The organism is bacterium (assembly GCA_036382775.1).
GTDB lineage: Bacteria > Hydrothermota > Tepidihabitantia > SM23-42 > JAOAFX01 > DASVHD01.
On the sequence record DASVHD010000021.1, the window covers coordinates 1 to 115,343 of the forward strand.

Sequence of the window (115,343 nt, forward strand, 5' to 3'; positions counted from 1 at the left end):
TGAACCGTTCGCCGAAAACGTGGCCGACCCGATGCGTTTCGCGGTTGAAATACTGCGCGTAGTCACCATGCAGGTTCTGCATGAAGACTGACAGGGTATTTTTCTGGTCATACAGGAAAAGATGCACGTGCCATTCCATCAAGGCATAGGCCAGAATATCAACCGGGAATTGACGAGAGGATTTTTTCAGTAACTCGAGATATTTCCGGTAATGATAATCTTCTTTGAAGACTGGATGGCGATCATTGCCCCAGGCATAAATATGATGGTACAAATCGTTACCGCAAAGACGTGGTTTCCAGGTCATAATTTGTTAAGTTATTATAGTGAAAAATACGGTAATGTCAATGATTTATATCATGATTTTTCATTATGTTTGAGACGCAAAAGTTTCGCGAATTTCAGCAATTATAATATAATTAATTACTAAAATGATGTAATTGCATGAGATAATGAGTCGAAAGTTTCAAAAAATGACCTGTCCGCATATATCCGCATATATCCAAAAATGACCTGTCCGCATATATCTAACGTAAATTTCAATTTTATGTTAGAAATAAGAAAAACTAACTATTGTGAAGTATGATTTTGTCAATAAAATCTACAGCGTACGATAAAATTCACATGCAATTAGAAAGGAGGTGATAAAAAATGAAGAAAATGCTTCTAGCAAGCATTATTGCGAGTTGTTTTGTTACCATGGTTTTTGCCGGATCTATACACGCCACAATTTATTACGGTGACGGAGAACAGCGTGTTGCTAATGCGTTTGTGCAACTTCGCAATGACGACTGTGAAATAATCGATTGGGACTGGGCAGATGAGCAAGGGGAAGTTACGTTTACTGGGCTCACTTCAGGTACCTACTTCGTATTTGCTTATGCTCCCGATAAAAGCAAATTTTGGGGTTGGAACGGATGCGTGGTTGGCAGTGGTCAGACAGATGTAACTGTCAGAGTCTATTCCACGCCTCCTGCAAATCCCTGCTAGTAACTAAACTAACAATGTTGGGGGCGACTATATTTCAAGATAGCGCCCCCAATAAATATCAGTATTTTAGAAAAAGCGGGAAAATATGTTCACTTGATTTTTTTCTTAAATGAAATATAATAATTTGAGGAGTAGCTATGAGAAAGTACATTATTCTGAAAGTCGTTATATTTAAACTCATTCCCGTCATTCTTCTTGCTTATGGCGAGAATTGGATATACCGATATAATGGACCTGGGAATGGTTCGGATGCCGCCAATTCTTTAATTTATGGACTGGACAGCAATATCTATATCGCCGGATACAGTTATGATGGGAACACATATAATGATTTTACCATTATTAGTATTGCAGACACTGGTTATGCTAACTGGGCATATCGCTATAATTACCAGGGACACGGTTCGGATGCCGCCAATTCCATAGTCTATGGCGCGGATGGCAATATCTATGCGGCAGGATATAGCGAAGATAGTATTACAGGTTATGATTTCACCGTGATCAGTCTTGCAGATACCGGAAGCGTTAATTGGATATATAGGTACAGCTGGCAAAGGTATGGTTCGGATGTCGCCAATTCCATAGTCTATGGTGCGGATGGCAATATCTATGCGGCGGGATACAGCGAGGATAGCATAACAGGATATGATTTTATCGTGATCAGCCTTGCAAATATGGGGGATACAAACTGGGTTTACCGGTATAATGGACCTGGAAATGGTTCGGATGCCGCCAATTCCCTGGTTTATGGACTGGACGGCAATATCTATGCAGCAGGATACAGCAAAGATAGTACTACAAATAATGCTCTTACCGTGATCAGTCTCTCGGCTGCCGGTAACACAAACTGGATATATAATCATCATCCAAATCAATTATTTGATTATACGGCTAATTCCATTGTCTTTGGTGCTGACAGTAATATATACGTCGCCGGAGCGGAAGGATCGGATATGGGTTTTATTGTAATAAGCTTAAACGCTTTCGGTGATTCTAGCTGGGCATATGCAGGCAATAATGGTTGCGCCAATGGGATTGTTTATGGAACGGACGGTAATATATATGCTGCGGGACGTTATAACCTGAATTTTACAATAAAAAGTTTCGGGATCGGAGGCTACACAAATTGGACATATTATTATAATAATCCCGGCTACAATGACTATGCAACTTCAATAGCATATGGTATTGATGGTAATATTTATGCGGCAGGATTTGCGGATATCGGTAGTACCGGTCCTGATATAGCCGCAATCAGCTTGACGTCTTCTGGCGACACCAATTGGACATACCTGTATTGTGCTCCGTTCGATGATGGCGCAAATAGTATTGTTTATGGAGCAGATAGCAATGTATATGTTGCGGGATTTAGTGCAAATTCCAGCGCGCAGGGTGACATTATTGTGATAAGCCTACCATCTGAACCTAATAATACTATCGAAGACCAAAAGATCATTGATCTGAATTCCCATTTATGTTCTTCAATCTTTTTTGGCCCCCTGCGATTGCCAAAAGGTAAAAAATGCAAGGTCTTCGACATCACTGGACGAATAGTAATGCCCGGCCAACTTAAGCCAGGCGTCTATTTCATTCAGATCGATAATAAGATCGTGCAAAAGGTTATCAAGGTAAGATAGTCCTAACGTGCGGTCTGTCAAACCATAGTCGGATTTGGCATTTTTTTATGCGAATCTCACTATCAATACAATTCGTGACTAACCCATATTATATCTAACGGATTTTAATGTCAATCCGCGCCGTCAAGATTTTATGGCAGGGCGGAATTCGGTCCGTGAAGTTTAAGTTTTGTTAAAAATTTTCTATAAATTATTCACCACTTGCATTTTTGGCGGAATTGAATATACTTATACATTGAAAGCGGAAATTCTTTAATTTTTATACAGAATAATCGCTTCATAAACCCAGTTGAATTAATAGTCGGGTTTTTTGGTAATATCAGGCGATCAAAGGAGGCAAAAAAATGGCGCTAGACACAAAACAGATCTTAAAGACTAAGATCGGAGACGAAGGCTTTAACAAGCTGATGAAAATAAACAATGATGCGCTCTATAAGTTCGTTGCTGAATACATTGAGCACTGCAATCCGGCCCGCGTTTTTGTGTGCACCGATGAACAAAAGGATATCCAGTACCTGCGGGATACCGCGGTCAAAAACGGCGAAGAACAAAAACTGGCAATGGAAGGTCATACGATCCACTATGACAATTACGGCGACCAGGGCCGGGACAAAAAGAACACTGGGATCCTGCTGCCAGCTGGCGTCAAATTCGACGATGCCATCGAGACCAAGGACCGGGAACCAGCGCTTAAAGACATCAGGCTCATCCTTAAGGATATCATGAAGGGCAAGGAAATGTTCGTTTGTTTCTTCTGCCTGGGACCGAAAAATTCGGAATTCTCGATCCCGGCGGTCCAGATCACCGACTCCAGCTACGTAGCGCACAGCGAGACGATACTGTACCGGGCCGGGTATGAAGAATTCGTGAAGCAGGGACCAAAAGCTAGATTTTTCAAATTCGTTCATTCCCAGGGCGAACTCGATGAGCGCAAAACATGCAAGAACTTAAGCCAGCGGCGGATCTTCATCGACCTGGCGGACGGCATCGTTTTCAGTGCCAATACCCAGTACGGCGGCAACACCATCGGATTAAAAAAATTGGCCATGCGCTTGGCGATCGACCGCGGCTCCAAAGAAGGCTGGCTGACCGAACATATGCTGGTCATGGGCGTGCACGGACCCAAGGGCAGGGTGACCTATTTCACCGGGGCATTCCCGTCGCTCTGCGGAAAAACTTCGACCGCCATGCTCGAAGGCGAAACGATCGTGGGCGATGACATCGCCTACCTGAGGAAGAAAGGCGGCGAGGTCAGGACCGTTAACGTCGAAAAAGGGATGTTCGGTATCATCATGGGCGTCAATTCCAAGGACGATGTGTACCAGTGGAAAGCCATTCACAGCAAGGGCGAGAAAATATTTTCGAACGTCCTGATGACCCCCGGCGGCGGCGTGCACTGGATCGGCAAGGACGGCAGCGTGCCGGAAAAAGGCATGAACCATTCGGGCGAATGGACCAAGGGCAAGAAGGACGCCAACGGCAAGGAAATACAATGCAGCCATCCCAACGCCCGTTTCACGGTCGAACTGGCTGAGTTCGATAACCTGGATCCGACGCTGCACAAACCCGAGGGCGTGGTGGTCGGCGGGTTTGTCTATGGTGGCAGAGACTCGGATACCTGCGTGCCGGTGGAAGAATCCTTTGATTATGTGCACGGCATCATCACCAAAGGCGCTTCCCTGGAATCTGAGACCACCGCGGCGACGCTGGGCAAGGAAGGCGTGCGCGAGTTCAACCCCATGTCAAATCTTGATTTTCTTTCGATCCCGATCGCCAAGTACATTCAGATCAACGTCGATTTTGCGAAGGACCTGAAAAAACCACCCAAGATCTTCGGCGTGAACTACTTCCTGAAGGACAAGCAGGGACAATTCCTCAATGAAAAGACGGATAAGCGCGTGTGGTACAAATGGATGGAACTGCGCGTGCACGGCGAAGCGAAAGCGATCAAAACCCCGTCCGGCATGATCCCCATTTACGAGGACCTCCAAAGGCTTTTCAAGGAAGTGTTAAAGAAAGAATACACCAAAGAAGCTTACACCGCACAATTCACCACCCGCATCCCCGAACACCTGGCGAAGATCGAGCGGGTCAAGACCATCTATAACACGAGAGTATTGAATCCGCCCAAGGTTCTGTTCGACGTCCTGGAAGAACAGCAAAAGAGACTGGTGGAATATCAGAAAAAATACGGCGACTACATCACGCCGGACCAGCTGAAATAGGACGTTGCGACATTAAGCATAAGGGGCACGTCAAGCGTGCCCCTTATGCTTTATTCATTGTAACTTTCGATATTTCAAGACTGGTAACAGATAAGAGAAATTCTTTGAAATTTGTTATGATTTTATAACTTGGCCAGTTAATTGGTTAGGTTAATCTGTTAAGGACATAGCGGATTGTCAAACCGATATTTTTTTAGACATCCCGACCCAATAAAATCTCGGCACGAATTCCGCCTTGCCCCGCTATGCATCATGCGGGATTAAACGAAAACCATAAAAAGTTGAATTATAGCCCTTAAAACCACCATAATCTCAACAGATATTCTGACATTGTGATATTTTACGAAATAGCGTTAAATTTTGACCATTGACAGTACCCGGCCTGCGGTCTATACACCCGGCGGCCGTGTAATTTGTCTGTCATCAATCAATTAAATAGAAATATTCCGGCAGTCGCTGAATGAATTCAATGTTGCAGATCTCGAATTTATCACACTTTCAGGGCAAAAACCACAACAATCTGTTGACAATAAATTTATTTAGTGTATTATTTATTGGCGGATTTATTAATAGAACAAAATTTTATGCAAGTATACTGTTTCTATTTATCGGCGCAATCAATGCCCAATGGCTTGAGACGACTATCTATGTTCCTGATTCGCTTAGTGGTGTTATTATGCCACAAGCTTTTACATATAACGAAACTAACGATAAAATTTATGTTGGTGGATGGCTTGGTAAATCTGTAATTGTTGTTGATGGTGTAACAGATACTAAAATTGCCCGAATTCCTGTTGGCCCGATTATTCATGCACTTTGCTGGAATTCAACAAACAATAAGATCTATTGCGCTAATGCTGCTAATAATACCGTGACCGTGATTGACGGCGCAACTAATGTTGTAATAACAACGATCACGGTGGGCATTTATCCATGGGCTTTGGTTTACAATTTAATCAATAACAAGATATATTGCGCAAATGGTCAGGGTGGCACCGTGACTATAATTGATGGTGCTGGTGATTCGATAATAACAAGTATCTCGACAGGAAACGGTCCCCATCGGCTGGTCTGGAATGCTACTAACAATAAAGTCTATTGCACAAATTTTTATAGTGGTAGCGTGAGCGTAATCGACGGTGCAACAAATACCCTTATAACAACTATTCCGGTTGGAAATTGGCCGACCGCGATAGCATGGAATTCAATAAACAATAAGATCTATTGTAGTAACAGAAATAGTAATACCGTAACCGTAATTAATGGCATGACTGACTCGGTGATAACGACAGTTGCGGTGGGTACTAACCCCGATGCCCTGGTTTGGAACTCAGCCGGCAATAAAATCTATTGCGCCAATAGAAATAATCGTACTGTGACCGTGATCGACGGTGCAACAAATTCCGTGATCACGACCATCCCGGTTGGATCCAATCCTGGTGCTTTGGTATGGAATTCAATCCGTAACAAAATCTATTGCGCTAATGAGAATAGTGACAATGTTACGATAATTGATGGCCAATCTAATTCAATCATTACAACGATTACGGTGGGAAATGGACCGCTGGCATTAGTATTTAATCCGAATGATAATAAAGTTTATTGCGCAAATGGCGTACATGATGTTGCAGTGGACAGCTATGATAGCAACGATGTGTCCGTGATCGATGGAGTTAGCAATTCAATAATCACGAATATCATTGTGGGAAGTGAACCCTTTGCTTTTGTTTGGAATTCAACCAATAACAAAATCTATTGTGCAAACTGCTATAGTAAAATATTAACAGTGATTGACGGCCTAACAAATACGGTGATCACAAACATTAAAGCGGAAGGCGGGGTCTTTGTATCCTGGATACCCTTTGCTCTGATCTGGAATTCTAGTGATAACAAAGTTTATTTTGTCGATTACAATAGTAATGCAGTGACTGTGATTGACGGCGCAGTGGACTCAATAATAACCAATGTTGCTGTGGGTAGCCATCCCCTGGCGTTGGCTTGGGATTCTATTAATGATAAAATTTTCTGTGCTAATTCTGACGGCAACACTGTGACTGTGATTGATGGTTCTGCGGATACGGTGATTACAACTATTGATGTGGGAAATTACCCTACTGCTTTGTTGTGGACCTCAACTAACGATAAAATCTATTGTGCTAATACGGGAAGTAGCACCATAACAGTGATTGATGCGATAGGAGATAGCGTAATCACAACCATAAGCGTTCGACCTGAGCCTATTTCTCTGGGTTGGAACTCCTCTAACAACAAAGTCTATTGTAATAGTTATAGCATGAATAGCTTGACCGTGATCGATGGTTCAGCGGATACGGTGATAACAAACATCGCAGTCGGCTATCAACCTAATCTCCTTATTTGGAATTCCATTAATAATAAAGTCTATTGCGGCAATGAAGGAAATGGCAGGGTATCCGTGATCGACGGTTTACGGGATTCTGTAATTGCGACTATTATATTAGGTAATAATAATATGGTTATACCTATTGTCTGGGATTCGATAAATAACAAAATCTATTGCGGCAACGGCGACAGTTGTGTTGTTCTGGTCATTGACGGTACAACAGATGCTGTGGTAACGACTATTGTGGTTGGACAATGGCCCTGGGGTTTAGTATGGAATTCGCTTCAGAATCGAATCTATACGGCGAACACCATGAGTTCGAATATTTCAGTAATTAAAGATGTTGTAGGAATAAAAGAAAATAATTCTACTGCTATAGTCAGCAATAAAATCGGTGCCACGATCCTGAGTGGATCTCTGCAGTTACCAAAGGATAAAAAGTGCAAGGTTTATGACATCACGGGCCGAATTGTCATACCGGAAAACATAAAACTAGGGATTTATTTCATTGAAATTGATGGGGTAATAACACAAAAGGTGGTTAAAGTTAGGTAAAATCAAATTTAATTAAAAAATAAGGGAAGTGATTTTTGGTCACTCCCCTTGTTTTTTCATGTCACGGATTTGTCACACTTTTTGACCGAAACAGGCCGAAACGGTCAGAAAGGCGCAAAAGCAGTGCAGCATGATCGCACCTCAGTCATTCAATAAAATAATGGTCAATATTTTGTCATAATCAAGGTTTATATTGCTCAGAAGTTGTTTTTATTTTGTTTTTTATAAGGTGATGAAATGCATATTTACATCTTGACATAACACCTGATATCCATATAATGCATTTAGAGATAGATCATGAAAACATATAAGTTTACCAGCGTTATTTGGAAAGAAAAAGAAGGTTATGTTTCCAAATGCCCGGAATTGGGCGTAGCGAGTTGCGGTTCAAGCGTCGACGAGGCGCTTAAGAATCTGCGCGAAGCAGTAGAACTATATCTGGAGAACGCCAAGGCATTGGGGATGATGAACGAGCTTGAGGCGGAGTTCAAATATAAAGAGCGATTCACCTCGGTACTTGAGGTGGTTGTATAAACAAACTCCCGATTTTATCTTCGACTGGGAACAAATTCCGCCCTGCCCCGCTATGCGTCATGCGGGATTAAACGAAAACCATAAAAAGTTGAATTACACCCCTTAAAACCACCATAATCTCAGCAGATATTCTGACCTTGTGATATTTTACGAAATAGCGTTAAATTTTGACCATTGACAGTACCCGGCCTGCGGACTACACCCCCGGCGGCCGTGTAACTTGTCTGTCATCAATCAATTAAATAGAAATATTCCGGCAGTCGCTGAATGAATACAAAGTTTTTCAAAGTCTTTGATTTTTATACATCTCGTAATATTGTATAATTTTAACCATTTTATTTTAACAAACTGCCACTGCTTTTAGTTAAAACCAAGCCGAATATAATACAAAAGAGCGGATTTTGTATAACACAGAATTATGGCGTTTTATAATCTATCCATCCCAATACTTTAAATGCTGATTCAAGCATGGAAATCGTTGTATGAAATAATTTTGTTCCTGACACACCTGTATTCTTATGTTCTAAGGACGGCATAAAAGATAATATGTACTTTATCAGGACTAGATTAGCAATCCATAATTGATTTTTCCCATTATAAGAAAATCGTCTGGGTTCAATGTCATCGCCATGTATCATATCATTTCTTAAACTATAGAAATCATAGCCCCACCATGCAAATTTTGAAATATTGGCAGTTAAATTAGCGGTTCCGAATTTATTTTTTTCTAAAGCCTTTTTTTCAGGTGGTGTTATAGGTCTTTCTTCTTTTACAAAAAACCGATCTACTATATGTTCTAATTTAGATAAAACCTCAATCTTGATATGACTTTTGCTCGAGATATTTAAGAGCACTTCTATGCATATGGTTAATAATAATATAGATGATAAAGAAGCTATATTTGTAAGCACCATGTTGGCATAATAGCAAAAGTCAACAACTCTTAATATGCGATTTCTTAATTCATTATTAAAAGAAGCTGAAAACAATTCTGCGGAAAATTCTTGAATAAAATCAATGTCAATATTCAATGGTTCTTGAATATAAGTATCAAGTGGTTGGTGAAACATATTGTCACCCCAAAATCGGTTTGTACCCTCAACTCTTGTAACAATTCTTTTCGGATCTAATGGATAACGATGTAGTATGAAAGGATTTGAGCAAATCATTCCATGGTTACTGTTATCATGTGCAATTCGTGTGGCAAAAGCATCAATAACTTGTAACCATGCCAACATGGTTATGGCAGAAACAACAGTATCACCATTGGATTCATCAATGATACATGAATTATTCATTTTACATAAAACAAAGTTATTGAGTAATTTACAATTATCATCTCGGTAAGACGCTAATATATTTCTTATTCGTTGTTGAGTTTCCCTTTCTTCCACACTGATTAAATCAAGCGTTTCCGGTATAAATATAACTCCATTTATCGATAATTCTTTCTTGATTTTTAACCAAGGCAATATGTTTATATGTTGTAAGTTCATCAAGTGGACTATTGTTCCCCCATACCTTTTTATATTATACGGTTAACATCTCGTTAGTCAATATTATTCCACAATCGTATTTTCAACTTTGTTAAGGTCCTCAAGTTTTCGCATTATGCCGATCACCGTCTGTTTCATCTGACAGTCAGTAATGTCATCATTTGCTTGGATGTTTTCCAGCATACTGGTTAGTTCCTCTTTTTTTTTGGAATCTTGGAATAACTGTAAAACCTATCATCAAGGCACAAATGCCGGACAGGTTGGTTGTGTTGCATTTCGCGCCATTATCTCCCGTAATTTCGTGCACTTTTTACATACAAATATTCTGAGAGTATTTTATCGGAATTTTTCGTTGCATTTTGTGCCTCAAACTCAATGAAATATCGGAGGTTTTCGAAAGGATACCCGGCCTGCGGTCTATACATCCAATGATCGTGTATTAGCGTCTGTGGTTAATCAATTTAAAGCAAATATTCCGGCAGTCGCTGATTGAATGTGCAGGGATCTGCTCGATCGGTATTCCTTGCATCTTGATTTACAGATGAAGCTGCATATAATACACGCATGAAGAAGAGGAAAATTGACAAGGAAATAATTTTCATGGTTGAAGAATCGCTTGACGGCGGATACGAGGCGCACGCACCGGGTTATTCTATTTTTACGGAAGCCGAAACCTTAGATGAACTGCGTATATCGATAAAAGATGCCGTGACGTATCATTTTGCGGACGGCGAAGCACCGGCTATTATTCGGATGCATATCGTGAGAGATGAGTTGATCCCCGTATGAAACTGCCCCGGGACCTGGGCGGCGAAGAACTTGCTAAGATCCTGGGTAAATATGGATATCAAATCACCCGTCAGACAGGCAGTCATATCAGGCTGACGACAGTATTCAAAGGGCAACACCATATGACTATTCCATAACATAAAACTCTGAAAGTCGGAACGCTGAATAATATTCTGAATGATATTGCACAATATTTGAAAAAAGATAAACAGATTTTGATAGAAGAATTATTCACTAAGTATTGATTATGGCATTTGCTGCCAGTCGCATCGTGCAAAGTTGGGAGCATAGCCGGAAAAATATCGACTTATAGCTGCGTTGATGTTGATAAAAGGGGCACGCTTTGCGTGCCCCTTTTCTTTTTGCTAAAATCCGTACAACGAGTTACTTCGCCAGCTCGATCGCCCGTTTTTCCCGGATGACGGTTATCTTTATCTGCCCCGGGTACTGCGTTTCCTTCTCGATGCGGCGGGCGATATTGCGCGCCAGGTCTTCGGCCTCGTAATCCGAGATCTTTTCGGGCTGGACCATTACCCTGATCTCGCGGCCCGCCTGGATCGCAAATACCCGCTCCACGCCATTGAAAGATGCGGCGATCTCTTCCAGGGTCTTGAGACGCTTGATATAAGCTTCGATCGTTTCCCGGCGCGCCCCTGGACGCGAACCCGAGATCGAGTCAGCGATCTCCACGACAAACGCATACGGCGTCGTCGGTTTGATCTCTTCGTGGTGCGCCCCGATGGTGTTCACGATCGTCTCGTTCTCGCCGAATTTCATGGCCAGTTCGGCGCCGATCTGCGCGTGGGGACCTTCGATATTAAGGTCAGCGACCTTTCCCAGGTCGTGCAACAAGCCGGCCCGCCGCGCCGTTACCGAATCCAACCCCAATTCCTGGGCAAGCAGTGCCGAAAGGTACGAGACTTCCTTGGAATGTTGCAGCAGGTTCTGGCCGTAGCTGGTCCGGAACCTCATCTTCCCCAGGTACTTGATGATCTCCGGCGACAGGCCGATGATACCCAATTCCAGCGTGATCTCCTCGCCGGCGTTCTTGATCGCCAGGTCAAGTTCTTTCTGGGCGTTCTTCACGACCTCTTCGATGCGCGCTGGATGGATCCGGCCGTCAGATACCAGCTTCGACATGGCCATGCGCGCGATCTCGCGGCGGAGGGGGTCAAAGCACGACAGCGAGATGGTCTCGGGAGTGTCGTCAATGATGACCTCAACGCCGGTCAGGTTCTCGAACGCCCGGATATTTCGTCCTTCACGGCCGATGATCCTTCCCTTCATGTCTTCGGACGGGATTACGACGACGGAGATCGTGGTCTCCGCGGTATGGGCGGTAGCGCAGCGCTGGATCGACTGCAGGACGATCTCCCGGGCCGTCTCTTCGGCCTGCGCCCTGGCTTCTTCTTTTATCTTGCTGAGCAGCCCGGACGCCTCGTGGCGCGCTTCGGCTTCAAGGTTTTTCATGAGCGCGTTCTTGGCTTCATCCTTGGAGAGATTGGCGATCTGCTGAAGAGCGTCTGTTTCCTGTTTGATAAGCTGGTCTAAGCGTTCTGATTTGGCCTGGATGATCCGTTCCCGGTTTTGGATATTGTGTTCCTTCGTCAGTACTTCTTTTTCTTTTTCAATGATGATCTGTTCGCGGCGGTCCAGTGCCAGCTCTTTTTCCAGCAGACGTTTTTCCGCTTTTTCCGTTTCTTTTCTTTTATTCTGGGTTTCCCGTTCGAAATTGAGTTTTTCCTGGTACCATTCTTCTTTGGCGGCGATGACCGCCGATTTGCGGTAGTTCTCTGCTTCTTTTTTCGCCTCATCGATGATCTTCTCGGCTTCCTTTGAGGCGTTGATGATTTTGGTCCGACCGAATTTAGAGTAGATAAATATCGCAAAACTCGCGGCGATCACTATCGCCGCAATGCTTAACAGTATCTGGAATGTCATGACAACTCCTCGCCCCGCGAAATGGGGACAATTTTTTAAAGTTCCCCGCATGTGCCGTGTGGGAAAAAGTCTTTGAACCCAGGTTTAAGGTGGGCGCCTGTCGGCTGTCAGACAATTCCAACAGTCAAACGTGGCTCCCAAACGATGGGTGTTGGCTCAAGACTTAATGCCCATCACGGACACTGCAGGGAACGAATTAAGAAATCGCTTCATCTATCTTAAGGATTAGGTTGCTGATCCTTTGTTCGATATCGCCGATCTTCTTATTAAGCTGAGTATCGCTTTGCAGGTACTCGTCAACCAAATTAAGACATGCCAGTACGGCGATTTTGGTGGTTGACGGGAGTGGAAATTCGCGATGGATCTCGCGCATTTTCTTATCTACGATCTCAGCGATTTTCTTGATCCGTTCTGCGTCCACATCTTCGGCGATCACCCGATATTCATTGCCAAAGATGTTCACGACAACTTCATTTTTTTTCATCGTATCACCATGAACTTCCTATATGAGCAGATTATCGACCTTCTCAATGAGACCATCGACCCGTTTTTTAGCTTCTGCTTCGCGGATCTTCGAACGTTCAGAGTCCTGCTCAAGCTCTTGAACTCTTTGTTTAAGCGCACTGATCGTGCCAATCATTTTGGTGATTCTCTCTTCCAGTTTTATTAGTTCCTCCAATGTGTCTCCTTTGTTCTTAAACTAGCCTGGAACTGCCCGGTTATTTCAAGGACGATCTTGGAGATGAATTTTTCAACTTCCGCATCGGTGAGTGTGCGGTCCGGTGCCCTGAAATACAGGCGGAATCCAAAGCTTTTTTTACCCTCCGCCAAGTTTTTCCCTTTGTAATAATCGAAGAGAATCGTTTTTTCCAGAACCGGTCCGCCGACCCGGCGCATCAGCGCCATCATATCGGACGCTTCGGTGGCGTTGTCGACCAGGAATGAAAGATCGCGGATGTTCGCCGGGAACTTTGCCGGTGGCTGGTAGAACGATTCGCTGACCAGGGGCCATAATTTATCCAGGTTCAGTTCAAAGTACATGTAATCGCCCTCGCAGAGATCACGATCGATCACGCCCAGGTACCCGATCTCCATGTTGGCGTGGGACAAGAGCGTAGCTTGGCTGAAACCCGTCCTTTGCACATGGCTGAACTGGATGTTCTGGATATGCAGTGCCGCGAAGAGCGCCTCAGTCGTGCCTTTGGCGTCAAAATAATCGATGGCGCGGTCCGGTTCATGCCAGAACCCAGGCCGAGCTTCACCGCCCATGGCGACGCCCAGATGTTTTTCCTGGAATGGTTCCTCCGGGATGAGAATATTACCGATCTCGAACAGCTGCAGGTTATAATTGCCTTTCGACCGGTTATGCAATACGCAATCGATCATGCCTGAGAACAGCGACGGCCTCAGGCTGTCGAACCTTTCGTTAAGCGGATTTTTGATCGATACATACCGCGTATATCCAAGTTCGGTTAAACGCTTGCTCGCGGCCAGGGAGAGATTGTAGGTTTCGTTGAACCCCCGGCCCACCATGAAATCCTTGACCGTCTCCTCATACTCGCGACTTTTCGGTTTGACCGCGAGCGGCACCCATTTCAAGGACGGCACCTCGGGGATCTTCATGTAGCCATAGAGCCGGGCGACTTCTTCGAAGATGTCTTCTTCGATACGCAGATCGCCCCGGTAGTGGGGGATGCTCGCGGCCAGGGTCGTGCTGCCCGTGGTATGGATATGCGCCCGGGCCAGCATCTTCTTGACCGTTTCGTTCGGGAGGTCTAAAGACAGGATCTTGTTCAATCGCGCGGCCGAAAAACGCACTTTCCGGGTGCGCATTTTCTTGCCGCAGCCCGTAAATTCTGTTTCCCGGGCAGCAGCGTATTTTTTGAACAGCGCGGCCGTCTGCAGGGATGTTTCGTCAACCATCGCATAGTCGGCACCGCGTTCGAACCGCATTGACGCTTCGGTCTGAATACCCAGACGGCGCGCGGTCGCGGCAATGCGCGCAGGGTCAAAATACGCGCTTTCCAGCAGTACCCGGTTGGTGGATGCGGAGATCTCTGCCCGTTTCGAACCGATGACACCGGCCAGGGCGATCGGACCGTTCTTGTCGGCGATGACCAGGTCCTCACGGGTCAGCTTGAATACCGTTCCTTCGAGCGTGATGAATTCTTCGCCGGCCCTTGCCCGCCTGATGATGATGCTTCCTTTCAAGAGGTCAAGATCGAACGGATGCAGGGGCTGTCCGTACATGAGCATCATGATGTTGGTGATGTCAACGACATTGCTGATACCCTTCATGCCCATGCAGTGCAGACGCCACTTCATCCAGAAGGGGGATTCCTGGACCGCGATATCCTCAAAGATCCTCGCGGTGTACCGCGGGCACCCGGACAGGTCCTTGATCAGGATCTTGAAAGCGCCCTCGTGGTTGGCCTGGGGAGCAAGATTTTCTTCCGGGCTGTAAGAAATGCCGAGCGCGATGGCGACTTCGCGGGCAAGACCGATCATGGACAGCCAGTCGAAGCGGTTGGGGAATGTTTTGATCTCGATCACGACATCGTCCAGACAGTCCTTGAATTCCCGGCCCGGTTCGATCTGGTCGAGAACAATGACACCGGTCGACTTTTCCGCCAGCCCCAGTTCCTCTTCACTGACCAGCGTCCCGTCGGACCTGACACCGTCAAAATCCTTGGGTACGATGGTCTCATTTTGGAAAGTTACGCCGACCGGACCGACCAGCACGATGTCCTGGGGTTTGATATTTTTGGCTGCGGTCACGATCTGAACCTTCTTGGTAGTCTTGATATCGAGTATTGACAGGTTATGCAGCTTCGGATGGGGATCGATGCCTTTAATTAGCCCGGTAACGATGCCGGGCGGGGCAAGGCTTGACTGGCCTTCGGTTTCGATCCCGAGGTCAAGGAGCGACCGGGTCAATTGCTCGACATTGATCTTGGCACCCAGCAAGTCCTCGAGCCATTTGACAGAAAATAGCATGTTAATGTTCCTCGGCTTTCATAAGATTGATCATTAAAATTGCTCCAGAAACCTAATGTCATTGTTGAAAAAAACCCTGATGTCATCGATGGCATATTTGATGATCGCCACCCGTTCCACGCCCATACCCAGGGCATAGCCGGAATATTTACGGGGTGAGATATTAACGTTCTTCAGCACCTGCGGATGGACCATGCCGCAGCCCAGGACCTCCACCCAGCCGCTGTTTCCGCACACGGCGCAGCCCTCGCCGCCGCACACCGTGCAGCTGATCGCCAGTTCGCCGGACGGCTCGGTGAATGGAAAATAAGACGGCCGCAGTTCATAGCGCGTTTTTGGTCCGTAGATATGACGCACGAATTCTCCGAGCAGCCATTTGAGTTCGCCAAAAGAGACGTTTTCGTCGACGTAAAAGGCTTCGATCTGGTGGAAAACCGGGGAATGGCTGGCGTCGAAAGGATCATATCGATAACAGCGCCCCGGGCAGATGATCTTGACCGGCGGCTGTTTCTTCTCCATGACTCGGATCTGGATCGGCGAGGTGTGGCTGCGCAGGATCAGGTCGTCCTTGATCGCGGTATACAGGCACGACTGCATGTCCCGCGCCGGGTGGTTCTTGGGCATGTTGAGGGCTTCAAAATTGTACCAGTCGTATTCGATCTCCGGTCCGGTGGCGACAGAGAATCCGTAATACTGGAAGAACTCAATGATTTCCGTGAATACTTTTGACAGCAGGTGATAGTGGCCGATGTAACCGATCTTCCCGGGCAAAAGGGTCTCGATCTTCATCTGGTCATCAGCAGCCATGGCAGCCAGACGCGTTTGAAGCTCGTTGGTCAGGAAATTCTTGATACTGTTTATCTGATTGCCGAATTCCTTCTTCTCCTCGACCGCCATTTGCGCCAGGTCCTTGAACAGCTCGTTGAGCGCGCCTTTGCGTCCAAGATACTTGACCCGGAGCGCTTCCAGGGCGTCCTTGCCACGGGCCTGCGCCAGGGCGTCGGTGATCTCCTGCTTGAGCTTTTCCAGCTGTTCTGTCATGATCGGGCTAACTTGCCTCTTTGCACAATTTCATGAGCGTACTGAACTGCTCGGGATATTCATAAGCCAGCGCCGCCAGTGTCTTGCGGTCCAGCGTGATATTGTTCTGTTTTAAACGGTGGATGAACTGAGAATACTTCATTCCTTCTTTACGCAGCGCGGCGTTGATCCGCGTTATCCACAACGCACGGAACACTCTCTTTTTCCGTTTACGCTCGCGGTACGCCGAGATCCAGGCTTTCATGACGGCGACCCGGGCGCTTCTATAGAGCTTATGCTTACCGCCCCAATAACCCCGGGCTGCCTTAAGCCATTTCTTCCTTCGTTTCTTCGTGTAGGGAACACTTTTAGTTCTGGGCATGGATTTGTCTCCTTGGTTTACCTAAAAACCTTTGATCCGGCGCAGGTCAGACGCGCTGATAGGCGCTGGCTTTGTCAGACGCCGTTTTCTTCGCTTTGATTTGGATACCAGATGGTGCCTCATGCCGGTTTTACGCCTCGTCGGGGTGCCGCTTTTTCTGATCTTCATCCGCTTGCACCAGCCTTTTTTCGATTTGAGCTTTGCCATTTATTTACTCCTTTTCTGCGGTATGAGCGTAACGTAGATCGTTTGTTCTTCCTGTTTCGCAGGGCTTTCCGGTTTCCCGATCTCGGCGAGGTTCGTGATCACCTTTTCGACGACTTTCATACCCAGATCGGCATGCAGCAGCTCACGGCCCCGAAGGCGCAGTTTTATTTTTACCCGGTCGCCATCGGTCAGGAATTCCTTGACCTTAGTTTGTTTCACCTGGAAGTCGTGTTCACTGATCTTAAGCGAAAGATGGATCTCCCTGATCTTTGCCTGATGCTGGTGCTTGCGCGATTCCCGCTCCTGCCGTTTCTTTTCATACACGTAACGGCCAAAATTCATTAAGCGGCAGATGGGCGGGGTTGAATCCGGTCCGACTTCCACCAGGTCAAACCCCCGCTCGCGGGCGATCCGGAGCGCGGTGTGGGTATCAAATTCACCCAGGACCTGGCGGTTTTCATCGATCAGTTTTACGCGTGGAGCCCTTATCTTAAAATTCACAAATGGTAAGTTCTTAATTTTCACCTCCTTGTTCAAGGTCTAGTAGATTTAAGAAATCCTTCAGTTTCATTTCTCCCATATTCCCCCGGCCGCGTTTCCTTACCGAGACGGTCTTGGACTGTGTTTCGCGCGCGCCGACCACCAGGACATACGGTATCTTGGCGATCTCGGCTTCGCGGATCCGGTGGTTGATCTTTTCGGACCTGTCGCTGAGTTCGACGCGCAACCCATGTTTCTTGCATTTATTGAAGACCTCTTTAGCATATTTTGCTTCCCGGTCCGTGATGGGTATGACCACCGTCTGGACTGGCGCCAGCCATGAGGGGAAAGCGCCGCCATAGTGTTCGATCAGGGTGCCGATGAAACGCTCGATCGATCCGTAAATGGCGCGATGGATGACGACCACCTCTTTATGAACGCCGTCACGGTCCATGTAGGTGATATCGAAGCGCCTGGGGAGGTTGAAATCGAACTGGACAGTCGTTGCCTGCCAGGGGCGACCGATCGCGTCTGTGATATTGATGTCGATCTTGGGACCGTAGAAAACCGCTTCACCCTCTTGCGTCTGGTAAGGAAGCTCGACTTTTTTCAGGGCGGAGATCAGTCCGGATTCAGCCCGTTCCCATTCGGCATCCGTGCCCAGATACTTCGCTTTTTGTTTCGGATCGCGGACCGACAGATATACCTTGTAATCATTGAAACCGAATTTTTTGAAGATCATTATGGTCAGTTGCAGGATCTTCACGATCTCATCCCCGATCTGATCCGGTGTGCAGAAAACATGGGCGTCATCCTGAGTAAAGCCGCGTACACGCAGGAGTCCATGGAGCGTTCCCGACAGTTCATTGCGGTATACGGTGCCCAGTTCAGCATATTTGATCGGCAGTTCCCGGTAACTGCGCACCCTGGATTTGTAGATCAAGATATGACCCGGGCAGTTCATGGGTTTCAGAACATACTCTTCATTATCGACCGCCAGCGTGTACATCTTATCGCTGTAAAAATCACAGTGACCAGACTGGTGCCAGAGCTGGTTCCGGGCGATGTGCGGTGTGGAAACGATCTCGTAACCTGCGGCGATATGCTCCTTGATCCAGTATTCTTCGATGATCCTTTTGATAATCGTACCTTTGGGGTGCCACAGTACCAAGCCCGCCCCCGATTCCTGGAAGATGGAGTAAAGCTCCAGCTCAGCACCCAGTCGCCGATGGTCACGGCGGGCTGCTTCCTCAAGCTTTTTCAAATATTCCTTGAGTTCGCTTTCCGAAGGGAAGGATATCCCGTAGATCCTCGACAGCATGGGCAATCGCGAATCTCCGTGCCAGTAAGCGCCGGCTACGCTGAGGAGCTTAAAAGCGCCGATCATCCCGGTATGAGGTATATGCGGTCCCAGGCAAAGGTCGACGAAATCGTCGTTCCGATACAGGCTAACCTCATTGTCCGGCAGGTCCTTTACGAGCTCCACTTTGTACGATTCATTGCGTCGGCTAAAGAATTCGCCGACCGCTTCCTTTTTCATGACCGTTCTCTCAAAAGGTACCTTCTTTTCTATGATCTGCCTCATTTTTTCCTCGATCTTTGCGAGATCATCGGTCGTGAACGGTTTCTTGGTATCAAAATCGTAGTAAAAACCCTCATCGATCGCCGGTCCGATCCCAAGTTTTGCTTCAGGGAATAGCATCTTTACAGCCATAGCCATGATATGCGAGGTTGAATGCCAGTATATCTTCTTCCCCTTTTCACTTGAAAAATCAACGACTTTTATCTCGCTATTCTCGGTAATCGGCGAGGACAGGTCCTTAGCTTGTTCATTAATGAACACGGCAAGGGTTTTTTTGTCACGGATGATATCCGCGGCCCTGGTGCCTTTTTCCACTTCAATGGACTTGCCATCAAGTTTAACTTTAACCATTCGGTAATTATAAAGGATTTTTTGATGTTGTCAATATATAATTGGTATTGCCGATTCAAGGCTTATTGACTTTCCATCCATTGTTATTATAATAACCTCATGTCAGCGCTGAAATACTCGTATATTGCCATGATCGGTTGGGGATTCTGGGCGATTGGCAGTAAATTACTAAGCAAACACCTAAACGCCGAAAGCCTGTCATTTTGGATATCGGTTTGGTCTTTTTTCGCGCTGGCCATCTTTATTTTCTTTAAAAAATCGCTGATTGTCAGCCATTACTCTCTATTGGCATTGCCGGTCGGGCTTTTTTCATTGGTCGCGATCCTGGCATTCTACAAGGCTCTGCAGATCGGACCCACATCGGTCGTGGTCTGTCTTACCAACCTGTACCTTCTTTTCCCGGTCGTTTTTGGGTTTGTTTACTTGAAGGAACCGATCACCCTCACCCGCGTTTTGGGCATTGGTCTGGCGATCGCCGCCAGCATCTTGCTGTCATTATAGAAGGCGGCAGGCCATATAAAGAAAGCATGGCATGAAATGAAAGTAGCGATCTACGAAGATAATGCCGATGTTTTTTATCCGCTCACTAATTTTTTCCCCCAGTGTTACCTGCGTTTTGGACTGGGAACGATAATCGATGATTTCCAGCACTGTTTCCCTAAATTCCGATTCGATTTCATCGCCCGCGATCTTTTCAAATTCAAGATCACGGCCGATCATGGACCGGTCATGTATCTGTCAAGCCGGTGTCTATTAAAAGAGAAGCTGCCGCTGCCCAAGGAAGAAGTGAAATTCACGGTGAATTCCGAGGTGGTGGGATTTTTAAAAGTATCCAACCCGTACCCCCACGATATTAGCGAGATCGCGCACGCGATCAAGAACATCAGAAAAAGCAAGGAGATCAACGGTCTGGTCCTCGACAACTTGTGCGACCTGGTAAAGCATTCTGCGGCAAAACTAACCGATGATTTCAAGGTCCATCACGCGCGTTTGAACCATGTCGGTACTGGCCCGGCAAGGAACCGGGTGGTGAAGCGTATTGAGGTGATCGGCCGGAAACAGGACTTCTATGTGCACAAGGACGCGGTTGTTCACGACCTGGTGGCCGTCGATGTCAGCGGCGGTCCGGTTTTTATCGACCGCGGAGCCATTATCCGTCCATTCAGCATGATCAACGGACCGGCCTACATTGGCGAAGGATCGGTGGTCGACCGGGCAAAGGTCACCGCCTCGGTCATTGGTCCATACTGCCGCATCGGCGGCGAAGTGGAGGCTTGCATTTTCCAGGGGTACTCTAACAAGTGCCATGAAGGATTTCTCGGACATTCGTTCGTCGGTGAATGGGTTAACCTCGGTGCGTTGACGACCAATTCCGATCTGAAGAACAACTACAGCAGCATCCGGGTCAAGACCGGAGAAAAGGTCATTGATTCCGGCATGATCAAGCTCGGGTGTTTCATCGGTGATCACAGCAAGCTCGGTATCGGGACGCTTATTCCTACCGGCGCAGTGATCGGGAGTTTTGTTAATTTCTTTGGCGGCGGAATGATGCCGCGTTATTTGCCGTCGTTCAAATGGCTCGGCCCCGGGGTTGAAGAAAAATATGCGCTTGACAAAGCGGTGGAAACAGCGCGGATGGTCATGAACCGCCGGGGCGTGAAACTGACCAGGGAATACGAGAACCTCATCAGGGCGAACTATAAGCACTGAAATCATTGAAGTTAGGAAGATAGGAAGTTATGATAAGAAATAACAAAACAGAAATCTTGAAGGATGATCATAACTTCATATCCTCATAACCTCTTAACTTCAATCTGGTAATGATCCTCGGTCTTGATATCGGCGGAACAAATATAAAAGCCGGGGTGGTGAATGCCGGAAAGATCGTCCGGCGATACCGGTTCCCAACCCGGGCGCACCAGCGCCAAGCAGCAGTCGAACAGATAAAACGTGTCGTGGATCGCTTCGCCGGCCGGATATCCGCGGTCGGGATCGGATGCGCCGGGATCATTGATTCTGAAAAAGGCATCGTCCGTTATTCGCCAAATTTCGCCGGCTGGGAAAATGTTGAGCTGGGCCCGATACTGGCGCGTGATTTCAATAAGCCCGTGCGGGTCATCAATGATGTCAACGCGATCATGCTTGGCGAATGGAAATACGGCGCGGCCCGCGGGTATGACAATGCTTTTTTATTCACGCTGGGCACCGGCGTTGGCGGTGCGGCCGTGGTCGAGGGGAAATTACTCTTTGGCGCCTGCGGTTTTGCCGGTGAATTCGGGCACACAACCATCGATTTTAAGGGACCGCGGTGCGCATGCGGGAACCGCGGGTGCTTGGAGCGCTACGTTGGTTCGCGGCATATTGTCGATCTGGCGCGGCGCCTGATCCGGAATGAACGCAGCGCGCTGCGCGCCTACGGCGCGCTTAGTCCCAGGATAATCGCCCGAGAAGCGCGTCGGGGTGACCGGGTAGCGCGGGCCGTGTTCGATAGGATCGGTACCTACATCGGCATCGGCGTCAGTTCCATTGTCAACCTGCTGGACCCCGAGATCGTGATCGTTTCCGGCGGGATCGCTCGGGCGGGCGCGATCTTGTTCGATCCGGTGAGAAGGACCGTGGATCAACTGATCCTGGGGGCTACTTTTCGAGACCTTAAGATAATTCCGGCAAAGCTCGGCGATGACGCCGGCGTGCTGGGGGCAGCCGCGTGGGCAGCTGAAAAAAGCGTCCGTAAAAGATGAATGAACTTGATTTTTGCCGCAAATAGGGTATAATATGGACAAATTTGAAAGGAGCTATGACGCGTTCGTCAGTTAACCAGATCCTGCTGCGATCAAAACCGGGGATCATCGCACTGTTCGATCCGGACCGGATGTCGCTGGCGCAGGCAAAAAAAATGACCACAGTCGTCGGCGACAGCGGTGTTTCGGCCATTCTGATCGGCTCGTCGCTTTTGATCTCGCCCCATTTTGATGAATTCGTCAGGTGCGTGAAAAAGAACTCGTCCTGTCCAGTCATACTATTCCCCGGTGGTTCTCATCAGGTCTCTAAAGATGCGGATGCGATCTTTTTTCTTTCATTGCTGAGCGGCCGGAACCCCGAATTCCTGATCGGTGAACAGGTCAAAGCGGTTTTTCTGATAAGATCGCACAAACTTGAGGTTATCCCCGTCGGGTACCTCCTGATCGAATCGGGCGCCTGCACGGCGGTGGAATACATATCCAACACCAAACCGATCCCGCGGAATAAACCGGAGATCTGCATTGCGCATGCCCTGGCCGGCGAGTTCCTGGGAAGCAAATATATCTATCTCGAGGCGGGCAGCGGCGCTTTGCGGCCGGTCCCGGTCGAAATGATCCGGGAAACCAAAAAATCGATCTCGATACCACTGATCGTCGGCGGCGGCATACGGAAAACCCGGGATGCGCGCCAAGCACTGGACGCGGGAGCCGATTTCATCGTCCTGGGCAGCGTCATCGAAAGATCGCCAGCCACGTTCAGAGAGATCATGAGGAGTGTTCAATGAATTTACTGGTTGTCGGCAACGGCGGTCGTGAACACGCGATCGCCTGGAAGTTGAGCAAGTCTAAGAAAGTCAAAAAGATCTTTGCCGCGCCCGGGAACCCGGGGATCGCCCAGGTTGCCACCTGTATAAATATCCTTTCGACCGATATCAACGGTCTGGTCAGGTTCGCGCGCGAAAAGACCATCGACCTCACCATCGTTGGCCCCGAGCTGCCGCTCGCTCTCGGTATCGTTGATGAGTTTAACAAGAACGGTCTTAAGATCTTTGGGCCGACGCGTAACGGCAGCCGGATCGAAGCTGACAAAGCCTTTGCCCGCGAATTCATGCATCACTACGGGATCCCGTCCCCGAAATTCCAGGTCTATGACAGCGCGGTCCATGCATTGAAATACACAAAGACCACCAATGACTATCCGGTGGTTATAAAGGCGATCGGACTTGCCAGCGGCAAGGGCGTCTTGCTCGCCAACAACAAGAACGAGTACGAAAAATATGTTGATGAGATCCTCGTACAGCACAAATTCGGCGAAGCCGGCAAGAAGATCGTGGTCGAAGAGTTCATCCACGGGCAGGAAGCCTCGGTCTTCGTCCTGACCGATGGACTGAAGATCGTTTATCTGCCTTCGGCCCAGGACCACAAAAAACTCTATGACCGTAACCGCGGTCCCAATACTGGCGGCATGGGGGCATATGCTCCGTATCCGACGAACCGGCGGGTTTCCAATATTATCGAACAGGTCATTATCCAGCCAACGATCCTGGCACTACGCGACGAGGGAGTTCAATATAAAGGCGTGCTGTTCGCCGGGCTCATGCTCACTTCGTCCGGGCCCAAGGTCCTTGAATTCAATTGCCGGTTCGGCGACCCGGAAACCCAGGCGATACTGCCTTTGATCGACAATGATTTTGTTGACCTGCTGATGGCCGTGGTCGACAACAGTATGACGGACCTGCAGGTGAAGGTCAAGAACTTGTGGTCGGTGTGCGTGGTCCTGGCATCCGCCGGTTATCCCAACAATTACCGGGTAGGCGAGGAGATCAAGTTCAAGGAAAGGATAAGTTCGGATACGCATGTTTTTCATGCCGGCACAAAGATCGAGGATACGACACTCGTAACGAACGGCGGACGGGTCCTTAATGTCGTGACCGCGTCCGAGAACCTTAAAGTCGCCAAGCAGAAAGTGTACGAGGAGATCAAAAAGATCCAATTCAACGGCATGTACTATCGAAAGGATATTGGCAGTTCCGGCATGAAAAAGATGAAAAGGAAGAGGAAGAAATAATGAGGTTGAGAGGATATGAACCTGCGAAGTTATGACACAGAAAAAATGAAAATCCTTTATAGATCATAGCTTCGTAACTTCTTAACCTCTGATCTTCATCCCTCTGAAGGAGGCGCGGGAAATGGGCAAAAGGAAAATCTGGATATTCATGGGCAGTAGATCCGACGAAAAGTATATGGCGGCCGCCGGGGATGTCCTGAAAAAAGAGTCGGTGCCGTTCGAAACTTATATCCATTCCGCCCACCGGGAGCAAGACAAGATCCGGAAGCTGATCGCCCGGGCAAAAAAAGATGGGGTCGTGGCGATCATCGCCGGCGCTGGTCTAGCCGCGCATCTGCCCGGGTTCATAGCATCGGTGACCGATATCCCGGTCCTGGCCGTTCCCCTGCCGGTCTCCACGCTTGGCGGGCTGGACTCACTGCTCTCGATCGTGCAGATGCCCGGTGGCGTGCCCGTCGCGACCTTTGGTATCGGCCGGCCGGGCGCTAAGAACGCAGCGCTTTTTGCCAGTCGATTGTATCACACGATGACGACTTAGTGCCTCGGTATCGTTCGTCTTCCGGGAATTTTGCCAAATATTATGAGTCTATATGAAACCATAAGAACAAGATGTATTAACTAGCGTAAAGCAAATTCGTACCGTAAGAAGCGGGCAGTGGAAAATAAAACATGAAGATTCGAAAGAGTTTATTGAGAGTAGGAGAAATCTTTGATTAATGAATAGTATGTTTAACCTGTCATTTACTATGAGGCTGTTGAGGGTATGACTTTTTCAAAAGAAGGCATTAGCTTGGCTTGCGAGGACACTTCATGTTCTGTTGTGATGCAATGCTGGAAATTTGACACAGAAGAAGTCTTTAAGAAATATATGGGAAGCAGGGTTAAGAACCGTTTGCTTGATGCTGAAGGCACGGCGGAGTTCGTATCTCATTATGATTCTATTGCTACAACAGGTTTCGCTGAAAATGGGCTAAAAGATGTTTTTATCCGTGATTTACCTAAACAGGACTGGAGAATTGGTGAAGCTTTGGCTGAGTGCCTATTAGAAGATACTGGTGATATTCGATTTCCTTGGAACGGGTGCAGAGATCAAAAGGTTGAAGACGCTAGTCTTCCTGGTGCTGATTTGGTTGGTTTTAAGGGTAAGGATAGGAATGTGAGGTTTCTTTTCGGAGAAGTTAAGACTTCAGTTGATGCAAATAAGCCTCCTAATGTTATGTACGGGCGTTCAGGTATGACAAAACAACTGGAAAAATTGAAAACTTCTGAGTCTTCAAGAAAACTTCTTGTTCAGTGGTTGGGTTATAGAGCTAAAGATAAAGCATGGGATAACGACTACAAGACGGCAGTCTTGGCCTATGTGTCATGTGTGGATAAAGTTTATCTTCAGGGAGTTCTAATCAGGGATTGTTCTCCTGTTATCAAAGATTTAGAATCGAGAGGACATTCTTTGGATAGTGGCAAGCCTTCTGATATGGGGATAGGTCTCTGTGGTATTTATTGTTTGTGCAGTATCTCTGATTTCCCTGCTTTATTGGGAGGGGTGTCTTTATCATGAAGCAACATTGGATTTTTGATGCTTTAGGTGAAGAAAAGCTGAAACAGGCTAGGCAGATAGCTGACCAATATCTTGTTTCTTGCGCAATGAAGAATGTTTGTGGTTCTCAGACAGTGATTTCTGAAGATAAGCTGAAGACTATCGAAAAAGCTTTAGAAGCTCTTGAGTTGGCAGGCATTGATTTACAGGGCGTTGCTTTTGATCCTAAGAAGGATAAGCGTGACGACAGAGAATGTTTCCATTGGGTTTGTAGAGAAGCATTCTTTTTGATGCGAGCATTACCTCTTCCTAAAGATGAGATAGAAAGAGCAAAGCATGTGCTCAGGCTTATTTCTTTTGCATATCTGGGACAGCGGTGGGCTGATGTTAAGAGATGGCTTGATGAAACTCCTGCTGTTTGGGAAGTTAAATTAAAAGAGTCTACAGAATGGGACAAACGCCTATTCGGGGTTATCTATGATAGTTGGCTTTATCTTATAAGAAAAAAAGGATGGAGCGATTTAAACAAAGTTACAGAAAATATTGTCCGCTTAAGAGAAGAACAGAAACAATATGAGAAACAATATTTGAATGAGGATAAAAATGTTTCTGTAAAAGGTGCCGCTTGGGAAGTCGTTTCTTTATATCATTTGGCCAAAGCAACAGAACTTTTAGGCCAATACATGCTTCAAGGTACACCAAAGGAAATTCAGGAGCAACTTGATTTCCATTTTGAAAAAGGAATCTTTGGGAGCCAGAATGCCTTTTTAATGGAAATGGAAGTATTAATGAGATGGCTTCACTTGACTTCAAAACAGATGGCATTTAATTCACTTTGGATGGTCGTTGCCAGAGTCAATTCCAGAGTTAAGACTTACGTGGAGATTATTACTAAATCAAGCAAACCAATGTTTGAACTACTCCCTCCTCAGAGAGCTGCTATTCTTGAGCAGGGGTTACTTGAACCTGCGCATCGAGCTGTAGTTGTAGACATGCCTACTTCCAGTGGTAAAACTGCCCTTGCGGAATTTAGAATGCTCCAGGCTCTTAACCAATATCAAGACCAGCAAGGTTGGATTGCTTATGTTGTTCCAACCAGAACTCTCGTTAATCAAATCTGTGCGAGATTACGAAGAAATTTAGGGCATCCAAATTTGAATATTAAAATAGTCAAAATGAGTGGAGCTGTTGAGATTGATGGCTTTGAAGATGCGATTCTTGCAAAAGATTCTAAATTTGATGTTTTAGTTACGACTCCAGAAAAGCTTGATCTAATAATTCGTGATGACGTAGAGAAAAAAATGAATCGTCCTCTTGCATTAGTTGTGTTGGATGAAGCGCATAATATTGGAGACAAGGAGAGAGGGCTTAAAATAGAGCTTTTATTGTCTATTATAAGACGAGAGTGTAAAGATGCAAAATTTCTTTTGCTCACGCCATACATAAAGAACAGTGAGGAAGTGGCAGGTTGGTTAGACCCTGAAAGTCCCGGCACAATAAGTTTTGAACTTTTATGGCAGCCTAACGACAGAGTTGTGGGATATGTTTTCCCTGTCAAAGGCTCTCAGCCTAGAGAATGGAAACTTTCATATAAGACATTAATGACTTCTCATGCAACTATTGATTTGCCAGATCAGATTGCGCTAGGAGAATCAGAAACACCTTTAGATATCACTTGGTCAGATGTCAAGGGAAGTAAAACTTATATTACTGCGGCAGTATCAAATATATTCAAGAAACGAGGCGCGGTTATTGCAGTAGCCAGAATCATTAGGGATGCTTGGTCTTTAGCAAGGATGCTTTATGAGAATTCTTCTGATAAGCCAGTTTTAGATGAAAAAGTAAAACTTGTGCAACGATTTATCGCTGTTGAAATGGGAAATGATTTTGAACTCATAAAGATGCTAAATAGGGGCATTGGTGTTCATCACTCAGGACTATCCGATGAGATTAGGTTTTTAATGGAGTGGTTAACTGAAGAAGGTTTGATTGATGTTCTTGTTGCAACTACGACAATTGCTCAAGGGATCAATTTCCCAGTTTCTTCCATATTTTTGGCTTCTCTTTCTTATCCATGGACAAAAAGTATGCCCACGCGTGATTTCTGGAACTTAGCGGGCAGAGCTGGAAGATTTGATCAAGAGACCCTTGGAATTATAGGGATTACTGCTGAATCAAACGAAGAAGATATAAATAAAATTAAACAATTTGTCGGTCAAGCAGGAGAAAACCTGGTCTCTACGTTAGTAGGTCTTTACAAAGAAGCAACTAAAACTGGAGAGGTGCTCAATTTAGAACAATTAGTCTATATGCCTCAATGGTCGGCATTTGTTCAATACCTTGCGCACATCTACAGACAGAGTAAAGGGCTTACTGATTTTACTTCTAATGCTGAATTGATTATGCGACACACATATGGATATCAATGTATAAAGAAACAAGATCCGCAAGCAGCAAATGTAATAGTTCAAGCGGTAAAAACATATGCTAGAAAATTAAGCGATAATCCGGGATTGGTTACATTGGCAGATCAGACGGGATTTTCGCCAGAAGCGGTGGGTAGCGCTATTGTTCAATTGAAGGGATTAAACTTAAATCAGGAAATGTGGAATGCTAGCAATCTTTTTGGAGGAGATAAAAGCCCGCTCAAGAACCTCGTGGGAGTAATGCTTACCATCCCCGAAGTCAAAAATAGACTAGAAGAAGTTTCAGGCGCTCATGGACTCAAAAAAGAAATGATTGCATCAATTACTCGAGATTGGGTAAATGGCGCTACAATGGAACAACTCGCAAAAAAATACTTTATGCTTGAAGCTAATAAGAATTTTACCATTGCTTTGAGCGAATGTTGCAGCGCCATTTACGGAAAACTGACTAACTCTGCAACATGGGGTATGGCAGCGCTACAAAAACTTCCCAATTCAGGAATAGATTTTGAAAAACTTACAACTGAACAAAAAAGAATAATAAATAATCTTCCAGCTATGATTTATTATGGGGTCAGTTCAGAAGAAGCACTTGTAATGCGAATGAACTCTGTTCCGAGAAGCATCGCTGATAACACAGGTAAGAAATTTAAGACTGAAATCGGCTCTATTGATAATGAGAGTCCTGCTAAAGCTGCTGACTGGTTAAATAAATTGTCTGAAGAAGCTTGGCAGACAATTATCCCTGCAGGAGTTAAAGCCACAGGTAAAGATTATCAAATAATCTGGAAAAAATTTAACGGAATTGAATAAAAATGCTCGACATAAAAACACTTGAGTCATGGTTGTGGGATGGGGCGTGTAGTATTCGCGGGGCGGTGGATGCGCCGAAATTCAAGGACTACATTTTGCCGCTTATTTTTGTAAAGCGCATCTCAGATGTATTCGAGGATGAGCTTAAACGCTTGAGCGATGAGTTCGGTGATGAAAAGATCGCTCATGATTTAGCGCAGAAGGATCACAAGCTTGTCCGCTTTTTTATTCCCCGGTCTTCAACATGGCCTGAGATACGCAAAAAAACAAAGAATATCGGAGAAGAATTAACCGACGCTATCCGCGCAATTGCCAAAGAAAACCCAAAATTGCAGGGCGTAATTGATATTGTTGATTTTAACGCCAAGGTTAGCGGGCAGAGGATTATTGATGATGGGAAGCTGAGTCAGTTCATTGAAGTTATTAGCCGTCACAGAGTCGGATTAAAGGATGCTGAACCGGACATTCTTGGAAGAGCTTACGAATATCTTTTACGTAAATTCGCTGAAGGGCAAGGCCAGAGTGCGGGCGAGTTTTATACTCCCAAAGAAGTGGGCTGGGTGATGGCGTATTGTCTTGACCCGAAGCAGGGGCAGGAGGTGTATGACCCGACATGCGGTTCGGGCGGGCTTCTTGTTAAATGTCAGCTTGCTTTAAAAGAAAAAGAAAAGAAAATTTCAAAGCCGCTTCATCTTTACGGGCAGGAACAGAACTATGTTACCTATGCCATGGCCAAGATGAATATGTTTATCCATGATATGGAAGGTGATATTGCTATCGGTGATACTCTAATAAGCCCGAAGTTTCTTGATGGAAGCGCGCTTAAAAAATTCGACCTTGTGGTTGCCAATCCTATGTGGAATCAGGATGGTTATGACACGCAGTTTTATGAAGGGGATACATTTAGCCGTTTTGACTCAGGCTATCCTCCGGCAGGATCAGCTGATTGGGGTTGGGTCCAGCATATGTTCACATCCCTTAATGATAACGGACGCGTAGCTGTAGTTCTTGATACAGGAGCGGTTTCCCGCGGTTCAGGCAATCAAGGCTCAAACCGTGAAAAAGATATTCGTAAAAAGTTTGTGGACAACGACTGGATTGAAGCAGTGCTTTTACTTCCCGAAAACCTTTTTTATAACACCACTGCACCGGGTATTGTGCTTTTCCTGAATAAAAATAAGCCAAAAGAAAAGAAAAACAAAATCATGCTCATCAATGCCTCGCTTGAATTTAAAAAAGGCAGACCAAAGAATTTTATCCCTGACGACAAGATTAAGAAAATTGCCAAGGTGTTTCACGACTGGAAAGATATAGAAAAGTTCGTCAAAATCATCGCCAAAGATGAGGCAGCTAAGAATGACTATAACCTGAGTCCATCTCGTTATGTTGGTAACGGACAGGACGAAGAATACCGGGATGCGGAGGAGATTCTCATTGAACTTGCTGAGCTCGAACAAGATCGTGCCAAGACGGACAAAGAACTGAACAGCATATTAAAGAAGATTGGATATAAGGGATTTTTGAAATGATGGATTCCTCAGTTCAGATAGAAAATACGTTGTTGGAACAATGCGATCATACTACTCTTGCAAACGAAGAGCTATTCGAATATTTGAATGGATTATGGAGAGGTAAAAAGCCACCATATGTAAATGTCAAAGTATTGCGGAATACAAATTTTAATAATGATGGGACGCTTTCTTTGGAAGATGTGGCTGAATTGCCTGTCGAAGAGAAACAGTTTAGAATAAGAAAATTAGTAGCTGGAGATATTATTTTAGAACGTTCGGGCGGCGGCCCTAAACAGCCTGTTGGCAGGGTTGTATTTTTTGATTTGCCTCAAGAAGATTATTCGTTCAGCAATTTTACTACCTGCATCAGAGTTAAAGATTGGGAAGTCCTCAATCCAGAATTTCTTTTGTACTATCTTCTTAGTTTTTATAATCAAGGTAATACCAATGAATTACAGCAAAGAACCACGGGTATACGTAATCTAAATTTTTCAGATTATAAGAAGATAGCGATCCCTTTGCCTATGATTAAAGAGCAAACCTCAATTATTTTTGTGCTAAGAAAACTCCAACAAGCCATTGCTCAACAGGAACAAATCATCACCAAAACCAAAGAGCTAAAACGGTCGCTGATGCACCGGCTTTTTACCTATGGTTTACGGGGCGAGGAGTTGAAAGAGACGGAGATAGGGTTGATGCCGAAAAGCTGGGTAGTGAAAAGAATAGAAAATATTGTTGAAAAAACTAGTCAAAAAGATATGAGAAAAAAACCAGATGTTCAGTTTAAGTATATTGATGTTTCCAGCATATCAAATGACAGTTTTAAAATAACTGGAAGCACAACTTATAAAGGTTCCGAAGCTCCAAGTCGGGCAAGAAAGATTGTCAGGGTTAATGATGTTCTATTTGCTACTGTTCGGCCGACGTTGAAAAGAATTGCTTATGTGGGAAATGAATTTGATGGTGAGATATGCTCAACGGCTTTTTGTATACTTCGAAGCGTTTCGACATTATCCAGTAGATATTTGTATTATTGTGTACAACGCGATAGTTTCATTGAAAGTCTCGGCAAGTTGCAGAGAGGCGCAAGTTACCCAGCCATCACCGACGGGAATATAAAAGATCAGCTTATACCATTTCCGACGAGTGAAGAACAAAAGGACATTGCTGATATTCTAAGGGATATCGATAATAAAATTGATCATGAGACAGCAAAAAAAGATATGTTGCAGGAATTATTTAAGTCTATGCTTCAACTTCTCATGACCGGTCAAGTCCGGGTCAAGGATATTGATTTTGGAGAAGCCTGTGAATAAGATTCTCGACGCACTGCGGAGAGAATTTCAGGAGAAAAGAAATGAGTAAAAAACCAACGATTAAAAATAACAAATGCTACTTAAAAATTAAATCCATTCTGGAAGAAGCCCGACACAGCGTCTATAGACATGTCAATTTCGTTATGGTTCAAGCGTATTGGAATATCGGCAGGGTTATTGTTAAGGAAGAGTTAAAAGGTAAAAGCAAAGCTGAATATGGAGAGTATCTTTTAAAGGAACTTTCAATACGTCTAACCAAAGATTTTGGAAAAGGTTTTACTGAAACGAATTTGCGGTATATGCGATTGTTTTACCTATCATTCGAGATTGTGAACGCAGCGCGTTCACAATCTTTGCCTGACAAAATTCATCACGCACTGCGTGATGAATCTGTATCTACTCAAAAAGATGACGCAGTGCGTCGAGAATTACCAGTGGTTCGTCCGGAGCTATCATGGACACATTACCGTCTGCTCCTTAAAGTAGATCGACCTGATGTTCGTAAATTCTATCTGGATGAGTGCATAGACTCAAACTGGAGCACACGGCAATTGGAGAGGCAAATCAACTCTTTTTATTATGAGCGTCTTCTGGTAAGCAAAAATAAGAAACCTGTTAAGCGTGAGGCTGACATGCGGGCAAAAGAACTGTCTGTATCTCCTGAAGAACAGATTAAAGATCCGTATGTTCTAGAATTTTTAGGATTAAAAGAAATCTCCTATCTTAAGGAAAGACGGCTTGAACAAGCGCTGATAGATCATCTACAAAAATTTCTTTTGGAACTGGGACGCGGTTTTTCTTTTGTCGCCAGACAGATGCGCATATCCACCGAAACACAGCATTTTTATATTGACCTCATTTTTTATAATTATCTTCTCAAGTGTTTTGTCATCATTGATCTTAAAACCAGTAAATTGACGCATCAAGATATTGGCCAGATGGATATGTATGTCCGTATTTTTGAGGATAAAATGAAGCAGCCCGGAGATAATCCCACCATTGGTATAATTCTTTGTACGGAAAAAGACGCAACCGTCGTTAAATATTCTGTGCTTAAAGACAGCAGGAAAATATTCGCTTCAAAGTATAAGCTCTATTTGCCAAGCGAAAAAGAGTTGAGGGATGAAATTGAGCGGGAAAAACAGATATTAAGGTTATCTTTTGAGAAAAATAAATGAGCGAACAAAGCGCTGTGCAAAATCCATTAATAAAATACGTCTCTGAAAAGGAGATTGGTTGGGAATATGTAAACCGTGATCAAGCGGTAGAGCTTCGCCGCGGTGAAACAGGTCTTTTATTCTACGATATGCTTAAGGAACAGCTTGTAAAACTTAATCCCGGCATTGTGGATGAAGCAAAGGCGGAGGGTATCATCAAGGAATTGGAGAACGTCCGTTCAAGCATTGAGGGTAACAGCGACGTTTTACGATACTTGAAAGGTGAGAAAAGCGTTTATCATGAGCGTGAGAAGCGCGAGGTCAATATCAAGCTGATTGATTTTAATTTTAAGAATATCGCGAATAACAGATTCCACGTTACCGATGAGTGGCAGTATACCAATGGCACTTACAGAAACCGGAGTGATGTAATCCTGCTTATTAACGGAATTCCGGTGATTATCGTAGAGACAAAAGGCGCACATAAAAAAGAAGGTATTGCCGAAGGAGTTGACCAAATTCGCCGGTATCACCGCGAAACGCCTGAGTTTATGACGCACAATCAGATTTTTGACGTTACACATATGCTTGATTTTTACTATGGGGTGACGTGGAATTTAGATCGAAAAGGGCTTTTTAACTGGAAGGATGTTGAAAAGGGCAATTTTGAGAAGAAGGTTAAAACGTTTTTTAACCGGGATAGAATTTTAAAATTTATCAAGGATTACATTATCTTTTTCCGTAAGGATGACGTTCTTTTTAAGATTATCTTGCGCCAGCACCAGACCCGGGCGGTAGAGAAGGTTATTGAACGAGCGAAGGATAAGGTAAAACGAACCGGTCTTATCTGGCACACCCAAGGTTCGGGAAAAACCTTTACCATGATTGTGGCGGGTGAGAAGATTTTGAAAGAGCCGCTTTTTGAAAAGCCTACCGTTATTATGCTGGTTGATCGCAACGAGCTTGAGAGCCAGCTTTTCCGCAACCTTGATGCCTATGGGTTTAAAGATGGCGAAGGCATGGAGATTGCTGATTCCAAGAAGGATTTGGAAAAACTTCTTGCCTCAAATTATCGCGGGCTTATTGTTTCCATGATTCATAAGTTTGAGCACATGAAAAAAGACATTAATAAGCGCGACAATATTTTCGTTCTAATTGACGAAGCCCACAGAACAACAAGCAGCGATTTGGGAAATTACTTAGTGGCCGCGCTTCCTAATGCGACCTATTTCGGATTTACCGGTACTCCCATTGACAAAATTCTTTACGGCAGGGGAACGTTCAAGGTATTTGGCAAAGACGATGAGAAGGGATATCTTGATAAATACACGATCGCTGAATCCATAGAAGACGGCACGACCGTGCCTTTGCATTATGCGCTTGCCCCAAGCGAGATTCGCGTGCCTCAGGATATGCTGGAGAAAGAATTTTACGCGCTTATGGAACAAGAAGGCGTAACTGACATTGATGAACTCAATAAACTGCTTGAGCGCTCGGTGAACTTACGAAATTTTCTCAAGTCCGATGAACGAGTGCAAAAAGTAGCTGAATTTGTTGCCAAGCATTATCGTGAAAATGTCGAGCCTATGGGTTATAAGGCTTTTCTTGTGGCTGTGGATCGCGAGGCGTGCGCGCTATACAAGAAAGAGCTTGATAAACATTTGCCTTCGGAATATTCCACCGTTGTTTATTCAAAAGGCCATAACGATACAGACATGCTTACGCAACATTATTTAACCGAAGATGAAGAAAAACGGCTTAAGGGTAAGATCTTCCCGAAGAAAGAAACACTTCCCAAAATTCTTATTGTGACGGATAAGCTTTTGACTGGCTACGACGCGCCCATTCTTTATTGTATGTACCTTGATAAGCCGATGAAGGATCACACACTATTGCAGGCAATCGCCCGGGTTAACAGGCCGTATGAGGATGATGAAGGATTGAAAAAGCCGTCCGGGTTTGTTCTCGATTTTGTGGGGATATTCGAAAAGCTTGAGAAGGCATTGGCGTTTGATTCGGATGTGATCGGAAGCGTCATTCAGAATATCGGCGTGTTAAAGGAAGCTTTTATTTCAATTATTATCAATAACGCCAAAGAATACGAGCGGTTTATTCAAGGCAGGATGGATGACAAAGTGATTGAGCAAGCGGTTGAGTATTTTACGGATAAAGACAAGCGTGAGGTCTTTTATAAGTTCTACAAACAGCTTGAGATGTTATATGAGATCATTTCGCCTGATAAAGACCTCAGGGATTATATGGATAAGTATCTGAAGCTATCATCCTTATATACGATTATCCGTAATGCTTTTTCCAAGAGGGTTGTGGTGGATAAGGAGCTCATGCGAAAAACTCAGATGCTTGTTCGTAAAGCGGTTGAGAATTATGACATACCTAAGCCGTATAAGATTTATGAGATTAAGGAAGACACATTGCAGGCATTAAAAAAGGACGATGATTCGGATAACACAAAAGTTATTAACTTACGAAAGAGTATTGAGAAGTTTGTGTTGGATAACGAGGATTCGCTTCCTTATCTGATTTCCATCGGTGAGCGGGCTGAGGTGGTTGTCGAGTTGTATGACGACCGTCAAATCTCGACGCAGGAAGCTTTATCTCGGCTTGAGAAGGTTATCGAAGAGATTAACCAAGCTAAAAAAGAACAGGCTGAGAAAAATTTTGACGCTCAGAAATTCACCGTATATTGGATCCTTAAAAAAGATGAGATAGAAAATGCTGATGGGTTAGCGGTGCAAATTGATGGCGCGTTTAGCCAAAACCCTCACTGGCGGGAGAACGCGAAAGAGGCGCGGGAATTGACTGCGAGTTTATATAAGATTCTTCTCAAGACGATAGATAAAGATAAGGCAGTCGGGCTTGTGGATAAGATATTGAAAATCGGGAGATAGCCGATGTCCGGTGTTTTGACCCCGTTAGAGAAATTTATAAATAACAAAGGTCAACATGATGTTAAATAAGAACGCTAATTATACCAAAAACCCAGTTAATCGAGATTGTTCTCTAACGGGGTTGATGAATAATAGCAAGATTGAGGCAAAGGAGCTTAAATCCATTGTGTGGGATTGGGCGATTAAGCTTAAGGTTACACCCAAAGAAATACATTTAAGGCCGATGAAGACAAAATGGGCATCCCTTTCGGGAAGCGGCCGTCTTACATTTAATTCTGAGCTTCTTGAGAAGCGCAGGAATTTGATAGATTACGTTGTGTTACATGAACTTCTTCATATAAAAGTGCCGAATCATGGCAAGTTGTTTAAGAGTCTTATGTTCGCGTTTTTGCCTGATTGGGAGAAGTGTAGTAATCAGTTAAAAGAGCCATTATGATTGAAACGAAAAAGCCAAGTTATATTGGGCATCGCCAAAGAATAAAGGAAAAATACGAAAAATCGGGGATAGATGGCTGGCTGGATTATGAAGTGCTGGAATTAGCTTTGTCTTACGCAATTCCCCGTAAGGATACAAAATCTATCGCCAAAGAATTGTTATCACGTTTTAAGACTATTAATGGCGTGCTGAACGCTGATCAAAAAAACCTTACGCCTATTTCAGGTATTTCAACACACACCGCATTGTTTCTAAGTTTTCTGAAGGATGTCGCGATCCTTTACGCGAAGAACGGATTACATAACAGAGATTTACTTGCATCGCCGCAGGTCGTCTACGATTATTTGAAAGTGTCTTTAAAAGGTGCGGTGAATGAGGAGTTCAAAATACTTTTTTTAGACAACATGAATCAGTTAATTATTGTCGAGACATTCAAGACTGGTACGGTTAATCGATCTGTGGTTTATCCGAGAAGGGTCGTTGAGAGAGCGCTCTACAACCATGCGGTAGGCGTAATTATCGCGCATAATCATCCATCGGGATCATTACAGCCTTCGCAGGATGATCGGAAGATAACCAAAGCCATAAAAGAAGCGCTTAAGACAGTGGATATTACTTTGCTGGATCATATTATCATTGGGAATAACGACTATTATAGTTTTAGAAATAATGATGTTGATGTTTAATTACAAAGTACACGAGTTAAATTATGAAAAGATATAAAATCTTTATCAGTATGCTGTATGAAAGGACAGCTCTATCCAAGCTTCCGGAAGAAACCATTAAAATGCAGTTAAAGGAGTTGCGCGAGCAGGACAAAATGACGCCAGAAATGGTATTTAAGGATCCGTATGTGCTGGATTTTTTTAGGAATCCAGATACCATTTTCACGGGAAATAATGGATTCCGTGTCAAGCACGGAATGACAGAAATATAATAGGAATGACAAGATGATAATGAAAATCGAAGATAGTGAAGAATTTTATAAAAAGATTATCGAAACCTTAAACAACGGTCGGATCATCGCCATTCCCACGGATACGGTCTATGGGCTCGCGGTCAGCGCCAGTGACGCCGCTGCCGTATCGAAACTGCAGGACCTGAAAAAAAGGGAATCCAAACCGTTCACCATTTTTGTTTCCAAAAGCATTATCAATACGTACGCGGTCGTGGTCAAAAAGAAGATCATTGACTACTTTCTGCCGGGACCGGTCACGGTGATTTTACGGAAAAGTGAGGAGCTGGCGCTGCCGGGGATAGGGGAAAAGATCGGCATACGGATACCGCAGACCGAATTTGTGCTGAGACTGCTCAATGTATTTCAAAAGCCCCTGGCCGTGACCAGCGCTAATGTAGCCGGAGATGAGCCGCTGCGGACCGCGTCCGAGATCGTAGCACGTTTCCCAGACCTGGGCATTGTGGTCGACGCCGGGGAAATCGGTACAACGGCTTCGACCGTGCTCGATCTAACGACCACGCCCCTGACCGTGTTGAGAAAAGGCAAGATTCCGATCCTGGAAGTTGAAAAGATCTATGGCCGGCGTGTACGCATGGGACCGGGACTGAAGGTCAACGTGCTGTTCGTCTGCACCGGTAATTCATGCCGGAGCCCGATGGCGGAAGCGTTATTAAGGACCATGATCGATCCCCGGCATGCGGAAGTCAGATCTGCGGGTACGAACACCGTTGCTGGCCAGCCGGCGTCGGCATTCGCGCAGCAGATCGCGGCCGAGTTCAAGGGCTCCCTGGGCCCGCATCAGAGCCGGGAATTAAGTCCGGATCTGATCCAGTGGGCTGACCTGATCCTGGTCATGCAGTATAAACATTACCAGGCGGTCACCGAATTCGCGCCTGATGCCGTGGCCAAGACTTTCCTGCTTAAGGAATACAAACATCGTTCCAGGAATAACGAAGTCAGCGATCCGATCGGGAAGGACATCGATGCGTACCGCGACACGGCGCTGGACATGTATCCATCCCTGAAGATCCTGGCAAGGGATATCGAGAAGAGGTACTTGAAATGATAAATTCTAAATACGAAGCACTAAACTCTAAACAAATCCAAAATCTTAAATCCAAATGTTCCAAACCAAGTTTCGGATTTTGGTCATTGGGATTTAGGGTTTGCATATAACGGAGTTTATATACCATGAAGGTCATTCTCGCCGGTTATAATCTTGACGCCCAGACAATAAAAGAGTTGAGCCGGGGTAAGAAAAAGTTACCCCTGACGCCGGAGACGATCTCCGCGGCATACGCGCGGATAAGCCGGAGCCCGAAGTCCGTACCGGATCTGCGCGATGAGGCGCGGCATGAAGTCGCACGGGCGCGTCGGTCTAACCGGCGGATAATTTTTGAAATGTCCCATCATTCGGTCGCCGAACACGCGGTGTTCAACTTTGATATCATCGGCATATCGCGGTACGCGGTCGAGGAACTGGAAAAATTCCGTTTGTGCTCTTACACGGAGAAATCACAGCGGTACGTGACCCTTAAAGGCGACTATGTGATCCCCGCAGAACTGACCGACCCGCAGGTGGTCAGTGTTTACAAAAGGATGATCAAGTCACAGAACGATTGCTATCAGGAACTCTATCAAAAGCTTAAGCTATGGAACTTCGTCAAGCACGCATCTATGGCGCGGCGCCAGGAATGCCATCGCACACTCGAGAACTGGGCAAAGGAAGACGCGCGGTATGTCCTGTCGCTCGCCACCCAGGCTCAGCTGGGCACGACCATCAATGCCCGCAACCTGGAGCTGATGATCCGGCGGTTCGCATCGCACCGGCTGGCCGAACTGCGCGGGCTCGGCGAAAAGTTGTTCAAACCCGCAAAAGCCATCGCGCCTTCGATCATATTGTTCTACCAGGCCAACGACTACGACCGCAAGACCTATCAGGAGCTTGCCGAATATGCAGACAAAATTTGGGGATATGGGGATAATAAAGAACGGGGATTGGTGGATGGGGGGATAAGGGGATATAAAGATAAAGAAGTGAAACTGGTGAGCTGCACGCCACAGGGTGATGAGAAAATACTGGCCGCTCTGCTCTTCAGGGTGAACAGGCGCAGCTATGCAGACTGCCTGGTGAAAGTGAAGAAAATGAGCACTGAGAGAAAATTTGAAGTGCTAAAGCAGGCATGCCGATACATGGAGCTCTATGATACGACGCCGCGGGAATTTGAATTCGCCGGCCTGACATACGAGCTAATAGTTTCGGCCGGCTGCTTTGGCCAGCTGAAGCGCCACCGGCTGGCTTCTATGGTAACCCTGGATTACGATCCTGATCTCGGGGTGACCGTGCCTGTATCGGTCGTTGAGATCAAAGCGCAGCGGAGATTTATGGAAATTATCGACCAGACCGAATCCGTGTACGGCAAGATCGAAAAAAAATACCCGGGCATCGGCCCCTATATTCTGACCAACGCGCACCGCAAGCGCGTCCTGGTGACGATGAACCTGCGGGAACTATATCACATGTCGCGCCTGCGACAAGACCCGACCGCCCAATGGGATATCAGGAATATCACGCGGCAGATGGTCATGCTGGCGCAGCGCCGTATGCCTGTGACCGGATCCTTGCTCTGCGGGAAGACCGACTACCCGTCGGTCTACAAGGGGATCTTTGGGAAATATCCGAAAATAAAAGAAGTGCCGCCGGTCCAGTAAGAACATCTGCACCCATGGATTCATGGAAATTTCTTTACAAACAAAATACTGAAATTTCATACGAAGAAACCAAGAACATACCCCATGGGTTGTCTTTTGTAGTAAACTGACATTGGGACAAATGCAATTTATTAATGAAAGAGTTACTATTGAATGTTGCGACAAATTTAAATAATGCGACATTTTGACGCATATTATAGTCAATCTATTTTAGTTATTCCTTGAAATATCAGTATGTTAATCTGGTACGAATTTTGCTTAATAAATTCTTATAAAAAATTAATGATGAGTAGACAAATGGGATCACCCATTTGCGGCAAGTACAAAGTGAGAGAAGTAGATCCTTGACTTATGGATAATTGTACAATATAATGAAGTGGTATTTACATTGTAAACGGGATAATCCCGAAAAAAACAAGGAGGAAAAATGAAAGTTGCAGGAACAAGTAAAGTACTGGGTTTAATCCTAGTCGTAATAGGCATGACATGGGCACAAGGATATTCAGTGAGTCGACCTGAGTTTCATGGCGGAAGTCCACCTGCGAAAATTGTGACTAGCTTGGGCGCACAACTTTCAATTCCGTTCATGCCTAAAACAGGAGAAGTATTTGAAGTTACTCTAACGGTCCAGTGCAATAATGATTTTGAGAATATTCATTTTGGTCCGGACTACACTGTAAAATTTTTTGGAAGCGAGGGAGTTGAAATAATAAGTGGAAAAGAACACAAATTCTTTGGCTGTATGCATAAAGGAGATGTTAAAGAATTTAAGGCAAAAATGATAATTAAGAAATCCGATCCAAGAATAAATATATATGGCGGTATTTCAGATCAAATATGGGGACCTCAGGGCATAGGTTTCGATTTATTTCTTATCGATAACAAAACTGCACAGTACGGTACGAAAATCGAACAAGAGAGTAAATTACCAGTTGAGTATCGATATGATCCAATCGTCGGTTCATTTACTTGCACGCCAAGCCAGAATCCCGCGCCGGTTGAAGAAAACAGAAGGATAATCAACACGATGAAGCAATTAGAGCCTGCACTAAGTGATTCTGAAGCATTGCTTCTTCATTCGGAGATGTATAAGGTTGGAATCCCCAAAGGTGCAGCGATATGGGATTCTCTGAACCAACACTGGATTGACAAAGGGATATTTGAATACTATCTGAAAGACGGGTGGTACAATGCGTTACAGCAAGGGACGCTCGAACAATGGCGGGAGGATGAAAAAAGAAAGATTGAAAACGAAGGGAAGGGGGGCAGTATCAACTTTTTTCGTGGTGATAGTGATAATCGCGGGCGTTTTGATGATCCTCCTGCTGATAGTGTTGCTAAAACATTTGATGGGAAGTGGCGATTCAAAGATCAAAAATACGACAAAACCAATGGATTGTTAGCCGATGCTGACAAAAAAGCGATTAATGGCGCCCGGGCAAGAGTCTTGGCTTGTTATACATGTCATGGCGCTCACTCTATACTTTCACGCCAATGCACTACTGATACCACGGGATACTTCAGTGTGACAATGAATATAGCTGATGCCTGTACTTTAGGCAAGGCTTATGCCATAGTATATCCCTGTGGTGGAGGAACCGATACTGCATATCCGATGATCAAAGTTTCAGATCCCACTCCAACATCATGGCATTACAACAAAGACCCGCTGGATACGACATTATATGTGATAAAAAACATGTATTACGAAGAATTTTATTCCACTTCAACACCTATACATTTCGATTCCGTTTATGCTGATACATATCCTGAAGTTGCGCAACCCCAAAGTGGTTGCATCAACATATACGAAACCTATCTCCATGCACGGACATTTATGGATCCGGCACCAACAAGATCTTTAAGGTGTCTGTGGGAACCCGGTTATTCTGCTTGGACTGGTATGGATAGTTTAGTCTTAGATACAGTTTGGATAAATGGGAACAACAATATTGAAGGAGGTTCCGATGAATGGGACGATGATGTTCTTTTGCATGAATTTGGACACTATGTAATGGATTTTTACACGCAAAAGCCAGATTCTTCTATCGGTGAACACGTATGGCCGTGGTCATATTCCGATAAACCGGGAATTGGCTATAGTGAGGGATGGGCGCATCTTTTTTCATGTCGTGCAAGAGTAGGCTCAAATACTGATACTTTAATAATTAATACCGCACAAGGTATCGGTGGTGATTCTGTTTATATGTGGAATAATATTGAAAGTCCCTTGATCGCTAGTGATTTTCAGCCTGATACGTTTATAGGCGGTCCCTGGTGTGAAGGTGCGGTTGCAGGCGCTTTGTGGGATGTATATGATTCTCATAATGAAATTCCCTATGATTCTTACCCGGATTCTCTATATGGTATTTGGTTTCCAGACACAGCATTGGCCGATTCTCTATCGATGGGTTTTGATGAGATTTGGAATGTATTTGACAATTATGATCCCGTTGGTCTAGCGGATACAAATTGTCAGACCGTCTTCCATTTTCGATCCGGCTGGAACTATTATAACTACGACCATGCATTTGCTTTGAACCAGATTTATTTACACCATAGAATCCGCGACAGCATACCGGCCAAGCCCACAGGTCTATCCGCTGCCCGGGAAGGCTATGCGGTACGTTTGTACTGGCATAAAAATGCGGAAACCGATTTGAAAGGATACCGGTTGCACAGGCGAAGCAAATACACAATAGGTTTCCCACCGCCGCCTTGGAGTACATGGGCTATGATCGCGGAAAAGAGCGCACCCAATGATACGACTCATCTTGACCAGACAGTACAGAATCTATACCGGTATCAGTATAAGGTTGCGGCATATGATTCGCTGGGCAATGAATCGCCGTTTTCCGATAGTGTTGAAATCCTGGACAATTGGGGTAACAATCCAGATGGTATGGAGACTTTTTGTTTCGTGCCCACGGTCGTAACGGAGAAGAATGATATGGTCATAACCATATCAAAAGATTTTAACAATTGTGTGCTATCTGTTTATGATTGTTATGGTCGGTTAATCAATAAACGGCAGCTGAAGACAGCACAATCGGGTAACGTGAAATACAACCTGGTTGATACACAGGGCCGGACTCTATCCGGCGGTGTGTATTTTCTGTCAATAACCAGCAGCGATATGGCAAAATCAGTAGTGAAAAAATTCGTAATTTTGCGGTGAACCTGCCGGATTACTCATTGAATAATCGTAGTTGAATAAGTTAAATACTTCTATTCTATAATTTGTTTAGTTTCTTTATCGCTGTCGTCGAAGAGACTCTATTTCTCAAGGTTTCTGCAAGAACTACCACAATTATTTTATGATAATTATTTTCGTTGTGTAATCATCCATGCCCGCCGCCGCTTTAACAAAGTAAATTCCGCAGGCTAGAGGCGGTAATTTAAAGACATGCGCGCCTGCACCGTAAGTACGGCGGATTGTTTCCAAACACTGGCCTGCAGGGTTGTAGATCTTTACTATTACCTCAGATGCCTGGTTGAGTCTGAGATGCATAACCGGATTCCGCGAGAGTGTCGGCATCACATTGAAAAAAGCGTTGGCGGGTTGAATCACCAGTCGGCTGCTGCTTTCTTTCACCATGTATTCAAGAGGATAGACCGGCATCCTGATGCGGGACGGCAGGTCGCTGGAACAATAGACGGTCTGGCGGGCGGTCAGGGTGTTTGGATCATCGCGGCGGAAAGGCGCTCCGGTATTGGGATTTTTTTCAAAGCGCGGATAGTTCGATGATGAAACGATCACCCGTATCCGATGACCGGCATTGAAGACCTGCGCGGTCGACCACAGGTCGATCGAGAACGTGTCGGGCTGACCGGGAACGAGCGAGTCCTGGATATCGAGCCCGTGCCGGTGCCGCGCCATCATTATATTATCGGTCACTAGGTAGGATTGTCCGTCAGGATAAACGTCCGTGATCCTCACCGTCCAATCCGTATCAAAGCGGTTCGAGGCGGCATACAAGACCGCCTGCAGTTTGCCGATCACGGCCACGGGCGCGGTCAGGACCGGTGTCGTATACACCAGCACGTCGGGCCGGCCTTCAATGGGGTTCTGGTTGATCGGTCCGTAACCGGTGGAAAGACCAATGTATTCCCGGCCGCCATAGGTCGGGCACGGGTCCTGCGGGTCGTACGCGAAAGTATCATGAACACCGGCCTGGTTCGGCGGAAAGGTATCGCACAGGTTGCCGCTATGGAGATAGAGGTTTTTGTACAGCACTGCGGGCAGGGGCCACGTATCTGCCTGCACCCACCGATTCCAGTTGGTGGTGTCCTGGGTCTCGCAGTCGCCCATGAGGTAGAACAGGACCTGTGGTTCCAGGGCGGGCGTGCTGTCCTTGAGCCAGTAGTTGTACCAGTCGAACATCATGAGGTAGAACTCGGTCTGGTTCATGTTAGCGTTGGCCGGGTACACGAGATCGCCCTGATATTGCGAACCCCAGGAGCTGTGTCCCCATGGTCCAATAAAAAGCCGTTGGTTATGGAACCGCGCCTGCAATTGCGGAAAAGCGTCAAGCTGTCCATCCAGAAAAATGTCATACCATCCGGTAATGTGAAAGATCGGGCACGAAGCCGAATCCCAACGCGCGGTCAGGTCCACGTACGACCACATAGTATCGTAGTCGGGGTGATTGCATATCGAGTCGATGAGCCAAGGAGTGCCCATGCTGTTAAGCCAGGTTTCGGTCAGGGCTTTTCTGAACTCACCGCCGTTGAAAGCCGTATAATGGTACATGCTGGGTGAGGCCACCATCGGAACACAGCAGGTAAGGTGAGCCGGTCGAGCTCCGGCCGCCAGGTACTGGGTAATACCGTGAGCCGATCCGCCGAACATGCCGGTCCTGCCATTGGACCATGACTGCTGGCTTATCCATTCGATGCAGTCGTAACCGTCCTGGAGCGGACCCCAGCCATCGGTCAGAAAGAACATTGGTTCCCCTTCGGAATCGCCTGTGCCCCGCAGGTTCTGGACGATAAAAACATAACCGAGGTAATCCGTTATGTAGGAAATGGTACCCGTATCCCAGTACCGGCTATACGGCGTCCGCTGCAGGACCGAAGGCCAGGGCGGCGTCGAGGTCTGCGGATAATAGAGGTCGGTGCCCAGCCTAACGCTGTCGCGCATCACCACGCCGGCGCTGTCCTGAATGTAGCCTGAAAGCATGGTCATAGTCAGGTATAAGATCATGGATACACGCATGAAGATCATTACTTCCTCCTCGCCTTGGGGGGGATAGTCCGAAAATACTTTCCGGCCGCCATCTGTTCGGCTTTTTTCTTGGATTTTCCAAGACCGACCGCTTTTTTCCTGCGGTTAATGACCAGCGCGATGTGGAATATCCGCCGATGAGCCGGCCCTTCTTCGTCGATCACTTTGTAGCTTATGGTTTTCCGGTGACGCATCGCCCAGTTGTTCAGGAGCGATTTGAAATCCTTGACCCCGGTCATTTTTCGGCAAAGGATCCTGGTCCGGACAAACCGGCGCGCATTTTCCAGACCCTGATCAAGGTATATTGCGCCGATGAGCGCTTCCAGCACGCCTGTAATGTTCGATCTTTTGGTCCGTCCGCCCGTGGCTTCCTCGCCCGGGTCCATGATCAGCAATTTGCCGATTCCGAGTTTTTTGCCGATGATATGGAGCGCGTCTTCGCTGGTATAGCTTTTTTTCATCTCGCTAAGCTGGCCCTCATTGCAGTGAGGGAGTTTTTTGTAAAGATGCTCGCGGACCAGCAGTTCGAGCACCGCATCGCCGAGGAATTCGAGGGTTTCGTTCGACTTGTGGGTTTTCCGGCACTGGGGGCAGGATGAATGCCGGAGCGCGCGCCTGAGGATCCGGGGATCGTTGAATTTCAGTTTGAGGTCTTTTGGACCGTTAATCAAGCGCCGTGACCGCGTCGATCTCAACGAGGGCTCCTTTGGGCAGGGAAACGACGAAAACCGTGGATCGGGCCGGAGGAGTGTCATTGGCGTTAAAATAAGTCGCATACACTTCGTTCATGGCAGTAAAATTTTCGGCGTTCGTCAGGTAAACTGTGGTTTTTACCGTCATTGACATAGAACTATTACCGGCCTCGATCACCGCTTTGACATTTTCAAGTACCTGCCTGGTCTGTTCTTTGATCCCGCCTTCGATGAACTTGCCCGTCGCCGGCACTATCGGTATCTGCCCCGCGGTGAAGAGAAAACCGTTAACGGCGATGGCTTGCGAATAAGGTCCGATCGCCTCGGGCGCGTTCTTTGTTTTTATCAAGGTCTTCATTGTTCGCTCCTTCATGCTCGCGATAAGGAAATATTTATCTGTCAGGCCCGGCTGGTGCCAGAGTTACAACGCCGTTCTTGCGCAGGTACCGGGAGGGACCGATGGAAAACCACGCGGAGTCGGCGCTGGGAACCTTTGCCTGGTATACGAGCCAGCCAGGCATCCCTGTGTTCTCCATGATCGCGCGGCCCAAGTCATTATCCATAAACCCGCCCAGTTTGATCCGGTAAAAGCCCGGTGCCATGGAATCAATAATGGCTGGTATATCCTGCTGTACAAGGCGTTCCAGTGCCGCGCTGGCGTTTTCCGGTTTTGAAAAAGCCGCGAATTGTATGTACCATAGCGAGTCATTCCCCGGTACCATGACAACCGGAGGCGGCAGTGGCAAAACCCAGTTTTCGACCAGTGGCATCAGTAACGTTGTATCACTGCTCAGCAGGTATACTGATTGAGAGCGCGTGAAGCCGGCGCTGGAAAGATCATCGAGCGGCGTGGTTCTTTTAATACCGGCAATACCCGTGAGATCAGGGTCAGACCGCAGCCATTGAGGTCTGAGCGTCAGTGGATTTACGTACAGCAGCCCAAACCGCGTCAGGAAATGAAAATTGGAAAAACTCATATTGTCGTTGGCGAAGACGGGCTGGAAGTCATTCAGTGTTCCATCCTTGCCGATCCAGAAAATGCCATCGGTGTTATAGAATAGATATCCGGCGGCCTTTGGATAGGGCGAAAACGCCGCCGCATGGACCGGTACTTTTGTCTGATGCAGCCGTTTCAGGTTCAGGTTATAAGTGCTCAGGTTATCGGTTCGGTCCAGGCAGACAATGGTGCCGGCGTGCAGGTCATAATAAGAACTGATGACATTTGATACCTGTTTTGCTTTTACCAGCCGGCCCGAATTAAGGTCAAAGATCTTGAAGATCGTGTGTTCACCGTGGTCCATGGCAAGATAGATAAGATCGCTCTTGCCGGCCCCGGCAAGATCCACCGGAGCGACCAGAGGTCTGTAATCACCGGGTTCAATGCCGATACCGGATCTGAAAGAGAGATTTTTTTTGTCCACCAGTATTATTTCCTCGGTGGCGATCAGGATGATCTCATCCGGGCCTGTGGTCAGGCAGTTAAACCTGATGGGCAGGGGCACGCGGCCGACTATCTGCAGGTCAGGCAGGCTGACCTTGAAGAGCCGGCGTTGCGTGAGCACGTACAGGAAATCGTCCACCGCGTAATCGATGATCTCTGCGTCGAGGCTGATCTTCATGACCTGCGGATGCGCGATATCTATGCAGTAGACTGTGGAATCATAGACCACGGGATGATAGGTGAAAAGCAGGCAGAGAAAGATGTGCATGTTTACGGACAATAATAATTAATCTGCGCGCAAAATCAAGGGGAAGGAGAAAAATTTATTTAATGAAATCCCGTAAACTGCATACTGCAGCAGCAACGTGCGGCTTCATTATGAATTGAACAACAGAAATAATTGGTTGTCCCGTTAGGGAGATGCTCAATTCGGCAGCGCTTCGTGCCGGCACTCAGCGGCCAATGGTTTTTTAAGTAATCCCGTTGTTTGCAAACTACACAAACACGGGATGTTCAACTTTGCAATCAAATCAAAAATAGAATTTGAGCAAAGTTGACATCGGGGCGATGCGATTTGAACGCACGACCCCCAGCACCCCAAGCTGGTGCGCTAGCCATCTGCGCCACGCCCCGAAACAGAAAATGTTAACTGCAGATTATAAGTATATGGCTGCGAAAGTCAAGTACAGCAGCGGGATCTACAATTTCTTACGCACCTCAGGCGGGATCTGATTGAATACGACCAGCGACAGCACGGTTGCAGCGAGCAGGACAAAACCAACAAAGAAAAGGATCGTATAAGGCGCGAAGCGGCTCGACCCGATGCCGATGGCGACCGCGCACGTGGTAAAAGTTAGATTGATGACGAATTCCTTGGTGCCGAAGATCCGGCCCCTGATGCCTTTGAGCACATCTTCCTGGAGCATGGTATCCTGGGCAATGCCGATTAATGAAAAGACAACGCCCGCGATGAAAGCCATGATGTACAAAAAGATCGGGGTCACAAAAAATGGACCGAGGAGGAAGAAGATGGTCAAAGCCGCCATGCTTATGATGAGAATAACGCCGCGCGATACGAGTCTGCCGAACATCCCCATCGCCACGGCGCCGACCAGCATGCCGATGCCGACGACACCGCCGAAAAGGCCGACACCGGCTGTGCCGAGCCCGAACTGCTGCTGGACCATGAATATGAGGATCGTGTAGGCAGTGGACGCGACAAACGGAAGAACAAAGACCGAGATCATCACGAAAACCACGACCTTGTCCTTGATCAGCAGAATGCCCAGTTCCTTGAGGTCGTTGGCAAACAGCCTCAGAGATTTTTTCAGCTCGCGGCCGAGCGAAAAGTCGATCTTTCTCACCGGTTCGAACAGGATCTTGGCACCCATTCCCAGGGCCAGGCATCCTGCGATGCAGTGGGTCGAGGCGTCAATATAGAACCCGAGTTGCCAGCCGGTCCATTTTATCAGGTAACCGCCCCCGACCATGCCCAGGAACGTGGCGACCCGTGTAAGGGTGACAATAATAGAGTTCGCCGGCACCAGGTCATCGAAAGAGACCAGGTCAGGGATCACAGTGTTCCGCGACGTGTTGTTGAATACGTCCAGCGAGAAAAACAGAATGACCAGTATCCATATTGGGACGACACTATGGGTCAGGCCGACGACGGTCGGCGTCAATACGATCAGGATGGTCTGGATGATATGGCATCTGAACATGATGGTCTGTTTGTTCCAGTGGTCGACCAGGACGCCGACAAAAGGAGAGAGCAGCATGACCGGAAGCGAGAAGGCGACCGCGAATTCGCTGAATGCCGAGACCCGTCCCGGTGAAACGACACCGATCAAGGTCACGATGACCATGTGCGTGAGCCGGTCGCCCAGCTGGGATATGGTGTTGGATAAGCCCAGAAATAAAATTCCGCGGTTTTTCAGAAGCGAAAACACGATGAAGTGTATGGATTATGGTGTTCAAGTCAATGGCGCAAAGATGATTGAAGGGTAAGGGTTTGAAAGTTGGCGTGAGGATTTTTGCCGTGATTTTTTTGTTTATCACTGTCATCGGGTACATGATCACTGACATCAATGCCTTCTGAAGGAAGGCATTGACTTTGACATTAGTGTCAATATAATGCGACATGGCGATGATAGTCATGAAATTCGGAGGCACTTCCGTTGCCAATGCCGAGCTGATAAATCGGGCCGCTCAGCGAGTAGCGCGGGAGAAAAAGAAAGAGAACGACATCGTGGTCGTAGTCTCGGCCATGGGCCACACGACCGATGCGTTCGTCAAATTATCGCGGGAGATCACCCCTCATCCGCCGGCGCGGGAAGTGGATATGCTTTTGACCGCAGGCGAACGGATCTCGGTCGCGCTGTTTTCCATGGCCCTGGAACGGCTCTCGTTGAAAGCCGTTTCGTTCACCGGCTCGCAGGTGGGGATAATCACCGACAACAAACACACCGACGCCAGGATTCTTGAGATCAGGGGCGACCGGCTCAGGAAAGCGTTGGCGGACGGTCAGATCCCGGTAGTGTGTGGTTTTCAAGGAGTGAGCATGGAAAAAGAGATCACCACGTTGGGCCGGGGTGGATCTGATACCACCGCGGTCGCGCTCAGCGCGGCGCTGAATGCGGACCGGTGCATGATCTTCACCGATGTCGATGGAGTCTATACCGAGGATCCCAAGCGTTTCCCCGGAGCTAAGAAAATAGAAAAGATATCCTATGAGGAAATGATGGAGCTGTCATCCCAGGGCGCGCAGGTTCTGCACCCCCGGGCATCAAGTATCGCGGCGCGCTATGGCGTGCCCGTTGAGATCCGCAGTAGTTTCAGCAGCAAGTCCGGGACGACCGTGACCCAGCTTGACGGCATGGAGAAACCCAGACCTAAGGCCATAACTCACAGTGAAGACCTTTATCTCGTGACATTGGTCCAGGTGCCGAAAAACCCGGCTTGTCTTTCGCAGATCGTTAAGGACCTCACCGAGCATGGCATACACCTGAAGTTCTTCTTCCACGGTATATCCGATGCCCGCAACTTTGACCTGTCCTTTATCACGCCCCTCAATGAGAAGAACAGGGTCGAGGCGCGGCTTAAGCCGTTACGGCGCAGGCTTCGGATATCATCGATCAGGGAAGTTCTTGACGTCTGTTCGATCAGCATCATCGGCACGGGCATTGGCAGTGACAACCGCGTGCTGGCTGGCATTTTCAGCACGCTGTCCAAGGTGCGTGCCCATATCGAAGCGGTCACGACATCCGAGCTTTCCATAAACATTTTTTTGCATAAAAAATTCCTGGATACAGCGGTCAGAAGATTGATGGAACAGTTCGGTCTGGCGGCGAAGACTACCTGATCATTGACGCGACGCCGATGCCGAACTGGTTGACCATGTAGTGAACACCCTCATTATTACCCCAGCACCAGTTTGATTCGATCATTACCTTAAACGCATTGCCGAACGCGCAACCGACGCCGTAGCCATATTGAAATATCTCGCGTGCAGGACGGTCTGTATGCTCCTGGATATCGCGGGTGTGGATCGAGTAGATGATCTTCGGTGCCAGATAGACCGCCGTGTTTCTGAAAGTACGCGTGCTGAGCATAATGCTGGGATAAAGGTCATAAACATAGTCGGTGATCATACCCTCGCGCGTGCCCTTCATGTAACCGGCTCCGAGTTTAAGGCTCGCATCGCCGAACCTGGGGTGGGTCAGGCTGAGATATTTAAGACTGATGAGGGCGGCCGTCGGGTATGAATACTTCACTTCCAGTTCGGCACGGTGGAACAACCCGAGCCGCGCCCATAGGTCAAAACGCCTTTCATCATAACTGGTGGAATCCGGATAATTATACAGACAGAAGTTGTCGACACCCAAACCCAGACCATACGAACCGGATGGACAGGGAGACGCAATATCATAAGTACCGTAGCTCTGGGACCAGGCGATCGGTAAGTTCTGGGCAGAAACAACCGCGCTTGATGCGAATATCAGGAAGATAGAGTATGGAAACGCGATGTCAATTCTTCTACGGGTCGTCATTTGCCGGTTATTATGTAATTATGTAATTACTAGATTTTGTAATTTTGAATTTGACATTCATTTGTAATTTGAAATTTGGAATTGGGCAATTTTATGTTTACTAATGTGCTCCTTCTTTAGTGAGCACGGTGAGGATCGTTTTGAGGAATATTTTGGAATCGAGCCGGAGCGACAAGTTGTTGATATACTCCAGGTCATAGTCAAGTTTTTTCCGGACGTCGTCGACGGTCCGGTCGTATGAATGTTTTACCTGTGCCAGCCCCGTGATGCCGGGATGAACCGTGAGCCGCAGGCGGTAGAACGGTATCTCCTTTTCGAACCTCGACACAAAGTGCGGCCGTTCTGGTCGAGGGCCGACGAAACTCATAGTCCCGTTCAGCACATTGAAGAGCTGGGGAAGTTCATCGAGCCGCAAGGGCCTCATGATCTGGCCCATGCGGGTGATCCGCGTATCGTCTTTTTTTGCCCATACCGGGCCGGTGTGTTTCTCGGCATCGGTCACCATGGAACGGAATTTATAGAGCTGGTACTTTTTACCGCGGTATCCGACGCGGTTCTGTTTATAGAACGCCGGACCCGGCGTGTCGACCTTGATGAGGATCGTGATGACCGCGATCATTGGCGAAAGGGCGAGAAAAGCCAGTGACGAAAGAACGATATCGGTCACCCTTTTCAGGAACCGGTCCCAGTTGGAGAGGGGGTGAAAAATGACACGCAGCAGCATCGAATCCGCGACTTTCTGGATCAGGAAATTGTTATAGACCAGGGCGTATAATTTTGGTGAGATGTAGATTTCATACTCGGTTTCGGCGAACCTTGATATGATGCCCATGATATCATCGGAAGCATGGCCGTTGCTTTCGATCACAATGCCGTCAAAATTGTTCTTTTTGAATATTTCCTTTGTGGATTTGGGGCTGATCTCGCTGAACTTCATTTCTTTTACGACATCAAATCCATGGTATTTCTCGGCCGGCTCACCGTTCTTAAAGATCACGACTTTCTTTGGTTTTGGTTTGATGTACTCGCCCACAATGCCGCGCCACAATAACCGCCAGACCAAGAGGGAACCGATGGTGATCACGTAAGACGGCAAGAACCCCTTGGCTTTCACGAAGTTGATATTCGTGATGTACGCAAGCGCGATGATGATCACGATCCCCAGGGCGAGGGAATTGAACATGCGGAAAGTTTCGTTCATGATCTGGATCCTCTGACGCGGTTCATAGAGATCGAAGGTCTGGAACACGAAGAACCAGAATATCAAAAGAGTGAAATTGGCGACGAGGGCGTGCCAGCTTGTCGCAGGGAAATTAATATATGAGGCTTTCCAGCTGATAAAAAATACCGCGGATAGGATCGCTAGATCGCCCAGAATGGTGATGATCAGTTCGTTCTTACGGGACATCAAACATATGAATGGTCGTTAAATGCCTCCTAAGCATTATTAATTATACGCATACGGCGGATAATGTCAAGTAGTAAACACCCATGACCGTTAAGATCGTTTTGATGGTTATTGTCGTTTAGATCGTATGTAGGGCGAGGCTGAAGCCTTGCAATGTAAGTAAGCAGTATGTAGTATACAGTAGGTAGCAAGATGCTGCATAAAAGATTGTTAGTTGACTTTGGAGGAGTTTCTTTTATAATATGAAGATAGAAGACAAGGAAAACATGAGGCTGGATCTTTTTTTAAAAAAAGTTCTCATTATCAAGCAGCGCGAGACCGCGAAACAGCTGTGCGACGGAGGTTACGTGAAGGTTAACGGCATGGCTGCCAAACCCGCGCGCGACGTCCGGATCAGCGATCTCATTGAGATCGAGACAGCGCAGGGCATGGAATCGTACCGGGTTTTAATGGTCCCGAACGGGAATCTGCGCAAGGATGAGGTCGGCCAATACTGCGAACTCGTGAACAAGGTCGCTGACCATGAGTAAGAGAATGACCGTGAACGTCGGGATCACCATGGGTGACCCTGCAGGTATTGGACCTGAGATCATACTTAAAGCGGTCAGGCAGTTCCTAAGGGGTCCCAAGACCGGTGGTAATGTTAAATTATCCATATTCGCTTCTCCGGCGGTTCTGCTGCAGACCGCCCGTGACCTGGATCTGATATCCGCATATCGCGTAATAAAAGACATGATCGTTGACTGCTCATCCGGCGTCCGGTTTCGCTATGGAAAACCAACGCGCGAAACAGCGCGGGCCGCCATGGCTTCGATTGACCGTGCGCTGGAACCGGAATACAGTATCGATGTCCTGATCACGCCGCCGATCGTCAAAGAAGCCGTGAGAACCTTTCTCCCTGATTTTGTCGGTCACACCGAATACCTGGCAGCCCATTATGGCATGGACCGGCATCAACATGCGATGATGGGGTTATCCAGCGACCACAAAAGGATAATGCTAGTCACCACTCACCTGCCGATTAAGTGCGTTGCGGCTTTCATTACAGCCCGCAATGTTTTCAAGAAGATCATGCTGCTGGACTGGGGTTTGAGAAAATATTTCGGCATCGCCAGGCCGGAAATCGGCGTGGCGGCTTTTAATCCCCATGTTTTTGAATTCAGCCGCGGTGAAGATGAAAAGATCCTTAAAGCGGTGCTGGAAGCGAGGTCAAACCGTGTCCTGGCGCGGGGTCCGTTTTCGGCCGACTCGCTTTTCACGAGGGTCTATGACGGATTCCTGGCAATGTTCCATGACCAGGCGTTTGGGTTCCTGAAAGCACGAAAAGGCGGGTTGAACCTCACGCTTGGGTTACCCATTGTCCGGCTCTCGCCGCTGCATGGCACGGCGCTGGATATCGCTGGAAAAAACGTCGCGGATTACACGGGGATGACGGCCGCGCTGAGGGAAGGCGTGAAGATTTATAAGAATATGCAGAGAAGCAGAGATGCCGAGAAGAAAGGATGAGAATAAGAAGCTGGGAAGCAGAGATGAGAAAAAGAAGCAGGGATGCTGGGAAGCAGAGATGAGAAAAAAAGATATGGAGGTTTTATGGACAGAACCAGAATTGTGATTTTTATATCATCGGTTTTATTTCTTAACTTGATTTTCTGCTCACGGAAGAGTGATTTTCAAAAAGGTATCGAGGCATTGAGCGCCGGTGAATACGCTCAGGCGGTAAGATCTTTGAAAACCGCATCGGTAAAAGAACCGTCGAACCCGGAAGTGTATTACAGCCTGTGCGTTGCTTACGGAAACCTTGATTCCACGATCCCGGCTTATGAGAGTTATTTAAAACTGTCGGCATTGAGTTCTCCGCTCAAGGAAGATCTGGCCCTGAAAGCGATGCTGGCGAACTTCTTAGGCATGGATCCTTATCCAGCCAGCCCGATCCCGATGGCGAAGCTGAGGAACCAGTTCAAAGGTTCGCCGGCGCCAGACCGGGAACTGATCGCGGTTGCCGCTGCCAGGCTCGATAACGGCGAGATCTTCCTGGTAAAATACGACGGATCGATCGTCAAAAAAATCAGTCAGGGCGGCATGAACACGGACCCGGATTTTTCGCGCCGGGGCGATAAGGTCGTTTACGTGTCAAACCAGGACGGCGATGACGAGTTGTATGTCTATGATATAGCCACGCAGAAAACGGATAAAATAACCGATAACCGATGCCAGGATCTCTCTCCTTCCATTTCGCCGGACAGCAAGGATGTTGTTTATGCCTCGGACCTTGACGGCGCCTGGGATATCTACTCGGTGAACCTGGCGACTAAAAAGATCGCGCGGCTCACCAGCAACAAATCCTGGGATGGATTGCCGCATTATGCCCCGGATGGCCAGTGGATCACGTTTTCATCGAAAAGGGACGGCAGCGATGATATTTACACGATGAGGTCGAACGGCACGGATTGCCGTTTGTTGTATGCGAGCAAGGGCGATGATGATGACGCCAGCCTGGTCGGTGACGATCTTTTTTTCCGGTCCTCACAGGACGGGGAATGGGAGATCTACCGGCTGACCATGAAGAGCGGTTTGCTGATCCGGCTCACCCATAATGAAGATCTGGACTGGAATCCGAGAGTGTCACCGGACGGAAAACGCCTGCTCCTGTCCAGGCAGATAAAAAACCGTTGGCGTCTTTATTTCATAAATCTAGAAAATTCGATCCCCTCGGATGTGATCATGCGGGCGATAGATGAGCATCTGCCGGCGGACACTACGAGCGAATAAAATTTACTATAATTGAGGACAAGGAGCAGATCATGATCTTAATGACAGCAATCATATTTTTCAATCAATGGGAAATGCCTTCACATGAAGGCAAGTATGTCTGTTCAATGCCTGGTCCCAGCCAGGTCTATGCTGAATCACTGCATACTTACGACGTTCTCAAATACGAACTGACCGCATCGTTACCCATGACTTCGCGTAGTATGTCGGGCGTGAACAAGATCAAATGCCGCAGCATGACCAACGGCCTTATTGCGTGTCCGTTCCACAGCCGCACGCTGGTGATCGATTCGGTGATGGTCGACGGCCTGACCGCGACCTATTCATCAGCCGGTGAGACCCTGCTGGTGGATCTTCCCCAGACCTATGACTACGGGGATTCTTTCAGCGTGGAGATCGGGTATCATGGTTCATGGAGCGTGACCGGCTACCAGACGGGTTTTGTATACTATCCGAAAAACTATGACTCGAACACCCTGCACACTCTGGCATATACGCTCGGCGAGCCCTGGGATGCCCGCGCTTGGATGCCCTGTTATGATGAGCCGTATGACAAGGCGGATCAGGGATGTGTCATTACCGTGACGGTCCCGGATACTTTCCTCGTATGCGCCAACGGCGATCTAGTTGATGTCGTTAATAATCCCGGCGGCACCAAGACCTTCACGTACCAGGAAAATTATCCGGTCGCTACTTACCTGATGCACTTCGGCGCGTCGCGCTATGCCCAGTTGTCCCAGTGGTGCCAGGTCGCGCCGGGCGATTCGATCGAAATCAGGCATTTTGTCTGGCCCGCGGATTCGGTCCAGGGAGTGATCGCCTTCCAGTACATGCCCATCGCCATGACCTTGTTCGATTCGATGTACGGCAGTTATCCGTTCGACCGCTACGGCCAGGATGTTGTCTATCCATACGCGTGGGGCGGCATGGAACACCAGGAACAGACCACCATCCACCGCTGGTGGGTCCTGTACCAATCCGAGAATGGCATGGCGCACGAACTGTCGCACCAGTGGTGGGGCGACATGGTGACCTGTATTGATTTCCGCGACATCTGGCTTAATGAAGGCTTCGCGACCTACAGCGATGCCAACTACAACTGGGCGAGGTTCGGCCATGCGGAATTCCTGAACACCATGCAGTCGCGAGCTAATGATTATTTCAATGATGATGCTAACTGGCGCCATCCATTATATGACCCGCCGGTGAGCGAACTGTTCAGCTGGGGATACTCATACTGCAAAGGATCCTGGGTCGTGCACATGCTGCGGTATCTGAGCCAACCGAACTTCTTCACGGGCCTAGCCGCATACCGTGATTCTTTTGAGTATGGCGGAGCCAGCACTGAAGACCTCATGGGTATTTTCAATCAGGCTTACGGCACGGACCTGACCTGGTTCTTTGACGAGTGGGTGTATGACCAGGGATACCCGCTATACGATGTCTACTGGTACTGCATACCGTCGGGCGGCAATTACATGACGCAGATCAGGGTAAGGCAGACGCAGACTAACGCGCCGCCGGTTTTTCACATGCCGGTTCAGGTGCTCTTACACATGACAACGGGCGATACGCTGGTCAATATCCCGATCACGTCAGCCGCTCAGTACGCGGAATTCGTGATTTCCGATTCGGTCACTGGTATAGAATTCGATCCGGATTTTTGGATATTAAAACAGTATAACGTTTATTACGGCATCGAGGAGTACAACGCGGTGGGTGATGGCCGGTGCGTTGACAAATTGCTCTTTGCCAACCCCTCAAGCAGTATGAACCTTGAATATGTGGTCAGCAAAACCGGTCCAATAAGCATAACTGTCTATGACGTAGGCGGGAGAATACAGAACGTGATCTATCGAGGCGTTCAAAAAGCCGGCCGGTATTCGGTCGCTATCCCGGGGATCCCTGCCGGTGTCTATTTCTGCCGGCTGGAAACGCCGCTTAACACGGTTACGAAAAAACTGGTGGTGACCAAGTAATCTTCTAGATCTTCGTGCTTTTGCATAGTAGGGCAAGGTCATGATCCCGCGCAGCGGGGCTTCAGCCTTGCGGGATTTTTGTCATCAACAAACAGCAGTTTATCAACAGAAAGTTTCATTGTTTCACTTTTTTCACATGTTTCACCGAACGGTGAAAATAGGCAAAATAATGAAACTAATTGGTAATATATTGATTTCCCGTATGGAAGGTGGTGAAATGTTCGATTGGATGGTTGTAGATAACTATTGACAAATCATGGTTTTTATGTAAAATAAGGAAGGATAAGTTTACTTATATGAATTAAAATCAATTTAAGTAAACTTATGTTATCTTATGGCTAAGAACTATTATCTAAGAAAAGAAAGGTTAATTTATGAATGACAGAGCGGGAACATACCTCAATCAACCGTCAGGGTATAAGGTATTCATTCCGAAATCATTGCCACCAAACCCTGTTATAATATTTGACAATGAATTGATGATGCTATTGTCCAGAGCTGATAGGGTATTAGCGCGGTTGGACGCTATCACAACTATCCTGCCTAACCCTGATCTCTTTATTGGCATGTATGTGAAAAAAGAAGCTCTCTTAAGTTCGCAGATTGAAGGGACCGAGGCTTCAATGCAGGGTATATTAGAATTTGAGGCAAATCTGATTCCGAAAGAGGATATAAATGAGATCAAACAAGTAGTAAACCATATAAAAGCAATGAATTATGGTCTAGAGAGAATCAAAGAATTTCCCATGTCGCTACGGTTAATAAAAGAAATCCATAAACTTTTATTAGAAGGAACACGCGGCAGCCATAGAACGCCCGGCGAGTTTAAAAAAACTCAGAACTGGATTGGACCACCAGGATCAACCATTGTTAATGCTACTTATATTCCACCTCCACCAGATATGATGTTATCATTAATGGGTGACCTTGAGAAATACTTCTATGCCGAAGACAAAATACCGGATTTAGTTAGAATCGCGTTGATTCACGCCCAGTTTGAAACCATCCATCCCTTTCTTGATGGTAACGGTAGAATAGGAAGACTACTCATTACCTTTTATCTGATCTGGAAGAAAATTTTAGTCAAACCAACTCTATATTTGAGTTTTTATCTCAAAAAAAATCGAAATGAATACTATGACCTGTTGACGAAAATTCGCACCGAAGGTGATTGGGAACGATGGATAAAATTCTTTCTGAAAGGTGTATACACAACCTGTGATGAGGCGACAAATACTGCCCAGGAAATTATTCAATTAAAGGAACGATTATTAAACAAGATTTATGAAAATAAGATAACCAGTATCTATGCTGTTCGGTTATTAGACTTGTTGTTTAAAATCCCGTTGGTCAATGTTAAAAATGCTAAGGATACATTGGAAATTTCGCTGGTTTCAATAAATCAATTATTTAGAAAATTTGAACAGCTCGGAATTTTAAAAGAGATAACCGGCAAAAAAAGATACCGGAGATATATTTTTAAAGACTATGTCGACCTTATCGCCCGGGGGACGGAAAATGAATGAAAAAGATTATTTCCACTGGTTAAAAGAAGATTTGATCCATATCTGTCGTTGCGAAGCGACGAAGTCGCTGCGGTAATCGCATAGATTAAATTTTTCTAATGACAAGCGTGACCTGCGTGCCGCACATTAATTCTGATTATTCTTCGAGCCAGTGCAGCGAGTCGAGAAGTACATGGCTTTTATTGACAAATTTGTAAATCGTGTTATAATGATTTGATGAAAAATAATGTAAAAGACAGCAGGGGCGAGATTGTTATCTATAAAACCTCTGATAAACAGGTAAGACTTAATGTCAAATTGGAAAGAGAAACAGTCTGGCTTACCCAGAAACAGATTGCAGTACTTTTCGGCACAGAAAGACCTGCTATCACTAAACATTTGAGAAATGTGTTCAAAAGCAAGGAATTAGACAAGAAATCAGTATGTTCCATTTTGGAACATACTGCCACAGACGGTAAGACTTACAAAACCAATTACTATAATCTTGACGCGATAATTTCCGTTGGTTACCGGGTCAATTCACGCCGGGCAACCCAGTTTCGCATCTGGGCAACGAGAGTCCTCAAAGACTATCTTGTAAAAGGGTATGCCATTGACAAAAAACGACTATTGAAACAACAGGAAAAATTTATAGAACTTCAGCAAACAGTGGCTTTCTTAAAAGAAAAAAGTGCCATACCGGAGATTAAAACACAAATGCACGAGATTTTGTCAATTATCAATGATTATGCTAACTCAATGACCCTCTTATTTCAATATGACAAAGGCAAGGTGCCAGTATATAAAACCAGAAAGCCACGTTTTGTTTTAACCTATGAAACATCCTTAAGGCTGATCGATGAATTTAAGAAAGAATTAATTACAAAAGATGAAGCTTCTTATCTTTTTGGGAAAGAAGTCAACGAGAAATTAGCAGGAATATTGGGCGCAATATATCAGACATTTGAAAAAAGGGATCTTTATGGCTCGGTCGAAGAAAAAGCTGCGAATTTACTCTATCTGACCATCAAAGATCATCCTTTCGTTGATGGAAACAAGCGCATCGGTTCGCTATTGTTCATCCATTATTTGAATAAAAACAAATGTATGTTAAACAAAGCAGGCAAACCGAAAATAAGCGTAACCACAATAGTTGCTTTGGCATTGTTAATTGCCAATAGTGACCCCAAAGAGAAAGAAATAATGATAAATATCGTAACCAACCTGCTAAGATGATTGTTTCTTATCGTATTCTATTATTTTCATCAGACGGTGAAATTGGATGAAAAGTAGTGTTAATGAAAAAAAGATTATTCTAACTGGTCAAATGAGGATTTAATCCAACTGTAATGTGTTATGTCTTGACACTTAGAATGTGATATATATAGTATTCAGTGTAATTCGAAATTGAAGAGCGAATAATAACTATCTGGAGGAATTAAAAATATGGAAAAAAGCATTAACATTCGCAGTTTTGATGTCAACCACGATTTTGAGCAGGTGCAGCAATTGGATTCTTGTATTAATGGGAATCGTCAGAGGGACGTTGTTTACCAAGATATTAAAAATTATTCAGGGCAGATTTATATTGCCGATATCGATGGAATAATTGTTGGATTTGTTTCACTTTCACGATCGTTTTGGAATGATATCGCAATGATTGATCATCTGGCGGTAATCGAAAACTGGCGCAAGAAAGGAGTGGGTAGACTACTCATTAATCATATTTTGAATGAAGGGCGAAAGCGGAATATTAGATTCATCTGTGTTCAAACAGCATTATGGAATTTTGGAGCGATAGAGTTCTATAAGCGATTGGCATTTTCTCTAAGAGGGATTTTCCCTGAATATATAGGTGAAGGGAACGATATGGTATGGCTAGATATTGATTTAAGAAAACGATTATGACTACGGCTAACAGCGGATAAAAGGCAACAGGGACAGGCGCTAACTTTTAACTTTCTCTATTTCTCGAAAAAACGAGAAAAGAGGTTGATGGAAAGGCTGAGATTGCTTCGTCCCGTCGATAACGGGACTCGCAATGACAAACCCTCACCCCTTCCCCCGTATCGGGTATGGGGCAGGCTCTCTCCCTTACTGAATGTCCCGAGTGAAACGAGTGGGAAGGGAGAGGATAAAGGTGAGGGTGGCATTCGTGATGATGAATTAAGAATTGACGGTGTGAGTAATGACTTCAGTTAGGCTTTCAGCCTGATAGGGCAAGCAAAATCGCTGGATTCCGGATCAAGTCCGGAATGACAGGCGACGGGATTCGCAATGACGGATTACAAAGGGAATGGGGCTTGTATTGACAGGATGGAGCAGATTTACAGCGCACCCTGTATCCGGCGCAGGATCCAGTCGGCCGCGAGCAGGACAAAGATAAGGATGTAGACCACCGGGTGGTCCAGGTTCATGCTTCGCTTCACGATCTCGGGCCGGGCTGCCGGCGGCACGAAGCCCGCGAGACGGTCCAGCGCATAGAATTGTCCACCGGTGCTTTCAGCCAGGGATGACAGCAGGATGCGGTTGATGCTTTTTCTAATCTCCACATTATCACCCGAAATGACAAGGTTACGATCATGACTTTTAAGCGAATCATTATCCAGCAAGCCATAAGCAGTGACCGTGATATTACCTTTATCATCCGGCATGAACGAAGCCTCGTAAAACCCTTGCGCCGTCTCGAAAAAGGGGATCTTTCTATTGCCCGCGACCGCATAAAAATCACCGCCGCCTTTCCGATTGAAGTTCCGGTCATAGCTCTCAAGTTTGAGGGTGACGGGTTCACCGCGCGGGAATTTTTGAGCAAATGATTTTAAAACCAGCCTGTTCTCCCGGCCGACCGGCGAAAGGAAGCGGATGATATCATGCGTCAATTGCGGGAGCGTGGCCGCTTGCGGCCGCGCCTGCTGGGAAAAATCCCAGGTGCCGAGATCGAGAGCATTGATCTGGAACACATAACCGTTCGAGTGTTTGCGGTACGCGATGAGCGGGACCTTGTTGGATTCCGCGATCACCGTAGCATCGGTCTTAACGCCAAGGACCTGGTTGATAACCTCGAAAGGTGGATACTCGTTCCCGGATTTAAGGTTCGAGAAATCGGAGACGATCTGGACCGGGAAGTCGCCCTTGACCTGATTGCCGGTGATAGCTATGGGCAGTACCGCGCGAAGCGCATCGTCAACCTGCTCGCAGGAACCCATGATCAGTAAGCCTTTAGCCCGGTCCAGAAGGTGCGCCAGATCGAATTGAGCACCGGCGCCGTACCGGGCGTTGTCAAGAACAATGATATCGAACGACGCCGGATCTGGAAGTCGAGTGATATCCGTCTGCGCGATCAGGTCGCGGAAACTGCCGGGGATAAGCCGCGCGTATGCGGAAAGGGTAATGCCTTCAATGGTTTTCAGCCCGGCAAGCACGTGCCGGGTATTGAAAGAAAGATGGTCGGTAATGTACAGGACCGATACGGCCCGGTCATAGGTCCTTATCGCCAGCGTGACCTTATTATCATCATAACCCGATTCGCCAGGCTGCGGCGCGACATTGATGAAGACCGTGTTCGTACCGGCGATGATTTGCGGGATCTCAAACTCCAGGGAGGATCTAGCCTTGGTCATGCTGAGGGCGAAGGTTTCATGGGTTTGAAAGTTCTGCCCCTGGGTTTTGAGCGATAACCGACCCGTGCCTTGGTCAAAGCCCGCGCTGGTGAGTTCGACTTTGATCCGTACTGAATCACCGGCATAAGCTATTTGTGGATAGGTGATGTCGCTGATCGCGATATTTTTTTCCATTTCAGCACCAGCCGCGAATACGTTGACCGGGACCGGGATTCGGGCAGCTGCAGCAATGGGCGGTTCGCCGAAATTGTGATTTCCGTCGGTGATCAGAATTATCGAAGATGGATTCTGTTCCTGGACATCGGCAAGCGCCCTCGTGATGTCGGTAAAACTGCCGTATGGACCTGTCGTGTCCGGCATCTGGCTGACCAGGCTTTCGGCAAAGAAAAAAATCGAATGGGGAAAACCGATATTTTTAAGTTCCTGGATCGCGGCAGGTAAATGGGTTCTGAAGCTCTGCGACAGGTCAATGAGCACGATGGCCTTTCCCGGATGCCGCGTTTGCATGATATTCCATTCCAACCGGGACAGTATCAAGAAGAGAAATAAGATAGGCAGAGCCCTCAAGACCAACCGCCGCGGGTTCCCGTAGTATAGGGCGACCGCGGCGGTTAACCCGGCACTGCTAATCAATAATGGTATCAATATCACATTGTTCCGGTCTCAAAGGCACAATATTTTTCTCGCTCAGGGATACCGGCGCTTCGCCCATCATACCGGTGGCGATGATCAATATCGTGTATTCGCTTGAATCCCTGACTTCGAAAGAGAATTCGCCTTTGTTAAGCCGGGCGATGGCCACGGGCAAGGAGCGCTTCAGTATCGCCAGGCCATCCAGCAGCGCCGTTGAGTCATCAATGACCGCTTTGCCTTTGAGCACGAAAGGCTTGTACAGCGAATCCGGCGTTATGCTGATGATGAACGGCAGTATGGTATTCCCGCTGAGATCGGATGCAGTCGTAAAATAGCAGTAATAGGTGGTGTCATACCGCAGTGAATCATCGGCAGATCGGGGGGTAAGGGCCAGATGCCGGTAATCAGACCACAGCGGGTCCAAACTTTTTTTGGGCAGGATCCGAAAACGCAATGACGATGACGTGGTATCCATGGCTTTCGCGAACTGCATGCGGAATACGGAATTTTTATATCCCCGCGTATAGCTTGCGAGCCATGGCCGTACCGTATCGGGACGGTTCGATCCGACAAAAGTTTTTTTAAACGTTCCCGTGTTCTGTCCATAATCGACGACAAGGCCTGATACCCGGTAGGTCTTGACATCCTGCCGGGCGGTGACCGCGATGATCTCGGACGCCGAGAGGGAAGGGTAAAGGGTTATCACGGCCAGCGTTTCACTGGTATCGTCCTGGCTCGCGATCGCGATGTTGCCGATCTTAAGCGACGACGTATCGATTTCTTCGGAAAATGTCAGCAGTATCTGGCGGTCGTTCAGGCTCGCGATCTTTTGCAGCCGCGGTTTAAGGCGGTCCTTGGACAGGGGCGCCGCCTTGTGCGCGCAAGTAAGCAGCGAAAGCAGAACTACTGCGGTACCGACTGCTTGCCAACAACGCGCCATGATTTATTGTACCTTTTTTTCGGTGAAAGTCAATCAGGTTTTTGGAGGATCTTTTTCAAGATCTGCCGTTGGTCGGTTTTTTCTGAAAGTTCCACTAGATATGCTGACAACGCGTAATAAGCGCGCAGCAGCGGTTTATTGCTTCGCAGGATTTTTATGTGCTGTTCAATGGTTTTGATATCTCCCCGCCTGACCGGACCGCTCAGCGCGTTATCAAGACCGAGATCTGCGACATTGTTCAAGGTTTGCTTGGTAAGCCCGATGACCATTTTCCGCGCGCTTCTTGGGTTGATCCGTGATAAGCGCGCGATATCTTCGGTCGCTTTCATCAGCCCGATCGGCAGATTAGAACTGAAAACGCCCAGCAGGTGATACCAGACCTTATGCCGGCGCGGGATATGCCTGATGGTGAAATACGGTTTCTTGAAAATGCTGTTGGTAAGTTCACGCGCTTTCCGGTCACCCTGGCAGAGCATGAGATATTTTTTCTCGCGGGGCGGTATCGCCAGGCAGGGGAAGGTCGCGAAAGGATGCAGCGAAACCCGCCATGCGTAGCGGTGTTTGGGGACAATTTCAGCGGGCAGCAGACCGCTGAAGTGGCAGATCAAGGTGGGTTTGATCAAACGCGGTACCAGTTTCGAGCCGATCCTGGCGATTTTATCGTCGGGCGTGGCGATGAGGATCGTATCGCTTTTTTTTATAATGGCGTCCAGACCGGAATTGTTCCGCAACCTCAAAATTCGCAGGCCGGCTCTTTCCCTGGCCTTGCGGGAATCATAAATGCCGGTTATCGCATGGTCTTTTTTCAAAAAATAACACATGGTCAATCCGACCTTTCCGCAGCCGATCAAACCGATGTTCATATCGGCTGATTATATACTTTTCTGCCGGACGGTCAAGCATCAAGGAATTGTCTGATTTTGGTATCGTTAAAACGTACGATCATTCTCTTGTTGTGACAAATTGAGTATCATATTGGGGGGGGGCTGGTTAGGCTGAAAATCTGGCTTGACATTGGAACTTATTTATATAAAATACTCTGATGTTATTTATCCTTTCATTATTATTATACAATCTGGCGTCGCTGTCCAACCCAATAGAAATCAAGGCATTTGATACCCCTAATGATGATGGTTCCAGCATTTCAATATCATGGAAAACCGCTGTTCCCCTGACATCCATTAACATTTTGCGTTCAGATTCACGCGACGGTAAATTCGAGCGCATCGGCGATGCCCTTCCTTCGGAAACGCTGTTCCTTGATACCCATGTCTTATACAGCCGGGAATATTTTTACGAAATCACCGGCATGCAGGACAGCGTATCCATGATCTCCAGTGTCATCGGCCCGGCCAAGGCCAGCGCTCAAATTTTCAATACCAGCCGCAGTAACATGGCGCTTTGCATCGTTGTTCTTTTTGCTGCGATCATTATTTATATAAACCGCGCGCGGCGCGGCCAAAAATTGTTTGTCCGGAAGATCCCGGCGCTGGCAGCTATTGACGAAGCGATCGGCCGGGCCACCGAAATGGGCAGACCCGTGCTTTACGTGCCGGGCATCATGGACATCGACGAACCGGAGACGATCGCCTCCATGTCGATCCTGGCTCGAGTCGCGGAAAGGACCGCCGAGTACGGCACGACGTTATACGTTCCTAACTGCCATGCCATGACTATGAGCATGGCATACCAGATCGTTAAAGAGTCGGCCGCCCGGGTCGGCCGTCCCGATTGGTTCGTGGGTGATAATGTCCGGTATATCACCGATGACCAGTTCGGTTACGTATCGGCCGTGAGCGGTATCATGGTGCGGGAAAAGACCGCGACCAATTTTTATCTGGGCAAATTCTATGCGGAATCCCTGATCCTCGCCGAGACCGGTCATTCGACCAACGCGATCCAGATCGCCGGTACGGCTTTGCCTGACCAACTGCCTTTTTTTGTGGCATCGTGCGATTTCACGCTGCTGGGGGAAGAACTCTACGCGGCTAGCGCCTATTTATCGCAGGAACCGGCACAGCTTGGATCACTCAAGGGGCAGGATTTTGGCAAGCTGATTTTCATCATCATAATTATCATCGGCGTCGCCTTGCAGTTGTTCAACCTCGGCTTCTTTGCCAATTGGTTCACGGTGCAATAACATGCGGTATAAGATCCGTATCAAGGTGAATAACCCCGGACCTGGTTGCCTATGAAGAGAACGCTGCCCATCATAATCGTTTCGGTTTGCGGCTTTTTCATTATCATCGCGTTCTTTATTCCCCTTCGTCCGGTACAGGACCTGTCGCAGACCCTGCAGAACTGGTACCTGGGTGTCATCGCGTTCTTCGTTTTCGTAGGGATCTTCAACCTGACGAGAACCAACCTGGAAAAGGTGATCAAGAAACGTCCGGAATTCGGCTACAGCATTATTCTGTTGGTGTTCCTGGTCTTGATGATGGTCGCGGGATTTTTTCTGGGCGGCACCGAGGGCCGGGCCTTTCTTTTCATGTTCGATAATTTCCAGGTGCCGTTGAGCGCTACGATGTTCTCGCTGCTGGCCTTTTTTGTCGCGTCCGCTGCTTTTCGAGCCTTCCGCGCGCGTACACCGGAAGCGACCCTCCTGTTGATCGCAGCCGTGATTGTGATGATCGGGCGCGTGCCGATCGGATACTGGATATGGCACGGGTTCCCTGGCCTGGTCGAATGGATCATGAATGTGCCCAATACGGCCACCAAGCGCGGCATCATCTTCGGCGCAGACCTGGGTTTGATCTCAATGGCATTACGCGTGCTTCTGGGTATCGAAAGAAGCTACATGGGAGGGGGAAGAGAATGATACAATTTCAAATGTTAAATTACAAATACCAAAGTCCAGAACAAAAGTTGATGGGGAAAGCATTTTTCGTTTTACGTCATTGCTGCCCGTATCGTTATACGGCGTCGTTACACGGCAAAAGAATATCTTTGACGATGAACGATAAACGATACGAGCGGCGATGCCGAATAACGAATGACGAGATTTATGCTTGTTTAGTATTTAGTGCTTCGAATTTAGGATTTTTATTTTCTCCAGGTGGAAGTTCATGAACCTGATCGAGCGCCTTGCGCAAGTTGACCGCCGGATATTATTCGTGCTGGTCGCGCTCGCGGTCATAATCCCGCTCCTGATCCCAATGGGTCTGCCCGTTGACATCACCAAGCCGGTAATGAGTGTTTACAAAAAAGTAGAATCCTTGCCGGCCGGTTCAGTCGTCGTCGTTTCCGCGGACTACGATCCCGGCAGCGAGGCCGAGCTGTATCCGGCGACCCTGGCTTTCCTGGAACACTGTTTCCGAAGAAATTTGCGCGTGTACATGATCGGGCTTTGGCCCGGCGGTACCACGCTTGGCAACGTGGCGCTTAACGAGATCGCGCCGCGCTACAATAAAGTCTACGGCGTCGACTATATCAATGTCGGTTACCGTCCCGGCGGCCAAGTCATGCTGGTCAGCCTGGGCCGGAACGTCGCCGACATCGTGCGTTCCGATTACTCCGGCGTGCCGATCGATTCTTTCCCCCTGGGCCGGGCCGTGAAATCAGCGCGCGACATAAGCCTGGTCATGACTTTGTCCGCCGGTGATCCGGGCGTGCTTCATTGGATCATCTATTTCAATGCGCGGTACGGAACGCCGATCGCCTGCGCGACCACGGCGATCATGGCGCCTCAGCAATATCCGTATCTTAGTTCGGGTCAGCTGGTCGGTTTGCTGGGCGGGCTCAAGGGCGCCGCTGAGTACGAAACCCTGGTCAAAAAACGCGGCCGGGCGATCGCCGGCATGGATTCGCAGTCGATCGTTCACGTGCTACTTGTAATTTTCATTCTTTTGGGTAATATTATATTGATATATCAAAAGCGGATGAGGAAGAAAAGTGCTTAATACAATCGGGATCTGGATAGCCGCCCTGTTGACCCTGGCGATCTATTCATTTCTTTACAAGGATAATGTCTTTTACAAGATCGCGGAGAACGTGTTCGTCGGCGTTTCGGCCGGCTACTGGGCTGTTATCTTATGGCACGATTACACGTGGCCCAATCTTTTTGAACCACTGATCCGGCGGCATGATTTCTGGAGCCTGATACCGATCTGCGTCGGTCTGATGATGTTCACGCCCCTGATCCCTAAGATCAACTGGTTGATCCGCATCCCGCTGACATTTACCATGGGAGTGGGCATGGCGCTGGTCATCACGCAGCGCGTCCAGGGAGATATTTTCCCTCAGCTGCAGGCGACGTTCCTGCCGATGGTTGGCGTGCCATGGTTCACGGCGATTTCCAACCTGCTGATCATCATCGGTGTGGTCGTGACCCTGGTCTATTTCTATTTTTCCAAGGAACACAAGGGCGTGCTCGGCTTTGGGGCGAAAGTCGGCGTATGGTTCATGATGATTGCATTCGGTGCATCTTTTGGATATACTGTTATGGCCCGCATTTCTCTTCTGATCGGCCGGGTATATTTTTTGCTGCATAATTGGCTGGGAGTCATATAATGACGAGCTTGGAGATAAATCTTAAGGAATTTACGATCAGCGATGTCCTTCAGTTCATCAGCCGGGTTAAGAAAACCGGCGTGCTGAGGATAACCGGGAGTTTGAGCGGCGAGATCTACCTTAAGGATGGATTGGTAGTGCATGCCGCGGCCGCTAACGGCAATGAAAAAGGCATGGAAGCCTTATTCAGCATGTCGTTCACAGAACTCGAACGCGGCGTTTTTGAGTGCGGGATAATGGCGCCGGAGCAAACCATTTCCGAGGACCTGGGCAAGCTCAGCGATGACCTGGAGAAACGCCGGATCGAGTTCGAAGAGATCAAGAAACAGATGCCGCCCATGGATATCGCGCTGGCAAAATCGACAAAGGAGCTGGAATCGGCTGTCGCGCTGCGCCGGACCGACTGGCAGATCCTTGCGTTGATCGATGGCAAGCGTACGCTGGCCGAGGTCGTGGCGCAAGCCAAACTTGGTGGTTTTGAGGCGATCAAGACGATCCTGTGGCTCAAAGAGAAGGGATTGATATACGACCCCAAAGAGGCCGAGCGCATCATGTCAGGTTTCTTGCGGTATCTTGAGAAGACCTTCGAATATTTTGGTAAGAACGGCTGGGAATGGCTTAAGGCATGGGCGGAGCTGGACCCGGCGAACAAAAATGTGGCCAATGCCGTGACGGTCGATGAAGCGACGTTCAAGGTCTCGCTGGCATCGCTGCTCAGCACCGAGGAGATCGCCGGATTTTTCAGCAGGTTCGATGAGTTTTTGAACAATGAGGTTCCCAAGGCCTACGGTAAGCTGCTGGCAAAGAAGAAAATGGAAGAATTCAGGAAGAAGATCGAAGGATAAAGGGAAAGCAAAGTGGATTTCCTGGATAAGATCCCGGGTATCATCGGATATGCGGTCATCAATGCCGAGGATGGGTCCATCGATGAAGTGAAAGGATCGTCAATAAACCCGCTGGGCGATCTTGCCGCTTTCTTTTCGTCCGCCGGTGAAGTGATTAAAAACAGCCTGGCGCTCGGGAATATCCAGTACATATCGCTGTGCTATGGCGCCGCGCGCATGGTGATCTTCATGCACGACACGAAATACCTGGGTATTGAAGTCGAACGCGAGCAGGATGCGCGACAGATCATGGAGAAGATTATAATATCCAAGACGGAACCGGTCCAAGAGGCCGAAAAACCGGCCCTTGAGATCCCCCGCAACATCAGCTCCAAAATGCAGCAGATCAACCTTCTGATCGACGAGTTCGGCGGCGATGCGAACCGCGCGCACTGGCTCGATATTCTCAACCAGGGGCTCGGGATCTTGGCGGGTGATCTCCTGCCATTGATGGGTTTGATCGAACAGAAGCTTGGGATCAAGGACTTACCGCCGCCTGAGAAAGAGGACGATTTCGTACAGGCACTCAGGACGGTCATTGATTTTCTGGTCAAGAAAGCGGTCGAAGAGATGGGATCGTCCCAGGCGCGGGTCAAAGTACAGACCGTGATCGAAAAAATGCGGCAGTCAACCGGGTAATGACAACATGAAACAGGAATCTTTCAATAAATTCGAAGAGAAAGGCATCGGGTTGCCGTTTGCCGTGAGTAAGAGCGGTGAGACCATGGTCTCTCAGAGCGGCGAATCGCTTAAATCCAAGCTTGCGCAGGTCGGCACGGTGATCTTTGAAACGATCGGCGCGGTTGGGAGAGTGAAGATCGATACGCTCGAGATCATTGGTGACGCCAAGAGCGTCGTCATGGATTTTGATGATGAAAATCTGCTGGGGAGCCTTTTTGAGCCAAAGGACGGGACCGTCATTTCTGAAATCGTGGATTCTTTGAAAACCCTGAAGGTCGAACCTCATGTCGAGGCCTTGGTGAAACACGAGGAAGCGCCCAAACCGGCGTTGACCATTAATGTTCTCGATGACATAAAGGCAATGTTGAAAGAATACGTGGGTGATTTTGCGGACCGGATCTATCAAAACCAGATCAAGGCTCAGCGCATAAAAACCGATGATCTGCATGAGGAAGATGCCCGGCGTTTGATCTTCGCGCTGGGCAAGGCCGCGGGCATGATCATCGGCCCGTCCAAAGGGAAGGAATTGACGAACAAACTGCTGGCGAAACTGAAATGATCAGCATAAAAACAGGAGTCATTGGGTTAAGGTTGAGATGCTGGAAACGTAATCTCTCGGATTTCCCAACCCTTACCCATTTACGATCTTCTAGGAAGGAGGTTAAATGAATTGTTTATTATTTTTGTCGGCTGCGCCGTTCGGTATCGAACCATCACAGTATGAATCATTGGCGATCATCCCCAATTATCTTCTGGTTCTCGGCGCCGTCCTTTTGTGGCTGGCTTTCATCGTGCTCGGTGTGATTGCGCGGCGTTATGAGATCGTCCTGGGTGAGCGCACGAACTGGCAGTTCATGATCTTCGCGCCTACCGGCATCCTGGTCTTCGCGATCATCCAACTGGTGTTCTGCGGTATCGGCGGAAAGATGATGCTGCCTAAGGGCGGCATGAATTACCTGGCCTACAGCCTGTTCCTGCTCAGCGGATTGCTTTCCCTGCTTTCGGGTTTGAAATTTTTGAGCGTTACCAGGGGTAAATAGAATTAGGAGGGTGATATGAGAGCGGATATTATTGCAGAAGTTCTGTTCATTGTCGCGATCTTTCTTTCCATTATTTCTTTGTTCGTCTACGGCATGATAATCAAACGGCTCCTTGTGCTGATCAAAGGCAAGGGCACGTGGATATTCCCGGTCATCGGCGGTCTATTTCTCATTATTCTCGCCTTTGTGCATATCTACCGCATCGTTATCTATTTCCCGCTGCTTGGGACGGCCGGTCCAGGCGATCTTTTTGACCTGATCGTGGGTTCACTGGCGCTTGCGAGGGTGGAGAGCTACCTTCTGCTCGGAGCCGGGTTGTTCCCATTGATCGGCGGGATCCTTTATTACCGGGCAAGCTCAAAATAAACAGAAATTGTTGTCTTCTCGGGTCATATTGTTCTATAGAATTCAATAAGCACACCACATGATGATGGATACATTGAATAGATACCTGTGTTGGTTTTTTTATAAAACGAAGTAAGGAGGCGCATCGATGATAAAAGAGTTCTTGTTGGGTGGCGGTATTATGTGGATGCTCTTAGCGTGCATAGTATTGGGTTTAGCGATCCTGCTTGAACGGATGTATTCACTGTTTTTCAAGATCAGGCTGAACCCTGCAGTTTTTTTATCAAGAGTCCAGGCGTTGGTCAGTGAAAAAGGCGTACAAGCCGGCATCGCTTTGTGCGACCAGACACCGTCACCGGTCGCGAAGATTGTAAAAGCCGGGTTGGAAAAAGCAGATAAAGGTAAGGATGTCATCGAAGATGCGATAACGCGTGCCGGCGCAATAGAACTCGGATTCCTTGACCGGGGCATGGCGCTGCTTGCTGGTTTAACGACAGTGGCGCCGTTTCTGGGGTTCCTTGGCACGGTGACGGGTATGATGAAATCTTTTGCCGCTATTGCCGCGGCCGGCGAGGTGGAACCGACGATCGTAGCAAGCGGTATTTCCGAAGCCCTGATCACTACGAAATGGGGGTTGCTGATCGCCACACCCCTGGCGATCATCCATATCCTGTTTACCGGGAAGGTTGACGGTTATACCAGAGATATGGAAGAAGCCGCGGCGCAGCTGGTCGATTATCTCATGGAGCGCGGTCCCGGAACCAAGCAATAAAGTCCCATGATCATTAAAGCGCGGTCAAGAAAGATCGCCAGCATACCCACCGCTTCCATGGGGGACATTGCTTTTTTGATCATTATTTTTTTCATGACTTCCACGGTCTTTACGCGCGACAAAGGTTTGAAAATGCTGCTGCCAGAAAAAACCGAAAAGATCGATATCGTCAAGATAAAACCCGAGAATATCGTCACGATCATGATCAATCCCGAGGGCGCGCTAAAGGTCAAAGCCACGGGGCTCGGCGACGGGCTTGACCTCTCGGTACAGCAATATAACGAAGTCCGAAAAGTTATTCAGCAAAAGCTTCTGGAGCGCGATACCTTGCTCGTCGTATCATTGCGGGCGAGCAAGGACAGCCAGTACAAGAACATGATCGCGGTCTTAGACCAGATCAAGATGTCGCGTGTAACGGCCGCGGATGGCCGGGAATTGCGGGCGAACAAGATCAGCCTTATCCCGACCACCGAGGAGTGACGCCAAACATGCGCAAAAGCTTAGTTAGAAGACCGGCGCAGACACCTGACATTCCCACGGCATCGACCGCGGACGTGGCTTTCCTGCTGATCTTATTTTTCATGGTGACCACGGTGTTCCGGGCTACCTCGCTGCATTTAAAGATCAGTTTGCCCAAAGCCCAGGCGACCGAGCGGATATTGATCAGGCGAAATCTCGCCAACCTCTGGTTGGAAGCCGGCGGCAAGGTCTATATCGATGATGCGGTCGTGCCCATGGAATTGTTGAACGCGAAGATGGCGGCGAAGATCGCCGAGAATCCGGAACTGGTGACCATCCTGAAGATCGACGAGGGAACGAATTACGGGATCGTCGATCAGATGCTTGATCAGCTCAAAGAAGCCAGGGCGTTCAAGATCACTTTTGCCACGGAGTTCAGGACGTGACCGGGAGTTTATGAACGATCATAAAAAGCAATATGGAATTGCGATCCGCCTGGCCATGCTGGCCAGTACGATCATCACGATCATGCTTTTTTTATGCGTTCCTTACGCAGAACCAGAGCCGTATAAACTGAAAAAAGAGATCATTACCATGGTCGAGGAGTACACGGCGGAAATCAACAAATACAAGGCCGAACCGCCGCCGGCAGAACGGCCCAAGGTGGCGGTCGTCGTCGCGCCGGGCGAGGCTGCAGATAAAGAGGTGGAAACGATCGCGGCGACCGACTTCAACGAAGACCTGATCAGGACCGCGCCTTCGGGCCCGGATATCGAGGTCGTTTCGTACTACAAGGTTGAGGTAAAACCTCAGCCTCTCAATGCGCCGATCCCGGAATACCCGGATCTGGCCCGCAAGGCGGGCATCGAGGGCAAGGCAGTCGTGAAAATGCTGATCGATATCGACGGCAGTGTCATTGATGTCCAGATCCTGAAATCAAGCGGCAACCAGATGCTGGACGAAGCGGCATTGACCACGGCTCGGAAGTCGAAATTCACGCCGGCAAAACAGCGGGATAAACTGGTGCGCGTTTGGGTGTCCAAACTGTTCGAATTCAAACTTGAGATGCAATAATGCCCGGCAAATGACGGATCTGGGCAACCGGCCAGTTAGAGCGATTCAAGGTATTGACAATTCGATGATTTTGTATATATTATTATATATATTATGTTCATAATAGAAGGGGGTGATTGATAATATTGACTGAATGGTTAGTGATTTCGCGGAGATGGATAATAAATGCTAACCCGGTTGAAAATCTAAAAATAAGGTTTGGCAGGGATCGTGACCCATCGATCTTTGCTGATGATAGCATTTTTGTTGTACGAAGCACAATAGGCAAAGAATCAGAAAAGGAGGCATAATGAAGAGGAATCTTTTGATTCTTCTGGTAATCACCGCACTGATGATGATTACCTGCGGTAATGAACCACCGCCTGACTTCTACGAAGGTACGCCTGAAGACAGCGCGGCAATCCTTACCGAACTCAACGCGCATGCAGACTTCTTGAATACGCACGATCTCTGCACTGCAATCAAATGTTCTGTCACCATGGCAGCGGTGTCCTTTCCGATCGGCGATTCATTCTACAAGGCCGATTCGCCGCTGGTCAAGCAGCATATTACGATGCTCGGCGATACTGTTTCGGTGCTTACCCGGTTCCAGGATCTGTGGTTCGCGAAGGATACTACGTGCACAGTATACCTTTTCGATACCTTTACCATAATCTCGCAGTACGACTGGGACAAAAGGTATACCGGACACTACCTGCTAACTATTGACACGTTGGTCGACACAACCCAGGTACCGTGGGATACCCTCTATGATACGGTGGGCGTTGTGCTTACGACGGTCGACATTGATTCAGCCGGTGGACCCGACGAGAACACGCCAATATACGCTGAGGGCTTGAGACACTTGTTCCTTGATCCGGTGCGGGAAATGGCCATTGAGGACGGGGATACGACCTATCCGCTTGCCGACCCCCGTGTGTGGGTGCTCAAGCGCATATCGTACGGGAATTACTACTTCCCCAGCGAGGGCGCTGATTATCCCCTCATCTACCAGGTCAGGCTTAGCCACGCCGATGGCAGGGTTGACACAATCCGTGACGTCGTGACCGACACCTTGTTCACCGGGCACGCCATGAACCGTTTGAAACACATCGATTCCTTGATGCAGTTCACGGCTGGAGAAACACTCGATGTCGCTATTTTGCTCGGCAGCATAACCGTGGACAGCACTGTTTCTCTCTTCTTCGTGAGCGGCAGCGGCTACCGGTCAAAGGTCGTCGACGGCCATGGAAAGTTCGTCGTTCCAGCCGCCAGTTCTTCAACGGGTATCATGAACCTCGTTTTTGAGGTCATTTTGAAGGACTCCTATTATTACTTGGTGCCAGCAAAGGACTATTTAGCGAACGCATGGCTGGTTCCAGTCATAGTTCAGTAGGAGGTGAACAATGAAAAAAATATTAACCTTGCTTTTTGCCGGGCTATTCCTGTTCGCGGCTGAATACGGAAAGATCACCGGTAAAGTAGCAGATAGCGAAACAGGCGATGCCCTGATCGGTGCCAACGTCATGGTCGAAGGTACGGAACTCGGTTCGGCCTCGGATGTCGCGGGCGAGTATGTGGTGTTGTATGTGCCCGCCGGTACATATGCCGTGGTCGCGTCATACCTCGGGTATGACCCGTACACCTTCACCAACGTGGTCGTGAATTCGGACCAGACAACGATCCTTAATTTCCGGCTCCGGCCCACGGTCATCCAGGTCGAAGGCGTGACATCGATCGCGGTACGCGAACCGATCGTCATTTCGGCGACCCAAACGGGCCGTTCGGTGACGTCTCAGGATATCAACCGCCTGCCGGTCACGACGATCAACCAGGTCATTTCGCTCCAGGCCGGTGTTGTTCAGAGTAACCTCGGTACCCATCTCCGGGGCGGTCGTGCCAACGAGATAACCTATTTTGTCGACGGTATCGTGACCAAGGTGCCGCAGACCGGTGGCCAGTCGGCGCAGATCAATCCCGGCGCCGTCGAGGAAGTCACCGTGGTCAGCGGCGGTTTTGACGCTGAATACGGCGATGCCCTTTCCGGCATCATCAACGTCGTAACCCGCGAAGGCGGCACCAAACCATCGGGTTCGGTCAGCTGGCTGACCGACGAAATGTTCGTGACCGACAATATGGACGGGCTCAATTTCGGCTACAACCTTTATGAGCTCTCTTTCGGCGGTCCGATCCCGCTATCCAACCGGTTCCGCTACTTCCTGTCCGGCGAACTGATGATGACGAAAGCATATGTTGACGCTTATTACAAAGTGCCTTCGCCGAGGATGGACTACAAAGGTAATGCGCGGTTTTCCTACCTCTTTCCCAATGCCAAGGGCAAAGTGACCCTATCCGGATTCAATTCCCGCGAGCAATGGGTGCAATGGGGCAATGCGGCCGGCAATGGCGTCAGTCTGAAGTACTTTGCCGCTGTGCCCATGGTGCGCCAGAAAAACTGGATCGGTTCATCCACGTTCAATTATATGATCACGGCGCAGACCCTGACATCGCTGAAGATCGGCATGACCCATTTTGACCAGGTTTTCGGCAACCGTGATTATGCCTATGAGGATACAACCGACCGTCAGTGGTTCCAGGATTTCCGGATAAAAGGCGAGCATCTGATCCAGTACCTTGATAATATAAGCGATAACCCGGATCTCTCGCCGCGCAACATCATTATCGATAGTCTCCAGAACTACCATGAGGAATTCACGGATCGTGATGTCCAGGCTTTACGCAATAATCCCTATGGCGTGGAAGCCCTCTTTTATACGTATGGCGACTACCGGGTCTGGCGTTACACGACGAACAATGATATCCAGGCGCGTTTTGACCTGACCCACTCTATCGGCAAGCTCCATGAATTCAAGACCGGTTTGGATTATACTCAGTACGACATGTTTTACGCCGACAATACCCTGCCCTGGGTAAACAACCCGTTCTGGGATTACTACAATCGCCAGCCTTTCAAACTCGCCGGGTTCCTGCAGGATAAAATGGATTTCGAGGGGTTGATCGCGCGGCTGGGTTTGAGGATCGACTACTTCGATCCTAAGGCAATGACCTACACGAACCCCGGTGATTTCCTTGATTCCAACACGACCCAGGCGACATCGAGCTATAAGATATCGCCGAGGGTCGGGTTCTCCCTGCCGGTCACGGAACGCATGAAATTCCGTTTCAACTACGGGCACTATTTCCAGTTGCCGGCGCTTGACGATATGTACGGCATAACCGATACTTCGGTCGTACGGGTCGCCCTGACCCGCGGCAACACGATCATCGGTAACATTCTCATTAAACCGCAGAAAACGGTACAGTACGAGTTCGGATTGGAGAACCAGTTCACCAACGACATCATCTTCGGGTTCACGACGTATTTCAAGGATATCTATGACCTCTCGCAAACCCGCGAGGTTCCTGCTTTGCCGACGCCATATTTCCAGATGTTCAACGTGGACTACGGGAACATCAAGGGCTTTGAGTTCCGGTTGGACAAATTGATGTCCAGCATGTGGAGCGTGGGCATAACTTATACCCTGCAGTTCGCAAAAGGAACCGCTGCGTATGCCGGCGAATGGTACGATGACCATTACTATTACCAGATCGAACCGCCGGTGATCGATTACTGGCTCGATTTCGATGAGCGGAACACTTTAAACGCTAACCTGGACCTGGATCTGCCCAAGGATTTCGCGTTTATCCCCCTGCAGAACGTGTCCAGTTCATTCGTGTTCTCGTATCACTCGGGTCAGCCCTACACGCCTAAGAACCTGAAGGGTGAGAAACTGGGCGATGATAACTCGGCGCGAAAACCAAGTTTCTGGAACGTGGATTTCAACGCGTCCAAAGGTATCGCGCTGGGGCCGGTCAATCTCCGCATCAATGCACTCATCCAGAACCTCTTCAATACGAAACAGGTCCTGGCTGTTTATGAAACTTCGGGTGATCCGGTCAATCATGGCGATCCTGAACCGCAGCTCGACGCGTTCACCGTGCTTACCCTCTCGAGCACCCGGTACTCGCCCCAGGGTGACTACAACCACGACGGCGTGATGTCGCGCGTAGAGGAAAAAGAAGCCTACATGGCTGCCCTCAAGGATTTCTATGACAACCCCCGCAACTACTACGGACCGTTCAAGGTGCAGTTGGGCGCAGGGATAAGTTTCTAAGACTTGGAGGTAACAATGAGAAAGTCGTTCACATTAATACTTATCGCCGCGGCCCTCGGTTTCAGCCGGACCGCGACACCGGTTAATCAAAGCCGCACGTTCCAGATCCTGGTACATAATATCAACCAGGTGGAAATGTGCGTGTCGAACTTCGGCAAGTTCGGGCAGGGTGTGAGTGGAAATGAGCCCGGTCTCTGGTGGCCGGTAGGCAGCGGTCAAAACTACGTCTACGGTGCCGGTTCCTGGTTTGGCACATTGAGCGGTGCGGATACGATGGTGACGATCGGCTACGGCCCGCACGGCGGTGAATCCGAATACGGTCCGGGCCTTGCCGGCTGGGTAACGAGCGATCCCCAGGCGATCATTTTCATGTATCCGAGCACCTGGAGCTCGATCGATTATACGCGGCTGCCCATGGCTCCCAGGGAAACAAAATCCCATCAGGATTCATGGTGTGCGTATAACGACCTTGATGCCACCTGGCACATGCCCGGCGACACCAAGCCGATCGGTCTCGAGGTCTACCAGACCGTTTATGCCTGGAACCTTTCGACGACTCAGGACATTATCTTCATAAAATACGAAACGAAGAACGTGAGCGGGGCAAAGCTCACAAATTGCTACTTCGGAGTGGCCTGCGACAACGATATCGGTAATGAATCCGGTCCTGCGGCCAATGACCGGATCTCGGGTATCGTGGGTCAGTGGTATGTGATCGACGGCGAATCCCTATGGGTCGATAACCTCGGCTACCAGTGGCAGGAAACGGCTGAAGCAGGATGGTCCTCATTCCCGGGCGCGATCGGTTTTGACTATTTGCAGAGCCCGTATGATCTGGTGGAAGGCGAGGACAAGGACAACGACGGCATTCCTGATCAGTATGAAATGGACAGCGCGTGGTACGCCACCAATCTTCCGTCAACGCAATGGGATGTTGACGGGGATGGGACTCCGGACTGGCGCGATCCTTCCCAGATACCCCAGATCGGCATGACCGCGTTCAAGCGGTTCACCCTGAACCTTGAGCCGAATAAAGACAATGAAAGATACGTGACCCTTGCCGGCTATAACTTCAAGACCATGGCATACGAGCCTTTCAATGACACGGTGCCGCCGGCGCCTGACGACCAGCGGTTCCTGCAGTGCAGCGGCCCGTTTGAGCTGGATACTAATGTCACGGCCACGGTAATGGTCGCGGTCATACTGGCCAATTGGTATGAGGGAACCATTGTAAGGCCTGACACGGCGCTGGTAAAGACCGACAATATGGCCCAGTTCATCTATGATATGAACTGGCTGCTGCCGGGACCTCCTCCGCCTCCCAACCTGACGTGCGTGCCCGGCGATAAAGCCGTTACTCTGGTGTGGGATAATCTATCAGAGATCACGCCCGATCCATATTACAAGGTGGTCCATTACGCGGACACCTCGTCGGCGGTCTATGATCCGTTCTATATGGAATACGATTTCCAGGGTTACAGCGTCTACAAGAGCAAGACCGCGCTGGCTGGTACCTGGGAAAAACTGGCGGGTTTTGATAAGTACGATGGGATCATCTGGACCTACTACACCGGCTCAGACACGCTCAAGGCGGTTGACAACGGGCTGGTGCATTCATATATGGACGAAGATGTACGCAACGGTTTCACGTACAACTACGCGGTTGCGGCTTTTGACTGGAACCTGGTGAAAGAAACGGATTCGACCGCGCGCGTGCTCATGTTCCAGAGCGGCTACGTGCCCGTGGTGGCGGTGCCGCGGCGTGAGCCGGCGAACTATATACCGGGCAGTTTCACGATCGAGTCTGAATCGGGCAATCCGGCGCTGGCAACCAACAACATCGCGGTGGCGATCACCTATCCTTTGAAGATGACGGCCGATCCGATGTATCTGGAGTTCGGCGGTTATCTGTACGATCCGATCAATACCGCGCCGTTCTACCGTTCCTTCCTGGTGGATAACGGCGGCAACTACGTGGATACTTTCATGACTTCAGTCGTGTTCGTCGACACGACGTTGACGATCACCGAAGCGCCGTACGAGTTCAAGGAATTCCACGGTCTGAGCGTGACATCGATCTTCAAACGGTATGACATCCCGACCAACGTTTCGATCTTCGACACGGTGATCATGACCGGCACTTATCCGGAATCACTGGTGGCGCCGAAAGTGATCGGGACGAACTGGGCGTACCGGGGTAACGATTACGAAGTGACCTGGATCAAGGCGCACGGCAGCGATTCGGTGAACAGCGTGACCGTGGTCGATCTGATGACCGGCGAGACGATCCCGTATAAGGCCGGAAGCACGGATACGCTGGCCGACGGCTGGTGTTTCAAGAGCAGCGTGGCTGCGACCAACAATACCGACACCTTGGTCTACGACCCGCCGGGCGGTTTGCCGACCGGCACGCGGAGTTTGTACGTCTGCGGCGGCGAGGTTAATTTAAAGAAAGGTCCGTACCTGGTACTGGGTGATCCGCGACCCGGTGACGGTGATTTGTGGACCGTGCGCGCGGATCCGGCCTATCTGCCGGCGCCGATCAACGGGCGGCTAAAGATCACGCCCACGCCGGCGTTTGTGCAGCTGGATTCGGCCCTGACGCTCAACGTGAAGGTCGTGCCGAATCCGTACATCATTGCCAACGAGTGGCAGCAGTCATTCCGGCTGCGCCGGCTGCGCTTCATCAACTTGCCGTCGACGTGCACGATCCGGGTCTTCAATCTCAACGGCGAGCTGGTCAAGACGCTGACGCATACCAATAATACGACATCCAGCAGTGGTTCCGAGCTTTCCAACTTCACCGGTGGTGACGAGTGGTGGGATCTCTTGAGCGAGAACCGCCAGCTTGTGGCGAGCGGCATCTATGTCTTCCACGTCCAATCCGATGTCGGTGAACAGATCGGCAAATTCGTAGTGATACGGTAAGGAGGCGACAATGAAGAGATTCTTAGGCTTGCTTCTAATCTGCACTTTGCCCCTGTTTGCTGATTTCGCAAAACTGGGGACATCTGGTGCGCAATTTTTGAAGATCGGTGTGGGACGCGGTACAGCTATGGGTGAAGCGTTCGTGGCCGTTGCCGACGACGTTTCTTCGGCTTACTGGAACCCATCCGGTCTTGGCACGCTGACGACCCGGGAGATCTGTCTTTACCATAACGAGTGGATCGCGGATATCAGGCACGATTACCTGGCCATGGCTTTGCCGTTGAGTAATTTCGGCACACTGGGAATAAGCCTGACCGCGTTGACCATGGGACAGATGGAGATCCTTTCGGTCGATGACCCGAACACGGAAACGGTCCGTGAAGATACCGGCACCGGCACTTTTTTTGGAGCATCTGATTTCGCTCTCGGGTTTTCGTTCGGCAGGATGTTCACGGACAAGTTGGCAGCCGGAATCACTTTGAAAGCGGTGGAAGAAATGGTATGGGATATGTCATCGGGCGGCCTGGCCGCCGACTTTGGCATTCACTACAATACCGGATTCAAAGGCCTGAAGATCGCCGCTTCGATGAGTAATTTCGGTGGCGATATCAGTTTCGGTGGAAGGCAACTGGAGACGACGACTAGACCTCCTAACTACCCTGATTCATTAGATCGCACATACGACCCGATACCGATAGAATACCGGACCACTCCCTATCCGCTCCCGCTGATTTTCCGGTTCGGACTGGCCTTTAATCCCATTGAAAACGAGGCTTCCCGGCTTACGATCGCCCTTGATTTGAACCATCCGAATGACAACTACGAGACGATCAATCTCGGGTTTGAATACGGCTACCTCAATACGATTTTCCTGCGGACCGGGTACAAGATGTACCTGAACATGGACTATATGAAAGCGATGACCGGCGGTGCGCCGATCATCGATACCACGGACAATTCGATCAGCGGTTATGATTGGGGTGATGAAACTGAATGGCTGTTGAATAATCTGACGGCGGGGGTTGGGTTCAATCTTAAAACCGGCGCGACCGGTATCAAGATCGATTACGCCTACGTGAACAAAGGTGTGTTGAAGGCAACCCACCGTCTGGGATTGACAGTCGGATTCTAACAAATGCGGTTATCCCTTGCTCCCTCTATCGGGGAGCAAGGGATAGCTGTCGGAGGTTTTAATGAAGAGAACATGTGTGTTTTTGTGCCTGGCGGCGTTAACCGCTGCTTTTGCCATAAATACCGATCTCATTCCTCAGGAAAAGATCGCATCGGTCGCGAACCGGCTGATCGGTCAAAAATTCGGCACCGACTTCCGTCTGAATGATGTCCTGCCTTATTACAGTGTTTTTGACGGATCACCCAACGCTTACGCGTATATCTACAAGAACAACGCGGGCGATCCGGTCACCATTGTGATGGGCGCGCGTTACACGTCGACGCCGGTGGGTGAAATAACACGCGGCATGCCGCGTGCCAAAACCAACCAGGATAAAGCGTTGAATGCGGCACGCCAGATCCTGACCGCGGAACCGGTTATGTCGAAGGCATATTATTGGGGACCCGGCGAGGAATATCTGGGTTTTCGATCCGGGGACCAGGAAGTACTGATCAACCTGTACACTTACCAGAAATTCAATGGGGATATAACGAAAGTCATTCCCAATCCCGAGCTGGAAAGACTGACCCGCGACAAGTGGGAAAAATATCTTTCGATCACCGACTATACCACGAGACAGGGCAATTACGTTGACTCAGTGCCATGGATCGACTGGGTTTACGGCTGTTCGCCGACCGCAGCGTCCATGATGTTCGGTTACTGGGACGCCCGCGGTTATGGCCGGCTCATCGATTACTATTTCACTCACTGGGATTATCCCGAAGGCGAATGGAACGATTGCGCGAACGTAAACCGGGAACTGGCGATAGCGATGTACACCGACACCATGACCGGCGGCACGTCCATCGGCAATATCCGGAACGGCATGATCAACGTGGCGAACTCGATCCACGGGCATTCATTCAGCGCTTCCACTTCGCCCCAGGGCCAATCGTACAATCAGTATGTCTTTTCCTGGATCAAGACCGAGATCGATGCCCAGCGCCCCTGCCACTGGAGTATTTTGTACTACTGGTATGGCGGTCAGTACATCAACCATTCGGTAACCGGTGTCGGTTATGATATAATCCTCCCTGATACGTTTGTCCAGATCCACACGACCTGGGATAACGGCGAACCGCTATGGCCGCTGTGGACGTACTACAGCGGTACTTATTCTTATGATTACGTGGTGACCTTAATCCCGGGCGGCGCGACCGCTAACAATATCTTCGTGACGCGTCCGGTGGGCGGTGATCTCTATGCCTTGCCCACGGTTTTCGGCGGCATAAAATACAATATCCTTTGGAATTACACGGGTACGACGATCGATCACTGCAAGATGTGGTATTCTCACGGTGAAAACGCTCATAGTTATGACTCGCTGAACTGGAACGTGATCACGAGCAACGCGGCCAACACGGGTAAATATACCTGGACCTGTCCGACGACGGTGTGTTCTTTGCGCGTGAATATGAGCGCGCTCAGCGCCGCCAATGCCCGGATTGCGGCTGACGGTATGGTCGGGCGATGCCTGGTTAAGAACCCGTCGCACTCGGCCGAAGTCACGCTGGCCGGGCACTATGATACCGGCGGCTGGGCATACGACGCGGCGCTCGCGGGCAGCTACGTTTATGTCGCCGACGGCGTATCCGGGCTGACGGTCATTGACGTCAGCGATTCCTCGCTGCCCGATTACTATTCGGGCTTGGCTCTTCCGGGGCTGAGCAACTGCATCGCGATCAGCGGACAATACGCGTATGTCGGTGACCGTGAAGATACGCTGCGCGTAGTGTCGATCGCCAATCCGCTGAATCCGGTCCAGGTCGGCAAGTGCAGCATCGCGGATGACGTGCGCGATGTCTATGTGTCGGGATCCTATGTCTATGTGGCGGCGCGCAACCAGGGACTGGTTATTGTCAACGTGACCACCCCGTCCAATCCGCAGATCGTCGGCACGCTTGATACCGACGGGATGGCATATGATGTATGTGTTGACGGCAACTACGCGTATGTTGCCGACGCGACCACGGGTGTCAAGGTCATTGATATCAGCAACCCCGCGAGCCCGGTTCTGACGGGTTACAACAATACCGCCGGTGTGGCTAACGGCGTATGCAAATCCGGCAGCCGCGTTTACGTCGCCGACGGCGCTACCGGGATCAAGGTTTTTGATGCTTCAAGCCCGGATACGCTGATATTGCTGGGTTCGCTCGATACGCCGGGGAGCGCGACCAGAGTGAGCTATTGGAACAATCTTCTGTTCGTGGCCGACGGCACCAATGGCGGCTTGAGGGTGATCAACGTGACCAGCCCGACCAGTCCGGTTGAGGCTGGATATATGCAGGGATATAGTGCGGGCGGCAACCTGGTGGTCGACGGGAATAAGGTATATCTGGCCGACGGTTCCATCGGATTAGTGGTTATTCTCCAGACGATCACCGGTGTCGAGGAACACAATGTCCAGCTACCGCCGCAGGCGGTCAGTATGAATATCGGCCCCAATCCGTTGAAACTGCGCCAGCCGGCAGTGATCAGCCTGGTCCTTAACCGGGCCAGCCAGAGCAGCATCCAGCTGCTCGATTGCTCGGGCCGGCACGTTGCGGATATCTTTAACGGCGTCCTGAACAGGGGTGAGAACCGCATTCACTGGCAGGGCGGCAACGATATCGCCGCGGGCGTGTACTTTGTTGAGCAGCACACGGGAAGTATCAGCACGATCCGGAAATTAGTGCTGGTGAAGTAATGAACTCTGCGGTCTCCGCGGATCTTTTTTCATTTCAGCGCTGTCCGCGGAAAGATCTTTCAATGAAAGGAGGTGGTACATAAGAAAAAACAGGGTGACAATAAAGGCAACAATGTTCAGTTGGATAACTGAACTAACTAGCTAATGAAAGGAGAAAAAATGAAGTATGTAGTTGCACTATTAGTTGTTGCAACCGTAATGTTCGCGGGCACGAAGCCGGTGATCAATGAGATGTATATTGATAACGGCACCGCGGTGCCCAGCTACGGTAATGACTGGCGCGATGGATATCTTGTGGATTCTTCCGCCAACCAGTACACGCTGGCCCTGACGCACCAGGAATGTATTTCGTATAACGAGACCGCGGACGCCATTGCCGTCGTTAACCGTGACTATCAGGTCAGCGGCGTACTGAACGTTCACAGCGCTGACGGTGGTTTGTCATTCTGGATGGATGACTGGAGCGTTTACGGGCAGGATTTCGGGCCCGGGCGATATCCCACGGCGATCGCCGCTGATGCGGCGCCCTATATATCGTTCCCATACCTGTATTCCGGCGCATGGGGCGGTGGTGGCGGGCAGTATTGCTCAGGCGGCTGGTACAGCTCGGCTTGGGACCCGGCAATCGATCTCTATCCCGGGAACGGGTTTGTTCAGACCGTGATCGGGAAGGAAATGCCCAACGGCAATATGTGCTTTATCCTCTACGGGACGAGCCCGTTCCAGCTGTATTACCGTACCTATACGCCAGATCTGGGCACCCTGCTCAGTCAGGGAACTTTGAGCGCCGCGGCCACGTACTACTGGGGATGGGACAGCAATCTGAATGCGGGTATCGCCTACGTGTTCTATTGCGATGATGCCCTCAATGTTTATTATCGCACGTCCACCGATGGCGTCACCTGGACCTCCGAGGCCTCCTATAATCTGGTCTGGCCGAACCCCTACACGAATAACCTGATCGACCTGTCCACGGGCGTTCAGGCGTGCGTGAAGGATGATGGCAATCCCGTTCTCGTGTTCGACAACCGAAACGGCGATGACGGGACCTACCCGCCGTACAGCAAGGTCTACGTGTCAACGGCATCGGGCGCGGCTTGTACGCAGGTTTCGCCCACCGGCGCGGATTCAGAGCGTTACTATGTCACGATCGGGACCGCCGGGACCAAGGTCGGCGTGATCTACTGCCAGCCCAGGAACAACCTCGACGATTCGTTGACCTGGCTTGATGTTTTCTATACGCAGTCCGAAAACGGCGGCACGACCTGGTCGACGCCCGTGAACCAGACCTCGGATCATACAAGGCGGACCTGCATACCGCAGCTTTCCAAGAGGCTTGACGCCGCGAGGAACCGCGGGTATATGCTTTACGGCAACGCGATCGGGAGCGATGTGGACCTGATGTGGGCCTATGATGCGCAATCCGCAAGAGCGACCCGCATTTATTTCCAGACCGTATCTGCGACCGGCGTCGCTGAGAACAAGAGCGAGCTGCCGACAAGGATCGCTCTCAATGTGAAGCCTAACCCCGTCCGCGGTCATGCGGCCCTTACGTACTCGCTGCCTAACGCGGGCAACGTCTCCTTGAAGCTCTTCTCGACCGACGGACGTCTGGTCAGGGAGCTTGAGCATGGGACAAGGGAAACCGGTGTCTACACGGTCAATATCGGCACCAGCGACCTGGTGAGCGGAACTTACTTCGTAGTGCTTGAGACCGCTGGGAATACCATCAGCAGCACGATGGTGGTCACTCGGTGATCTAAAGCAATACAGAATAAAAAGGGGCGGTTGTTCACCGCCCCTTTTTTGTTGGTCTTTCTGATCTGTCTAGTTTCTCTGGTCTTTTTAGTTCACCTGATATCCTGATGTCCTGATATCCATATCCTGATAAACTGTATCTCTTCTCCTTTTCATCTCTTCATCTCTGCTTCTCTTCATGCTTTTTGTCCTACCCTCTTACCTTCTCAACTTCCTAACTTCAGCTATTTTATCACGCCCAGCCATGTGCCCAGGATGAATTGCAGGCGTCCGATCAGCAAGCTCACGCGCGCCATGACCGTGTAGCCGAAAGCCGCGCCGAACCCGATCATAACGAAGAAAATACCGATGCGCGAGGTCACTTTCAGGATCCCTTTTTGTTCGCGGGAAAAATAGAAATAGGAGACAACGCAGATAACGCCCAGGAATAGGATCGCCGACCAGATGATGCCGGTCGAACCTGCGTGCCAGCGCTGGAAATTGTACGGCGTGAGGATCGTGCCCTGGACCTGCTTGATGATGTAGGCCTGGATCGTGGCCGGGATCGATGCGCCGATACCATAACCCATCAAGATGCCGATCGGAATGCGGACAAGCCATGATATTTTGGGGATAAAACGCGTGAAGTAGAGCGCGCCGATGATGAAGGGGATGATCAGGATGAGCCGGCCCCGGAACAACGGGTTGAACAAGGTCGGCACGAGAATGTTGTGATAATAGAAGGTCACGGCGTAGCCGTTGGACACACCGACAAAGATATGCTCGGCCACTTTATAGAAAGGGTTGTCCCGATAAAGAAAGGAGAAGATCGCCAACGTCAACAATGCGCCGATCCAGACCCATGGGTCAAATGAGATGTTCATTTCTTCCTCCCTTTAATAAAGTAGCCGATGTTCCCGATGATGATGAATGCGATCATGACCAGGTGGGCATAGGTCAGTGAGGGCAGGGATTCACTGGCCTTTCTCCTTGCCTTGATGTGCAGTTCGCTGGCGATCATTTCCTCGTATTCGGCCGCGCCTTTCATACCGACCATTAAGCCGGAGAATTGGCCGGTCTGTAGATAGGAATAGAACTCCGACCCGGATACTGCGGTCACGCCGGCGCCAACCTTTAGACCGAACCGGTTCTGGGCGTATTCGATCCACCAGCGGGGGACATCACTGCTGCTCAGCGATACGAGTAGACCGACGTTCCGGTAGTTCTTGATGCGTTTCATCAGGGGCAGCGTATCGGTCTTGTTGCCGTAGTAGTCTGTTTTATAGACATTGGCAATGCTCTCGCCCATACCCAGGATCGGGACCAGAGGAGGCGGTTGCCAGCCGAGAAATACATAGTCCCGGCCGTACAGTATGCTGTCAGCATTGGTCTTGGCGTTTTTGTTGAATTCTTCAGTGATCTGGGTCAGAGCGCTCTGAGCCATACCCAGGGGCTGGACATAGAGGGAAAGGACCAATATCTTTATTCTCCGCGTGAAAGCGTGGCGCAGGATCGACAAAGCCATGGGTTGCAGCTCGGGCACATCGCGCGGGTCGTATTCAAAGTTGATGATCATTGCCTTGTTCGGCGGGATCGCTTCCACGGCATTAAAAAGTTTCTGTACCGGTTCCATAACCCGGACCCGAAGCGGTACATTAAAAAGCATGGGCAGGATCACCACGATGGCCAGTATCAGGTAGATGATCCGGCGATCGATCTTAAGCATCCTTTCAACGAATTTCATTCGCCACCTCCGCCGAGCCAGTTACGTTCTATGCCCAGCAGGATCTTCAGCGCCGTTGCCAGCATGCCGAGGGCGACGCCCAGCAAGATCCCACGTTGAGCTGCCACGTTGGGGACATCCATTATCCACTGCGCAAATGATGGCAGGCGGTGGGAGATCTGGTCACCAAAGGGAAGGATCCCGATCATGACCACGAAAGCTGAAAGAAGCAATAATGTCGCTTCCGGCGACCGTGCCCGAAACGCCCGGTAAGCGGCCGATGCCATGAGGAAGGCAAGAAGCGCGAACATCGTGGAACCGAGGGGGACTTCAACGTTCAGGTATATGCTCTGGATGTCAAAATGGAATGTGCTGATGTGAGTCGGAAGCGGGCCGGTACCGGCGACACCGCCGAAAAGACCGATTATTGAAGTAACGGCAAAGGTTAATAATAAGACCCATGAGTACTGCCAGTTTTCCCGGTGCCGTTTTATTTTATCGAAATGGACGCGGATGAGACTGCCCAGTCCGAGGACGAGCGCGAACGCGGCGACGATCTTCATGATGTCATTGCGGAAGAAATCATCGGTTTTTTGGACGGCGGGGTGGGGGATCAAAAAGGGTATGATGCCCATGATGCCTACGATGAAAACCAGGATCAGCGGAAGCGTTCTCTTCATTGGTTCCTCCTATTTAAAAAGATTAAGGACTGGGAACTTCGTCAAAAGCCCGATGATCGAAGCCGCGATCAAAGCGATGCCGATAATGAGTTTGGAGAAGTCTTCACCTTTGATGCCGCCCATAAGCAGGGGCTCCTTGGAAATATAAGCGGATGCCGCATACAACTCCTCGCCGATCAGGGTGAAGTCGCATGCGGTGACAAAGAACGGCAGCTGTGATACCTGGTCCGTGCCCGCGATCTGGATTGCGCCGGTGGACGCGCCGGTCTCGGCCATGATCAGCGATTCAGCGCGGAACCAGCCGATCAGAAAATTGGTCGCGGGTTTTTCCCGCACCATGATGCCGTCAACCGCTGCCGCGTAGGCGAACTGGGAATCCGTGACGAAATAGACGCTGTCCGGGTCAAAAGCATCGGGCCGGCCGACCGAACTGTACGCTTCCTTGACTATCTCCCGCGCCACGGTATAGACGATCGGGTCGGAATGAGGATTTATGAACCGAGTGTTATATTGGGCGCACTTCTTGGCGACTTCGCCGATGATGTTGAGAGAAGCGATGGTCGCGATGTCCTCGATGTAACCGATGCCCGTGGTATACAGGATGGGTTTGCCCATTTCGGTTGCCCTGCCCACCGCGTCGTCGATGGCTTGAAGCCCAGCGATCTTCCGGATATAGAGCTCTTTGCCTTTGCGGGCGTGGTAGATGTAATACAGGATTATGAAACCGAAGATCGCCAGGGCGATGAAAATGTTCAGTTTATTGCGGTCGATCCACTGGGCACTGCTTTTTACCGGTGTGGATATTCCGGAAAACGCCCTGATCGTATCCTGAACCGCGGCCACTTTGTAATAGTATTGTTTGTTGTCCTCGGTCTCGTCCTGGATGAAATTCTTGCCGTTCCCGATGAAGTTTATTTTTTCAAAATCGACGCCGTTATCGCTGCGATAGATCTCGTAATTCGTCAGGACGGCGTCGTCGGGAGATAATTGCCATTCGATGTTTATTGTGCCGCCACCATCGTCAGGGGCGTCATACGCCTTCAGATCGGTGGGCGGAGCAAGGGCCACTGTGAATGCTAAAAAGATCAGGGTCATACAACCTCCTTATTTTTGTGTTTCTCTCTTGTTGTTTCCTCTCCTCTTTGAGGAGAGGGTAAGGGTGAGGAGTTCAAATCCTTATTTTTTATTTGATTCAGAATATCCTCCAAAACAGCATTCAGATTCAATAGAACATCCCTGTCAGAATATCGCAGGACAAGGATACCCTTATGTTTTAAATAAGCACTGCGTTTTGTGTCATAATAGAGTATTGTACTCTGCAAATGTTGACTGCCGTCAATTTCAATACATAAGTTGCGCTCAGGACAGAAGAAATCAAGTATGTAAGAACCTACAGGATGTTGCCTTCGGAATTTGGTATGGATAAGTTGTCTATTTCGAATCTTAGACCATAGTTTCTTTTCTGCGTCAGTCATGTTTTTTCGTAGCTGTTTAGCTCTTAAGGTTTTTATTTTTGTTTTTATCAATGTAAACCCTCACCTTTATCCTCTCCCTTGGAAAGGGAGAGGGATGGAAAAGGAGTATCTCCTCCCTTGGAAAGGGAGAGGGATGGAAAAGGGGTATCTCCTCCCTTGGTAAGGGAGAGGAATGGAAAAGGGGTATCTCCTCCCTTGGAAAGGGAGAGGGATGGAAAAGGGGTATCCAGGTCCTTTGGAAGGACGAGGGATATGAGCGGAGTGTATTCTTTTGTAGGGAAGAGGGGTGGAGAATAAGAATTTTTCTCCCGTATATCCCTCTCCTCTTTGAGGAGAGGGTAAGGGTGAGGAGTTCATTCTCGGCATCCACACGGCTTTTCCCCGCATTTCGGGCAGCCGCGCCCGTACTTTTTCATGGCGCGCTCCGCATCAATGCCCAGAATCGAGCCGACCGATAATAGCCAGGCCAGGGAATCGGCGAATTCTTCCTCTATTCTTTTCTTTTCGCCCTTACGGATCGCACGGGCGAGTTCGCCGATCTCTTCGATGAGCCAGTTAAAGGTTTTGGGTAAGCCGCGTTTGGAATCTCTCTTGAAATAGATCTGCTGGATCAAGGACTGGTGCCTTTTCAAATCCATTAAATAAAGTATATACTTAAATCTTTAATTTGCAAGAGCAAGATGCAGCGGCAATAAGCAGCAAAAAAGGGAAGGGTTTTTAGGCCCTTCCCTTTTGTTGACTCGAGGATCGGTTAGAAGTTGTACTCCCAGTCGTCATCCCAGTCTTCGCCGCCGATGCCGTTCCCGTTGCCGTCCAGGTAATAGTCCTTGTCGCTCTGTTTCAGGTCTTTGGACGCGAATGCGTCGGGCGCTCCGGAGGTCGCGCGCATGTAGTAGTAATCGGCGTATGTCACGTCGTCAGCGTAGTTGGTCCATATCCTGAGATTACCCGGGACAAAGCCGTCATTGTCAAAGACCTTGATGGTGGTCAGGTCGATCAGGGTTTCATCCATTTTCTTTGAGAACGTGAAGCGCGCGCCGCCAGTTATGCCGGCGACGTCGACCGTAGGCGGGATCACCGTGTCCACGCGGAAGTAACCGCCGGTATCGGGTTCGGTCGCTTCCGGCCCGTTATCGTTGCCGTCGAGCGGGAATATGTATTCGGGCGTGACCGATTTTGCCACGCGCTGCAAGTTGGCGCAGGTAATGGTGAACGTGTAGTTGGCGCCGTACGGAACGTCGCCGCTTGGCGTTACCACGACCGTTGTCGGCGTTATCGCGACGCGGGACAGCGGATAGGTCGTTCCCGTCGATTGGTTCTCGAGGTTGTAATTGCTAAGGTCCCTGAGATCGAACGTATCCATCGGTATGCTGAACAGGATCGTTATCGGCGGGGTCTGGTCAGCGGTCAGGTCCTGGTACGGGCTAAGGTCTGCGATCTTTGACTGAGCCGTGGAGATCAGGGTATCGGTATTGCCGGTCGTATAGAAAGTGGAGAGGTAGTCGTCATAGGGCGCGCCGTCGATATGGTTGTCGCCGTCAAAATCGAGCGGCGAACCATAGGTGTTCTCAAATCCGTTCAAACGGATGCTGTAAGCCGAAGCGGTTGCCAGGTCGGCAACGTACACGAAGAGCTTTTTGATGTCGGGGTAGTACTCGGTCGAAGCTACGTCCACTGCGTCGTTCGCGGTCGTGTTGGTGATGGTGATGCCGCTCAGGGTCGTTTCATCCATATAATCGGAGAAAACGATCTCGATCCGGCCCTGGATCCCGGACTGATTGCTGTAATCGTTGATCAGCGCGCCGTTCGCCGGTACAATGATCGCCACCGTCGGCAGGTTGCCGGCGCCGCCTTCGGGCACGTCCGGAATGATTTCCAGCGGATTATCGCCTTTTTTGCAGGCGAACAACACCAGCAAACTCAGCGAAAGGATCAATAGTTTTTTCATTTCGTCCTCCTTAGAATTCCAGCGTGGCCGAGATCGACCAGTTCGTCATATCGGTCAGATCGTAAAAGCCCATGAAATCGATCTGGAGATTGTCGGTTACCTGCCAGCCCGCGCCATAGTAGTAGTCGGTCGAGGGCTCATTGACCGTGTAGTCCTCATCTGTGCCCACCGGCTCCTGGCCCGGGTCGACGATCGTCTCGGTCACCGCGCCGGTACCGTCAACGATCCGGGTTCGCTCTGGTTCATACTGGATTAGGTTCTGGACGGCCGAATAATCACCCTTGTATACTTCATGGACCGCGCCGAGCCTGAACACGAACGGCTGGGTAATGTTGAATTCCAAGCCGACCGGGAAAGTCAGCGTCGTGCTGCTGCCCGTGGTTCTTGTCATCCAGGTCTCGCTGGACCAGGTCGTGCTGACATAGTCATCCGGATCCACGGTGTTGCCGTCGTTGTCATTGTATACCTCAACGTCGACCGTTGTGTCCTTGACCGCTGAAGAATCGGTGCCGTTTGCGCTGGCGAAGAAAAAGCCGATGCCGAATCTCAGACGGTCGGTGATCTTGAACAGCTGCTTGGTGCCGAGCCGGAAACCCATGTAACTTGAACTGCCGCTGTGGAAGGACGTTGTCGTCAGAGTGTCCCACGTGAAGTCCGCGAAACTGTTCTCGCTGGTCATGTGATAGGATCCGACTGCGTCATCACTGATGCTGCCTTTTTCCATGAAAAATCCCAGGAAGAACCGGCCTTGCGCGTTTTCACTATAGTTGTAGAAATCCCTGAGTTCGAGATTTATCCCCATCCCCGATTCCGGTATATCAAGGGAATCTAGGACGTTCACGGTCCGGAAAAATTGCGTATGGTCCGCGGGATCAGTATAGGTGGCGGAATCGCCGATGATCAGATCGTCCTGATTATATGAATTCATCTCGTAGCTGGCTAAAAGACCGAGCGACATTTTTTCCTTATCCATCCAGCCGCTGAAGATGATGCCGTTCAGACCACCGGTGGCGACATTGTCGCCAGCAAAAGCAGCATGGCTTTCAAATGTCAGAGAGCTTGTATTCAGGTCTTCTTCGGTGTAATCGTACGCGAAATTGTTCGCGGGGGTCGTGTACCGGCTTTCCCAGTTTTCATGACGAAAACCCAGGCCAAGACGCAAGGTGTTCATTTTGGTCCCGACGCCGAGGTAAAAGTCATTGTCTTTGCCTAAATTATAAGCTGACCGGTGGGTGGTTTCGATGATCCGCTGGTCATAGACGCCGTTGTTGTCAATGTCGTTCCAGTCGATCTCGCTGACCTCTCCATCACCGTAAATGGAATTGCCGTAGATATCATCAAGCCCGGTGTCGAGCGCATCTTTTGTATTGCTTCGGTCATAGACCATGCCCGGATAGTACCTGCTGAAATTCGTCGAACCGCCCAGCAGGACATAGGGCATACTGCCGTTGGAGAACTGGTTCTCGCTACCGATGACGAAATTCGACAGGCTGGTCCAGAGCCTGGACCCATTGATCTCGCATATCCTCGCCGGGTCAAAAAGAAGATCGTAGTCATCTTCCCACAACCCCGCGGTGGATTGATATCTGAATGATTCATCTATCAATCCAAAAGATAACGAAGCAATGAACGCGATTGCTAAGGCATATCTCATTTTACCTCCTTGTTGGTTGGTTGGTTGTTATGCCTTGTTCCATCAACACATCTGTTTTGATTATGCAGAAACCACCTCCTTTTTTATTTTTCGCATGATTTTTCAGTTTTTTATATTAAACCATAAAAAGCATTAACACTATTATATATATTATTCAAAAAAAGTCAAGGATCTTGTTGTTATAAAACCAGTATTGGCAAACCCTGATAACCTGAGACTATATGACAATCTTGAAATTGCTGGCCTAAACGGCTATAATTACACCATGAGACCGGTCTGGCTGATATCCTGGATACTGACATTCCCTTTGTTCAAGCTGTTGACCGGCGTTGAGATCGTCGGCCGCATACCCAAGAGAGGACCGCTGATCATCGCCAGTAATCACAAGTCCTTTCTCGACCCTCCGCTGATCGGCTATTCGGCGTTCCGGGAAGTGTTTTTTCTTGCCAAGCCCGACCTTTTTGCACATTCCAGGTTTTTTGCCTGGCTCATAAGGACATTTAACGCGGTAAGAATCTCGGGCACAGAAGGCTTAAGGACCGCGGTCAGGCTCTTGAAACAGGGGAAGGCGGTCGTCATTTACCCTGAAGGCACCCGGCTTAAGACCGATGGTATGCTGCCTTTTAATCCAGGCATGAGCTACCTGGCGATAACCTATGATATACCGGTCGTACCCGTGTATATCACGAACTCCAATAAAGGCGTGGGGTCATTGCTGTTCCGAATGACCACCCTGCGGATCAAATACGGCAGACCCATCCGGCCCTCGGGTTACAATAAGACCAAGGAGGATTTTGAAAGGTTTGCCTTGCGCTTGCGGGAGGAGGTCATGAACCTGCAATGAAGATCTATTACCCAAGGCACATCGGCTTCTGTTTCGGCGTAAAACGGGCGATCAGGATGGCGCTGGAAGCGGCAAAAAGCGGCGATCGCGTGTACTCGCTCGGTCCGCTGATCCATAATCGGCAGGCGGTCGAAGAGCTTAGCAGGAAAGGCATCATGCCGGTCCGGCGCTACAAGGATATCAAGGGTAAGATGGTCATCATCCGCTCGCACGGTATCCATCCGGATATTCTCCAGCGGCTTAGACGCGGGCATTTTACGATCATTGACGCGACCTGTCCCAAAGTCCGCCGCGCCCAGCTGTATGTCGAGAAACTCGCCCAGGAAGGATATTATGTCATTATCGTCGGCGAGAAGGATCATCCCGAAGTCAAGGGACTGCTGGGCTACGCCAAAGGCAAGGCTGGCATCTTCCGCGATAACCTGCGGTTGAGATCCAGAAAAATAGGGGTCGTGCCGCAGACTACCCTGAATATTGAATACCTGAATCACGCGATCGCAAAGCTCATGCCCAGCGTGCTGGAAATGAAGATCTATAATACGATCTGTTATGAAACGCAGATCCGTATCCATGAGGCAATCAGGATCGCGGAAAAAGCCGACATCATGATCATTGCCGGCGGCAAGAACAGCGCCAATACCACCCGGCTACACCAGATCTGTTCTCGTTATAAACCTTCGTATCACATCGAATCGGTGAAAGAGATCTCGAAAAAATGGGTACGGAGGGTAAAAAGCGTAGGCATCATTGCCGGCGCGTCAACCCCCCGGGAACAGATCAGGGATATCATAAGGCACCTGCATAAGATAAACAGCTGATCAAAGATCCCGTTTCTCCAGGGCCCGCAGACCGATTTTCATCGGTACGATCAGCGCCGCAACCGTCAGTGACAGGAACAGGAATACGCTCAGGGTGATCAAGAAGTAGTTGACGGGCCGGCCGAGGTACTTGCCCGCCAGGTAATTATAAGCGGGGGTTGCCAGCAGGATTATTGAGATCCCCACGTATGCCATGCTTATCAACGCCGCGATGATCCCGCCGGTCCCGGCAGCGATCCGCGAAGGGTTGTCCTCGTTGAACTGGGGGAAGCGGCTTCCCAGGCCAAGGTTGATCGAGACCAGCACACCGGCCACAAGCAGCTGGATGACCGGCATGACCAGATAGAGATCGGGATCGGTCTTGATAAAGAAATTGGAGAGGATCAGGAGACCTTCGCTCAGGATGACGGCGAGGATGACATTGAACAGGAATTTTATCTTCAGGATCCGGCGGAACGAGAATGGGGATGAAGCCAGGAGCCACAGGCCGTTGTGCTCAAGGCTCATGGCCGGGAATATGAACCGCACGCCCAGCGTCGCCAGAACAAAGCTGATATAGGCAAAATTGGCAAAGGATATGATCGTCCGCCAGAACGGCAGGTTGAAATAGAGCGGCGTCCTTGTGAGCGAGAAGACATAGATGATGAGCAGGACGGCAAAGATGAAGAGCTGAACCCATTGGGTCGGTTCCCTGATAAAGGTCAGTATATCCTTGTATAGAAATGCCCGCGTACTCCGGCCGTGATATTCCGACAGGAGCGATTTAATCTTTTGATGTTTCCCCTGGTGTTCGCCGACCGAAAGCCAGGACTGGTGGTACATGACCCGGGCAACGTAATAAGCGATAATGACCATACTCATGCTGACGAACACCAGAAGCAGAAAATAGAAATAACCAGCCGGGTCGCCGGTCTTCAATTCCTTAAGCATGCTGGTCAGCCAGGTCGAAGGTATGTAATTGCCGCCCACGGTCGCCATATTGGCGGCAACAGCGAGCAGCTCTTTCTCGCTGTTGGTTTCCATGATCTTGAGCAGCCCCGGGTTGCTGATCTTGAGATAAAGTATGGTCTGGGCGATGATGTAGAAGATGGATAGTGCGATGACATTCCGGGGCCGCAGCTGAGGAAAAAGCGCCAGCACGATGAAAATGAGAATCGAAGCCGCGGCGGCCGGAATGACCAGATAGATATATACGCTCATGACCGCCAGAGGATAATAAGCGAACACGGCCTTGGAACAGATCCCATAGGCCACGACCAACGGCAATCCCAGGACCATGGTGGCGAGCGAGGCGTATAGAGCGTTCTCCAATAGCTTGGAAAGGTAGATCGATGTCGGTCGTATGGGCAGCGAGAACAGGAAATTCAGCTCCCGGCTATTGTAGAACGTCGAGAATGAGGTGATGATATTGCTGAACAGGAGCATGACCAGGAACACAAAAAAAGCCATTTCCACGGTTCGGTCCATGATCGCCGTTCCGATCAATTCGATCGTGGTCAGGTACCTGAAAATGCTGTAAAAAAGATAATAACTGCCGGCAAAAAACGTGAGGATAACGAACGCGAACGATATCAATCTCAGGAAATGAACTCTGGTGAGGGTATTTTTTATGATCTGCAGACGGGTTTGCAAGATAAGGATGAAGTCTTTCACGGCCGGCTAACCTGACAGCGTCAGGTAGATGTCCTCGATATTGTCCGATCCCGAAATATGTGAAAGTTCGTTAAATGTTCCCGTGAACTTGAGAATGCCATGATTTATGATGCCAATGCGGGACGCAATGTCCCGGGCGAACGAAAGCGTATGGGTCGAGACCAGCAGGGTTCGGTTGCGATCTTTCAGGTCCTGGAAGATCCGCCGGATCGTTATGCTGATCTTGGGGTCCAGACCGACCAGCGGTTCATCGACCATGATGAGCAGGGGATCATGCAGGAGTAACTGGCACATTATGATCTTCTGCTTCATGCCGTGCGAATAGGTTTCGGCCGGCTGGTCCATCCATTCGCCGATCTCGAGTAGCGCGCACAGTTCGTTGATCCGCTGGTGATATAATCTTTTTTCCACACCGTAGATACTGGCAACAAAGTTAATGAATTCGCGCCCCGTGAGTTTGGGATAAATAAATGGTTCATCGGGCACAAACCCGATGCACTGCTTGGCGCTCAGGGCGTCTTTCCGGATATCAATGCCGTTGATGCAGACCGAACCCGAACTCGGGACCAGGAGGCCGGCAATGAGCTTGAGCGTCGTCGTTTTACCGGCGCCGTTGGGTCCGAGCAGGACGAATATTTCACCCGGCGTAAGTTCAAGGTTTAAGTCTCTTACCGCCCATTGCTTGCCGAATCGCTTGGATAAGTTATCGATCACCAGGGGGTTCATATCGCGCGGAGTTTATCAAGCCTTCTACTTGTATTCCAGGATATCAATTCCCAGTTTCCCGACCACGGTCAGGACCTTTGCCTGTTCCGCGATCTCGCCTTCCATGAGCTTTAAATGGTATACGTCGGCAGGGAATTGGTCAAAGGTCGGGTCCACCGCTACCCAGGATCCAAGCCATACCGCGCACCAGGCATGATACCAGTAAGAATCGCCGTAGATATTGACCAGCCCAACGTATATCTTGGCGGGGATGCCTACGGCCCGGGCCAGCGCCGTGAACAGGATCGCATGTTCGTTACAGTCGCCTTCTTTTGTCTTGAGCACGTCCAGCGCTGACGGCAGCGATGGAGTCGGGTTCTTGGCAAGCATCTTGAACACTCCATGCACCAGTTTTTCCGCGGCTTTGGCCGCGTCTTTTTCATTGCCGATAATGCTGTGCGCGGCATTGATGATATCGCGGTTATCGCTCTGGATGTAAACAGATGATTTCAGAAATTCTGTCTGGTCGTTGATCGGGATCTGCAGGGCCGGTACTTTTATGATATCGGGCCGGCTGAGTTCTATGACGAGCGGTTTCTTAGAGACTAGGATCTGATAGTCATCGGCCAACTGAAGTTCGCCGATCTCGATATTTTTAAGTTCCAGTTTCATATAGGACAGGTCCTTCCGTTCCGGGATCGGGTTCGAGACCTTTACCGCGAAGAATGAGAGCAGGTCGAAAGCCTGGTCCGGTTTTATCTCGGCAAGGGCCGCGTCTTTGGAAAGAGGGATCATTTCCAGGCCAAGGGCGGGTGAGTATTCTTTGATCAATTTAAAATCCTTGTCCAGCCACATGAACGTAATGATGCCCATGAACCGGATCTGGACCTTGGTTCCACGGTGCGCGACCCCGTTGACCAGCACGTCTTCCGGTTCGAATATCGTGATCTGCGCCGGTGACTGGGACTGCGTGGTCGGATCGAAATAGGGAAGTGATATTTCATCGCCCGGCTTCAGTCCCCGGGTTTTGATGAGCTCTTCGATCGCGTCGGGAAAGAATGGTTTCTCCTTGAGCTGGAAGGTCTTTGTCTGAGGCACGCCCTGCGAATATGAAGTCAGTTTCAAGGATGTGTTTTCGATACTGCCTTCGATCTTGGTCGGATGCCCGGCCGTATTGATCTCCAGGCTGAAATCCTTCAGGGTATAATCAGGATTGGTGTGGGCAAAGAAAGTAGTAGCAAGGCTGCGCGTTTCCTGCATCATGAAGATCGTCATCTGGCTGCGGCTTTCCACCGTGAGTCCCTGGCCGGTCCGGGTCAGTTTCGTGAAGGTGTAACCGATCCGTTCGCCATGGATGTACATGCCCAGCCATTCTTCCGAAGCACTCAATACGGTGTCGGATATCATTGATGAGCTTTCCGCCGACCTGCCTGGCCTGGGGATCTGCAGGACGAGATAAACCGTGATGATGATGATCGCTGCAGCTATGGCAAGAGTTAAAACCTTTTTCATCAGTGATTCTCTTTTGATCATATTATATTATATTCACCCTTTTTCATGAGTCAACCCCGTTAGAGATTCACCCCCGCGATATCTTTGAACAGCGGCAGTTCTTGATCACGGAAGTGCTAAGAGCACTTTCTTTCTCTAACGGGGTCAATGCTGCATCTTCCCCCTTGACTTTTTATCCTTTGTGCATATAATATAGTGTTTTTATTTTTAGATACACACTAGATATATAAAGGCAATTGAGGGCATATGAAGACAAACGGGGCAAATTGAAGGTAAATTAAGGCCTACGAAGATACATGAAAGGCAACAGAAGGCAATTAAGGCAATTGAAGGCAGGGGATGATTAGAAGGATCTTTTATCAGGAGGCTACATGAAGTCGGTTTATATATTTGGCAGACCAGGCTGCTCGGTCTGCAAAGACACTGTCCATAAGGTGAACTATTTCAAGGAAAAGGGAAAGTTTCAAGCTGAGATCAAGTATTTTGATATGGAATCGGTCGATGGCTTGGCCGAAGGTTCTTATTTTGAAGTATCTGACATACCTACAATCGTTATTATGGATGAGGACGAGGAGATCATGCGGTGGATCAAAAAACCGCCGATAAGCGAAGATTTCCTGCCGTATTTGAAATAACATCTTTTGACCGAGCGATTAAAAACTAAACTACACAGACTTCAGTATATACTAAAAAAGTATCCGGGCGTCGCCGTTGCCTTCTCCGGCGGCGTTGATTCCAGCCTGCTATTGAAAGTGGCCAGAGATTCCCTCGGGGATAAGGTGATCGCCGTGACCGGTGCATCACCTTTATATCCGCACAGCGAGACGCTCGTTGCCAAGAGGATGACGCGCTTGCTTCGCGTGAGGCACATGATCATCAGGACCACCGAGATGGAGAGTCCCGTGTTCGTAAAAAACCCGCGCAACCGCTGTTATCACTGCAAACTGCAGCTTTTTCATGATATCAGGGAGATTGCTCGCATTCACGGCTATGCCGTGGTTGAGGCGAGCAATAGATCAGACCTTTCCGATTTCCGGCCGGGTTTGAACGCTGCCCGGCGCCGGGGCGTAGTTTCTCCGCTGATCCAAGCTGGATTGACAAAAGATGAGATACGGACACTGGCCAAACATTTCCGGTTACCGAACTGGAACAAGCCGTCAATGGCGTGCCTTGCCTCACGGATCCCCTATGGTCATGTGATTGATGAGAAAACCGTCAAACGCATCGAACGGGCCGAAAGATATTTAAAGAACACAGGACTGACTCAAGTCCGGGTCAGAGACCACTACCCAGTCGCGCGTATTGAAGTGCTGGAGAAAGAAATGGCAGCCGTTATTTGCCAGCGAAAAAAGATCGCGCGATACCTCGTGGGTCTGGGTTATAAGTACGTCGCATTGGACCTGGAGAGTTATCGGACAGGGAGTATGAACAAATAGAAAAATGTCATGCTAAAGATCAGAGAACTGGCAAGGCCATTCCTTAAAGTCGGCGCTTTTGGTTTCGGCGGCGGCGTCGGCATGCTTGCCATGCTCCGCACAGAATGCGTTAAGAAAAAAAAGTGGCTGACCGATGATGAATTGTCAGTGGGCGTAGCCATTGGCCAGATGCTCCCAGGCCCATTTGTACCCAATTACTGCCAGTACATCGGTTATCATCTTAACGGCTATAAGGGCGCAATAACCGCTACTGTCGCCTTGCTTCTGCCATCGTTCATCCTGATGATGGTCCTGTCATATCTCTACCTTGTATTCCATACGCTCCCGGGTATCGGGCAGGTATTCAAGGGCATCGGCGCGGTAATGACCGCCATCATCTTGTGGGCAAGTTACGACATGGGCAAAGTCCTGATAAAAGATATCAAAGGGCTGATCGTTTTTGGCCTGGCGTTGGTTCTTTTTATCATCAAATTCGATCCGGTACTGACCGTGCTCGTCTGCGGGGGCATTAAGATCATTTTTGACCATTGTCCGTCGAAAAAATTACTAATGGCGGTTCCGATATTTATCTTTGATCTCAAGAAAGCGCTTATGCTTTTTTGGATCTTCTTTAAGACTGGTGCGATAATATTTGGCGGCGGTTATGCGGCCATACCATTTATAAAGAATGAAGTATGCAACTACCAGCAGTGGCTGACGGTCAGAGAATTTTTCGACGGTGTTGCCCTTGGTCAGATGACGCCGGGACCGGTCGCGATAACGGCGACCTTCGTGGGTTTCAAGGTCATGGGGTTGGCTGGCGCCTTTATCGCCACCATTGCGATTTTTCTTCCCTCTTTTTTAATGTTTATCATCGTCATTAAAATCTATAAAAAAATCGAAAATAACCGCTATGTAAGATCGTTCATCAGCGGTTTAAAATCCGCCATCGTTGCAATTCTCCTCTCAACTGGTATTTTCTTTGTTTTTCAGAACTGGGTAAGCATTCCATATGGTGTTTTCGGCGTGGTATGTTTGGTAATTTTGATCTTTACGAAGGTGGAGCCCATATTCTTCGTTTTGGCGGGCGTAATTTTCGGTCTGATCGTCAGATAATATTCAGGACAGAACCACGCGATTGAGCATTTGTCGGAAAATGATCTCGGTATTACGGCAGATTTCATGTTGACAAACAGTCGATTTCGTATATAATACCATTTAACCGATGTTTTTTATAGAACAAGGCGGCGTAGCTCAGATGGTAGAGCAGGAGAATCATAATCTCTGTGTCAGGGGTTCGACTCCCTTCGCCGCTATTGCTTGATGTTTGTAGAAGCGTTATCCATTACCTATGACGTCAATAACTGAATATTTCGAAAGGAACATAAGCTTAAGTGCCAAGGTGTCAGCCTATGCTGACTCGCTGAACCAGAACAGCCTGGGGTTGAATATCCTGATCCAACAGCTGGAACTGCTCTTCGTGCTGTTCCAGAGGAGCGAGACCCTGGCGCGCATAATCCGTGATTATTCGAAGAATTTCAAAAAGGACATCAGCGGTTTTAAACAGAATTTTGTCCTGCAGGAAAATTTTGTAAAGAACTCCAGCGCTCAGTTGCTGAGCATCAGCATCTTGTTGAAGACGATCGATGAAATGCTTATGTTGGTCCAGGAAAACGCCAAGCAGTTCGTTACGTCATCGCGGTCGCTGGCGCACCTGGCGAAGAATGCGGAGATAAAATCCTACCAGGCGCAGGCCGAAGGCCGGGGCCTGGCGGTGATCGCCAGAGAATCGCTGTCGTTGGCCAACCGCGCTCAGGCACCGTTTGAGGATTTCGAGATGATGCTGCGCGTTTTGAAAGAAACAGCGCAGCCCGTGATCGAACAGCTGGGAACGATCATCGAGATCTCGCAGCGGTCGACTTCATTGCTCACCAGGGTTATGGATTCGCTGAGAATAATCGACGACACGGTAACCTCCCTGCAAAAGATCATTACCGGTATCGAACAGCAGAACGCCCTGTACAAAGATTTGAAAAACAACGTATCGAACGAGGTCGGCCAGCTGAAGGATCAGCTGGCGACGTCGCAGAACACGATCGATGACATGTCCGTGACGTGCGCGGAGATCAATTCGCTTGCCCAGATCCTGCACACGCTCAGCACGATCATAGAAACAGACGGACCTTCGGATGCTAACCAGCATATCGTCAGCCAGTTCAACCACGCGCTCCAGGAGAATACCCGGCTGCTGGACCGGCTGCCGATGGGGCGGAAGCCGCCGCTGTTTTTACACCGCATTTATGCCAATATTCAGGGGATCGTGGCACAGATCGAGGAGTTGAACCGTTCGACCCGAGAACTGGCACTGTTCGGCGATAACCTCTATAATCAAATGAACGAGATCGTCGAACTGGAAGGCCAGCTCGATACTTTTCATGATGACGCTAAACGGATGGTCACGGACCTTAATCAACTGGGAACGGCGCTGGATCGTGATCTGGTAAGGATCGAGGACGTGGTCATGGCCGCAGGCAAGATATTTTCAAAGATCAAGACGCTCTCGGTGTTTGCCCGGATCGAAGAAAGCAGGTGCATGGACAAGCGGGCGGTAATATCGCCGGTGGTCCAGGAATTCACGGATCTGGCCCTCAATACGGAAAAACCGTTCATGAGCATGGGAGTAAAACTGGCGCAGTTAAAAAAGGACGTCCACCGCCTGAGCCGCGAAGCATTGAGCGAGATCTACGTAAAACCGCCGACACCTGATTACAGCAAGATCAAGATCTTCCTCGATGATATGGTCAGGGTCCTGCAGGAAAAGAGCAAGGCTGCCGCTGAGATCATGAAAATAACCCAGGACCTGACCAACCGCAATGCATCGATGAGAGAGCTCGGTGAGCTTTACGAAGAAGCATTGAACACGATCACTCAGCTGCGGACGCCGCTCGAGCATCTGGCACGCCGGAAACCAGCATCCACACCCGCGGTATTAAAGAGCAAGATCGTTATCGACGCGGAGCTTACGGCCGAGCCGGTCACGGTCAATCCGGACCTCGTGACCGATATGAACTCGCATAATCTGGTCGGCAACGTTTACTCCGGTCTTTTCCAGTTCGGCGAAGGCGTTGATGTCATACCCGGGTTGTGCCAGGAATACACGGTCTCGCGCGACGGCACCGAATATGTGTTCCGTCTTAAAGAAGGACTCAAGTATCACAACGGTGCTCATGTCTCGATCGATGATGTGAGGGATGGATTTTTACGGGCATTGCAGGGGCCGAACTTTAACCTGTTTGAGATGATCGCCGGCGCCGGCGAGTATATTTCGACCAAGCAAAAAGATCGGCTGCACATCCGGATCATCGATAATCACAACCTCCAGGTGAAGATCGAGTATCCGTACCTTCCTTTTCTGGCGAACCTGGCAACCCATGGCGCTGATCCGTACATACCCGGCGAGCACCCCTTGAGCACGGGACCGTTCAAGATCGCGGCCTGGGAACGGGGAAAATGCATCATTCTTGAAGCCAATGAACATTATTTTGAAGGGAGGCCGACCATTGATACGGTCAACTTCCATATCCAGGAGACTGACGAGGACAGCTATGACCGCTTTATGGGAGGGAATCTTGCGGTCTATCGCCCGGCCGCAACTTCGCTGCTAAAACTGCGTCGCAAGTGTCCTGAAACTATTTTTACGATCCCCGAACTCTCGATCCAGTTTTTGTGCATGAACTGCACGAAATCACCGTTCAATAACAGTCTTATCCGCAAAGCGGTCGCCCACGCTATCGATACAAAAAGTCTGGTCAAGAATTTCCTGGAAAACACCGCTTTGCCGGCAAAAGGGATCTTTCCTCCTTCCATGAGGGTCCACAACCCGCGCCGGGTTGGATATCAGTTCAATCCGCAGAAGAGCCGTGATATGCTGGCAGGGGCCGGGTTCAAACATGGTCTACCTGATGTATATCAGCTGGATCTTGATGAATCGCCCCAGGTCGTCAAACGCGGTGAATTTATCAGAGACCATCTTGAGAAAGTGGGTATCCGGATCGAATTGAACCCGCTGTCCTGGCGAACACTGCTGGACAAGACCTACAAAGGACATTCGATCCTATCGTTGCAGGGATGGGTAAGCGATAACGGGGATCCTGATAATTTCATGTATCCATTATTCCATTCAAGTTCCTTCGGCAATTCGGGTAATACGTTTTTCTTCAATCATCCGGGTGTTGATAGTAGTATCGTCGAGGGGCGCAAAATACGCAATATCAACCAAAGAATTCTGCATTACCAGCAGCTTGAACAGAAGATCCTTGATGAAATGCCGGGCGTGGTTCTCTATCATTCGCTGGAGAATGTTGCGATCCAAAGAAAGATCATCGGATTTAAACCCCATCCGTTGGGGTTGCTCAGATTCAAGTTCGTTTATCCCCACGAAACGGGGGCAAAGGTATGAATAGACCGGGGGGAGGAATGATCCAAGCGCCGGATGCTGGGCCACGGGTCCATATAATAGGGTTAGCGAAGGGATTGACAAGACCCATGAAAATGAATATAAGTAGGGGGCACCATGGCTAAAAAAGATGAAAAAGATGATATAGATATTCTGGCGGACCTTGAGGAAAAGCTCGGTGAACTTGAAAAGGTGGAAAAGGACATTGCCGCTAAGAATAAGGAATTGAAGACCACGGAGGACAAGCTGGCAGAGGTTTATTCTTCCCAGATGGAAGCGTCATCAGAGGTCGAGGATCTTAAAAAAACTCTGCAGGAATTGCGGAAAGACGAGAAAACCATGCGGGATTCGGTCAAAACCATGGAAAAGGACGCCCAGCGCGCTGAAACATCGCAGAAAGAATACAGCAAATTGTCCACTGACAGTGAAAAACTTTCGTCCAAGGTAAAAGAACTCAAAACCGAGCATGATAAGTTGATGGACGAAAAGGGCCGGTTTGACAGCAAACTGGAGGAAGCGCGCGAAAAATACCGGGATCTTTCGAAAAACCTCAATACCCTGGAATCCGATTATAATAAAAAGCATAAAGAATACGCGGAACTGGAAAAAAATCACAACGAAATAAAGAGCCGGACCGAGGAGCTCAAGAGCGAGTATCAAAACATTGAGCAGACCCTTCGAACGGCGCTGGCGGACCTGCGGGCGACCGAGAAAGACCTCAAGATCATGAATGAGGAGAGGAATACGCTGACCAAGGAACTCAGCACGGCCCGCAAGTCGTTTGAAAAAGAAGATTCTAAATACCAGAAACTTTCGGGCGAAGTCACCGCGCTGGCCAACAGGAAAGAGGAATTGGAAAAGGAGATCGTTAGCCTGAGGGAAGAGGAGCCGGAGTTGGCCGCGCGCGTCAAGGAATTAAAGGATGACCTTATCGAGCAGACCGAATCGGTAGAGTCGCTGCAGAACAAGATCAAGGGGTTGACGAAAGAAGAGGAGCGTCTTCATAAAGAGAACGAAGAATTCACGAAACTAAAGAACGAATACGACAAGACCAAGCAGGAGCTGAAGAAATTGAAGGAAGAAGAATCGGATCTGGTGTCCCAGATATCGAACTACCAGCTGGAGCAGACGACGCTTGAAGCATCCATAAAAGATATGGATGATAAGTATAAGGACGCCAAGAAGAAAGAATCCGACCTGCAGAAGGAGAGCACTAAAGGCGCCAAGGAGCTGGAAACTCTGACCGGCGAGATCGCGGTTTTGAAAAAGGACCAGGAAGCGCTGACGCCAAAGGTCAGCGAGCTTAAGGCGATGGAAAGAGATCTGCGAAAGATCGAACCCGAGTACAAGAAACTGGCGGCTGAGCACGAGACTCGCAAGAAGGAAGCGACCGAACTCGGCAGCTCGATCGAGCTGGCGAAGAAAAAAATAAGCGAATTGAAACCAGAGGTGGAAAAGCTCGAGGAAATGAGCAAAGAGAGCAAGGCGGCCAAAGCCGAGCTTGAAAAGGCCAGCAAGGAACTGAAGGAAGCGAAGGAAAAGCTTGTTGAATACAGTGATGAATACAAGAAAATGAAAGAAGAACTGCCGGCCATGAAGAAAGAATACGGCGAGCTGCAGGAAGCCCTCGAAGAAAGTGAAAAAGTCAAACAACTGCTGGATACACGGAAGAAAGAAATGTCCTTGACCGAAGGCAAACTGAAGGATCGCAGTAACGAGGTCGAGGAATTGGAAGAGAAACTGGAGCTTTTGAAGAAAGAGGAAGAAAAGGCCGCTGAAAATTTGAATAAAGAGACCAGGGAGCTCCTGGCCGAGCGGGACGGCTATCAGAAGGAGATCAATAAGCTCACCGAGCAGAAAAGAACGCTCGAAGAAAAGATGGGCGATCTGAAGATCAAAACTTCAGAGTTCGAAGGCAAGGTGGAGAAGGCGAAAGCCGTCGACGCGAACATGCTATCCAAGATCGACCAGCGGCGAGCGGAATTGATCGAAGTCGACAACGAGATCGAGGAAAAACGCAAACAAATAGCCCAGATGCTAACGGTCGAGCAGGACAAACTGGAACGCATGCAAAAGGAATCCCAGGAACTGGAAGCCAAGAGAAAAGAAGCTTCTGTCGTTATTTTGAAAGCCGACGATTTCAAGAGCTCGGTGTCGAAACTGATGGTTCAGAAAGAAAGCCTGGACAAGGAAGTCCATGACAAAAAGGCGGAGTTGGAAAAGATCAAGATCTTCATCGCCCGTCTTAAAGAGGCGCAAGCGTCACCACAGAAAGAAACGAAAGACAAGGACAAGAAACAGCCGATATCATTCTGAAAAACCAATAATGCGAATGATATCGAATCATACATGCGTCGTGTTATCGTGCAATAAATAACCGCAATAAATTTCAATGCGCTATCTATCTTTAGTATTCGGTACGGTCATCGCGGCACTCGGATACGCGGTGTTCTTGATCCCCCACAACATCGTCCCCGGCGGTATTTCCGGCATCGCGATCGTCATGCACATACTATTAAAGACGCCGGTCGGCATCGTGGTGATCATCCTCAATCTGCCGCTCTTTTTCATCGCCATGAGGATTCTCGGCATTTCATTCGGTGTGAAGTCGATCGTGGTGATCATCGCCATGAACCTGCTCATCGACCTCCTGGTCTATACGACCAGGATACCGACGCCAACGCAGAGCGCGATGCTTGCTTCGCTTTATGGCGGGGTCATGCTCGGAGTCGGTCTGGGTCTGATATTCCGCGGAGGAGCGAACACCGGCGGTTCGGATATCATCGGGCAGATCCTGAACCGCTATACGAACATATCGGTCGGCATGTGGATATTCGTTGTCGATTTCATTGTTATCACGTTCGCCGGTTTTGCCACACACTCGGTGGAAAAAGCGCTCTATGGATACCTGGCGCTCTTCATATCCACCAAGGTCGTCGATCTGATGCTTGAAGGCATGGACTATGCGCGGGCCCTGTTCATTATCAGCGATAAGACCGATGCCGTCGTCAAGGCGATCTATGAACAGACCGGCCGCGGTCTTACGGTACTGGACGGTTTTTCTCCTTATACCAAGGGTAAAAAGCCGGTCATTTTCTGCGTTATCACAAAACGCGAATCCGAGCGGTTCAAGACGGTCGTGAAGAATGTCGACCAGGAGGCGTTCGTGATCCTGACCAATGTGTTCGAGGTCCTGGGTAAAGGATTCAGAACGAGGGTGTAGGGACAAAGGACTGACATGCCGTCTTGTCACAAAGATCGATTTATGTATAATGTATGCCGATCATGAGGATAAAGGACTGGCCCGAGGCCGACCGGCCCCGGGAAAAACTATACGAACAAGGGACTTACGGTCTGACCGACGCCGAACTGCTCGCGATCCTCATCGGCAAGGGCACCAGGAACATCACCGCGCTTGATATTGCCCGGAGGCTGCTGAATGAATACGGCACGCTAAAGAATCTCGGCGAAAGGCCGGTAGTCGAACTGGAAAAGCTGAAGATCCCCGGTCTGGGCCGGGCGAAAATAGTGACGATAATCGCGGGCCTGGAACTGGGGAAGCGGTCATTGTCCAGGAAAGGGGAGAAGGAAGTTCTCTTCAACAAACCCCATGATGTATTTGATTATTACGCGCCGTACATTTCAGGCCTGAAGCACGAGCTCTTCAAGGTCGCGGCCGTGAACGGCAAGAACAAACTGCTTAAGGACACGACAATATCCAAAGGTATTCTTGACACGAGCATAACGCATCCCCGCGAGGTGTTCAAGTTCGCTTTGGCAGAAAGCGCGAGCGGTCTTTTCCTGATCCATAACCATCCGAGCGGCATCATGAAGCCGTCGGATGATGACCTGCGAATAACCGAGCGGCTGCGCAGCGCCGGTGAGATCATGGGCATGAGGATCATCGACCATATCATTGTTTCCGACTCGGGATTCTACTCATTCGCCGAGCACAACCTGCTTTGATATATTGGTTTATGTAAAAAAGCCCCGGTAAAATAAACCGGGGCTTTTTATTTATAGCTTACAGCTTTAATGCGTTAAGACCAGTTTCTGCGTGCTTGATCCCTCTTCGGTCTCCACGCGCACGAAGTAGACGCCGTCCGCGACTTTCATGTTGGTCGCGTCGCGGCGGTTCCACCGGATATTCTGTGAACCGGCATTGAGGTTGATGCGGTTGACGATCCTTCCGGCAACGTCGAAGATCTTCAGATCAGCCACGGAACGCGGATTGACCTGAAATACCACATCGGCTGCAGCCGGGTTCGGAGCGATCGCCAGCAGAACCTGCGACCGGCCCGGATCTTTGACCTGCTCTTCGACCTCCAGGGCCGGTACATAGAATCCCTTGACCTTCACGATTTCGTTCTCATGGGGAGTGCCAGCCGTGATCTCGGGGATCGTGATCCAGTAATTGCCGTCCCTTGGATCAAACTCGATACCACGGGGGTTCCAGCCGGGATTCAACAGAAAGCGTCGGCCTGTGAGGGTTGGCGGTTCGGTGTTGGCATACTCTACCACGCCCACGCTGTCCAGGGCAGTACCACCTGAATTGAACCAGGTCTGGACCTGGACAAAAGTGTTGCCGAGGCTGTCATAAGCGATGCACCGGTTGTTGTAATTTGCAAAGATCGGCGCGTCGTATGAATTTACATTGCCCAGGGTATCACCGATGAAGAAATACCCCAGCGCGCCCAACGCGACCCTGCGGTCTATATACCACATTGTATTGGTCGGACAAAGAGCCAGACCTACCGGGTAGTCTGGACACGGGCTCGTGAACTGTCTGAGAACCGCTCCGGTCGTCTTGTTTATCTTATATACCTGTTTTAGATACCATCCCGTAACGTAGAGTCTATCATCGTATCGCGAATACGTGATATCACTGCAGCAGGTATCCGGTTGCGTGATCGTACCATATGATGTTACGAAACTATCGGATGAGAAAACGAAGATCTGCCGGCCGTATCCATCGCAGACATAAAGCCGGTCGCCGACCCTGTCATAGGCCGCGCCATAAATGAACCGTTCGGTGTTCGACACTGGCGTCAGTTTCGGGCCCCAGATTATCTGCCCCGGCGCCGTACCGACCATCAGCGAGAAGCCACGCACCCAGGTAGTTTCGGCCGCGGCCAGGACGAGCGAGAAATTCACCACGGTGCCCGGCGGCGTAGCCGCTGCCACCGTGACATCAAAGGGATCAGAGGCATTGTTCGCGCTGTCGCCGCTGTTGACCGCGCCATAGGTGTACAGCGAATCCGTGATTGTGATATAGGACGAAGCGGTCCGCAGCGTGCTCTGAACGCTGGTTGCGGGCTGGCTTCCCGTGTTCCTTATATAACACACGATGCCGGCATATTCACCGGGATCCAGCTTGCCATTGGCGTTATTGTCGTTCACGACCTGGTTGCGGCTGAGGATCAGGTTGGGCCGGTTGCTCGTCGGCACAGCTTGCAGGGAGCGCCACAGGTTAATCCGGCCCCAGCCGTAGTCGTAGTTGGGGTAAGTATAACCGGATGGCTGGTCGCAGTTTTGATAGAACAGGTCGTATAGGTCCTGGACCGTCAGGTTCATATTCTTTTGCAGGAGCACGGCTGTTCCACCAGTCACATGCGGCGAAGCCATCGAGGTTCCGCTCATGGCTCCATAGCCGCCGGTGTTCAAGCTGGAACGAACGTTTTCGCCAGGCGCTGAAACATCTGGTTTTAGCAGGTTCCAGGTCGAATAATACCAATAGGTGGGATTGTTAATAGGATCGATGTCTGGCGCTGGACCGCGTGATGAAAAGTTCGATACGGCGTCACCGCTATTGGTGGAACCGACGCCGATAGTCAGTGGATAACTGCCCGGCGCGCCGACCGTACCAGAGCCCGGTCCGGAGTTGCCGTTGGAGAAGACCGGCAGTACACCAAGCGCTTTCCAGTTCAGGACTTTCGTCCAGAAGTACAGTTCAGAACCATTGGAATTGCCCCAGGAATTACCGATCACCCGGATATCGATACCACCGGCCTTTAGGTTGGCGAGGTACTGCATGCAGGTGTCAATTGCCGCATTAGTCCCGGATCCACCGGCATCAAATGCCTTGGTCGGGATAAACTGGGCGCCATAAGCGACACCCACATCATCGGTGAACGTGCCATAGCCGTCACCGCCGCAGATCGTGCCCATTGTATGTGTGCCGTGCCCATGGTCATCATACGGCGTACCCTGGAAAGCTACGCCATCTACCCAGTAAGGTGATAACCATTTACCGGTCAACGCAGCATGGGTTGTTAGCACGCCAGTATCAATATGCCCAACGATTACGCCGGTCCCATCATAACCAGCAAGCCAGCACGAATCCGCGCAGATCTTCGCGATGTTCCATTCGGCAACGCGGGAATTGAGGGTTTCCTCGCCCGGGATAAAATCAAGCTTAACAACGGCGTTGCTGCAAATGAACCAAACGTCATCGCGCCGCGCCAATTCCTGGACCACATCTTTTGTCGCTTTCACGTGAAAACCGTTGAAGATCCAGAATTGTCCGCCCATTTCCGCTTTGTTCGCGGGCAATGACCGGATATAGGCAACGATGTCTTTCTGCGAGTTGTCCGCGACCTGCTTGAATACCCCGCATTTTTCCTGAGGGTTCATGCCCTCAAGGTTTGCGTAAGGGTATTCCGTGTCCATGTTGACGATGACCACGATTTTTTCGTTCAGTTGCGCGTTTTCCAATACCGGGAGCAGGTCTGGCGTAAGCTTGCCTGGAACCGGTGGCAGAACAGCCAGTATAGCGATAAACACTAATGCATGCATTATGCCTCCTTTTTTACGGTTATGTTTTTAAGCATTTTCTTGTCAATAATACAGATACCATTAAGCCCGAATCACCTATCTCCCTGTCATTTTCCGATTATTTATTAAAACCCACCTCCTTCTAATAATAGACTTAATTCTAAGTTAATGCTCAACAATATAAAACTTATAGATAATTATATGTACAATATTTCATTTGTCAATGTACGCGATGAAGTCTAGTCCAATTTCAACCGGAGAGGATCTTGATCACCCGGTATATCCTGGTATCGACTGACTTTTTCTTTGTATAGGTATTTCTGAAGGGGGTGAACTGGATCTTCCCTTTGATCTCACCGACCAAACAGCCGAACTTGCGGCGGCGGACAGCGAGCACGGCCTCGTAGCCAAGCTTGGACGCCAGGATGCGGTCGTTGGCCGTGGGCGAGCCGCCCCGCTGGATATAGCCCAGGACCGCGACCCGCGAATCCTCGCCGGTCCTGCGTTTTACTTTTCGGGCGATCTCAAGAGCATTACCCGCCTCGTCGCCTTCCGATACAATGATAATGTTCGAGCGCTTACCTTTTTTAATATTATTTTTAATAGTATCCGCAATCTCCTTGATATCAGTTGGAGTTTCCGGGATCAGCACATCCTCGGCGCCGCCGGCAAGCGCCGTGGCCAGGCTGATAAAACCGGAATACCGACCCATTACTTCAATAAAGAACACGCGCTCCAGGGACGAGGCAGTGTCCCGTATCCGGTCGACCGCTTCCATCGCGCTGTTGATCGCCGTGTCAAAACCGATCGTGAGATCCGTGCCGTAAAGATCGTTATCTATGGTGCCGGGCAGCCCGATCATGTTCGCCTTGTGCTTTTTTGAAAATTCGTCGGCACCCCGCATCGTACCATCGCCGCCAATGACGATGACCGCCTCAATGCCGTTCCTGATCATGATGGCGCGGGCTTTTTTCATGCCGCTCGCTTTTAAAAATTCGTCGGACCGGGCCGTACCGATGATGATCCCTCCGCGCTGGATGATATTGGCAACGGATCCGCGGTCCAGGGGGATGAGGTCGTTGTTGATCAATCCCTGGTAGCCGTGCCTGATACCGACGACCGGGATCCTCAGGTAATGCGCAGTCCTGACGACGGCACGCAGGGCCGCATTCATGCCCGGCGCGTCGCCGCCGCTGGTCAAGACCCCGATCTTCATGATGAGATTATAACCATATCTGGTACCGTGTCAATGCGCTCAGGGCGGACTCCTCTTCACTTTTCCCTCCCCCTTGATGGGGGAGGATTGAGGTGGGGGTGACTACAATCAACACATGTTCTTTTTTAATTTCACCCTCCCCTTTGTCCCCTCCCATCGAGGGAGAGGTTTATTTAGAGAAAAAAGTGGAGAGGAATCAAGCCGCCCGATCGACCGCGCAGCGAACGCTAAAGCGGGTGTTTATTCATAGTGCGAAACTTTTTAATAAAGCACTACGGAATGACAAAGTGGCATTTTTATGGTTATAGGTCTGTCCTGCATCCGCGGACGCGACCCCCTGTGGAAAGCGGTAAATACGCATTTCAGGGCTTGACAAAGTTCAAATCGTGAGTATAATATCATAATGAAAGAGGAAGGAGGTGAAAAAACATGACAAGAGCAGACCTGGTTGATGCCATTGCCAAGAAGGCAAAGGTAACCAAGAAGGCTGCCGGCATCGCTCTCAGTACGTTCATCGACGCGATTACGGGAGCACTCAAGAAAGGCCAAAAGACCACGCTGGTAGGATTCGGCACGTTCTCAGTAGCCAAGCGGAAAGCAAGAACCGCGAAGAACCCGCAGACTGGTGCGCTGATCAAAGTACCGGCAAAGAGGGTTCCTAAGTTCAAGGCAGGCAGGGAACTGAAAAAAGCGGTGAGATAAGCCTTTAATGAGTATTTAATTTGCCGCAGTAATAATATTCACTATTATTATAAAAAAAGGGGATGGTCATCCATCCCCTTTTTCATCAGTGACCAAGGTGTAGTGGCAGAGCCCGCTTTGCTATGTATCATTCTGAGACAGATAAACGACCGTGAGACACATCTGTTGCTTTAAGCTATGAGATTACGCATGATTATTGTATTGTATCAGGCACAGTTTATGCATATAATATGGTATATCCGGAGGTAATAATGAAAAAGAGAAGCATTTGTTTATTGACATTCACAATCTGTTCCCTCTTATATAGCGGGACTGATGACCATGTATCTAAGCGAAACGCAATTGCGTCGTTCAGGCAGGACGAATTCATACTTGATACGTCGGTGACTACTATCCCGGGGTATGGAAATCAGTTAACGCCAGTCGTAGCGTCAGACGGCACCAACTTCCTACTGGTCTGGGCAGAGTTCCGGAATTTAAAACTTCAGATTTTCGGCGCGCGCATGGATCAAAACGGCGTTCTGCTCGATACTCTTGCCATTCCGATCGCGACCAAGGCCGAGACCCAATACGCGCCGGCCGTCGTGTTCGGCGGTTCCTACTATTTCGTGGTCTGGAAAGGATTTTATCAGTATTTTGATGAATCATTCGGGTATAGTTACCATTATATGATTTATGGTACCCGTGTAAGTCTTGACGGAATAATCATGGATACTACGGCAATTCAAATAACTCCATTTGAGTCTCCTTTTTGGTGGGGTCAAAGTAACCGTCCCCAGGTTGCATTTGACGGTATTAATTATTTTGTTGTATGGATAGGAGATCATTCCATAATATATGGTGCCAGAGTTGATCAAAGTGGCAATGTACTTGATTATCCTTTTCCAGTGTCTACAGTTAATAATCAATTTTATGATGCTGAATTAGATGTAG

Annotated in this window: 99 protein-coding genes, 2 tRNA genes, 1 other RNA gene and 1 pseudogene (1 of these 103 running past the window's edge); 66 read left to right on the forward strand and 37 right to left on the reverse strand. The window is 48.9% G+C overall.

The annotated features are described in order from the left end of the window. Positions 1-307, reverse strand: a 307-nt coding sequence (locus VF399_03355; GenBank protein HEX7319380.1) for a transposase, incomplete at its 3' end; no start/stop codon positions are given. Positions 308-651: 344 nt separating this feature from the next. On the opposite strand from VF399_03355, the gene VF399_03360 reads away from it, so the two are divergent. From VF399_03360 to VF399_03380, 5 genes are all read left to right on the forward strand, one after another. Then, positions 652-990, forward strand: a complete 339-nt coding sequence (locus VF399_03360) for a hypothetical protein (protein HEX7319381.1) — start codon at positions 652-654, stop codon at positions 988-990. 137 nt (positions 991-1,127) lie between these two features. Beyond that, complete coding sequence (locus VF399_03365) at positions 1,128-2,627, forward strand: hypothetical protein (GenBank protein HEX7319382.1); 1,500 nt, start codon at positions 1,128-1,130, stop codon at positions 2,625-2,627. A 344-nt stretch (positions 2,628-2,971) separates the two neighbouring features. Further along, on the forward strand, positions 2,972-4,852 hold the full coding sequence (locus VF399_03370; protein HEX7319383.1) for a phosphoenolpyruvate carboxykinase (GTP): 1,881 nt from the start codon (positions 2,972-2,974) through the stop codon (positions 4,850-4,852). 460 nt (positions 4,853-5,312) lie between these two features. Further along, a complete protein-coding gene (locus tag VF399_03375; GenBank protein HEX7319384.1) occupies positions 5,313-7,769 on the forward strand; it encodes a beta-propeller fold lactonase family protein in 2,457 nt (818 codons plus the stop codon). Between the two features lie 297 nt (positions 7,770-8,066). Then, the gene (locus tag VF399_03380; GenBank protein HEX7319385.1) at positions 8,067-8,303 is read left to right on the forward strand and encodes a type II toxin-antitoxin system HicB family antitoxin; all 237 of its coding nucleotides are present in this window, start codon (positions 8,067-8,069) and stop codon (positions 8,301-8,303) included. Between the two features lie 416 nt (positions 8,304-8,719). Here the strand turns inward: VF399_03380 and VF399_03385 are convergent, their stop codons facing one another. Further along, a complete protein-coding gene (locus tag VF399_03385) occupies positions 8,720-9,799 on the reverse strand; it encodes a hypothetical protein (protein HEX7319386.1) in 1,080 nt (359 codons plus the stop codon). 564 nt (positions 9,800-10,363) lie between these two features. Between VF399_03385 and VF399_03390 the strand changes: the two genes are divergently transcribed. Both VF399_03390 and VF399_03395 read left to right on the forward strand, forming a co-directional pair. Next, positions 10,364-10,588: a 2-oxoisovalerate dehydrogenase gene (locus VF399_03390; protein ID HEX7319387.1), complete on the forward strand. Its 225-nt coding sequence runs from the start codon at positions 10,364-10,366 to the stop codon at positions 10,586-10,588. Continuing rightward, positions 10,585-10,722: pseudogene (locus tag VF399_03395) on the forward strand (type II toxin-antitoxin system HicA family toxin). The gene VF399_03390 and the pseudogene VF399_03395 overlap by 4 nt, the downstream one beginning before the upstream one ends. A 250-nt stretch (positions 10,723-10,972) precedes the next feature. On the opposite strand, the gene rny reads toward VF399_03395, so the two are convergent. The 10 genes from rny to thrS form a co-directional block, all read right to left on the reverse strand. After that, complete coding sequence (rny, locus tag VF399_03400; protein HEX7319388.1) at positions 10,973-12,529, reverse strand: ribonuclease Y; 1,557 nt, start codon at positions 12,527-12,529, stop codon at positions 10,973-10,975. Positions 12,530-12,567: 38 nt separating this feature from the next. Beyond that, positions 12,568-12,723: non-coding RNA, 6S RNA (ssrS, locus tag VF399_03405), on the reverse strand. Between the two features lie 2 nt (positions 12,724-12,725). Next, a complete protein-coding gene (locus VF399_03410; protein HEX7319389.1) occupies positions 12,726-13,013 on the reverse strand; it encodes a cell division protein ZapA in 288 nt (95 codons plus the stop codon). A gap of 18 nt (positions 13,014-13,031) precedes the next feature. Then, entirely contained in the window at positions 13,032-13,208 is a 177-nt protein-coding gene (locus tag VF399_03415) for a hypothetical protein (protein ID HEX7319390.1), read from the reverse strand. Then, positions 13,196-15,526, reverse strand: coding sequence for a phenylalanine--tRNA ligase subunit beta (gene pheT, locus VF399_03420; protein ID HEX7319391.1), 2,331 nt, complete (start codon positions 15,524-15,526; stop codon positions 13,196-13,198). The genes VF399_03415 and pheT overlap by 13 nt, the downstream gene beginning before the upstream one ends. A 33-nt stretch (positions 15,527-15,559) precedes the next feature. Beyond that, positions 15,560-16,567 carry a phenylalanine--tRNA ligase subunit alpha gene (gene pheS / locus VF399_03425; GenBank protein ID HEX7319392.1) on the reverse strand — a complete coding sequence of 336 codons (1,008 nt, stop codon included), beginning with the start codon at positions 16,565-16,567 and terminating at the stop codon, positions 15,560-15,562. A gap of 7 nt (positions 16,568-16,574) precedes the next feature. Beyond that, positions 16,575-16,928, reverse strand: coding sequence for a 50S ribosomal protein L20 (gene rplT, locus VF399_03430; GenBank protein ID HEX7319393.1), 354 nt, complete (start codon positions 16,926-16,928; stop codon positions 16,575-16,577). A 21-nt stretch (positions 16,929-16,949) separates the two neighbouring features. After that, positions 16,950-17,135 carry a bL35 family ribosomal protein gene (locus VF399_03435; GenBank protein HEX7319394.1) on the reverse strand — a complete coding sequence of 62 codons (186 nt, stop codon included), beginning with the start codon at positions 17,133-17,135 and terminating at the stop codon, positions 16,950-16,952. After that, positions 17,136-17,636: a translation initiation factor IF-3 gene (gene infC / locus VF399_03440; protein ID HEX7319395.1), complete on the reverse strand. Its 501-nt coding sequence runs from the start codon at positions 17,634-17,636 to the stop codon at positions 17,136-17,138. 13 nt (positions 17,637-17,649) lie between these two features. Next, positions 17,650-19,548: a threonine--tRNA ligase gene (gene thrS, locus VF399_03445; GenBank protein HEX7319396.1), complete on the reverse strand. Its 1,899-nt coding sequence runs from the start codon at positions 19,546-19,548 to the stop codon at positions 17,650-17,652. A 99-nt stretch (positions 19,549-19,647) separates the two neighbouring features. Between thrS and VF399_03450 the strand changes: the two genes are divergently transcribed. The 18 genes from VF399_03450 (at position 19,648) to VF399_03535 (ending at position 43,310) form a co-directional block, all read left to right on the forward strand. Beyond that, on the forward strand, positions 19,648-20,049 hold the full coding sequence (locus VF399_03450) for an EamA family transporter (GenBank protein HEX7319397.1): 402 nt from the start codon (positions 19,648-19,650) through the stop codon (positions 20,047-20,049). A gap of 36 nt (positions 20,050-20,085) precedes the next feature. Further along, positions 20,086-21,258: a hypothetical protein gene (locus VF399_03455; GenBank protein ID HEX7319398.1), complete on the forward strand. Its 1,173-nt coding sequence runs from the start codon at positions 20,086-20,088 to the stop codon at positions 21,256-21,258. A gap of 110 nt (positions 21,259-21,368) precedes the next feature. Then, positions 21,369-22,289, forward strand: a complete 921-nt coding sequence (locus tag VF399_03460; GenBank protein HEX7319399.1) for an ROK family protein — start codon at positions 21,369-21,371, stop codon at positions 22,287-22,289. Between the two features lie 56 nt (positions 22,290-22,345). Next, positions 22,346-23,074, forward strand: a complete 729-nt coding sequence (locus VF399_03465) for a geranylgeranylglyceryl/heptaprenylglyceryl phosphate synthase (GenBank protein ID HEX7319400.1) — start codon at positions 22,346-22,348, stop codon at positions 23,072-23,074. Continuing rightward, positions 23,071-24,357 (forward strand): phosphoribosylamine--glycine ligase, encoded by a 1,287-nt coding sequence (gene purD / locus VF399_03470; GenBank protein ID HEX7319401.1) that lies wholly within the window; start codon positions 23,071-23,073, stop codon positions 24,355-24,357. Before VF399_03465 ends, purD begins: the two co-directional genes overlap by 4 nt. Before the next feature lie 121 nt (positions 24,358-24,478). After that, entirely contained in the window at positions 24,479-24,895 is a 417-nt protein-coding gene (locus VF399_03475; GenBank protein ID HEX7319402.1) for an AIR carboxylase family protein, read from the forward strand. Positions 24,896-25,120: 225 nt separating this feature from the next. Next, a complete protein-coding gene (locus VF399_03480; protein HEX7319403.1) occupies positions 25,121-25,915 on the forward strand; it encodes a hypothetical protein in 795 nt (264 codons plus the stop codon). Further along, positions 25,912-29,133: a DEAD/DEAH box helicase gene (locus tag VF399_03485; GenBank protein HEX7319404.1), complete on the forward strand. Its 3,222-nt coding sequence runs from the start codon at positions 25,912-25,914 to the stop codon at positions 29,131-29,133. Before VF399_03480 ends, VF399_03485 begins: the two co-directional genes overlap by 4 nt. 2 nt (positions 29,134-29,135) lie before the next feature. Next, positions 29,136-30,662: a class I SAM-dependent DNA methyltransferase gene (locus tag VF399_03490; protein ID HEX7319405.1), complete on the forward strand. Its 1,527-nt coding sequence runs from the start codon at positions 29,136-29,138 to the stop codon at positions 30,660-30,662. Beyond that, positions 30,659-31,960 (forward strand): restriction endonuclease subunit S, encoded by a 1,302-nt coding sequence (locus VF399_03495; GenBank protein HEX7319406.1) that lies wholly within the window; start codon positions 30,659-30,661, stop codon positions 31,958-31,960. Before VF399_03490 ends, VF399_03495 begins: the two co-directional genes overlap by 4 nt. A gap of 41 nt (positions 31,961-32,001) precedes the next feature. Next, entirely contained in the window at positions 32,002-33,138 is a 1,137-nt protein-coding gene (locus VF399_03500) for a PDDEXK nuclease domain-containing protein (protein HEX7319407.1), read from the forward strand. Further along, complete coding sequence (locus tag VF399_03505) at positions 33,135-36,026, forward strand: HsdR family type I site-specific deoxyribonuclease (GenBank protein ID HEX7319408.1); 2,892 nt, start codon at positions 33,135-33,137, stop codon at positions 36,024-36,026. Before VF399_03500 ends, VF399_03505 begins: the two co-directional genes overlap by 4 nt. Before the next feature lie 124 nt (positions 36,027-36,150). Then, the gene (locus VF399_03510; GenBank protein ID HEX7319409.1) at positions 36,151-36,462 is read left to right on the forward strand and encodes a M48 family metallopeptidase; all 312 of its coding nucleotides are present in this window, start codon (positions 36,151-36,153) and stop codon (positions 36,460-36,462) included. Further along, positions 36,459-37,148, forward strand: a complete 690-nt coding sequence (gene radC, locus VF399_03515) for a DNA repair protein RadC (GenBank protein ID HEX7319410.1) — start codon at positions 36,459-36,461, stop codon at positions 37,146-37,148. Before VF399_03510 ends, radC (VF399_03515) begins: the two co-directional genes overlap by 4 nt. A 23-nt stretch (positions 37,149-37,171) precedes the next feature. Beyond that, on the forward strand, positions 37,172-37,399 hold the full coding sequence (locus VF399_03520; protein HEX7319411.1) for a hypothetical protein: 228 nt from the start codon (positions 37,172-37,174) through the stop codon (positions 37,397-37,399). A 19-nt stretch (positions 37,400-37,418) separates the two neighbouring features. Further along, positions 37,419-38,486 (forward strand): L-threonylcarbamoyladenylate synthase, encoded by a 1,068-nt coding sequence (locus VF399_03525; protein HEX7319412.1) that lies wholly within the window; start codon positions 37,419-37,421, stop codon positions 38,484-38,486. A 125-nt stretch (positions 38,487-38,611) separates the two neighbouring features. After that, a complete protein-coding gene (locus VF399_03530) occupies positions 38,612-40,132 on the forward strand; it encodes an FAD-dependent thymidylate synthase (GenBank protein ID HEX7319413.1) in 1,521 nt (506 codons plus the stop codon). Positions 40,133-40,559: 427 nt separating this feature from the next. Further along, positions 40,560-43,310 carry a hypothetical protein gene (locus VF399_03535; protein ID HEX7319414.1) on the forward strand — a complete coding sequence of 917 codons (2,751 nt, stop codon included), beginning with the start codon at positions 40,560-40,562 and terminating at the stop codon, positions 43,308-43,310. Positions 43,311-43,442: 132 nt separating this feature from the next. Here VF399_03535 and VF399_03540 read toward each other — a convergent pair whose 3' ends face one another. The 6 genes from VF399_03540 to VF399_03565 form a co-directional block, all read right to left on the reverse strand. After that, complete coding sequence (locus VF399_03540) at positions 43,443-45,359, reverse strand: CocE/NonD family hydrolase (protein HEX7319415.1); 1,917 nt, start codon at positions 45,357-45,359, stop codon at positions 43,443-43,445. Continuing rightward, the gene (gene rnc, locus VF399_03545) at positions 45,359-46,054 is read right to left on the reverse strand and encodes a ribonuclease III (protein ID HEX7319416.1); all 696 of its coding nucleotides are present in this window, start codon (positions 46,052-46,054) and stop codon (positions 45,359-45,361) included. Before rnc ends, VF399_03540 begins: the two co-directional genes overlap by 1 nt. Continuing rightward, positions 46,023-46,409 (reverse strand): Rid family detoxifying hydrolase, encoded by a 387-nt coding sequence (locus VF399_03550; protein ID HEX7319417.1) that lies wholly within the window; start codon positions 46,407-46,409, stop codon positions 46,023-46,025. Before VF399_03550 ends, rnc begins: the two co-directional genes overlap by 32 nt. 34 nt (positions 46,410-46,443) lie before the next feature. Continuing rightward, on the reverse strand, positions 46,444-47,760 hold the full coding sequence (locus VF399_03555; protein HEX7319418.1) for an SPOR domain-containing protein: 1,317 nt from the start codon (positions 47,758-47,760) through the stop codon (positions 46,444-46,446). A gap of 291 nt (positions 47,761-48,051) precedes the next feature. Further along, positions 48,052-48,125: transfer RNA gene (locus VF399_03560), tRNA-Pro, on the reverse strand. 65 nt (positions 48,126-48,190) lie between these two features. Next, positions 48,191-49,441 (reverse strand): MFS transporter, encoded by a 1,251-nt coding sequence (locus tag VF399_03565; protein ID HEX7319419.1) that lies wholly within the window; start codon positions 49,439-49,441, stop codon positions 48,191-48,193. A 191-nt stretch (positions 49,442-49,632) separates the two neighbouring features. Here VF399_03565 and VF399_03570 point away from each other — a divergent pair, with 191 nt between their 5' ends. Next, positions 49,633-50,853 carry an aspartate kinase gene (locus VF399_03570; GenBank protein HEX7319420.1) on the forward strand — a complete coding sequence of 407 codons (1,221 nt, stop codon included), beginning with the start codon at positions 49,633-49,635 and terminating at the stop codon, positions 50,851-50,853. On the opposite strand, the gene VF399_03575 is transcribed toward VF399_03570, so the two are convergent. Continuing rightward, on the reverse strand, positions 50,846-51,541 hold the full coding sequence (locus VF399_03575; GenBank protein HEX7319421.1) for a hypothetical protein: 696 nt from the start codon (positions 51,539-51,541) through the stop codon (positions 50,846-50,848). The genes VF399_03570 and VF399_03575 overlap by 8 nt on opposite strands. 100 nt (positions 51,542-51,641) lie before the next feature. Next, complete coding sequence (locus VF399_03580; protein HEX7319422.1) at positions 51,642-52,949, reverse strand: sugar transferase; 1,308 nt, start codon at positions 52,947-52,949, stop codon at positions 51,642-51,644. A gap of 242 nt (positions 52,950-53,191) precedes the next feature. On the opposite strand from VF399_03580, the gene VF399_03585 reads away from it, so the two are divergent. The 9 genes from VF399_03585 (at position 53,192) to VF399_03625 (ending at position 61,110) form a co-directional block, all read left to right on the forward strand. Continuing rightward, positions 53,192-53,479 carry a S4 domain-containing protein gene (locus tag VF399_03585; GenBank protein ID HEX7319423.1) on the forward strand — a complete coding sequence of 96 codons (288 nt, stop codon included), beginning with the start codon at positions 53,192-53,194 and terminating at the stop codon, positions 53,477-53,479. Then, the gene (locus tag VF399_03590; protein HEX7319424.1) at positions 53,472-54,455 is read left to right on the forward strand and encodes a 4-hydroxythreonine-4-phosphate dehydrogenase PdxA; all 984 of its coding nucleotides are present in this window, start codon (positions 53,472-53,474) and stop codon (positions 54,453-54,455) included. Before VF399_03585 ends, VF399_03590 begins: the two co-directional genes overlap by 8 nt. Further along, a complete protein-coding gene (locus VF399_03595; GenBank protein HEX7319425.1) occupies positions 54,436-54,561 on the forward strand; it encodes a hypothetical protein in 126 nt (41 codons plus the stop codon). The genes VF399_03590 and VF399_03595 overlap by 20 nt, the downstream gene beginning before the upstream one ends. Beyond that, positions 54,540-55,718, forward strand: a complete 1,179-nt coding sequence (locus VF399_03600; protein HEX7319426.1) for a DUF5050 domain-containing protein — start codon at positions 54,540-54,542, stop codon at positions 55,716-55,718. The genes VF399_03595 and VF399_03600 overlap by 22 nt, the downstream gene beginning before the upstream one ends. Positions 55,719-55,759: 41 nt before the next feature. Then, entirely contained in the window at positions 55,760-57,697 is a 1,938-nt protein-coding gene (locus VF399_03605; GenBank protein HEX7319427.1) for a M1 family aminopeptidase, read from the forward strand. A gap of 40 nt (positions 57,698-57,737) precedes the next feature. Further along, positions 57,738-57,947 (forward strand): hypothetical protein, encoded by a 210-nt coding sequence (locus tag VF399_03610; GenBank protein ID HEX7319428.1) that lies wholly within the window; start codon positions 57,738-57,740, stop codon positions 57,945-57,947. Between the two features lie 124 nt (positions 57,948-58,071). Beyond that, positions 58,072-59,223, forward strand: coding sequence for a Fic family protein (locus tag VF399_03615; GenBank protein ID HEX7319429.1), 1,152 nt, complete (start codon positions 58,072-58,074; stop codon positions 59,221-59,223). A gap of 216 nt (positions 59,224-59,439) precedes the next feature. Beyond that, the gene (locus VF399_03620) at positions 59,440-60,438 is read left to right on the forward strand and encodes a virulence protein RhuM/Fic/DOC family protein (protein ID HEX7319430.1); all 999 of its coding nucleotides are present in this window, start codon (positions 59,440-59,442) and stop codon (positions 60,436-60,438) included. A gap of 210 nt (positions 60,439-60,648) precedes the next feature. After that, complete coding sequence (locus VF399_03625) at positions 60,649-61,110, forward strand: GNAT family N-acetyltransferase (GenBank protein ID HEX7319431.1); 462 nt, start codon at positions 60,649-60,651, stop codon at positions 61,108-61,110. A gap of 419 nt (positions 61,111-61,529) precedes the next feature. Here the strand turns inward: VF399_03625 and VF399_03630 are convergent, their stop codons facing one another. Genes VF399_03630 through VF399_03640 form a run of 3 tightly spaced genes read right to left on the reverse strand, consistent with a single transcriptional unit; the run spans position 61,530 to position 65,258 of the window. Beyond that, complete coding sequence (locus VF399_03630; GenBank protein ID HEX7319432.1) at positions 61,530-63,467, reverse strand: hypothetical protein; 1,938 nt, start codon at positions 63,465-63,467, stop codon at positions 61,530-61,532. Continuing rightward, a complete protein-coding gene (locus VF399_03635; GenBank protein HEX7319433.1) occupies positions 63,448-64,395 on the reverse strand; it encodes a hypothetical protein in 948 nt (315 codons plus the stop codon). The genes VF399_03630 and VF399_03635 overlap by 20 nt, the downstream gene beginning before the upstream one ends. Positions 64,396-64,424: 29 nt before the next feature. Continuing rightward, positions 64,425-65,258: a DUF2520 domain-containing protein gene (locus VF399_03640; GenBank protein HEX7319434.1), complete on the reverse strand. Its 834-nt coding sequence runs from the start codon at positions 65,256-65,258 to the stop codon at positions 64,425-64,427. A gap of 179 nt (positions 65,259-65,437) precedes the next feature. Here VF399_03640 and VF399_03645 point away from each other — a divergent pair, with 179 nt between their 5' ends. The 19 genes from VF399_03645 to VF399_03735 all read left to right on the forward strand — a co-directional run bounded on the left by VF399_03645 (position 65,438) and on the right by VF399_03735 (position 86,856). Beyond that, positions 65,438-66,535, forward strand: coding sequence for a DUF6754 domain-containing protein (locus tag VF399_03645; GenBank protein ID HEX7319435.1), 1,098 nt, complete (start codon positions 65,438-65,440; stop codon positions 66,533-66,535). 51 nt (positions 66,536-66,586) lie between these two features. Continuing rightward, positions 66,587-67,213, forward strand: a complete 627-nt coding sequence (locus VF399_03650; GenBank protein ID HEX7319436.1) for a hypothetical protein — start codon at positions 66,587-66,589, stop codon at positions 67,211-67,213. A gap of 247 nt (positions 67,214-67,460) precedes the next feature. After that, entirely contained in the window at positions 67,461-68,294 is an 834-nt protein-coding gene (locus VF399_03655) for a hypothetical protein (protein ID HEX7319437.1), read from the forward strand. Next, the gene (locus VF399_03660; GenBank protein HEX7319438.1) at positions 68,287-68,904 is read left to right on the forward strand and encodes a hypothetical protein; all 618 of its coding nucleotides are present in this window, start codon (positions 68,287-68,289) and stop codon (positions 68,902-68,904) included. The genes VF399_03655 and VF399_03660 overlap by 8 nt, the downstream gene beginning before the upstream one ends. Beyond that, positions 68,904-69,749 carry a DUF4388 domain-containing protein gene (locus VF399_03665; GenBank protein ID HEX7319439.1) on the forward strand — a complete coding sequence of 282 codons (846 nt, stop codon included), beginning with the start codon at positions 68,904-68,906 and terminating at the stop codon, positions 69,747-69,749. Before VF399_03660 ends, VF399_03665 begins: the two co-directional genes overlap by 1 nt. A 12-nt stretch (positions 69,750-69,761) precedes the next feature. Beyond that, positions 69,762-70,427: a hypothetical protein gene (locus tag VF399_03670; GenBank protein ID HEX7319440.1), complete on the forward strand. Its 666-nt coding sequence runs from the start codon at positions 69,762-69,764 to the stop codon at positions 70,425-70,427. A gap of 7 nt (positions 70,428-70,434) precedes the next feature. After that, complete coding sequence (locus tag VF399_03675; protein HEX7319441.1) at positions 70,435-71,028, forward strand: hypothetical protein; 594 nt, start codon at positions 70,435-70,437, stop codon at positions 71,026-71,028. A gap of 106 nt (positions 71,029-71,134) precedes the next feature. Then, a complete protein-coding gene (locus VF399_03680) occupies positions 71,135-71,509 on the forward strand; it encodes a hypothetical protein (protein HEX7319442.1) in 375 nt (124 codons plus the stop codon). A gap of 15 nt (positions 71,510-71,524) precedes the next feature. Beyond that, positions 71,525-71,875 carry a hypothetical protein gene (locus VF399_03685; protein HEX7319443.1) on the forward strand — a complete coding sequence of 117 codons (351 nt, stop codon included), beginning with the start codon at positions 71,525-71,527 and terminating at the stop codon, positions 71,873-71,875. A gap of 127 nt (positions 71,876-72,002) precedes the next feature. Continuing rightward, the gene (locus VF399_03690; GenBank protein ID HEX7319444.1) at positions 72,003-72,626 is read left to right on the forward strand and encodes a MotA/TolQ/ExbB proton channel family protein; all 624 of its coding nucleotides are present in this window, start codon (positions 72,003-72,005) and stop codon (positions 72,624-72,626) included. A gap of 6 nt (positions 72,627-72,632) precedes the next feature. After that, positions 72,633-73,106, forward strand: coding sequence for a biopolymer transporter ExbD (locus VF399_03695; protein HEX7319445.1), 474 nt, complete (start codon positions 72,633-72,635; stop codon positions 73,104-73,106). Between the two features lie 8 nt (positions 73,107-73,114). Next, positions 73,115-73,531 carry a biopolymer transporter ExbD gene (locus tag VF399_03700; GenBank protein ID HEX7319446.1) on the forward strand — a complete coding sequence of 139 codons (417 nt, stop codon included), beginning with the start codon at positions 73,115-73,117 and terminating at the stop codon, positions 73,529-73,531. A 10-nt stretch (positions 73,532-73,541) separates the two neighbouring features. Next, positions 73,542-74,159 carry an energy transducer TonB gene (locus tag VF399_03705; protein ID HEX7319447.1) on the forward strand — a complete coding sequence of 206 codons (618 nt, stop codon included), beginning with the start codon at positions 73,542-73,544 and terminating at the stop codon, positions 74,157-74,159. Positions 74,160-74,448: 289 nt separating this feature from the next. Next, positions 74,449-75,534: a hypothetical protein gene (locus VF399_03710; protein ID HEX7319448.1), complete on the forward strand. Its 1,086-nt coding sequence runs from the start codon at positions 74,449-74,451 to the stop codon at positions 75,532-75,534. Between the two features lie 10 nt (positions 75,535-75,544). Beyond that, positions 75,545-78,313, forward strand: coding sequence for a TonB-dependent receptor (locus VF399_03715; protein HEX7319449.1), 2,769 nt, complete (start codon positions 75,545-75,547; stop codon positions 78,311-78,313). Positions 78,314-78,328: 15 nt separating this feature from the next. Then, a complete protein-coding gene (locus tag VF399_03720; protein ID HEX7319450.1) occupies positions 78,329-81,241 on the forward strand; it encodes a hypothetical protein in 2,913 nt (970 codons plus the stop codon). Between the two features lie 10 nt (positions 81,242-81,251). Then, positions 81,252-82,373 (forward strand): PorV/PorQ family protein, encoded by a 1,122-nt coding sequence (locus VF399_03725; protein ID HEX7319451.1) that lies wholly within the window; start codon positions 81,252-81,254, stop codon positions 82,371-82,373. 61 nt (positions 82,374-82,434) lie between these two features. After that, entirely contained in the window at positions 82,435-85,098 is a 2,664-nt protein-coding gene (locus tag VF399_03730; GenBank protein ID HEX7319452.1) for a hypothetical protein, read from the forward strand. A gap of 159 nt (positions 85,099-85,257) precedes the next feature. After that, a complete protein-coding gene (locus tag VF399_03735; protein HEX7319453.1) occupies positions 85,258-86,856 on the forward strand; it encodes a T9SS type A sorting domain-containing protein in 1,599 nt (532 codons plus the stop codon). 224 nt (positions 86,857-87,080) lie between these two features. Here the strand turns inward: VF399_03735 and VF399_03740 are convergent, their stop codons facing one another. The 9 genes from VF399_03740 to VF399_03780 all read right to left on the reverse strand — a co-directional run bounded on the left by VF399_03740 (position 87,081) and on the right by VF399_03780 (position 94,315). Then, the gene (locus tag VF399_03740) at positions 87,081-87,719 is read right to left on the reverse strand and encodes a hypothetical protein (protein ID HEX7319454.1); all 639 of its coding nucleotides are present in this window, start codon (positions 87,717-87,719) and stop codon (positions 87,081-87,083) included. Beyond that, on the reverse strand, positions 87,716-88,579 hold the full coding sequence (locus VF399_03745; protein ID HEX7319455.1) for a hypothetical protein: 864 nt from the start codon (positions 88,577-88,579) through the stop codon (positions 87,716-87,718). Before VF399_03745 ends, VF399_03740 begins: the two co-directional genes overlap by 4 nt. Continuing rightward, complete coding sequence (locus VF399_03750) at positions 88,576-89,238, reverse strand: hypothetical protein (GenBank protein ID HEX7319456.1); 663 nt, start codon at positions 89,236-89,238, stop codon at positions 88,576-88,578. Before VF399_03750 ends, VF399_03745 begins: the two co-directional genes overlap by 4 nt. 9 nt (positions 89,239-89,247) lie before the next feature. After that, positions 89,248-90,333: a fibronectin type III domain-containing protein gene (locus VF399_03755; protein ID HEX7319457.1), complete on the reverse strand. Its 1,086-nt coding sequence runs from the start codon at positions 90,331-90,333 to the stop codon at positions 89,248-89,250. After that, the gene (locus VF399_03760) at positions 90,330-90,764 is read right to left on the reverse strand and encodes an endonuclease domain-containing protein (protein ID HEX7319458.1); all 435 of its coding nucleotides are present in this window, start codon (positions 90,762-90,764) and stop codon (positions 90,330-90,332) included. Before VF399_03760 ends, VF399_03755 begins: the two co-directional genes overlap by 4 nt. Further along, complete coding sequence (locus tag VF399_03765) at positions 90,730-91,083, reverse strand: hypothetical protein (GenBank protein HEX7319459.1); 354 nt, start codon at positions 91,081-91,083, stop codon at positions 90,730-90,732. Before VF399_03765 ends, VF399_03760 begins: the two co-directional genes overlap by 35 nt. Next, the gene (locus VF399_03770) at positions 91,067-91,351 is read right to left on the reverse strand and encodes a MazG nucleotide pyrophosphohydrolase domain-containing protein (protein HEX7319460.1); all 285 of its coding nucleotides are present in this window, start codon (positions 91,349-91,351) and stop codon (positions 91,067-91,069) included. The genes VF399_03765 and VF399_03770 overlap by 17 nt, the downstream gene beginning before the upstream one ends. Positions 91,352-91,464: 113 nt before the next feature. Continuing rightward, positions 91,465-92,661 (reverse strand): hypothetical protein, encoded by a 1,197-nt coding sequence (locus VF399_03775; protein HEX7319461.1) that lies wholly within the window; start codon positions 92,659-92,661, stop codon positions 91,465-91,467. Positions 92,662-92,671: 10 nt separating this feature from the next. Then, positions 92,672-94,315 (reverse strand): hypothetical protein, encoded by a 1,644-nt coding sequence (locus VF399_03780; protein HEX7319462.1) that lies wholly within the window; start codon positions 94,313-94,315, stop codon positions 92,672-92,674. A 265-nt stretch (positions 94,316-94,580) separates the two neighbouring features. Here VF399_03780 and VF399_03785 point away from each other — a divergent pair, with 265 nt between their 5' ends. Together VF399_03785 and ispH are read left to right on the forward strand one after the other, a co-directional pair. Then, positions 94,581-95,159, forward strand: coding sequence for a lysophospholipid acyltransferase family protein (locus VF399_03785; GenBank protein HEX7319463.1), 579 nt, complete (start codon positions 94,581-94,583; stop codon positions 95,157-95,159). Continuing rightward, complete coding sequence (gene ispH / locus VF399_03790; protein HEX7319464.1) at positions 95,156-95,977, forward strand: 4-hydroxy-3-methylbut-2-enyl diphosphate reductase; 822 nt, start codon at positions 95,156-95,158, stop codon at positions 95,975-95,977. Before VF399_03785 ends, ispH begins: the two co-directional genes overlap by 4 nt. Here ispH and VF399_03795 read toward each other — a convergent pair whose 3' ends face one another. From VF399_03795 to VF399_03805, 3 genes are read right to left on the reverse strand one after another with little or no spacing between them, the layout of a single operon-like run. Next, positions 95,978-97,630, reverse strand: coding sequence for a hypothetical protein (locus tag VF399_03795; GenBank protein ID HEX7319465.1), 1,653 nt, complete (start codon positions 97,628-97,630; stop codon positions 95,978-95,980). A 6-nt stretch (positions 97,631-97,636) separates the two neighbouring features. Beyond that, positions 97,637-98,344 carry an ABC transporter ATP-binding protein gene (locus VF399_03800; protein ID HEX7319466.1) on the reverse strand — a complete coding sequence of 236 codons (708 nt, stop codon included), beginning with the start codon at positions 98,342-98,344 and terminating at the stop codon, positions 97,637-97,639. 36 nt (positions 98,345-98,380) lie between these two features. Then, on the reverse strand, positions 98,381-99,847 hold the full coding sequence (locus tag VF399_03805; protein ID HEX7319467.1) for a transglutaminase-like domain-containing protein: 1,467 nt from the start codon (positions 99,845-99,847) through the stop codon (positions 98,381-98,383). A 371-nt stretch (positions 99,848-100,218) separates the two neighbouring features. On the opposite strand from VF399_03805, the gene VF399_03810 reads away from it, so the two are divergent. The 8 genes from VF399_03810 (at position 100,219) to radC (VF399_03845) (ending at position 109,684) form a co-directional block, all read left to right on the forward strand. After that, positions 100,219-100,482, forward strand: coding sequence for a hypothetical protein (locus tag VF399_03810; GenBank protein HEX7319468.1), 264 nt, complete (start codon positions 100,219-100,221; stop codon positions 100,480-100,482). Positions 100,483-100,488: 6 nt separating this feature from the next. Next, positions 100,489-101,283 (forward strand): ATP-dependent sacrificial sulfur transferase LarE, encoded by a 795-nt coding sequence (gene larE / locus VF399_03815; GenBank protein HEX7319469.1) that lies wholly within the window; start codon positions 100,489-100,491, stop codon positions 101,281-101,283. A 9-nt stretch (positions 101,284-101,292) separates the two neighbouring features. After that, positions 101,293-102,378 carry a chromate efflux transporter gene (chrA, locus tag VF399_03820; protein HEX7319470.1) on the forward strand — a complete coding sequence of 362 codons (1,086 nt, stop codon included), beginning with the start codon at positions 101,293-101,295 and terminating at the stop codon, positions 102,376-102,378. A gap of 127 nt (positions 102,379-102,505) precedes the next feature. Beyond that, positions 102,506-102,578, forward strand: a tRNA-Met gene (locus VF399_03825). A gap of 35 nt (positions 102,579-102,613) precedes the next feature. Continuing rightward, positions 102,614-105,721 carry an ABC transporter substrate-binding protein gene (locus VF399_03830; protein HEX7319471.1) on the forward strand — a complete coding sequence of 1,036 codons (3,108 nt, stop codon included), beginning with the start codon at positions 102,614-102,616 and terminating at the stop codon, positions 105,719-105,721. Between the two features lie 114 nt (positions 105,722-105,835). Then, positions 105,836-108,034 carry a hypothetical protein gene (locus VF399_03835; GenBank protein HEX7319472.1) on the forward strand — a complete coding sequence of 733 codons (2,199 nt, stop codon included), beginning with the start codon at positions 105,836-105,838 and terminating at the stop codon, positions 108,032-108,034. Between the two features lie 76 nt (positions 108,035-108,110). Beyond that, on the forward strand, positions 108,111-108,941 hold the full coding sequence (locus VF399_03840) for a YitT family protein (protein ID HEX7319473.1): 831 nt from the start codon (positions 108,111-108,113) through the stop codon (positions 108,939-108,941). Positions 108,942-108,994: 53 nt separating this feature from the next. Next, complete coding sequence (gene radC, locus VF399_03845; protein ID HEX7319474.1) at positions 108,995-109,684, forward strand: DNA repair protein RadC; 690 nt, start codon at positions 108,995-108,997, stop codon at positions 109,682-109,684. Positions 109,685-109,750: 66 nt separating this feature from the next. On the opposite strand, the gene VF399_03850 is transcribed toward radC (VF399_03845), so the two are convergent. Next, positions 109,751-112,513, reverse strand: a complete 2,763-nt coding sequence (locus tag VF399_03850) for a S8 family serine peptidase (GenBank protein HEX7319475.1) — start codon at positions 112,511-112,513, stop codon at positions 109,751-109,753. Between the two features lie 229 nt (positions 112,514-112,742). Beyond that, positions 112,743-113,711 carry a 6-phosphofructokinase gene (gene pfkA, locus VF399_03855; protein ID HEX7319476.1) on the reverse strand — a complete coding sequence of 323 codons (969 nt, stop codon included), beginning with the start codon at positions 113,709-113,711 and terminating at the stop codon, positions 112,743-112,745. Between the two features lie 426 nt (positions 113,712-114,137). On the opposite strand from pfkA, the gene VF399_03860 reads away from it, so the two are divergent. Beyond that, positions 114,138-114,410, forward strand: coding sequence for an HU family DNA-binding protein (locus VF399_03860; GenBank protein ID HEX7319477.1), 273 nt, complete (start codon positions 114,138-114,140; stop codon positions 114,408-114,410). A 251-nt stretch (positions 114,411-114,661) separates the two neighbouring features. Further along, a protein-coding gene (locus VF399_03865; protein ID HEX7319478.1) for a T9SS type A sorting domain-containing protein crosses the window boundary here: on the forward strand, positions 114,662-115,343 show its beginning. 2,141 nt of this gene lie beyond the right edge of the window; 682 of the gene's 2,823 nt are visible here — the first part of the coding sequence; it begins with the start codon at positions 114,662-114,664; the stop codon falls past the right edge of the window.

Excerpts from the sequence above, each read along its gene's own strand:
- VF399_03360 (HEX7319381.1), top strand. The coding sequence starts at position 652 with ATGAAGAAAATGCTTCTAGCAAGCATTATTGCGAGTTGTTTTGTTACC.
- VF399_03365 (HEX7319382.1), top strand. The coding sequence starts at position 1,128 with ATGAGAAAGTACATTATTCTGAAAGTCGTTATATTTAAACTCATTCCC.
- VF399_03370 (HEX7319383.1), top strand. The coding sequence starts at position 2,972 with ATGGCGCTAGACACAAAACAGATCTTAAAGACTAAGATCGGAGACGAA.
- VF399_03375 (HEX7319384.1), top strand. The coding sequence starts at position 5,313 with ATGAATTCAATGTTGCAGATCTCGAATTTATCACACTTTCAGGGCAAA.
- VF399_03380 (HEX7319385.1), top strand. The coding sequence starts at position 8,067 with ATGAAAACATATAAGTTTACCAGCGTTATTTGGAAAGAAAAAGAAGGT.
- VF399_03385 (HEX7319386.1), bottom strand. The coding sequence starts at position 9,799 with ATGAACTTACAACATATAAACATATTGCCTTGGTTAAAAATCAAGAAA.
- VF399_03390 (HEX7319387.1), top strand. The coding sequence starts at position 10,364 with ATGAAGAAGAGGAAAATTGACAAGGAAATAATTTTCATGGTTGAAGAA.
- rny (HEX7319388.1), bottom strand. The coding sequence starts at position 12,529 with ATGACATTCCAGATACTGTTAAGCATTGCGGCGATAGTGATCGCCGCG.
- VF399_03410 (HEX7319389.1), bottom strand. The coding sequence starts at position 13,013 with ATGAAAAAAAATGAAGTTGTCGTGAACATCTTTGGCAATGAATATCGG.
- pheT (HEX7319391.1), bottom strand. The coding sequence starts at position 15,526 with ATGCTATTTTCTGTCAAATGGCTCGAGGACTTGCTGGGTGCCAAGATC.
- pheS (HEX7319392.1), bottom strand. The coding sequence starts at position 16,567 with ATGACAGAACAGCTGGAAAAGCTCAAGCAGGAGATCACCGACGCCCTG.
- rplT (HEX7319393.1), bottom strand. The coding sequence starts at position 16,928 with ATGCCCAGAACTAAAAGTGTTCCCTACACGAAGAAACGAAGGAAGAAA.
- VF399_03435 (HEX7319394.1), bottom strand. The coding sequence starts at position 17,135 with ATGGCAAAGCTCAAATCGAAAAAAGGCTGGTGCAAGCGGATGAAGATC.
- thrS (HEX7319396.1), bottom strand. The coding sequence starts at position 19,548 with ATGGTTAAAGTTAAACTTGATGGCAAGTCCATTGAAGTGGAAAAAGGC.
- VF399_03450 (HEX7319397.1), top strand. The coding sequence starts at position 19,648 with ATGTCAGCGCTGAAATACTCGTATATTGCCATGATCGGTTGGGGATTC.
- VF399_03455 (HEX7319398.1), top strand. The coding sequence starts at position 20,086 with ATGAAAGTAGCGATCTACGAAGATAATGCCGATGTTTTTTATCCGCTC.
- VF399_03460 (HEX7319399.1), top strand. The coding sequence starts at position 21,369 with ATGATCCTCGGTCTTGATATCGGCGGAACAAATATAAAAGCCGGGGTG.
- VF399_03465 (HEX7319400.1), top strand. The coding sequence starts at position 22,346 with ATGACGCGTTCGTCAGTTAACCAGATCCTGCTGCGATCAAAACCGGGG.
- purD (HEX7319401.1), top strand. The coding sequence starts at position 23,071 with ATGAATTTACTGGTTGTCGGCAACGGCGGTCGTGAACACGCGATCGCC.
- VF399_03475 (HEX7319402.1), top strand. The coding sequence starts at position 24,479 with ATGGGCAAAAGGAAAATCTGGATATTCATGGGCAGTAGATCCGACGAA.
- VF399_03480 (HEX7319403.1), top strand. The coding sequence starts at position 25,121 with ATGACTTTTTCAAAAGAAGGCATTAGCTTGGCTTGCGAGGACACTTCA.
- VF399_03485 (HEX7319404.1), top strand. The coding sequence starts at position 25,912 with ATGAAGCAACATTGGATTTTTGATGCTTTAGGTGAAGAAAAGCTGAAA.
- VF399_03490 (HEX7319405.1), top strand. The coding sequence starts at position 29,136 with ATGCTCGACATAAAAACACTTGAGTCATGGTTGTGGGATGGGGCGTGT.
- VF399_03495 (HEX7319406.1), top strand. The coding sequence starts at position 30,659 with ATGATGGATTCCTCAGTTCAGATAGAAAATACGTTGTTGGAACAATGC.
- VF399_03500 (HEX7319407.1), top strand. The coding sequence starts at position 32,002 with ATGAGTAAAAAACCAACGATTAAAAATAACAAATGCTACTTAAAAATT.
- VF399_03505 (HEX7319408.1), top strand. The coding sequence starts at position 33,135 with ATGAGCGAACAAAGCGCTGTGCAAAATCCATTAATAAAATACGTCTCT.
- VF399_03510 (HEX7319409.1), top strand. The coding sequence starts at position 36,151 with ATGAATAATAGCAAGATTGAGGCAAAGGAGCTTAAATCCATTGTGTGG.
- radC (HEX7319410.1), top strand. The coding sequence starts at position 36,459 with ATGATTGAAACGAAAAAGCCAAGTTATATTGGGCATCGCCAAAGAATA.
- VF399_03520 (HEX7319411.1), top strand. The coding sequence starts at position 37,172 with ATGAAAAGATATAAAATCTTTATCAGTATGCTGTATGAAAGGACAGCT.
- VF399_03525 (HEX7319412.1), top strand. The coding sequence starts at position 37,419 with ATGAAAATCGAAGATAGTGAAGAATTTTATAAAAAGATTATCGAAACC.
- VF399_03530 (HEX7319413.1), top strand. The coding sequence starts at position 38,612 with ATGAAGGTCATTCTCGCCGGTTATAATCTTGACGCCCAGACAATAAAA.
- VF399_03535 (HEX7319414.1), top strand. The coding sequence starts at position 40,560 with ATGAAAGTTGCAGGAACAAGTAAAGTACTGGGTTTAATCCTAGTCGTA.
- VF399_03540 (HEX7319415.1), bottom strand. The coding sequence starts at position 45,359 with ATGATCTTCATGCGTGTATCCATGATCTTATACCTGACTATGACCATG.
- VF399_03550 (HEX7319417.1), bottom strand. The coding sequence starts at position 46,409 with ATGAAGACCTTGATAAAAACAAAGAACGCGCCCGAGGCGATCGGACCT.
- VF399_03555 (HEX7319418.1), bottom strand. The coding sequence starts at position 47,760 with ATGCACATCTTTCTCTGCCTGCTTTTCACCTATCATCCCGTGGTCTAT.
- VF399_03570 (HEX7319420.1), top strand. The coding sequence starts at position 49,633 with ATGGCGATGATAGTCATGAAATTCGGAGGCACTTCCGTTGCCAATGCC.
- VF399_03575 (HEX7319421.1), bottom strand. The coding sequence starts at position 51,541 with ATGACGACCCGTAGAAGAATTGACATCGCGTTTCCATACTCTATCTTC.
- VF399_03580 (HEX7319422.1), bottom strand. The coding sequence starts at position 52,949 with ATGTCCCGTAAGAACGAACTGATCATCACCATTCTGGGCGATCTAGCG.
- VF399_03585 (HEX7319423.1), top strand. The coding sequence starts at position 53,192 with ATGAAGATAGAAGACAAGGAAAACATGAGGCTGGATCTTTTTTTAAAA.
- VF399_03590 (HEX7319424.1), top strand. The coding sequence starts at position 53,472 with ATGAGTAAGAGAATGACCGTGAACGTCGGGATCACCATGGGTGACCCT.
- VF399_03595 (HEX7319425.1), top strand. The coding sequence starts at position 54,436 with ATGCCGAGAAGAAAGGATGAGAATAAGAAGCTGGGAAGCAGAGATGAG.
- VF399_03600 (HEX7319426.1), top strand. The coding sequence starts at position 54,540 with ATGGACAGAACCAGAATTGTGATTTTTATATCATCGGTTTTATTTCTT.
- VF399_03605 (HEX7319427.1), top strand. The coding sequence starts at position 55,760 with ATGACAGCAATCATATTTTTCAATCAATGGGAAATGCCTTCACATGAA.
- VF399_03610 (HEX7319428.1), top strand. The coding sequence starts at position 57,738 with ATGATCCCGCGCAGCGGGGCTTCAGCCTTGCGGGATTTTTGTCATCAA.
- VF399_03615 (HEX7319429.1), top strand. The coding sequence starts at position 58,072 with ATGAATGACAGAGCGGGAACATACCTCAATCAACCGTCAGGGTATAAG.
- VF399_03620 (HEX7319430.1), top strand. The coding sequence starts at position 59,440 with ATGAAAAATAATGTAAAAGACAGCAGGGGCGAGATTGTTATCTATAAA.
- VF399_03625 (HEX7319431.1), top strand. The coding sequence starts at position 60,649 with ATGGAAAAAAGCATTAACATTCGCAGTTTTGATGTCAACCACGATTTT.
- VF399_03635 (HEX7319433.1), bottom strand. The coding sequence starts at position 64,395 with ATGGCGCGTTGTTGGCAAGCAGTCGGTACCGCAGTAGTTCTGCTTTCG.
- VF399_03640 (HEX7319434.1), bottom strand. The coding sequence starts at position 65,258 with ATGAACATCGGTTTGATCGGCTGCGGAAAGGTCGGATTGACCATGTGT.
- VF399_03645 (HEX7319435.1), top strand. The coding sequence starts at position 65,438 with ATGTTATTTATCCTTTCATTATTATTATACAATCTGGCGTCGCTGTCC.
- VF399_03650 (HEX7319436.1), top strand. The coding sequence starts at position 66,587 with ATGAAGAGAACGCTGCCCATCATAATCGTTTCGGTTTGCGGCTTTTTC.
- VF399_03655 (HEX7319437.1), top strand. The coding sequence starts at position 67,461 with ATGAACCTGATCGAGCGCCTTGCGCAAGTTGACCGCCGGATATTATTC.
- VF399_03665 (HEX7319439.1), top strand. The coding sequence starts at position 68,904 with ATGACGAGCTTGGAGATAAATCTTAAGGAATTTACGATCAGCGATGTC.
- VF399_03675 (HEX7319441.1), top strand. The coding sequence starts at position 70,435 with ATGAAACAGGAATCTTTCAATAAATTCGAAGAGAAAGGCATCGGGTTG.
- VF399_03680 (HEX7319442.1), top strand. The coding sequence starts at position 71,135 with ATGAATTGTTTATTATTTTTGTCGGCTGCGCCGTTCGGTATCGAACCA.
- VF399_03685 (HEX7319443.1), top strand. The coding sequence starts at position 71,525 with ATGAGAGCGGATATTATTGCAGAAGTTCTGTTCATTGTCGCGATCTTT.
- VF399_03690 (HEX7319444.1), top strand. The coding sequence starts at position 72,003 with ATGATAAAAGAGTTCTTGTTGGGTGGCGGTATTATGTGGATGCTCTTA.
- VF399_03695 (HEX7319445.1), top strand. The coding sequence starts at position 72,633 with ATGATCATTAAAGCGCGGTCAAGAAAGATCGCCAGCATACCCACCGCT.
- VF399_03700 (HEX7319446.1), top strand. The coding sequence starts at position 73,115 with ATGCGCAAAAGCTTAGTTAGAAGACCGGCGCAGACACCTGACATTCCC.
- VF399_03705 (HEX7319447.1), top strand. The coding sequence starts at position 73,542 with ATGAACGATCATAAAAAGCAATATGGAATTGCGATCCGCCTGGCCATG.
- VF399_03710 (HEX7319448.1), top strand. The coding sequence starts at position 74,449 with ATGAAGAGGAATCTTTTGATTCTTCTGGTAATCACCGCACTGATGATG.
- VF399_03715 (HEX7319449.1), top strand. The coding sequence starts at position 75,545 with ATGAAAAAAATATTAACCTTGCTTTTTGCCGGGCTATTCCTGTTCGCG.
- VF399_03720 (HEX7319450.1), top strand. The coding sequence starts at position 78,329 with ATGAGAAAGTCGTTCACATTAATACTTATCGCCGCGGCCCTCGGTTTC.
- VF399_03725 (HEX7319451.1), top strand. The coding sequence starts at position 81,252 with ATGAAGAGATTCTTAGGCTTGCTTCTAATCTGCACTTTGCCCCTGTTT.
- VF399_03730 (HEX7319452.1), top strand. The coding sequence starts at position 82,435 with ATGAAGAGAACATGTGTGTTTTTGTGCCTGGCGGCGTTAACCGCTGCT.
- VF399_03735 (HEX7319453.1), top strand. The coding sequence starts at position 85,258 with ATGAAGTATGTAGTTGCACTATTAGTTGTTGCAACCGTAATGTTCGCG.
- VF399_03740 (HEX7319454.1), bottom strand. The coding sequence starts at position 87,719 with ATGAACATCTCATTTGACCCATGGGTCTGGATCGGCGCATTGTTGACG.
- VF399_03745 (HEX7319455.1), bottom strand. The coding sequence starts at position 88,579 with ATGAAATTCGTTGAAAGGATGCTTAAGATCGATCGCCGGATCATCTAC.
- VF399_03750 (HEX7319456.1), bottom strand. The coding sequence starts at position 89,238 with ATGAAGAGAACGCTTCCGCTGATCCTGGTTTTCATCGTAGGCATCATG.
- VF399_03755 (HEX7319457.1), bottom strand. The coding sequence starts at position 90,333 with ATGACCCTGATCTTTTTAGCATTCACAGTGGCCCTTGCTCCGCCCACC.
- VF399_03770 (HEX7319460.1), bottom strand. The coding sequence starts at position 91,351 with ATGGATTTGAAAAGGCACCAGTCCTTGATCCAGCAGATCTATTTCAAG.
- VF399_03775 (HEX7319461.1), bottom strand. The coding sequence starts at position 92,661 with ATGAAAAAACTATTGATCCTTTCGCTGAGTTTGCTGGTGTTGTTCGCC.
- VF399_03780 (HEX7319462.1), bottom strand. The coding sequence starts at position 94,315 with ATGAGATATGCCTTAGCAATCGCGTTCATTGCTTCGTTATCTTTTGGA.
- VF399_03785 (HEX7319463.1), top strand. The coding sequence starts at position 94,581 with ATGAGACCGGTCTGGCTGATATCCTGGATACTGACATTCCCTTTGTTC.
- ispH (HEX7319464.1), top strand. The coding sequence starts at position 95,156 with ATGAAGATCTATTACCCAAGGCACATCGGCTTCTGTTTCGGCGTAAAA.
- VF399_03805 (HEX7319467.1), bottom strand. The coding sequence starts at position 99,847 with ATGAAAAAGGTTTTAACTCTTGCCATAGCTGCAGCGATCATCATCATC.
- VF399_03810 (HEX7319468.1), top strand. The coding sequence starts at position 100,219 with ATGAAGTCGGTTTATATATTTGGCAGACCAGGCTGCTCGGTCTGCAAA.
- chrA (HEX7319470.1), top strand. The coding sequence starts at position 101,293 with ATGCTAAAGATCAGAGAACTGGCAAGGCCATTCCTTAAAGTCGGCGCT.
- VF399_03830 (HEX7319471.1), top strand. The coding sequence starts at position 102,614 with ATGACGTCAATAACTGAATATTTCGAAAGGAACATAAGCTTAAGTGCC.
- VF399_03835 (HEX7319472.1), top strand. The coding sequence starts at position 105,836 with ATGGCTAAAAAAGATGAAAAAGATGATATAGATATTCTGGCGGACCTT.
- VF399_03840 (HEX7319473.1), top strand. The coding sequence starts at position 108,111 with ATGCGCTATCTATCTTTAGTATTCGGTACGGTCATCGCGGCACTCGGA.
- radC (HEX7319474.1), top strand. The coding sequence starts at position 108,995 with ATGCCGATCATGAGGATAAAGGACTGGCCCGAGGCCGACCGGCCCCGG.
- VF399_03850 (HEX7319475.1), bottom strand. The coding sequence starts at position 112,513 with ATGCATGCATTAGTGTTTATCGCTATACTGGCTGTTCTGCCACCGGTT.
- VF399_03860 (HEX7319477.1), top strand. The coding sequence starts at position 114,138 with ATGACAAGAGCAGACCTGGTTGATGCCATTGCCAAGAAGGCAAAGGTA.